This window comes from Mucilaginibacter sp. P2_A4 (assembly GCF_056405015.1).
Genome location: NZ_JBFUCX010000017.1, coordinates 1 through 115,343, shown reverse-complemented (window position 1 = coordinate 115,343; position 115,343 = coordinate 1). Strand labels below are relative to the sequence as shown.

112 protein-coding genes, 1 tRNA gene, 1 other RNA gene and 1 pseudogene (1 of these 115 running past the window's edge) are annotated in these 115,343 nt (G+C 39.7%); 38 read left to right on the top strand and 77 right to left on the bottom strand.

The window, feature by feature from the left end; all coding sequences use genetic code 11:
- The 7 genes from AC1DYB_RS25580 to AC1DYB_RS25550 all read right to left on the bottom strand — a co-directional run.
- Positions 1-815: the 5' portion of a DUF1501 domain-containing protein gene (locus AC1DYB_RS25580; protein ID WP_295711949.1), read on the bottom strand. 643 nt of this gene lie to the left of the window's left edge; 815 of the gene's 1,458 nt are visible here — the first part of the coding sequence; it begins with the start codon at positions 813-815; the stop codon falls past the left edge of the window.
- Between the two features lie 5 nt (positions 816-820).
- Positions 821-3,139 carry a PSD1 and planctomycete cytochrome C domain-containing protein gene (locus AC1DYB_RS25575; RefSeq protein ID WP_477439135.1) on the bottom strand — a complete coding sequence of 773 codons (2,319 nt, stop codon included), beginning with the start codon at positions 3,137-3,139 and terminating at the stop codon, positions 821-823.
- 258 nt (positions 3,140-3,397) lie between these two features.
- Complete coding sequence (locus AC1DYB_RS25570; protein WP_295711945.1) at positions 3,398-4,270, bottom strand: OmpA/MotB family protein; 873 nt, start codon at positions 4,268-4,270, stop codon at positions 3,398-3,400.
- 123 nt (positions 4,271-4,393) lie between these two features.
- Positions 4,394-5,620 (bottom strand): RNA polymerase sigma factor, encoded by a 1,227-nt coding sequence (locus tag AC1DYB_RS25565; RefSeq protein WP_477439133.1) that lies wholly within the window; start codon positions 5,618-5,620, stop codon positions 4,394-4,396.
- Between the two features lie 51 nt (positions 5,621-5,671).
- On the bottom strand, positions 5,672-6,031 hold the full coding sequence (locus AC1DYB_RS25560; protein ID WP_295711942.1) for a YciI family protein: 360 nt from the start codon (positions 6,029-6,031) through the stop codon (positions 5,672-5,674).
- A gap of 203 nt (positions 6,032-6,234) precedes the next feature.
- Positions 6,235-6,570: a DUF6616 family protein gene (locus AC1DYB_RS25555; RefSeq protein WP_477439131.1), complete on the bottom strand. Its 336-nt coding sequence runs from the start codon at positions 6,568-6,570 to the stop codon at positions 6,235-6,237.
- 79 nt (positions 6,571-6,649) lie between these two features.
- Entirely contained in the window at positions 6,650-7,855 is a 1,206-nt protein-coding gene (locus AC1DYB_RS25550; protein ID WP_477439129.1) for a proline dehydrogenase family protein, read from the bottom strand.
- A gap of 58 nt (positions 7,856-7,913) precedes the next feature.
- Here AC1DYB_RS25550 and AC1DYB_RS25545 point away from each other — a divergent pair, with 58 nt between their 5' ends.
- From AC1DYB_RS25545 to AC1DYB_RS25505, 9 genes are all read left to right on the top strand, one after another.
- Entirely contained in the window at positions 7,914-8,120 is a 207-nt protein-coding gene (locus AC1DYB_RS25545) for an RNA-binding S4 domain-containing protein (RefSeq protein ID WP_295711937.1), read from the top strand.
- Positions 8,121-8,123: 3 nt separating this feature from the next.
- Positions 8,124-9,182: a 3-dehydroquinate synthase gene (gene aroB, locus AC1DYB_RS25540; protein WP_477439127.1), complete on the top strand. Its 1,059-nt coding sequence runs from the start codon at positions 8,124-8,126 to the stop codon at positions 9,180-9,182.
- On the top strand, positions 9,183-10,106 hold the full coding sequence (locus tag AC1DYB_RS25535; protein WP_295711933.1) for a sterol desaturase family protein: 924 nt from the start codon (positions 9,183-9,185) through the stop codon (positions 10,104-10,106).
- A 323-nt stretch (positions 10,107-10,429) separates the two neighbouring features.
- Positions 10,430-11,335: a prephenate dehydratase gene (locus AC1DYB_RS25530; RefSeq protein ID WP_295711931.1), complete on the top strand. Its 906-nt coding sequence runs from the start codon at positions 10,430-10,432 to the stop codon at positions 11,333-11,335.
- Positions 11,336-11,436: 101 nt separating this feature from the next.
- Entirely contained in the window at positions 11,437-12,564 is a 1,128-nt protein-coding gene (locus AC1DYB_RS25525; RefSeq protein WP_477395067.1) for a chorismate mutase, read from the top strand.
- Between the two features lie 7 nt (positions 12,565-12,571).
- Positions 12,572-13,882 carry a 3-phosphoshikimate 1-carboxyvinyltransferase gene (gene aroA / locus AC1DYB_RS25520; RefSeq protein WP_477439124.1) on the top strand — a complete coding sequence of 437 codons (1,311 nt, stop codon included), beginning with the start codon at positions 12,572-12,574 and terminating at the stop codon, positions 13,880-13,882.
- Positions 13,883-14,077: 195 nt separating this feature from the next.
- Entirely contained in the window at positions 14,078-15,172 is a 1,095-nt protein-coding gene (aroC, locus tag AC1DYB_RS25515; protein WP_477439122.1) for a chorismate synthase, read from the top strand.
- 90 nt (positions 15,173-15,262) lie between these two features.
- Complete coding sequence (locus AC1DYB_RS25510) at positions 15,263-16,501, top strand: MFS transporter (RefSeq protein ID WP_477439120.1); 1,239 nt, start codon at positions 15,263-15,265, stop codon at positions 16,499-16,501.
- Position 16,502: 1 nt separating this feature from the next.
- Positions 16,503-17,129: an HAD family hydrolase gene (locus tag AC1DYB_RS25505; RefSeq protein WP_477439118.1), complete on the top strand. Its 627-nt coding sequence runs from the start codon at positions 16,503-16,505 to the stop codon at positions 17,127-17,129.
- A 9-nt stretch (positions 17,130-17,138) separates the two neighbouring features.
- Here the strand turns inward: AC1DYB_RS25505 and AC1DYB_RS25500 are convergent, their stop codons facing one another.
- Both AC1DYB_RS25500 and AC1DYB_RS25495 read right to left on the bottom strand, forming a co-directional pair.
- Positions 17,139-17,645: a DinB family protein gene (locus tag AC1DYB_RS25500; RefSeq protein ID WP_477439116.1), complete on the bottom strand. Its 507-nt coding sequence runs from the start codon at positions 17,643-17,645 to the stop codon at positions 17,139-17,141.
- Positions 17,645-18,583, bottom strand: a complete 939-nt coding sequence (locus AC1DYB_RS25495; RefSeq protein ID WP_477439114.1) for a glycosyl hydrolase — start codon at positions 18,581-18,583, stop codon at positions 17,645-17,647. The genes AC1DYB_RS25500 and AC1DYB_RS25495 overlap by 1 nt, the downstream gene beginning before the upstream one ends.
- Positions 18,584-18,889: 306 nt before the next feature.
- Here AC1DYB_RS25495 and AC1DYB_RS25490 point away from each other — a divergent pair, with 306 nt between their 5' ends.
- On the top strand, positions 18,890-20,329 hold the full coding sequence (locus tag AC1DYB_RS25490; protein ID WP_477439112.1) for a L,D-transpeptidase family protein: 1,440 nt from the start codon (positions 18,890-18,892) through the stop codon (positions 20,327-20,329).
- Positions 20,330-20,378: 49 nt separating this feature from the next.
- Here AC1DYB_RS25490 and AC1DYB_RS25485 read toward each other — a convergent pair whose 3' ends face one another.
- The 4 genes from AC1DYB_RS25485 to AC1DYB_RS25470 form a co-directional block, all read right to left on the bottom strand.
- Entirely contained in the window at positions 20,379-21,164 is a 786-nt protein-coding gene (locus AC1DYB_RS25485) for a murein L,D-transpeptidase catalytic domain family protein (protein ID WP_477395051.1), read from the bottom strand.
- 266 nt (positions 21,165-21,430) lie between these two features.
- Positions 21,431-22,063: a hypothetical protein gene (locus AC1DYB_RS25480; RefSeq protein ID WP_477439110.1), complete on the bottom strand. Its 633-nt coding sequence runs from the start codon at positions 22,061-22,063 to the stop codon at positions 21,431-21,433.
- Positions 22,064-22,284: 221 nt separating this feature from the next.
- Complete coding sequence (locus tag AC1DYB_RS25475) at positions 22,285-22,866, bottom strand: nitroreductase family protein (protein ID WP_477439108.1); 582 nt, start codon at positions 22,864-22,866, stop codon at positions 22,285-22,287.
- Positions 22,867-23,023: 157 nt separating this feature from the next.
- Positions 23,024-25,456, bottom strand: a complete 2,433-nt coding sequence (locus AC1DYB_RS25470; protein ID WP_477439106.1) for an alpha-ketoacid dehydrogenase subunit alpha/beta — start codon at positions 25,454-25,456, stop codon at positions 23,024-23,026.
- A 136-nt stretch (positions 25,457-25,592) separates the two neighbouring features.
- On the opposite strand from AC1DYB_RS25470, the gene AC1DYB_RS25465 reads away from it, so the two are divergent.
- The 3 genes from AC1DYB_RS25465 to ssrA all read left to right on the top strand — a co-directional run bounded on the left by AC1DYB_RS25465 (position 25,593) and on the right by ssrA (position 28,302).
- Positions 25,593-25,991 carry a DUF1573 domain-containing protein gene (locus tag AC1DYB_RS25465; RefSeq protein ID WP_295711907.1) on the top strand — a complete coding sequence of 133 codons (399 nt, stop codon included), beginning with the start codon at positions 25,593-25,595 and terminating at the stop codon, positions 25,989-25,991.
- 136 nt (positions 25,992-26,127) lie between these two features.
- Entirely contained in the window at positions 26,128-27,354 is a 1,227-nt protein-coding gene (locus tag AC1DYB_RS25460) for a pyridoxal phosphate-dependent aminotransferase (RefSeq protein ID WP_477439104.1), read from the top strand.
- Between the two features lie 580 nt (positions 27,355-27,934).
- Positions 27,935-28,302: a transfer-messenger RNA gene (ssrA, locus tag AC1DYB_RS25455) on the top strand.
- A gap of 285 nt (positions 28,303-28,587) precedes the next feature.
- Here ssrA and AC1DYB_RS25450 read toward each other — a convergent pair.
- From AC1DYB_RS25450 to AC1DYB_RS25435, 4 genes are all read right to left on the bottom strand, one after another.
- Complete coding sequence (locus AC1DYB_RS25450; protein ID WP_477439102.1) at positions 28,588-28,770, bottom strand: hypothetical protein; 183 nt, start codon at positions 28,768-28,770, stop codon at positions 28,588-28,590.
- Positions 28,771-29,020: 250 nt separating this feature from the next.
- The gene (locus tag AC1DYB_RS25445) at positions 29,021-29,185 is read right to left on the bottom strand and encodes an SEC-C metal-binding domain-containing protein (RefSeq protein WP_477439208.1); all 165 of its coding nucleotides are present in this window, start codon (positions 29,183-29,185) and stop codon (positions 29,021-29,023) included.
- 11 nt (positions 29,186-29,196) lie between these two features.
- Complete coding sequence (locus tag AC1DYB_RS25440; RefSeq protein WP_477439100.1) at positions 29,197-29,691, bottom strand: hypothetical protein; 495 nt, start codon at positions 29,689-29,691, stop codon at positions 29,197-29,199.
- Position 29,692: 1 nt separating this feature from the next.
- Entirely contained in the window at positions 29,693-30,586 is an 894-nt protein-coding gene (locus AC1DYB_RS25435; protein WP_477439098.1) for a hypothetical protein, read from the bottom strand.
- A 111-nt stretch (positions 30,587-30,697) separates the two neighbouring features.
- Here AC1DYB_RS25435 and AC1DYB_RS25430 point away from each other — a divergent pair, with 111 nt between their 5' ends.
- Both AC1DYB_RS25430 and AC1DYB_RS25425 read left to right on the top strand, forming a co-directional pair.
- Positions 30,698-30,934, top strand: a complete 237-nt coding sequence (locus AC1DYB_RS25430) for an alpha/beta hydrolase (protein ID WP_477439206.1) — start codon at positions 30,698-30,700, stop codon at positions 30,932-30,934.
- A 35-nt stretch (positions 30,935-30,969) separates the two neighbouring features.
- Positions 30,970-31,638: a flavodoxin family protein gene (locus AC1DYB_RS25425; protein ID WP_477439096.1), complete on the top strand. Its 669-nt coding sequence runs from the start codon at positions 30,970-30,972 to the stop codon at positions 31,636-31,638.
- A gap of 210 nt (positions 31,639-31,848) precedes the next feature.
- Here AC1DYB_RS25425 and AC1DYB_RS25420 read toward each other — a convergent pair whose 3' ends face one another.
- The 3 genes from AC1DYB_RS25420 to AC1DYB_RS25410 are packed head-to-tail and all read right to left on the bottom strand — an operon-like array spanning position 31,849 to position 34,663.
- The gene (locus tag AC1DYB_RS25420) at positions 31,849-32,406 is read right to left on the bottom strand and encodes a hypothetical protein (RefSeq protein ID WP_477439094.1); all 558 of its coding nucleotides are present in this window, start codon (positions 32,404-32,406) and stop codon (positions 31,849-31,851) included.
- A complete protein-coding gene (locus AC1DYB_RS25415) occupies positions 32,403-32,960 on the bottom strand; it encodes a DUF1543 domain-containing protein (protein WP_477439092.1) in 558 nt (185 codons plus the stop codon). Before AC1DYB_RS25415 ends, AC1DYB_RS25420 begins: the two co-directional genes overlap by 4 nt.
- A complete protein-coding gene (locus tag AC1DYB_RS25410) occupies positions 32,957-34,663 on the bottom strand; it encodes an FAD/NAD(P)-binding protein (protein ID WP_477439090.1) in 1,707 nt (568 codons plus the stop codon). Before AC1DYB_RS25410 ends, AC1DYB_RS25415 begins: the two co-directional genes overlap by 4 nt.
- A 558-nt stretch (positions 34,664-35,221) precedes the next feature.
- Here AC1DYB_RS25410 and AC1DYB_RS25405 point away from each other — a divergent pair.
- From AC1DYB_RS25405 to AC1DYB_RS25390, 4 genes are all read left to right on the top strand, one after another.
- Positions 35,222-35,461: a hypothetical protein gene (locus AC1DYB_RS25405; RefSeq protein ID WP_477439088.1), complete on the top strand. Its 240-nt coding sequence runs from the start codon at positions 35,222-35,224 to the stop codon at positions 35,459-35,461.
- 311 nt (positions 35,462-35,772) lie between these two features.
- Positions 35,773-36,180, top strand: coding sequence for a response regulator (locus AC1DYB_RS25400; RefSeq protein ID WP_477439086.1), 408 nt, complete (start codon positions 35,773-35,775; stop codon positions 36,178-36,180).
- A 14-nt stretch (positions 36,181-36,194) separates the two neighbouring features.
- Entirely contained in the window at positions 36,195-36,560 is a 366-nt protein-coding gene (locus AC1DYB_RS25395) for a response regulator (RefSeq protein ID WP_477439083.1), read from the top strand.
- Positions 36,561-37,146: 586 nt separating this feature from the next.
- Positions 37,147-37,779, top strand: a complete 633-nt coding sequence (locus AC1DYB_RS25390) for a hypothetical protein (RefSeq protein WP_477439081.1) — start codon at positions 37,147-37,149, stop codon at positions 37,777-37,779.
- On the opposite strand, the gene AC1DYB_RS25385 is transcribed toward AC1DYB_RS25390, so the two are convergent.
- Positions 37,780-38,193, bottom strand: a complete 414-nt coding sequence (locus AC1DYB_RS25385) for a hypothetical protein (protein ID WP_477439079.1) — start codon at positions 38,191-38,193, stop codon at positions 37,780-37,782.
- 749 nt (positions 38,194-38,942) lie between these two features.
- On the opposite strand from AC1DYB_RS25385, the gene AC1DYB_RS25380 reads away from it, so the two are divergent.
- Positions 38,943-39,557, top strand: a complete 615-nt coding sequence (locus AC1DYB_RS25380) for a tyrosine-type recombinase/integrase (RefSeq protein ID WP_477439204.1) — start codon at positions 38,943-38,945, stop codon at positions 39,555-39,557.
- Between the two features lie 43 nt (positions 39,558-39,600).
- A complete protein-coding gene (locus AC1DYB_RS25375) occupies positions 39,601-39,786 on the top strand; it encodes a hypothetical protein (RefSeq protein WP_477439077.1) in 186 nt (61 codons plus the stop codon).
- A 968-nt stretch (positions 39,787-40,754) separates the two neighbouring features.
- On the opposite strand, the gene AC1DYB_RS25370 is transcribed toward AC1DYB_RS25375, so the two are convergent.
- On the bottom strand, positions 40,755-40,955 hold the full coding sequence (locus tag AC1DYB_RS25370; RefSeq protein WP_477439075.1) for a hypothetical protein: 201 nt from the start codon (positions 40,953-40,955) through the stop codon (positions 40,755-40,757).
- 116 nt (positions 40,956-41,071) lie between these two features.
- A complete protein-coding gene (locus tag AC1DYB_RS25365) occupies positions 41,072-41,245 on the bottom strand; it encodes a hypothetical protein (RefSeq protein ID WP_477439073.1) in 174 nt (57 codons plus the stop codon).
- A gap of 415 nt (positions 41,246-41,660) precedes the next feature.
- Here AC1DYB_RS25365 and AC1DYB_RS25360 point away from each other — a divergent pair, with 415 nt between their 5' ends.
- Genes AC1DYB_RS25360 through AC1DYB_RS25350 form a run of 3 tightly spaced genes read left to right on the top strand, consistent with a single transcriptional unit; the run spans position 41,661 to position 44,289 of the window.
- Positions 41,661-42,962 carry a hypothetical protein gene (locus tag AC1DYB_RS25360; protein ID WP_477439071.1) on the top strand — a complete coding sequence of 434 codons (1,302 nt, stop codon included), beginning with the start codon at positions 41,661-41,663 and terminating at the stop codon, positions 42,960-42,962.
- A gap of 59 nt (positions 42,963-43,021) precedes the next feature.
- Positions 43,022-43,471, top strand: a complete 450-nt coding sequence (locus AC1DYB_RS25355; protein ID WP_477439069.1) for a class I SAM-dependent methyltransferase — start codon at positions 43,022-43,024, stop codon at positions 43,469-43,471.
- A complete protein-coding gene (locus tag AC1DYB_RS25350; RefSeq protein ID WP_477439067.1) occupies positions 43,468-44,289 on the top strand; it encodes a sensor histidine kinase in 822 nt (273 codons plus the stop codon). Before AC1DYB_RS25355 ends, AC1DYB_RS25350 begins: the two co-directional genes overlap by 4 nt.
- A 751-nt stretch (positions 44,290-45,040) precedes the next feature.
- Here the strand turns inward: AC1DYB_RS25350 and AC1DYB_RS25345 are convergent.
- The 6 genes from AC1DYB_RS25345 to AC1DYB_RS25320 form a co-directional block, all read right to left on the bottom strand.
- Positions 45,041-46,108 carry a DUF932 domain-containing protein gene (locus tag AC1DYB_RS25345; RefSeq protein ID WP_477439065.1) on the bottom strand — a complete coding sequence of 356 codons (1,068 nt, stop codon included), beginning with the start codon at positions 46,106-46,108 and terminating at the stop codon, positions 45,041-45,043.
- The gene (locus AC1DYB_RS25340) at positions 46,065-46,250 is read right to left on the bottom strand and encodes a hypothetical protein (RefSeq protein WP_477439063.1); all 186 of its coding nucleotides are present in this window, start codon (positions 46,248-46,250) and stop codon (positions 46,065-46,067) included. The genes AC1DYB_RS25345 and AC1DYB_RS25340 overlap by 44 nt, the downstream gene beginning before the upstream one ends.
- A gap of 36 nt (positions 46,251-46,286) precedes the next feature.
- Positions 46,287-46,415, bottom strand: a complete 129-nt coding sequence (locus AC1DYB_RS25335) for a hypothetical protein (RefSeq protein ID WP_477439061.1) — start codon at positions 46,413-46,415, stop codon at positions 46,287-46,289.
- Between the two features lie 74 nt (positions 46,416-46,489).
- Positions 46,490-47,137 carry a hypothetical protein gene (locus tag AC1DYB_RS25330; protein ID WP_477439059.1) on the bottom strand — a complete coding sequence of 216 codons (648 nt, stop codon included), beginning with the start codon at positions 47,135-47,137 and terminating at the stop codon, positions 46,490-46,492.
- A 1,476-nt stretch (positions 47,138-48,613) separates the two neighbouring features.
- The gene (locus AC1DYB_RS25325; RefSeq protein ID WP_477439057.1) at positions 48,614-48,865 is read right to left on the bottom strand and encodes a helix-turn-helix domain-containing protein; all 252 of its coding nucleotides are present in this window, start codon (positions 48,863-48,865) and stop codon (positions 48,614-48,616) included.
- A gap of 290 nt (positions 48,866-49,155) precedes the next feature.
- On the bottom strand, positions 49,156-50,331 hold the full coding sequence (locus AC1DYB_RS25320) for a hypothetical protein (RefSeq protein WP_477439055.1): 1,176 nt from the start codon (positions 50,329-50,331) through the stop codon (positions 49,156-49,158).
- A 479-nt stretch (positions 50,332-50,810) separates the two neighbouring features.
- Between AC1DYB_RS25320 and AC1DYB_RS25315 the strand changes: the two genes are divergently transcribed.
- Together AC1DYB_RS25315 and AC1DYB_RS25310 are read left to right on the top strand one after the other, a co-directional pair.
- A complete protein-coding gene (locus AC1DYB_RS25315) occupies positions 50,811-51,686 on the top strand; it encodes a sensor histidine kinase (protein ID WP_477439053.1) in 876 nt (291 codons plus the stop codon).
- On the top strand, positions 51,683-52,420 hold the full coding sequence (locus tag AC1DYB_RS25310) for a LytR/AlgR family response regulator transcription factor (protein WP_477439051.1): 738 nt from the start codon (positions 51,683-51,685) through the stop codon (positions 52,418-52,420). The genes AC1DYB_RS25315 and AC1DYB_RS25310 overlap by 4 nt, the downstream gene beginning before the upstream one ends.
- On the opposite strand, the gene AC1DYB_RS25305 is transcribed toward AC1DYB_RS25310, so the two are convergent.
- Complete coding sequence (locus AC1DYB_RS25305) at positions 52,421-55,468, bottom strand: lantibiotic dehydratase (RefSeq protein ID WP_477439049.1); 3,048 nt, start codon at positions 55,466-55,468, stop codon at positions 52,421-52,423. It abuts the gene before it with no gap.
- Positions 55,469-55,521: 53 nt separating this feature from the next.
- Here AC1DYB_RS25305 and AC1DYB_RS25300 point away from each other — a divergent pair, with 53 nt between their 5' ends.
- Together AC1DYB_RS25300 and AC1DYB_RS25295 are read left to right on the top strand one after the other, a co-directional pair.
- Positions 55,522-55,956, top strand: coding sequence for a MauE/DoxX family redox-associated membrane protein (locus AC1DYB_RS25300; protein ID WP_477439047.1), 435 nt, complete (start codon positions 55,522-55,524; stop codon positions 55,954-55,956).
- Positions 55,957-56,077: 121 nt separating this feature from the next.
- The gene (locus tag AC1DYB_RS25295) at positions 56,078-56,362 is read left to right on the top strand and encodes a DUF6520 family protein (protein ID WP_477439045.1); all 285 of its coding nucleotides are present in this window, start codon (positions 56,078-56,080) and stop codon (positions 56,360-56,362) included.
- A gap of 57 nt (positions 56,363-56,419) precedes the next feature.
- Here AC1DYB_RS25295 and AC1DYB_RS25290 read toward each other — a convergent pair whose 3' ends face one another.
- Both AC1DYB_RS25290 and AC1DYB_RS25285 read right to left on the bottom strand, forming a co-directional pair.
- On the bottom strand, positions 56,420-57,766 hold the full coding sequence (locus AC1DYB_RS25290; protein ID WP_477439043.1) for a RagB/SusD family nutrient uptake outer membrane protein: 1,347 nt from the start codon (positions 57,764-57,766) through the stop codon (positions 56,420-56,422).
- Between the two features lie 25 nt (positions 57,767-57,791).
- Positions 57,792-60,941 carry a SusC/RagA family TonB-linked outer membrane protein gene (locus AC1DYB_RS25285; RefSeq protein WP_477439202.1) on the bottom strand — a complete coding sequence of 1,050 codons (3,150 nt, stop codon included), beginning with the start codon at positions 60,939-60,941 and terminating at the stop codon, positions 57,792-57,794.
- A 5-nt stretch (positions 60,942-60,946) separates the two neighbouring features.
- On the opposite strand from AC1DYB_RS25285, the gene AC1DYB_RS25280 reads away from it, so the two are divergent.
- Positions 60,947-61,018 carry a hypothetical protein gene (locus tag AC1DYB_RS25280; RefSeq protein WP_477439200.1) on the top strand — a complete coding sequence of 24 codons (72 nt, stop codon included), beginning with the start codon at positions 60,947-60,949 and terminating at the stop codon, positions 61,016-61,018.
- A gap of 28 nt (positions 61,019-61,046) precedes the next feature.
- Here AC1DYB_RS25280 and AC1DYB_RS25275 read toward each other — a convergent pair whose 3' ends face one another.
- Together AC1DYB_RS25275 and AC1DYB_RS25270 are read right to left on the bottom strand one after the other, a co-directional pair.
- Entirely contained in the window at positions 61,047-62,033 is a 987-nt protein-coding gene (locus AC1DYB_RS25275; RefSeq protein WP_477439041.1) for a TlpA family protein disulfide reductase, read from the bottom strand.
- A 66-nt stretch (positions 62,034-62,099) separates the two neighbouring features.
- Positions 62,100-62,402: a hypothetical protein gene (locus tag AC1DYB_RS25270; protein WP_477439039.1), complete on the bottom strand. Its 303-nt coding sequence runs from the start codon at positions 62,400-62,402 to the stop codon at positions 62,100-62,102.
- A 665-nt stretch (positions 62,403-63,067) separates the two neighbouring features.
- Between AC1DYB_RS25270 and AC1DYB_RS25265 the strand changes: the two genes are divergently transcribed.
- The 3 genes from AC1DYB_RS25265 to AC1DYB_RS25255 all read left to right on the top strand — a co-directional run bounded on the left by AC1DYB_RS25265 (position 63,068) and on the right by AC1DYB_RS25255 (position 66,161).
- The gene (locus AC1DYB_RS25265) at positions 63,068-63,643 is read left to right on the top strand and encodes a hypothetical protein (RefSeq protein ID WP_477439037.1); all 576 of its coding nucleotides are present in this window, start codon (positions 63,068-63,070) and stop codon (positions 63,641-63,643) included.
- A gap of 866 nt (positions 63,644-64,509) precedes the next feature.
- Complete coding sequence (locus tag AC1DYB_RS25260; protein ID WP_477439035.1) at positions 64,510-65,757, top strand: phage integrase SAM-like domain-containing protein; 1,248 nt, start codon at positions 64,510-64,512, stop codon at positions 65,755-65,757.
- A gap of 125 nt (positions 65,758-65,882) precedes the next feature.
- Complete coding sequence (locus tag AC1DYB_RS25255; protein ID WP_477439033.1) at positions 65,883-66,161, top strand: hypothetical protein; 279 nt, start codon at positions 65,883-65,885, stop codon at positions 66,159-66,161.
- 705 nt (positions 66,162-66,866) lie between these two features.
- Here AC1DYB_RS25255 and AC1DYB_RS25250 read toward each other — a convergent pair.
- From AC1DYB_RS25250 to AC1DYB_RS25195, 12 genes are all read right to left on the bottom strand, one after another.
- Positions 66,867-67,292, bottom strand: coding sequence for an acyl-CoA thioesterase (locus AC1DYB_RS25250; protein ID WP_477439031.1), 426 nt, complete (start codon positions 67,290-67,292; stop codon positions 66,867-66,869).
- Complete coding sequence (locus AC1DYB_RS25245; protein WP_477439029.1) at positions 67,279-73,056, bottom strand: SDR family NAD(P)-dependent oxidoreductase; 5,778 nt, start codon at positions 73,054-73,056, stop codon at positions 67,279-67,281. Before AC1DYB_RS25245 ends, AC1DYB_RS25250 begins: the two co-directional genes overlap by 14 nt.
- A gap of 2 nt (positions 73,057-73,058) precedes the next feature.
- Positions 73,059-74,006, bottom strand: coding sequence for a hypothetical protein (locus tag AC1DYB_RS25240; protein WP_477439027.1), 948 nt, complete (start codon positions 74,004-74,006; stop codon positions 73,059-73,061).
- 46 nt (positions 74,007-74,052) lie between these two features.
- Positions 74,053-74,610, bottom strand: coding sequence for a carboxymuconolactone decarboxylase family protein (locus AC1DYB_RS25235; protein ID WP_477439025.1), 558 nt, complete (start codon positions 74,608-74,610; stop codon positions 74,053-74,055).
- A gap of 51 nt (positions 74,611-74,661) precedes the next feature.
- On the bottom strand, positions 74,662-76,566 hold the full coding sequence (locus AC1DYB_RS25230; protein WP_477439023.1) for an FG-GAP repeat domain-containing protein: 1,905 nt from the start codon (positions 76,564-76,566) through the stop codon (positions 74,662-74,664).
- Positions 76,535-77,521 (bottom strand): DUF1702 family protein, encoded by a 987-nt coding sequence (locus AC1DYB_RS25225; protein ID WP_477439021.1) that lies wholly within the window; start codon positions 77,519-77,521, stop codon positions 76,535-76,537. Before AC1DYB_RS25225 ends, AC1DYB_RS25230 begins: the two co-directional genes overlap by 32 nt.
- A 131-nt stretch (positions 77,522-77,652) precedes the next feature.
- Positions 77,653-77,991 carry a hypothetical protein gene (locus AC1DYB_RS25220; RefSeq protein ID WP_477439019.1) on the bottom strand — a complete coding sequence of 113 codons (339 nt, stop codon included), beginning with the start codon at positions 77,989-77,991 and terminating at the stop codon, positions 77,653-77,655.
- A gap of 14 nt (positions 77,992-78,005) precedes the next feature.
- Positions 78,006-78,392: a VOC family protein gene (locus tag AC1DYB_RS25215; protein WP_477439017.1), complete on the bottom strand. Its 387-nt coding sequence runs from the start codon at positions 78,390-78,392 to the stop codon at positions 78,006-78,008.
- A gap of 23 nt (positions 78,393-78,415) precedes the next feature.
- Positions 78,416-79,270, bottom strand: coding sequence for a hypothetical protein (locus AC1DYB_RS25210; RefSeq protein ID WP_477439015.1), 855 nt, complete (start codon positions 79,268-79,270; stop codon positions 78,416-78,418).
- Between the two features lie 32 nt (positions 79,271-79,302).
- Positions 79,303-80,484 (bottom strand): hypothetical protein, encoded by a 1,182-nt coding sequence (locus AC1DYB_RS25205; protein WP_477439013.1) that lies wholly within the window; start codon positions 80,482-80,484, stop codon positions 79,303-79,305.
- Between the two features lie 57 nt (positions 80,485-80,541).
- Positions 80,542-80,922, bottom strand: a complete 381-nt coding sequence (locus tag AC1DYB_RS25200; protein ID WP_477439011.1) for a hypothetical protein — start codon at positions 80,920-80,922, stop codon at positions 80,542-80,544.
- A 331-nt stretch (positions 80,923-81,253) separates the two neighbouring features.
- On the bottom strand, positions 81,254-82,495 hold the full coding sequence (locus AC1DYB_RS25195) for an ABC1 kinase family protein (protein WP_477439009.1): 1,242 nt from the start codon (positions 82,493-82,495) through the stop codon (positions 81,254-81,256).
- 214 nt (positions 82,496-82,709) lie between these two features.
- On the opposite strand from AC1DYB_RS25195, the gene AC1DYB_RS25190 reads away from it, so the two are divergent.
- On the top strand, positions 82,710-83,495 hold the full coding sequence (locus tag AC1DYB_RS25190) for a response regulator transcription factor (RefSeq protein WP_477439007.1): 786 nt from the start codon (positions 82,710-82,712) through the stop codon (positions 83,493-83,495).
- Positions 83,496-83,526: 31 nt separating this feature from the next.
- Here AC1DYB_RS25190 and AC1DYB_RS25185 read toward each other — a convergent pair whose 3' ends face one another.
- From AC1DYB_RS25185 to AC1DYB_RS25130, 12 genes are all read right to left on the bottom strand, one after another.
- Entirely contained in the window at positions 83,527-84,027 is a 501-nt protein-coding gene (locus AC1DYB_RS25185) for a hypothetical protein (protein ID WP_477439005.1), read from the bottom strand.
- 255 nt (positions 84,028-84,282) lie between these two features.
- The gene (locus tag AC1DYB_RS25180) at positions 84,283-85,443 is read right to left on the bottom strand and encodes a pentapeptide repeat-containing protein (protein WP_477439003.1); all 1,161 of its coding nucleotides are present in this window, start codon (positions 85,441-85,443) and stop codon (positions 84,283-84,285) included.
- Positions 85,444-85,667: 224 nt separating this feature from the next.
- Positions 85,668-87,227: a DUF6119 family protein gene (locus tag AC1DYB_RS25175; RefSeq protein WP_477439001.1), complete on the bottom strand. Its 1,560-nt coding sequence runs from the start codon at positions 87,225-87,227 to the stop codon at positions 85,668-85,670.
- A 110-nt stretch (positions 87,228-87,337) separates the two neighbouring features.
- A complete protein-coding gene (locus tag AC1DYB_RS25170) occupies positions 87,338-87,652 on the bottom strand; it encodes a phage antirepressor KilAC domain-containing protein (protein WP_477438999.1) in 315 nt (104 codons plus the stop codon).
- A gap of 183 nt (positions 87,653-87,835) precedes the next feature.
- On the bottom strand, positions 87,836-89,323 hold the full coding sequence (locus AC1DYB_RS25165; RefSeq protein WP_477438997.1) for a hypothetical protein: 1,488 nt from the start codon (positions 89,321-89,323) through the stop codon (positions 87,836-87,838).
- Positions 89,324-89,943: 620 nt separating this feature from the next.
- A complete protein-coding gene (locus AC1DYB_RS25160) occupies positions 89,944-90,324 on the bottom strand; it encodes a hypothetical protein (protein ID WP_477438995.1) in 381 nt (126 codons plus the stop codon).
- A gap of 11 nt (positions 90,325-90,335) precedes the next feature.
- Positions 90,336-91,307, bottom strand: a complete 972-nt coding sequence (locus tag AC1DYB_RS25155) for a hypothetical protein (protein WP_477438993.1) — start codon at positions 91,305-91,307, stop codon at positions 90,336-90,338.
- Entirely contained in the window at positions 91,307-93,919 is a 2,613-nt protein-coding gene (locus AC1DYB_RS25150) for a hypothetical protein (RefSeq protein WP_477438991.1), read from the bottom strand. The genes AC1DYB_RS25155 and AC1DYB_RS25150 overlap by 1 nt, the downstream gene beginning before the upstream one ends.
- Complete coding sequence (locus AC1DYB_RS25145; protein WP_477438989.1) at positions 93,916-94,842, bottom strand: leucine-rich repeat domain-containing protein; 927 nt, start codon at positions 94,840-94,842, stop codon at positions 93,916-93,918. Before AC1DYB_RS25145 ends, AC1DYB_RS25150 begins: the two co-directional genes overlap by 4 nt.
- Positions 94,843-95,298: 456 nt before the next feature.
- Positions 95,299-95,781, bottom strand: a complete 483-nt coding sequence (locus tag AC1DYB_RS25140) for a hypothetical protein (protein WP_477438987.1) — start codon at positions 95,779-95,781, stop codon at positions 95,299-95,301.
- The gene (locus AC1DYB_RS25135; protein ID WP_477438985.1) at positions 95,771-96,505 is read right to left on the bottom strand and encodes a hypothetical protein; all 735 of its coding nucleotides are present in this window, start codon (positions 96,503-96,505) and stop codon (positions 95,771-95,773) included. Before AC1DYB_RS25135 ends, AC1DYB_RS25140 begins: the two co-directional genes overlap by 11 nt.
- Positions 96,506-96,792: 287 nt before the next feature.
- Entirely contained in the window at positions 96,793-97,050 is a 258-nt protein-coding gene (locus AC1DYB_RS25130; protein ID WP_477438983.1) for a hypothetical protein, read from the bottom strand.
- Between the two features lie 138 nt (positions 97,051-97,188).
- Between AC1DYB_RS25130 and AC1DYB_RS25125 the strand changes: the two genes are divergently transcribed.
- On the top strand, positions 97,189-97,620 hold the full coding sequence (locus AC1DYB_RS25125) for a hypothetical protein (protein ID WP_477438981.1): 432 nt from the start codon (positions 97,189-97,191) through the stop codon (positions 97,618-97,620).
- Between the two features lie 6 nt (positions 97,621-97,626).
- On the top strand, positions 97,627-97,851 hold the full coding sequence (locus AC1DYB_RS25120) for a hypothetical protein (RefSeq protein WP_477438979.1): 225 nt from the start codon (positions 97,627-97,629) through the stop codon (positions 97,849-97,851).
- A gap of 66 nt (positions 97,852-97,917) precedes the next feature.
- Here AC1DYB_RS25120 and AC1DYB_RS25115 read toward each other — a convergent pair.
- From AC1DYB_RS25115 to AC1DYB_RS25095, 5 genes and pseudogenes are all read right to left on the bottom strand, one after another.
- Positions 97,918-98,094, bottom strand: a pseudogene (locus AC1DYB_RS25115) (type II CBASS E2 protein); the annotation flags it as partial.
- A 251-nt stretch (positions 98,095-98,345) separates the two neighbouring features.
- Positions 98,346-98,591 (bottom strand): hypothetical protein, encoded by a 246-nt coding sequence (locus AC1DYB_RS25110; RefSeq protein WP_477438977.1) that lies wholly within the window; start codon positions 98,589-98,591, stop codon positions 98,346-98,348.
- A gap of 194 nt (positions 98,592-98,785) precedes the next feature.
- Entirely contained in the window at positions 98,786-99,892 is a 1,107-nt protein-coding gene (locus AC1DYB_RS25105; protein ID WP_477438975.1) for a DNA cytosine methyltransferase, read from the bottom strand.
- The gene (locus AC1DYB_RS25100) at positions 99,889-102,705 is read right to left on the bottom strand and encodes a BpuSI family type II restriction endonuclease (protein WP_477438973.1); all 2,817 of its coding nucleotides are present in this window, start codon (positions 102,703-102,705) and stop codon (positions 99,889-99,891) included. Before AC1DYB_RS25100 ends, AC1DYB_RS25105 begins: the two co-directional genes overlap by 4 nt.
- Positions 102,705-104,348 carry an Eco57I restriction-modification methylase domain-containing protein gene (locus AC1DYB_RS25095; RefSeq protein ID WP_477438970.1) on the bottom strand — a complete coding sequence of 548 codons (1,644 nt, stop codon included), beginning with the start codon at positions 104,346-104,348 and terminating at the stop codon, positions 102,705-102,707. Before AC1DYB_RS25095 ends, AC1DYB_RS25100 begins: the two co-directional genes overlap by 1 nt.
- Positions 104,349-104,614: 266 nt before the next feature.
- Here AC1DYB_RS25095 and AC1DYB_RS25090 point away from each other — a divergent pair, with 266 nt between their 5' ends.
- Positions 104,615-104,818 carry a hypothetical protein gene (locus AC1DYB_RS25090; protein ID WP_477439198.1) on the top strand — a complete coding sequence of 68 codons (204 nt, stop codon included), beginning with the start codon at positions 104,615-104,617 and terminating at the stop codon, positions 104,816-104,818.
- A gap of 214 nt (positions 104,819-105,032) precedes the next feature.
- Here the strand turns inward: AC1DYB_RS25090 and AC1DYB_RS25085 are convergent, their stop codons facing one another.
- The 7 genes from AC1DYB_RS25085 to AC1DYB_RS25055 form a co-directional block, all read right to left on the bottom strand.
- A complete protein-coding gene (locus AC1DYB_RS25085; RefSeq protein ID WP_477438968.1) occupies positions 105,033-105,254 on the bottom strand; it encodes a helix-turn-helix domain-containing protein in 222 nt (73 codons plus the stop codon).
- Between the two features lie 142 nt (positions 105,255-105,396).
- Positions 105,397-105,483 (bottom strand) — tRNA-Ser (locus AC1DYB_RS25080).
- A gap of 66 nt (positions 105,484-105,549) precedes the next feature.
- Positions 105,550-105,816 carry a hypothetical protein gene (locus AC1DYB_RS25075; protein ID WP_477438966.1) on the bottom strand — a complete coding sequence of 89 codons (267 nt, stop codon included), beginning with the start codon at positions 105,814-105,816 and terminating at the stop codon, positions 105,550-105,552.
- 505 nt (positions 105,817-106,321) lie between these two features.
- Positions 106,322-106,567, bottom strand: coding sequence for a hypothetical protein (locus AC1DYB_RS25070; RefSeq protein ID WP_477438964.1), 246 nt, complete (start codon positions 106,565-106,567; stop codon positions 106,322-106,324).
- Between the two features lie 27 nt (positions 106,568-106,594).
- Positions 106,595-107,374 (bottom strand): DUF3560 domain-containing protein, encoded by a 780-nt coding sequence (locus AC1DYB_RS25065; protein WP_477438962.1) that lies wholly within the window; start codon positions 107,372-107,374, stop codon positions 106,595-106,597.
- A 29-nt stretch (positions 107,375-107,403) separates the two neighbouring features.
- On the bottom strand, positions 107,404-107,886 hold the full coding sequence (locus AC1DYB_RS25060) for a J domain-containing protein (protein ID WP_477438960.1): 483 nt from the start codon (positions 107,884-107,886) through the stop codon (positions 107,404-107,406).
- A 287-nt stretch (positions 107,887-108,173) separates the two neighbouring features.
- On the bottom strand, positions 108,174-108,467 hold the full coding sequence (locus AC1DYB_RS25055) for a hypothetical protein (RefSeq protein WP_477438958.1): 294 nt from the start codon (positions 108,465-108,467) through the stop codon (positions 108,174-108,176).
- A 539-nt stretch (positions 108,468-109,006) separates the two neighbouring features.
- Here AC1DYB_RS25055 and AC1DYB_RS25050 point away from each other — a divergent pair.
- On the top strand, positions 109,007-110,116 hold the full coding sequence (locus tag AC1DYB_RS25050) for a S1/P1 nuclease (protein ID WP_477438956.1): 1,110 nt from the start codon (positions 109,007-109,009) through the stop codon (positions 110,114-110,116).
- A 178-nt stretch (positions 110,117-110,294) separates the two neighbouring features.
- Here AC1DYB_RS25050 and AC1DYB_RS25045 read toward each other — a convergent pair whose 3' ends face one another.
- Positions 110,295-110,426, bottom strand: coding sequence for a hypothetical protein (locus AC1DYB_RS25045; protein WP_477438954.1), 132 nt, complete (start codon positions 110,424-110,426; stop codon positions 110,295-110,297).
- Positions 110,427-110,957: 531 nt separating this feature from the next.
- On the opposite strand from AC1DYB_RS25045, the gene AC1DYB_RS25040 reads away from it, so the two are divergent.
- Positions 110,958-111,401: a hypothetical protein gene (locus AC1DYB_RS25040; RefSeq protein WP_477438952.1), complete on the top strand. Its 444-nt coding sequence runs from the start codon at positions 110,958-110,960 to the stop codon at positions 111,399-111,401.
- Positions 111,402-111,437: 36 nt separating this feature from the next.
- On the opposite strand, the gene AC1DYB_RS25035 is transcribed toward AC1DYB_RS25040, so the two are convergent.
- From AC1DYB_RS25035 to AC1DYB_RS25010, 6 genes are all read right to left on the bottom strand, one after another.
- On the bottom strand, positions 111,438-111,791 hold the full coding sequence (locus tag AC1DYB_RS25035; RefSeq protein ID WP_477438950.1) for a hypothetical protein: 354 nt from the start codon (positions 111,789-111,791) through the stop codon (positions 111,438-111,440).
- Between the two features lie 291 nt (positions 111,792-112,082).
- A complete protein-coding gene (locus tag AC1DYB_RS25030) occupies positions 112,083-112,505 on the bottom strand; it encodes a hypothetical protein (RefSeq protein WP_477438948.1) in 423 nt (140 codons plus the stop codon).
- A 220-nt stretch (positions 112,506-112,725) separates the two neighbouring features.
- Complete coding sequence (locus tag AC1DYB_RS25025) at positions 112,726-113,211, bottom strand: hypothetical protein (protein ID WP_477438946.1); 486 nt, start codon at positions 113,209-113,211, stop codon at positions 112,726-112,728.
- A 46-nt stretch (positions 113,212-113,257) separates the two neighbouring features.
- Positions 113,258-113,812, bottom strand: coding sequence for a hypothetical protein (locus tag AC1DYB_RS25020; RefSeq protein ID WP_477438944.1), 555 nt, complete (start codon positions 113,810-113,812; stop codon positions 113,258-113,260).
- Positions 113,809-114,177: a GIY-YIG nuclease family protein gene (locus AC1DYB_RS25015; RefSeq protein WP_477439196.1), complete on the bottom strand. Its 369-nt coding sequence runs from the start codon at positions 114,175-114,177 to the stop codon at positions 113,809-113,811. Before AC1DYB_RS25015 ends, AC1DYB_RS25020 begins: the two co-directional genes overlap by 4 nt.
- Positions 114,178-114,980: 803 nt before the next feature.
- Positions 114,981-115,343 (bottom strand): phosphatase PAP2 family protein (locus AC1DYB_RS25010; protein WP_477438942.1); only part of this gene is annotated, 363 nt, incomplete at its 5' end.

Sequence of the window (115,343 nt, the reverse complement as noted above, 5' to 3'; positions counted from 1 at the left end):
TCGGGGTCGCCAAATTCTTTATAGCTGATATCATTTAGCGCTGCTAAATTATCGAGCATTTTACGGCGCTCGCGCCGGTCCATCCCATTAGGGTCATTCAAATACAGGATGGGATTTTCACCACTGCTAAATTGTACACCCTGGTGAATAGAATCTAAAAAGCCATTACTCCATAGTTTAGAGTAAACTCCCTGGCCATTGCCTTTACCTTTTGATAGCAGTACAGTAAACGCCGGGAGGTTTTTATTTTCGCTTCCCAGACCATAGCTTACCCATGAACCCATGCTTGGGCGATTGCCCTGCTGCGCCCCGGTTTGAAAAAAAGTAAGCGCCGGATCATGGTTAATAGCATCAGTGTTCATTGACCGGATGATACAGATGTCATCGGCAATTTTACCAATATGCGGAAAGAGGTCACTTACCCACGCCCTTGATTCGCCATATTGTTTAAAGTCATAAAATGATCCTACAAGCGGGAATGAAGCCTGCTTGGCGGTCATCCCGGTGAGGATCTGGTTACCACGCACCGAGGCAGGTAACTCCTGCCCCATCATTTCACGTAATTTGGGCTTGTAATCAAATGACTCTAATTGCGAGGGCGCTCCATCCTGGAACAGGTAAATAACTCTCTTAGCTTTAGGTGCAAAGTTGGGTATACCGGGTATAAACTCAGCCTCACTCTCGCCGCCACTCCCGCTAAAAAGATCAGGAATAAGTAACGATCCCAATGCAATACTGCCAATGCCCAGGCTTAATCTGGAAAGAAACCTGCGCCTGTTTATATTTAGCCTGCTTTCTAAAAAATCTTTTTCCATATCAATCAGGTTTTGGTTATCGCTTCTTCCAGGTTATAAATTGTATCTACTACTTTCATCATCGCCGCCAGCGTTATTTTATTGAGGTTTTCAGGCACAGGATATTCGCCCACGCTTAATAATTTTTTGGCATCATCTGCCTTCATATTTTTTAACTCATCGTTATAATAAGCAATTAATATGGCCAATTCTTTTTCCTGCGGATGACGGCACATAATTAAGCGAAAGGCCTTGATTATTTTATCTTTCGACACGCTGTTATCCTGCAACAATTTGGCAGCCAATACCCGGGCAGATTCCAATACTGTAGGATCGTTAAGCATCACCAATGCTTGTAGCGGTGTGTTTGTACGCAGGCGTTTCACCTCGCATTGGTCGCGGTTACTGGCATCAAATATCCCTAAAGATGCCGGCGGCACGGTTCGTTTTATGAGGGTGTACATGCCACGGCGGTAAAGATTGGAGCCATGAACCTGCTTATAATTAGCCAATATTCCACGGCCTGATGTCGCGTTTTCCCAAAGGCCGGGTGGTTGATAAGGATTTACACTCGGTCCGCCAATGGTACGGTTAAGCAAGCCGCTACTTGCCAGCACCAGGTCGCGGACAAACTCAGCAGGCAGGCGGTTACGCACGCCACGTGATAGCAAAGTATTTTCAGGGTCGGCCTTTAACTTTTCGGGGCCAATCACTGCCGATTGGCGGTAGGTAGCAGACATAACAACCTGTTTTACCAGCCTCTTTATATCCCAGCCATGATCCATAAAATCAACTGAAAGCCAATCAAGCAATTGGGGATGTGATGGCAGATCGCCCTGCATACCAAAATCGCCCGAGCTTTTTACAATGCCTTTGCCGTAAAACTCCTGCCATACCTGGTTTACAAATACCCTTGCAGCAAGTGGGTTGCTTTTATTGAACATCCATTCGGCCAAACCCAGTCTATTTTTTGGATAGTTAGCGGTAAATGGTAATATTGATTTTGGCGTTCCCGGTTCAACCACATCGCCATGCGCATCATAATTACCGCGTTTAAGGATATAAGTTGGCCGCACTTTATCGCTATCCGTCATTACAGATACAATGAGTTTACCAGTATCCTGCTTGTTTATAAACGTAAGTATTTTTTTAACATCTTCATTACTGATCTGCATCATCGGCCGCTTGGCATAAGTTTCCGGACCGCCAACGGTAGATTGAAGGCCTACTTCCTTTACATTATTAAAAAAAGCGAACATTTGATAATACTCCTTCTGCGAAAAGGGATCATATTTATGATCATGGCAATGGGCACATTCCAGCGTAATACCCAGCAAAGCCTTACCAAATGTATTGGTACGATCTGTAACATAGCTTACCCTATATTCCTCATCAATTACGCCGCCTTCTTCGGTAATTTTATGGTTGCGGTTAAAGCCTGTGGCCAGCAACTGTTCTTTGCTTGCATTCGGCAATAAATCACCGGCTAATTGCCAGGTGATAAATTTATCATAGGGCATGTTTTCATTAAAGGCATGTATCACCCAATCCCTCCATGGCCATTGGGTACGATAATTATCATCCTGGTAACCATGAGAATCGGCATAGCGGGCAACATCAAGCCAGTGCAGCGCCATTTTTTCGCCATATTGAGGAGTTGCCATTAGCTGATCAACTACTTTTTGGTAAGCATCAGGGCTTTTATCAGCCAAAAAGCTATCCATCAATTGCAGGCTTGGGGGTAAACCGGTAAGATCAAGCGACACCCGTTTCAAAAGCCGTTCTTTATCAGCTTCGGGATTGGGACTAATACCCTTTTGTTCCAGTTTTTGAAGTACAAAATTATCTATGGCATTTTTAGGCCATGTGCTATTTTTTACCTGTGGGACAGGAGATAAATGTGGCGGAACAAAGGCCCAGTGCTTTTCATATTTAGCGCCTTGTTTTATCCACTTTTCAATCAAATCAACCTCATAAGGTGTTAACTTTTTTAGGTTTGATGATGGCGGCGGCATTTGCTCTGTGGTATCCTTTGTTGAAATACGGCGATAAACTTCAGACAGCATCGGGTCGCCTGGTACCAAAGCGTGAGCTGATGGATTGTCTTTTAATGCTCTATAAGCATTTTCCGGAATATCCAGCCGCAGATCTGCCTCCCGGTGCGTAGCATCAGGACCATGGCATTTATAACATTTATCTGATAGTATGGGCCGGATGTTAAAATTATAACTGATTGTATCAGGTATTTGTTCAGCATCACCCTGGCCAGATGAATTGCAGGCATGAAGCGTGTACAAAACACAAGCGGCTATCACCAGCCACACATAATACAACTTCCGGAACATTGGTTTAAAATTGGTTAATTGATCTTCAGAAATTAAAATTAATAATTTCCAACACAATTTACAACAAGAATTTAAAATATGTACAAACAATTAACACTGCCTCGTTTAGTAAAAACAAATTCAAATGGCGAGTCAAAACCGTATTTTCAAATATGTACAAACAAGTGATCCAGTATTTTGCATATCAAATATAACGCAACAAAAAAGGCCTTAACGAATTAGTTAAGGCCTTTTTATTTAAGAAACGCGTTGAAACTTTTATTGTTTAGGCGGCGTTTTTGTTTCCGGGGCTTTGCCTATCAGGTCCATAAACTGATCCAGTTTTGGAGTTATGATAATTTGCGTACGCCTGTTTTGGCTTTTACCGCCTGGTGTTCCATTATCAGCAATTGGGTTGTATTCTCCCCTGCCACCAGCTGTTAAACGTTTAGGATCAACATTATAAGTATTCTGCAACGCCTGTACTACTGATGATGCTCTTAAAGCACTTAAATCCCAGTTATTCCTGATATTGGCTTGTTTAATAGGCACATTATCAGTGTTACCCTCAATTAATACGTCGTAACTTGAATAATCAGAAATGATCTTGGCTATTTTGCTCAGCGTTGCTCCTGCCTTATCAGATATTTCATAACTACCTGATTTGTAAAGCATATTATCTGATAATGAAATATACACTACGCCTTTAAGTACTTTCACATCCACATCCTGTATTTCTTCCTTGCTTAATGAGCGGGTAAGGTTGTTTGTTAAAACCATGTTAAGCGAGTCGCTTTTGTTTTTGGTTTCAACCAGGTGCTGGATGTACTTATTAGATGCATTAATTTCATCTACCAGTTTGGAGATATTTACATTCCCCTGGTTGTTACCGGCTAAACATTTATTTAGCGCATCCTGCAAAATGGCAGCATTTGATCTTTCGGCAGCTATTTGCTCTTCCAGGCTTTTTACCCTGCCAGTGCTTACGGCAAGCGCCTGCTCACTGGTTTGATATTTTACACTGAGGTCGCGGGTGCTGTTCTGTAATTGGGTGTAGTTACCCTGCAATTCGTTGTATTTTTTGTTGCTAACGCAACCTTGGGTTACTGTTGCTATAATAATTATCAGCAGTAATGAATGGTAAATTTTCATAGTCTGTAATTTGTTTAAAATTGAACGTAATATTACGGACAACTTAGCCGTATCAACAACATACCATTCGAAAAGTTTACATTATTCAATCAAATGAGATTTTATTTTAGATAAAAAAAACGCTCACAGCTCATCCATCTTCTTCTTAATACTTTGCTTATCCCCTTCTGATTTTGCAAGTAAAAGCGCTTTTTCAAAGATACCTTTCGCTTTCAAGTTGTCGAGATCTGTATAAAGTTCCCCAAGCAATGCAAAGTAAAAGTGGTTATCTTTCATTTCCAGCTTTTCGGCCTCAATAATTGCTTCTTCCTTTCCATTCGCTTTTGAAAGTGCATACGTGCGATTTAAAGCCGCTATAGGCGAGTATTCTATCTGCAGCAAAAGATTGTAAAGTTGCAGAACGCTTTCCCATTTTTCTTTTGTATCCGCCTGCCGGGTACTCCAATAGGCAATTTCGGCCTCGATGTGATATTTTGATAATTTATTACCGCTTGCCGCGCAACTTAAAAAATATCCACCTTTGCTAATTAAATCGGTGTTCCATAAGCTGGTATCCTGTTTTTCGTACAAAATATGCTCACCGTTCTTATTGAAACGGGCTTCGAACCTCGAAGCATGAAAACACATGAGCGAAAGCAGCGCGTTTACATCGGGCTTATTGGTATTTTGATTTTCTATAAGCATAGTACATAACCGCATTGCTTCAAGGCAAAGATCTTTCCGCAGTGTTTTATCCTGGCTAACAGAGTAACACCCTTCATTAAAGAGCAAATAAATGGTTGTCAGTACAGGCGCTAAACGCTCATCAATTTCTGATGATCCGGGGAGCTGTATCTTAATCTTTAACGCTCTGAGCTTTTCTTTGGCTCTAAACAATCGCTTATTGATAGTTTCCTTATTAGTCAAAAAGGCATCTGCTATCTCCTGAACCCCGAAACCGCAAAGGATCCGAAGAGATAACCCAACCTGCGCCTCCGTTGAAATTATCGGGTTACAAATAGCAAACATCATTTGTAGCTGACTATCATTTATATTTTCGGGCGACAAGTCAATCTCCGTTTCGTAAAAATCGGGCGTGCTATTTATTATTTCGGGCGAGACCTTGCTTTTAAAAGTGGAACTACGCTGCAAGTAATTTTTAGCCTTGTTTTTGGCAACGTTATAAAGCCAGGCGGGCGGATTTGGCGGGATACCTGTAATTCCCCAGGTTTGCGTAGCCGTAAGAAAAGTTTCGCTGGCTATATCCTCTGCCATTTCTATCTGGTCAAAACCAAAGCGCCTGCAAAGTACAGCTACAATTTTCCTGTATTCTGTTCTGAATAAATGCGGTATGAGTTCTGCAGTATTCATAATAAAAATGCCGCCAAATACTGCATGCAAACAGTTTTTGGCAGCATCATTTTAATTGTTATCCTGATGGCTTCCGGTTATCTGACGTACTTCAATGCTATTACCATCGCCCAACAATATCGGGCAAGTTTTAGCCATGTTTACAGCATCATCCATATCCTTTGCCTTTATGGTTACAAAACCTGCAATCGATTCTTTCACTTCGGCAAAAGGCCCATCGGTTATCACATTATTGGGTTTTATAACTTTGCCCTCCATGGATAAGCCCGTACCACCAACAAATTTATTTTGGGCCGCAATACCACCTACCCAATCGTGATATTGTTTCATGTATCCTTCCATTTGCTCGGGCGATGGCTGGGCCTCCTTAGTGATCAGATCCAGGCGCATTAAAATTAAATACTCGTTCATTTTGAATTGGCTTTAATTGGCTGCCTACTGGCAGACGGGTTAATAAATATATGAATTATACCCCGATAACAAATGAAATGGAAGCTATTGGACAGTTGGCTAAAAATTTTTACATAAAATATTGAAAACGATCAATTCACAAAACTTTAAAACAAAAAAAGCGGCTATTTGAACAGCCGCCTGAAAGAAATATTCTTAATATGTTACAGATTTATAAGATGCCCAATAATTTCATTAGGGCTTGCAGGACTTCCTTTTATATTTATCTGTTCAAAATAGACGTACCATCCGGCAGCTTCAACAAGTTCTTCAAACGTTTTGGCAAGTTCGGCTGTTGGGAATTTCCAAACCGCAAAAAAATCCATATCCATGCGGTTAAAAGTATCGCCATCGTTGCTGCCCCAGGTTATAATTTCTGTACCCTGCTCACTTAACTGTTGTATGGCAGGACCAAGCTGCACCATGTATGCCCCCCTTTGTTCATGGTTCATATCAATCCACGCCTGCTTAGCTTTCCAGGCCTCAATGTAATACTTCATAATTATTTGGTTTTAAGTTGGTTATAACTGAAAACAATAATAGCTATTACAATTGATTAAAAAGGACTTGTTAAAACAATTACTTTGTACTTCTTCTTTTACGCTCTTTTACTATCAGGCTCAACTCGCGGCTCATCTGCCCGGCAATAGCGGTATTTTCCTGCGCCCTGCGAAAAAGGTACGGTAAAACTGCTTTTATAGGCCCATAAGGCACATATTTTGCCACGTTGTATTTTGCATTGGCCAGGTTAAAGCTTAAATTATCGCTCATACCTAATAGCTGCGAAAAATAAACGTGAGGGTGTTTATGATCTATTTGCTTACTATCCAATAGTTCGGCCAGCAAACGGCAGCTTTCTTCATTGTGGGTTCCGGCAATAAAAGCTATCTGATCAATATGACTTGTACAATAATCAAGCGCCGAATCATAATCCAGGTCTGTTGATTTTTTATCAGTTTGAATAGGAGAATTGTAACCCATCTCCAAAGCCCGCTTACGCTCCTTTTCCATGTAGGCGCCACGTACAATTTTGGCTCCCAAAATAAAACCTTCACTCTGGGCTATCTCATGATCGTTTAATATAGAAGCCAACTTATCATGCCTGTACATTTGATAGGTATTATAAACAATAGCTTTTTTTGTATTAAACTGGGTCATCATAGTTAAGGCCAGCAAATCGATGGTTTCTTGTATCCAGCTTTCTTCCGCATCAATCATAACCGGTACATTGCTGGCATAGGCTTTATCACAAATGGCCAATACCCTGCTTTGAACCCTTTGCCATTCTTGCTCTTCTTCAGGCGTAAGCGTTAAGCGCGCATCAAGTTTCTCCAACAAAGCAAAACGGCCAACCCCTGTTATTTTAAATACAGTTAAAGGAACAGCTTTATCTTTAGATGCCCTTACTATGGTCTTGATGATCTCATCACGGGTGCTGTCAAAAACAGCCTCATCATCTTCACCTTCTATAGAGTAATCCAAAATGGTACCTACTCCTCCGCTGTATAGGTTTTTGATCGTGTTATCGCACTCCGCAATGGCTTCGCCACCGCAAAAGTGTTTAAATATGGTGGCCTTAATGATACTTTTAATAGGCAAACCTATTTTTATAGCAAAATTGGTTACGGGCGGACCGATCTTCACTAAAAAGTTAACGTTAATTATCCTGAACAGCCAGTAAGCGCGGCTAAGATCGGTATTGGTTGAATGACGAAAAGCGATTTCTGTATTTTCAAAAGAGAGCTTAGCGTGTTTGGAATTGTTATCGGTTTCGTTAGAAAGCATGTGCAAAATTATAAAATGATAACTCATTATTCCATGAATAGTTTAATTTTGCGTTTCCATGATTGAATTTAAGTTAACAGGCGACTTCATCCCGATGATACAATTACTAAAAGCTGCCCATTTAGTACAAACAGGCGGTGAGGCGCAAATAGTTGTAAGTGAGGGCGAAGTGACTTATAACGGCCAGGTAGATTACCGCAAACGCCTTAAAGTTAAACGAGGCGACCTGGTTGAATTCAGAGGAAATAAAATCGTGGTTATATAAATTATGGACACCATTCAGAGCGACAACTACCCTATTTATTTTAATAATAGTATTGATGAACTGGCTAATTTTGTAAAGCAAGGTCATTATTCAAGGTTTTTTATTTTAACAGACGAAAATACAGCAGAGCATTGCCTGCCGCTTGTGAAAAGTAAAATTGAAGATCAGGACAATTTTGATATCATTGAGATAAATGCCGGTGAAGAAAGCAAGGATATTGATTTCTGCATAGGCGTCTGGAAAATGCTGATCGACTTTGGCGCTGACCGTAAAAGCTTACTCATTAATTTAGGCGGCGGTGTTATTAGCGATCTGGGCGGCTTTGCCGCATCTACCTTTAAAAGAGGGATTGATTTTGTACATGTCCCTACTACCCTGCTATCCCAGGTTGATGCCTCTGTGGGCGGCAAAACGGGTATCGATATTGATAGCATCAAAAACATCATTGGTACCTTTACCCAACCAAAAGCTGTATTTATTGAACTAAGCTTCTTAGAAACCTTACCGCCAAGACAAATACTATCCGGCCTGGCCGAAATGCTGAAACACGGCCTTATCCAGGACTCGGACTACTGGCACCAATTAAAGGCAAGCGACCTTACTAAGCCATCTGCCGAATTGGTTCATCGCTCTGTAGCCATCAAAAATAAAATAACGATTGAGGATCCACATGAAAAAGGAATCCGTAAGGCGTTAAACTTTGGCCATACCATTGGCCATGCTGTTGAAACCTATTCGTTGATCAATGATGAAGATCATTTATCACATGGAGAGGCTATCGCTATTGGAATGGTCTGCGAATCATACCTTGCCCATAAAAAAACAAGTTTACCTGCCGAAGACCTGCAGGAGATAACTGAAACATTGAATACCCTTTATCCGCGCTATACTATTAAAGAATCAACATTTGATGCTTTATTGGAAATCATGAAAAAGGATAAGAAAAACCAAAACGGTAATATAAATTGCACCCTGCTGACCAAGATTGGTCAATGTAATATTGATAATATCTGCACAGAAGCCGAACTTTGTGATAGTTTATTATATTACATAAATTTATAAATGCAGCATTTAGATAAAACGCAATTAAGTGCAATTGTAATACTTTGCCTGCTGGTTGTTTTAACCCTGGTTGAAATGGGTTTGAGCTATTGGGAAGACAGGCACTACTATAAAACACGCGATACACTTACCAATATCTATCTTACCTCGCTTGCCGTTATAACAAACGTGATAGTTAAAGGAAGTACATTTATAATACTGACTTTTACTTATCAATACCGGCTGTTTCAAATACATAATACCTGGCTGTATTGGACTATATTAATTGTGTTACAGGATTTCCTATATTGGGTTTTACATTACATAGGCCATTATTGCCGCTTTTTTTGGGCTATACACGTGACCCACCATTCATCAGAGCAATTCAACTTTACCACTGGATTCAGGTCGACGGTTTTTGAGCCCTTGTACAGAGTATTTTTCTATTTACCACTTGCACTGATGGGTTTTACGGCGTTGGATATTTTATACGCCTATTTGGTTACCCAATTTTACGGCAACCTGGTACATACACAGTATAAAGTACCATTACCCAAATGGTACGGGTGGATATTTGTTACCCCGGCACATCACCGGGTACACCATGCATCAAACATTCCTTATCTGGATAAAAACATGGGCATGGTATTAATTTTATGGGATAGGCTTTTTGGAACATTTCGTGATGAGGATTTACCCGAGCCTGTGAAGTATGGTATTACCAAACAACCCGAAGATATGGGCCCTGTTAATGTAATTTTTCATGAATGGAAAGCCCTGATGCACGATGTTAAACATGCACCTGGTTTTAAAAATAAATTGGGTTATTTATTTAATCCGCCGGGCTGGAGCCACGACGGTAGCACGCAAACTGCTAAGGTGATGCAACGGGAGTATGAAATACAGCACATTACTCATCTTTCTGAACAGAAAAGTTCGGCGTAATGATATAGCGTACCAAATGAAATATTAGAAAATTAACAAAGAATTCATTTTTCAAGAATAAAAGAAGTCAAAACCTGTTTTTGCGAAATTAAATTCTGTTACGCCAATTAATTTCACAAAAAATAAAATTATCTATTGACAAAATCATTTTTTACCGTACATTTACAACATAATAAAAACAAATGAAATTTAACAGTGCATATTTTTATGGTTACTACTTTTACTTTAACAGTAAGAGCCGGGACTAATATGTACTAAACACACATAAAGAATTTAAAAAGTCCCGGCACAAAATGCCGGGACTTTTTGCTTTAACAGGGGTTATGAAAATAGAAAAACCAAGAGTTGCTATACAAGGGATCCGCGCTTCTTTCCACGAAGAGGCAGGGTTAAAATATTTTGGCGAAAACGCCCAGATGATTGAGTGTAACTCTTTTAAACAAACTTTTGAAAGTTTGAAAAAGAGGGAAGCTGATTATGTAGTGATGGCTATTGAAAACAGCATTGCCGGAAGTATCCTGCCAAATTACACCTTACTCCTTGATTATGGCTTCCCGGTAGTTGGCGAAATATACCTCCCCATACAACTGCACTTAATGGCGCTGCCGGGTGTAAAGTTTGAGGATGTAAAGTATGTTACCTCGCACCCCATAGCCTTACGCCAGTGTGTTGATTTTTTTGATGAATACCCACATTTAAAAATTGTGGAAAGCAGCGATACCGCCGCTTGTGCCAAACGTATCAGGGATGAACAGCTGACAGATACAGTGGCTATTGCAAATTCACTTGCTGCAAGTCTTTACGGGCTTGATGTGTTAGAGCGTCGGATTGAATCAAATAAAAGAAACTTTACACGTTTCCTGATACTTACCCATCATGATAATGTAGAAAAGAAAAGTGTTAATAAAGCATCGCTTTGTTTCCAGGTGAGTAATAAAGTTGGTGCATTGGCTAAAGTGCTTAATATTTTTGCCGAAGAAGGGTTAAATATGAGTAAGATTCAATCAATGCCAATTCTGGGTAAACGCAACGAATACAATTTTTATGTAGATGTTGAGTGGGACGAGCAAAAAAACTATGATAACGCGATAAGACAGATTCTGAAATACACACAAAACTTTAATATACTTGGCGAATATGAAAGACACGAAGACGAGCTATCGGTAACCCCTAAACCCCAAAGAACTGAACGGGTACGGAGATATATCAATATCCGGAGGAACATTTAAGATCCTGCAGATCGACAACAATAAACAATAATTAAACAAGCAAAAAATATAATAACAACCCCGACTTATAAAATCAAAAAAGCCGGACAAACAATAAAATGATGAAACTAAATTTAAACATACAGCCGCTTCATACCTGGATTAAAACCGGTAAAGAACCATTGGTAATAGCAGGCCCTTGCAGTGCCGAAACTGAAGATCAGTTAGTTGCCACAGCTCATTTATTAGCCCAAACTGGTAAAGTATCTGCTTTACGTGCAGGCATCTGGAAACCGCGTACCCGTCCGGGAGAGTTTGAAGGTATCGGCAGTATTGGCTTAGAGTGGTTAAAACGCGCTAAAGCAGAAACAGGTTTGCCAACTGCTATTGAAGTAGCAACCGGAAAACATGTTGAAGAGGCTTTAAAAGCAGGTGTTGATATTTTATGGGTTGGTGCCCGTTCAACAGTTAACCCTTTCACCGTACAGGAAATTGCTGATGCTTTACGTGGTGTTGATATTCCGGTGATGGTTAAAAACCCGGTAAACCCTGATCTTTCTTTATGGGTTGGCGCTCTGGAGCGTATTAACAATGCAGGTATTACTAAATTAGCTGCTATTCACCGCGGGTTTTCATCTTATGAAAAATCTGCTTTCCGTAACGAGCCAATGTGGGATATCGCTATCGCTTTAAAAACTTTAGCTCCTGAATTGCCTATCATTAACGATCCAAGCCATATCTCTGGTAACCGCGATCTGATAGGTTACATATCACAAAAAGCTTTGGATCTTGATATGCAAGGTTTAATGATCGAATCGCACATTGACCCAAGCGTAGCCTGGACAGATGCCAAACAACAGGTTACCCCTGCTGCCCTTGCTGATATCATTGATCACTTAGCTTTACGTAAACCAGAGATCCGTAATGCAGAAGTAAACGATAAACTGGCCGAATTACGTAACCAGATTGATAAAATTGACGATTTAGTTATCCAGAAAATTGCTGAGCGAATGCAAATTGCTGACAAGATCGGTCAATACAAAAAAGATAATAACATCACCATTTTACAGGTTGGCCGTTGGGACGAGATTCTTCAAAAACGCACCAACTATGCAAAAGCTTTAAAATTAGGCGACGAGTTTACTGAGAAATTATTGGAGCTTTTACATGCCGAATCTATCAGCAGACAAACAGCTATCATGAACACCAGCGAAGCCGGACAAGCAGCAGAAAAACTAACACACGCATAATTATATAGTGATGCAAAACATCATCCTGAGTAAAAGCAATAAACAAATAAGTGGCACGGTAAATCTTACCGGGTCCAAAAGCGAATGTAACCGGGCACTTGTTATTGAAGCGTTAAGCAACGGTAAGGTACGGGTAGAGAATGTTTCGGATGCGGCAGATGCCGTGTTATTGGCAGGAATTTTAAGGAACAGTCAAGAATCAAAAGCCAGGAATCAAGAGGTTTTGGCAGGCGATGAAGCTAACCCGCATCCCGCAACAGAAACCCCGAACCTGGTTGACATCGGCCCCGCCGGTACAGCTATGCGCTTTTTAACTGCCTATTATGCTATTCAGGATGATGAAGTAATTTTAACCGGCAGTCAAAGGATGAAGGAAAGGCCAATTGGTGTATTGGTTGATGCGTTGCGGGAACTGGGTGCCCATATTGATTATGAAGAAAAAGAGGGCTATCCTCCTATAAAACTAAAAGGCAGTTTCGAGCAGCTCACTAGTAAGATCAGTATTAAAGGTAACATTAGCAGTCAATACATTACGGCCCTGTTACTCATCGCTGCCCGACTGCCTTTTGGTTTGGAACTACATATTGAGGGCGAACTAACTTCGCGCCCATATGTTGAAATGACTTTAGCAATGTTGCAAAGTGCAAATATACAGCACGTTTGGACAGATAACGTCATTGCAATATCAAATCAGGAATTTGCTACAACATCATTATACATTGAACCTGATTGGAGCGCAGCCTCCTATTGGTATGCTATTGCTGCTTTGGCAGATGAAGCCGAACTATTCCTGACCGGCTTAACACCTTACAGCCTGCAGGGCGATAGTGTGATCACCGAGATCATGGCCAACTTTGGCATCACGTCGCAGTTTAAAGATGGCGGTGTGCATTTGTTGAAAGAAGCCAAACCTTTAAGCAGGAAGATCTTTGATATGAAGGAATGCCCTGATCTGGCGCAAACAGTTATTGTTGTATGTGCTGCCTTAGGTCATGAAGCCACATTTACAGGCCTTGAAACTTTAAAGATTAAGGAAACCGATCGTATCCTGGCTCTTCAAACAGAACTGGCAAAAATGGGCGTTAAACTCATCGAAAAAGGCCAGGTTTATAAATTGGACTGCAGCGAAAAGTTCATTCCAGAGCGTATGTTCATCAACACCTACCATGATCACCGTATGGCAATGGCCTTTGCGCCACTTGCTTTGATAATTCCTCAGCTGGAATTTGAGAACGGGCCTGTAGTTGACAAATCATACCCCGCTTTTTGGACTGATCTGGAAAAACAAGGGTTTACGGTGGAAGAAACGCAAGGGTAAAGGGCGAAAAGGTTAAAGGCAAAAGGTTAAAGGCGAAAGGCAAAACCCCAAAAACCCATAAACCCAAGCGTCATTGCGAGGAACGAAGCAATCTCTACACAGACAGGTCGGACTTGTAGAGTACCTCTGTATAGCAAAGAGATTGCTTCGTTCCTCGCAATGACATATTAATTATAACATCTCATATCTAATAAAATGGCAGGTAATTCATTCGGGCAAATATTCAGAATAACCACTTTTGGCGAATCGCATGGCGAAGCTATTGGGGTAATAATTGACGGCTGCCCGGCACAGTTGGTAGTTGATATTGATTATATACAAGGCGAGCTGGATAAACGCAAACCCGGTCAATCAAAAATCACTACGCAACGTAAAGAAAGCGATACGGTAAAAATCTTATCCGGCGTATTTGAGGGCAAAACCACAGGTACCCCTATTGCCATGCTGATCCCGAATGAAGACCAGCGATCAAAGGATTACACCCATAATGTGGATGTTTTCCGCCCATCGCATGCTGATTACACCTATCAAACCAAATATGGTATTCGTGATCACCGCGGCGGAGGTCGTTCCTCAGCACGTGAAACTGCGGCACGGGTTGCTGCCGGTGCATTGGCAAAGCTATTGCTTAAAAGCCAGGGAATAGAGATTGCCGCACACGTAAGCAGCGTAGGTAAGATAAATGCACCTAATGTAGAAATAAACTCCATCCAGGAATTTATTGATGAACGCGAAAAAAACATTGTTCGCTGCGCCGATCCTGCTACTGCCGAAGAAATGATTGAGTTTATTGATAGCGTACGCAAAGATGGTGATACAGTTGGCGGTAAAGTAAGCTGTTACATCAAAAACTGCCCCGTTGGCTTAGGCGACCCTGTATTTGATAAGCTGCATGCCGATTTGGGTAAAGCCATGTTGAGTATTAACGCTGTACACGGTTTTGAATATGGATCGGGCTTTGCCGGCAGCGAAATGCGCGGGTCTGAGCATAATGACATCTTTGTTAAATCGCATTTAGGTACAGTGAGTACCATTACCAATTACTCTGGTGGTATCCAGGGTGGTATCAGCAATGGTATGCCAATAGAGTTTAAAGTTGCCTTTAAACCCGTTGCTACTATTATGAAAAACCAGGCCACTATTGATAGCGAAGGCAATGCCGCCGAAATATCGGGCAAGGGCCGTCATGATCCTTGTGTGGTGCCTCGCGCTGTTCCTATTGTTGAGGCTATGGCAGCTTTGGTGTTAGCCGATCATTGGCTAAGAAATAGAAACTCGATTTTAGGCTAAAAATCCTGAATCTAAATTTATTACAAGCCCGAAGCAAAAAAGCTTTGGGCTTTTTGCTTTTGGTTTAAGCTTATATTTATCTTTGATTAAATGCTTACCCTTCTCATCCAATCATACAAACAAGCCTATAGCGGACTCTCTAAAAACAGCTGGTACCTTAGCCTGGTGATGTTTATTAACCGGAGCGGAACAATGGTTGTGCCCTTTATGAGCATTTACACCATTCAGCAACTACATTTCACCATTGTACAATCGGGATGGATCATGGCTATTTTCGGTGTCGGCGCTATATCGGGGGCATTTATAGGTGGTCGGCTATCAGATAAAATTGGTTTTTATGATATCCAGGTTGGCGCTTTGCTGCTCGGCGGTGTCATGTTTATTATTTTAGGTTTTCAGCATACATTTATAAGTGTTGGTATAGGCACTTTTATATTGAGCATTTGTAATGAATCCTTTAGGCCGGCAAACTCCGCGGCAATAGCGCATTATAGCAGCGAACAAAATACAACCCGCTCCTATTCTTTAAACCGCTTGGCGGCCAACCTTGGCTGGGCATTTGGCGGTGGCCTGGGCGGCTTATTAGCTTCATACAGCTATCATTCACTTTTTTGGGTTGATGGCTGTACCAATATTTTTGCAGGATTATTATTATTAACGTTAATGCCCCGTTCAAAGATCAGGAAATCGGTAGAAGCCATTAAAGAAGTCATTGTAGCAAAATCTGCTTACTCTGATCATATTTACCTGGTATTCATCGCCCTGGGAACATTATTCTCCATCTGTTTCTTCCAGTTTTTTATAATGCAGCCTGTATTTTATAAAATTCAATGGCATTTTAGCGTCAGGTTTATAGGTTTTTTGCTTGCGTTAAACGGGATAATCATTGTACTTATTGAGATGATACTGGTGCATAAATTAGATGGCAAAAGAGACCCGCTCACCTACATCATGATTGGTGTTTTGGTTTCGGGGTTAAGCTTTGTGTTATTAAATTTACTACCTCATACGGCTTTTGTGGCTATATTCATTGTATCGCTGATGACCCTTGGCGAAATTATCAGCATGCCTTTTATGAACACGTTTTGGCTTAGCCGCACCACCAACAGTAATCGTGGCGAGTATGCGGCGCTCTACAGCATGTCATGGTCTGCAGCGCAAATCATTGCGCCGGCAGCAGGTAGCCAGATCATCGCTTATGGTGGTTTTGACACCTTGTGGTGGATATTGGGAGCCGTGTGTCTGTTTGTATCCACCGGATATTATTTTTTGAAAAAATTCAATATAAAAAACAAAGCAGCGGCCATCATCGCTGATCAATCTATTTAACATGAAAAAAGCTATCATATTAGACCTCGATAATACCATATACCCGGTGAGTTCAATTGCCGATAACCTATTTAACAAAGTTTTTGGATTTGTGGATAGCCTTGCCGAAGAAATAGGTTTGGAAGAGGTAGAAAAAGTAAAGGAAGAAATGAAAAGAAGGCCTTATCACCAGGTTGCCGAAAAATTCAATTTTAGCGACGCGGCAAAGAACAAGGGTCTTGAAATGCTTAAAAATCTTGAATACTCCCTGCCTATGCAGCCCTATGATGAGTATAAATATATCAGTGAAATTAAAATAGATAAGTTTTTAGTAACTACAGGCTTTACCAAATTGCAATGGAGCAAAATAAAACAATTAGGTATTGAGGAAGATTTTAAAGCAATTTATATTGTTGATCCCGAAGTATCCGCCACCACTAAAAAGGATATTTTCACCATGATAATGAATGTCAACAATTACCTGCCCGAAGAATTGTTGATTATCGGCGATGATCCTGAATCAGAAATAAAAGCGGCAATTTCTTTAGGCATTGATACCTTTTTATTCGATCCCGAAAGCAGGCATCAAAATGCGCCGGCAACGCACTCGTCAAAAAACCTGAAAGATGCTGTAGTAATATTCTCCTGATTGAATGAATTACCCCGTAAGCACTTTAACGGTAACCAATAGCTGCCCCAGGTGCCGCATTGTATGCTCTGCAGCATGCGTATAAAGGCCGATAACGGTTGACGGAATTTGCGAGCGACCTACTCCCCTCACCTCTTTTAATACAGACTCGTCTGTTTCATACAATTGCCTTAACGCTTTATCAACCTGCAAGTTAAATTGTTCAACAAGCAGGTTTACGCTTATATTATCGGCAGGTTTTCCTTCAGCCGATAAGTACTCCAGCTGCTTTTCGGTAAGTCCTTCCCCTTTTGCGTATGTAAAAAGCCGGTCTAATACCCCAGATAAATGTTGCAAATGAAATCCCGGCGACGCCATACCTGCAACTTTATCCCACAACAAAGCTTCGGGGAATTTATTCATCAATTCATTAAGCTCCTCCCTTGCCTGCAATAGTGCTTGCGCTACTGGTTGCACCAGCGAGGGCATATTGCTTAAAGGGCCACGGAGCCAAACTTCTGGTAATTTATCTGCCATTATTTTTTGAGGAGCATTGTTTTAACTTCATCATGATTTAGGGTTTGTGGTAGTCCATAAATCTCTTTTACCCTATCATGCGTATTATCTGTCCATAACCAACTTGTCCACACCATAAACCAGGCCCACTCGGGTTGCGCCGCAAGAATTTCCGGTTTAGGTAATTCACCTGTTTCGCCAAGTACTATTAATTTGCCATTAGCAAGCTTAAGCAATTCATTGTAATCTTTCTGCTCATAATCAAAATGGTACACATCTGATCCTAAAATATCTACGTAGTTGGCGCCAGGATAATACAACTTATAATCATTGGCTTCATCTTTAGGAATATCACGTAAGCCATTTGCCCCCCAAACCCATACCAGGTTGTTTAAATGATGATAATTGGTATACCGGTCATACATCATTTTCCAAAGCTTTATGATGCCATTCTCGCCTTTTTTATCGCCCCACCAAAACCAAACTCCATTCATTTCATGATATGGGCGCCATAAAACAGGCACATGTGCATCCCGCAATTGTTTAAGATAGCCTGCTTCCTTATCAATATCTGCAAGCCATTTTTTATTTAAAGGTGTATTTGGTGTAGTTAATTCCGTCCATTGAGCATCTGTTAGTTTCCCCTGAATACTTTGCTTCCAATCATAAGGAGGATTGTCTATTGGCCGCCCCTCATGCCACATAATGGTAACAAGGTAACCATCGGCCCATTTCTTTATAGCCTCATCAACCAGTTTCTGGCCAAGGTCTTTATCTCCCCATAACATGAAATCAGATCCCCACAAAGCCGGGTATTGTCCGGAAATTGCCTTTGCACTGTCCGAAAATATATTCAGATCACTATTGTAGTTCTGCTGGCCCGATAGGATGTGCTTTCCTTTGATATCATATAGAAAAGATAATAACTTAACTGCCTCAGGGGATGCATTCTTATTCACTGGTTTAAAGCTTTGAGAAAAAGCGCAAACTGGCAGCAAACAGATTAAAGTGAACAATAAACAATTTTTCATTTTGTAGTGACTGGGTGTGATTGATTCAATATTGCTGATAATTTGTCTGATTTCAAATTTAATTAAAAACTTACACGCTTTGTGGTACGGCTATTGCTATTGATGACACGTATTTAACTGAATTACATTTTTATGCCTTCTGTCACGACAAATAAAGCCCCATTCTCCCTAATATTACTTTCCTTATTTGTGTTAGCGCTTACTTTTCAAAGCTGTAAAAAAAAGCACTCTGAAATGGCCGACGAGCTTTTCAAAATAACGAAAAACAAAGTTTTTAAAGATGTTGACCCCGAAGCTTATGCCGAAGTATTTAAAAAGGAATTGGCTGCCGAAAAATCAAACTTGGTTAATGAACCAGTTATAGAAGCATATTATAAGGCTAATGATTATCAACCTACGTTTGTATTAAACCATTTAAGCAATGGCGATCTGGATGCGATACCCCAGTATTATAATAAAGCTAACCAACACGGATTAGATTCAAGCTTATTTAGCCCTAATGAACTTAAAGCTTTGATAGCTAAATTTCATGATGATAAGAAGATAAAAACAATTGATGAAGCATATCATGACCTTGCAAAGCTGGAATTACTTACCGCAAGCACACTAACCAAATACGCCAACGCAATTCAGTTTGGGGTAATCAATCCTAAAAAAATATATTCAAGATACTTTGTGGCAACCAAACGGCCTGATAGTACATCCACGAAGGCAGTGTTTACAGCTAACAGCATCCAAGCCTATCTTGACAGTATCCAGCCTAAAAACCCACAATATATTGCCTTACAGAAAGTATTTGTTAGTGGCGAGGCATTACCCGGGCTATCAAAAGAAGAAACACAACGTTATTTAATGGTTAACCTGGAACGTTTACGCTGGAGGAATAAACCTTATGAACCTAAATATGTATATGTTAACATACCCGACTATCGCCTTGATGTATTTGAAGATGGTAAATCGGTATTAAACATGAAAGTTTGTGTTGGCCAGGGACGTAACATGAACAAGGAAGAATCACTGATCCGGTTTGGAGATACAGCCAAAATTGACAAACCTTTTCCGCGCGAAACGCCGCAACTTAATAGTTTGATACATAGTGTTGATGTAAACCCTGTTTGGAATATACCGCAAAGCATAGCCACCAAAGAGATCATTGTTGAAGCAGCAAAGGACAGGTATTACTTATCAAACAAAAATATTGATGTATATAAAGACGGAAATTTAGTTGAAGATCCGGAAGATATTGACTGGTCGACCATAACAAAAGATAACCTGGAATATGATTTTAAACAACGCCCGGGTGATGATAATTCATTGGGTAAAATCAAATTCCTGTTCAAGAATAAGAGCAGTGTATACCTTCATGATACACCTGCGAAAGCTGCCTTCAGGCAAAGTATGCGTGCCGTGAGCCATGGTTGTGTGCGATTGGGAGATCCGCAGGCATTGGCTAAAAATCTTTTTGGAGAGGGCGAAGACCTGGATACCATAATAAAGGATATGAGCGAGGATAACCCCGAACCTACAAGTATCTCTCTGCCCAAAAAGACGCCTATTTATATAACTTACGTTACTTGCTGGGCAGATGAAAATGGCACTTTGCAATATCGCCCGGATGTATATGGATTGGATATTGTACTTTACGCTCATCTTCAAAAAATCATGGGCAAATAAAAATGCCCGGCTGATTAAAGCCAGGCATTAAATTTAAAAGGATAAGTATTTAAAGTTTCGTTATATCAAATGATGTTGTATCGGCCGCAACCTGGTTTAAGGGAGCGGTTTCATCAAGGTATTTTGAGGTATATGTATTATCGTTACCATTGATAAAAAACACCGATTTACCCTGGATTGTATTGATCACAAAATCAGCAACCTCAGGAGATACGGCCGGGCAACCAAAACTACGACCTAAACGTCCCATTTGGTTAATTGCGTCCTGCCCAACATAATCTGCAGCATGAACAACAATACCACGTTGACGGGCGCTAATGTTAAACCCTGTATCCATTCCATCCAAACGTAATGAACGACCGTGTTTCCCCATATAAATATCATCGGCCAGATAAAATCCCAGGCTGCTTTGATGCGAATCGTTACGATCAGAAAACTGATTTGCCATTTCCATTCCGCTTCCCTGGCCGTGAGCAACCCAGGTATTAAGAAGCAATTGTTTGCTAAATAGATTAATGATCCACATGCGCTTTTCGCGGCTCGATTTGGTAAAATCAACAACCGTAAGCACTGCATTATTTTGCGAGAGTTTATGGGCAAGTTTTAAGTTAGTGTAACCTGTAACCGCTTTTTCAAACACATCAAACGTTAATCCCGATTCCTGTAAGTTAGCTGCAATATATAGGCTATTAACGTACTGGTTAAATAATTCTTTTGCAGAAAGGCTTGAATTTATCCCTCCTTTTATTTTGGTCGAAGCCGGAGATCTCCAACCAATAATGGTTGCTGAGAAAAATAAGACCGCTAACGTTATACACCAAAAATACTTCCTCATACTTGTTTTTGAGTTTAATTTTAATCAAATAGTAAAATCAGTAACAGGCTTAGAATTTAGGAATTGAACAGCATTAGGAACCGAACAATTACAAATGTATAATTTTCTATTTAAAAAAAAGTCATTTTAATATTCTTTTTTACTAAAATGAAATTTAATTATTAATGAAGAAATTACAAATTGCTTATACGGGACGAAAAAGTAAAAGGTTTCCTCTAAAAATATCGATCATTCACCTAACAATGTTGTTTAAGTAGCATCGGATGTTACTTAAATGAATTAACGAAGGGTGCAAATTCCTTGGAAGTAGCTATCCTTTTTGATATCTCGAATATGTCGCCAATCTTCGTGTTCTTTAATTGGCCGCTGTCCCTTTTATACAGCAAGACATTTCCCGTTACTGAAGGATATTCACTATTAGAAACTAAGAGGCTTAGAGTATTTATTGCTTTTGACGAATTGATTTTTAAATCGTAGTCGCCCTTGTAATTTCCAGAAAGATTTAGGCCCGCTTTGGCAATCATTTTTTCAAACGATAATTCACCCATTCCAATAAACATTCTGTTGCCATTTGGGAAACGAATAAAGACAGAATCTTTACCGTAGTTGTTTTTTACTGCTACGGCATCATCTGTTTGTTTCATTTTTGCTTTAACGGAATCCAATAATTGTTTAACGGTCCAATTTTTTGTATAATTATTTTGTGATATGGATACGATATATGTTCCGATGATGGGAGCATCAGTATTGCGTATGTACCCCCCTTTAATCAATGTATTTATATCCGTGATATTCAAACTATCCACTTTCTTTGATAAAATAGTGTCCGTTTTTGATTGTGATCGACAGCTTGAAAATGTAGCTAACGTACATAATAGCAGAAAAAAAGAAAACTTCATCAGGTTCATTTAATATTTATTTTATGCTAAATATATTGAAATCAACCAATACTTTTTCATCAATGCTTCAGCCCATACTACAATCTAAATAATAAATTCCGTATGCGTTCTCATGGACCAAGCCTGGGTGCTATCTACAGATTTACCAGCTTAGATTTCAGACTCTTTATTCTATTACCTTTTCCGTTCTTTTAGTGTTATCAATCGGTAATCGATTTACCCTATTTTACCCATTTTATTTTGCTTTCGAGGGGAATGTTTCTTTTTCCTTCGGGATGATGATCTGCATAACCAAGGTATAGTACACCAATTACCTGATCCTCATCCCGTAATTGTAAGAAACGCTTCATGGCAGGTTTTAGTATTAAGCCTCCCGTACTCCAGAATGAAGCCATACTCAATGCCGTAGCGCCGAGTAGTATGTTTTGAACAGCGCTGGAAACCGCTGCGACCTCCTCAAATGGGGGAATTTTTGGCAAATCGCCACGCTGCATAATGGCAATAATAGCATGCGAAACTTTATCCCCCTGGTGCAACATATTATTAAAAACAGTTTCGTTAAAATCTTCCGGGCTTACACTTTGTTTGTATAGTTCGGCATGTTGATGGCAAAACTCTGCTGGGTTTTCATATACAACAAAGCGCCAGGGTTCGGTAAAGCCATGAGTTGGCGCCCAATCTGCAAGCTCAAGCAAGGCTGCAATATGACCATTAGGCGCTTTATGCCCATTCATCATGTTGGGCTTAACGCTGCGGCGGGTTTGTATAATATTAGATATTGTTGCGAAATCTGTAGAATGCATGGTAAATGAGAATCAAGAATTAAGAGTCAAGAATTAAGACTAAAAAAAGGATTGTTTGTTGAAGTAATTTGGAAATAAGTAAAAATATAAGAGTCAAAAACCTATAAATCGTTGGCGTGCTTCTCTTGATTCCTGACTCTTAATTCTTGATTCTTCTTTAAAATATCGGTGGAAATTTAGCTGGATTTGCCTCGCTCATAATGGCATAAACCGCTTCAACAATATCATCAAACGATGGTTTGCTAAAGTAATCACCATCAGAGCCATACGGTGGGCGGTGTTCTTTAGCGGTTAACGTGCGTGGTTGCGAATCCAATGAATAATATCCTTTTTGACCTTCCACTATTTGCTGTATGATATAGGCAGAGGCAGCTCCGGGTACATCTTCATCAACCACAAGCAGCTTGTTGGTTTTCTTTAATGAGGTTCCGCAAACAAATCCTTTATCAAAAGGATACAGTGTTTGAGGATCAATAACTTCGATGTGAATACCCATTTTCTCCAACTCTTCGGCAGCCTCTAATACGATGCGTAAGGTTGAACCGTATGATACAACAGTAACATCGGTACCTTCCTTCATTACTTCGGCCACACCTAAAGGCACGGTAAACTCACCAACATTGGCAGGTAACTTTTCTTTTAACCTGTAACCATTAAGGCTTTCGATAACCAACGCAGGCTCGTCGCCACGAAGCAGGGTATTGTACATGCCGGCTGCCTGGGTCATGTTACGCGGTACACAAATATGAAAACCACGCATCGAACTTAATATCATACCCAATGGCGATCCGGAATGCCAGATCCCTTCCAGCCTGTGTCCGCGTGTACGGATAATGAGCGGCGCTTTTTGCCCACCGAAAGTACGGTAGCTTAAACTACCAATATCATCACAGATAACTGTTATGGCGTAAATAAGATAATCAAGGTATTGTATTTCGGCAATTGGCCTTAAGCCGCGCATAGCCAGGCCCATTCCCTGCCCTATGATTGTAGTTTCCCTGATACCGGTATCGGTAATACGCAGATCGCCGTATTTACTTTGTAATCCCGAGAATCCCTGGTTAACATCACCAATGGCTCCCACATCTTCGCCAAAGGCAACAATAGTTTTATCGCGCTCAAAGTTGGCATCAAAACAGGCATTTAACACCTCTCTCCCATCTATCAATTTTGCATCCTCGCTATAAGTAACAGGCACTACCGGAACATATAGGGGTGATTGTGGGGTATCAGAAAATAACCTGGTGTTGTAGCGGGTAATATTTTTGGCATTCTCGGCATTTAACCAGTCAACCAATATTTGCCGCTCTGCAGAATTTTCATGTACGGTAGCTCTTAGTGCTTTACGTATAGCTGATACTATATCTTTACGCCCGGCATCATAGCATTTGCGTAATGTATCTACAATTTCGTCAATTGTATTTTTAACTGAAACGCTTTCGGCAAACTGTTCTAAAAGGTTCGCGGCTTCTTCCAGTTCAGTACTAATTATAACGTTCAGTTCACTTGCCACTTCCCGCTGGCAATCACGCACATATTTCTTTGCTTCGGCTTCCAGTTCATCCAATTCCTGCGGCGTCGAAATAGCCGATGTTATCATCCATTGACGCATTTTTAGCAGGCAATCGTTCTCATCTTCCCAATTTAAACGATCTTTAGTTTTGTACCTTTCATGCGAACCGGAACTGGAGTGGCCCTGCGGCTGCGTCATTTCGATAACGTGTATCAAAACCGGCACGTGCTCTTCCCGGCATAATTTTATTGCCCGTGCATATGTTTCGCAAAGGGCGATGTAATCCCAGCCTTTTACTTTAAATATTTCAAAACCATTTGAGCCATTTTCTCTTTGAAACCCTTTTAATATTTCTGAAATATCTTCTTTAGTGGTTTGTAGCTTGGCCGGAACAGAAATGGCATAAGCATCATCCCAAATAGAAATAGCCATGGGTACCTGCAATACACCGGCTGCATTAAAAGCTTCAAAAAAAACGCCTTCGGATGTTGCACCATTACCTATGGTGCCAAAAGCAACCTCATTACCATCAACAGAAAATTGTTTAAGGTATTCCAGTTCTTTATTCTGTCGATATAATTTTGAAGCATAGGCTAAACCCAGCAAACGTGGCATATGGCCGCCTGTTGTTGATATATCCGATGAGCAATTCATGGTTTCGGCTTGGTTTATCCAGCTACCATCTGCATTCACAAAACGGGTTGCGTAATGGCAGTTCATTTGCCTTCCGGCAGATGAAGGATCCTTCTCCACATCGGGATGAGCATAAAGCTGAGCAAAAAACTCTTTCAGGTTGCTCATACCTGTAGCAAACATAAACGTTTGATCACGATAATATCCTGCACGCCAATCGCCGGCACGAAATGCTTTGGCCATAGCCAATTGAGCAACTTCCTTACCATCACCAAAAATACCAAACTTAGCCTTACCCGTTAAAACCTCTTTCCTACCTATTAAACTGGCTTGCCTGCTTTGGTAGCCAATACGGTAATCATCAATCACAATTTGTTTAAAATCATCAAAACTGAGCTCAGCTGAATCAAATTTACTGGTTGCACGTATTACAGTTTCGGGCATATAAAATTTTGTTTAGACGGTAAAATTATAAAATTCTATTCTGTAATTGGTATAGTAACAATTAAAACATGAAGTAATGCTAATAGTTTTGTTATTACATTAAACCTTTTATATTTGTGATAATCAAATATAGCATATGAAAAAGATATTAATGATTTGCGCAGTGGTATTAGGTTTTGCCTTTACCGCATCGGCACAAGATAACCAAAAGGCCGAGTTTAAATTTAACGAGGAAAAACACGACTTTGGTAAAATACCACAAGGCACCCCCGTTACCACTGTTTTTGAATTTACCAATATTGGTAAAGAGCCACTTATACTTACCGAAGTAAGGCCAACCTGTGGTTGTACCATTGCCGATTATACCAAAACTCCTGTAAAAAGTGGTGATAAAGGCACCATAAAAATTACATACAATGCTGCTGTTGCCGCGCCATTTAACAAAACAATAGTAGTTAAATCAAACGCTGTTACGCCCGAGAAATATTTAAATATAATTGGCGAAGTTGTTGCTAAACCAGCATCAAGCAAGTAATTACTACTGCAATTAAGCTCAAATATCACTGATAAATACGGAGTGATTAAAATATTAAGGAAGACCCAATTTGGGTCTTTTTTTGTTTATGGGTGGTAATAAATTGAGCTGTCCTATCTTTTTACTAATTTTGCACATGCCAAAAATATCTCAAAAAGGGCAACGCATGCCCGCATCCCCTATACGTAAATTAACACCTTATGCCGATAAGGCTAAGCTGGACGGCAAAAAAGTGTACCATTTAAACATTGGCCAGCCTGATATTGAAACGCCCGAAGGCATGCTGAATGCCATTAAAAATATTGATTTTAAGGTTTGGGCCTACACTCCGTCTGAGGGTACCTTAAGCTACAGAAAAAAGCTTACAGAATACTATAACAAACTGGGCTATAACATTACGCCAGATAATATTATTGTTACCACTGGCGGATCTGAAGCTATTACCATTGCGATGATGGCTTGTTTGGATTCTGGTGATGAAATGATCATTCCTGAGCCTTTTTATGCCAATTACAACGGCTTTGCCAGCCAAAGCGACATTGTGGTAAAACCCATCCTATCATACATTGATAACGGATTTGCCCTGCCTCCCATCAGCGAGTTTGAAAAACTGATCACCAATAAAACCAAGGCGATCATTATTTGCAACCCCAATAACCCAACGGGTTATCTTTATTCGCAGGAAGAGCTGGATGCCTTAAAGGTACTGGCTTTAAAGTATGACTTATATCTCTTCTCTGATGAAGCTTACCGCGAATTTTGCTATGATGGCCGTACATTTATTTCGCCAATGCACCTGGACGGACTGGAGGAGAACGTGGTGGTAATGGATACTGTAAGTAAACGGTACAGTGCCTGTGGCGCCCGCTTGGGTTGCCTGATTACCAAAAATAAAGAACTGCACAGCGCAGCATTAAAATTTGCGCAGGCAAGGCTAAGCGCCGGCATGGTTGAACAAATTGCCGGCGAAGCTGCAGTTGATACTCCTGATGAATATTTTGAAACCGTAAATAAAGAATATACCAGCAGGCGGGATACTTTGGTTACAGCATTAAATAAAATAGACGGCGTTTTTTGCCCTAACCCCGGAGGCGCATTTTACGTGGTGGCCCAGTTACCTATTGACAATGCCGATAAGTTTTGCCAATGGATGTTGGAAACCTTTAGCTATAACAATCAAACCGTGATGATGGCGCCCGCAACCGGCTTTTACAGCACACCCGGTGCAGGCATTAACGAGGTACGCATGGCTTATGTAATTAATAATGATGATCTTAAAAGCGCCATGATTTGTTTGGAAGAAGCGCTAAAAGTGTATCCAGGCCGCACAGTTGGCAGCGAACACCTGTTGGCTGGCAAATAGTTTTTTAGCTCGCCTTCATCCATTACCCCAACCAAATCCAGCTTTTAGCTCGGTTTAGTTGGGGTTTATTATTCCCTTTACTTTCTGTTTGTGCCTTGTTAAAGTGGTAATCATGTTCAAAAAACACTCCGCACATCATTGTCTATTATTAGTGCTTTTTTGATCAATTCAGTTAATTTTACACCTCGCGATTGCCCCTATCTGGACATAATTAGGCGAATATTTACAAATTCTGATGGGCTTAATCCTCCGCCCTGCCTCATCAATCTTTTGGCTTTTAATTAAACACAAGTGTTCGGTTTTTTAAAAGCAGATGTTCGGGGTGTGTTCGGACCTAATTCTTTAAAACCACAACACATTAATTATCAATAAATTACTAATTTGTCCTTTTTATTTAAGAACACTTAATTTACTGACTATCAATTATTTGATTTTTATTAAATTTTACATTGTGTGTATTCCTTCAAAAAACCGAACACCTTTGATTATTGCAAATAGTAAACTAACAAAGCCAACTTTTTACTTATATTTGTACCCTTAACTGCAAACTGCCCACCGGCAAATGCGAACTCAAAAAAATGGGGTCGACCGGAATTGACAGGATGGAGATAAGTAGGTAAGCATGCAGCGCGTTGGGTGAATTAGCGCTTAAATCTGAACGCTCAAACTTACAAATGGCGAAAATAACTACGCCTTAGCTGCTTAATTTAGAATTAAATAGCTTTTGTCCCGCCGGTTCTGCGTTTCATTGGATCGGCAACCGGGGCATCGAAAAATGAAACTGGCCTGCTTAAGGTGTGCATAGCGGGCGAGATAAAGCACCTAAGGAAAACGGTACAGGTACGCGACTGACCTTCCATTTCCCTACAATTAAACAGAAGCTAAGCATGTAGAAAGCTTACCTTATACCATGTTTGGACGAGGGTTCGAATCCCTCCGGCTCCACTCAGAACGCCTTAATTTATTGATATTCAATACTTTACATCAATGAATTAAGGCGTTCTGTTTTTGTTTCTAAATTATTCAAATATTTGATAATCAATTAATTACGTATTCGAATCCCTCCGGGTTTATAGCTATAATTGCAAATTATTAATTATCAACAACTTACAAAGTTTACATTTTTTAATTACCTGAAAACAAGTTAGTTATATTTAATGTTTTTTTGCGTGTTCGACAAGCTAAAATCCATTACCATCAATACAATAATCTCATTATTAATAACTTAACCAATTATCCGGGCAATTTTTCATCACCATACAGGTCTCTTAAAGTAGCTTCAACAATAATTTCAGCAATTAAATTCAGAAATTCCAATTTTCTAATTCTTTCTTGTTCAGTCATCGCTTTATTGATTTTAAAATCAATATCGATATCTTCTACACATTTGATTCTTTTAGCTTTTCTATTTTTCATAACTTATTTTTTTAAAAGTTATGGAAAAAATACTACCTCACATTAATTGACAAACAGAGAAAACGTGTTTTATCTGAAGTAATCATACTTTGGTTAGCTACCATAGTGATAATGCAACTGCTATCTACAAAGCCTCCGAAAAACGTAGCTGGTGCAGATAAACGTGATGTTTGGAGGTGCATAGAAACAAGTAGAATTAAATTAAGAAGATTCAAAGAAACTTTATATCCGTCATACTAATCAACATCATCTACAGCCGAATGGTGTCCTTTTCTGCTTTCAGGTATTCTTTTATATTTTCAAGGTCGGTACTAATCTTTTTGGAGCCCCAAAATTTGAGTGCTTCAATCGTATTTAAATGGCATTTTTTGATCTTCTTTCCACTCCCACAGGGGCATTGAATGTTCCTGCCGATGCCGCTTTTATTTAAGATGCGCGTGATAACGTCACCATAATATCCAGGCTCGTAAGGTCTAGCTCTTCTTTGTAATACTGCATCACACCTTGCAAATGATGACCGTATTCAGCACCTGCATAACATTGCTTTTCTAGCTTATATAATTGATTGGCTAAGAAGCTATATACCTTTTCGGTAATGAAACTGGTTAAATTAATACCCTTTTTGGAAAGAATGATAAGGTTGTGTTCAATATCCATACAGCAAATATCTTCGGGTGACACATGCCAATCAATCTCACGGGGTATGATCTTGTTTTTTTCAATTAACACAGGTATGCAATACGGATAACTTTCAGGTACAAGCAAAACAATACCGAAAGTATTCCAATAAACACCTTCGGTATCACAAATATCCAATTCCCCGACTACACGCCATGTTTTATACTCGGCGTTCCATTTATAGGTAAGATTAGGAAAATGATCCCTTACCTGTATAAAATCGTGTTCGAAAAGGCTTTTCACCTTATTTGAAATTATAATAAGGCTTACTTACCGCCGCGATCGGTGCTAGGTTTGCCGGGTTCCAGTTTGCCATGGCCACCTGCTTTGTTTTCAGTTGCAGGTTACCCATAAGGTCGGTTGCAATAAAACTCTGCCGTTTTAGAAATTTCAGCCACGCGAAATCATACTGGGTATAGTTAAAACGCCCTTCTGGTATCTGGAAGATATACCGGTCGCGCTCATCTTCGGTACGCTGGCAAACAGGGCTATAGAATTCAGCCAGAAATGGGCTTTCATTTTTCACATGATCCCCCGCAACAATACCATTACTAACTGCACTGCCTTGCATCTTACTGGCCAGGCTAATATGTAAGCTGCAGGTAGTAATCTCACTAATTTCACCGATCCCTGCCATTCCCCAAACCACATCGCGGTCATATCCTAGATCAAGACCAATCCGGGTATAAATATCTTCGATACCCTGCTCATTAAAAAGGTTTTTGAGATCGGTTTTGACAAAATATGTAAACACGCTAGAAAACTGCAATGCCCGTTCTACAGCCGTAGCAGGAGTCATATGCTTACCACCAAAATAAACAAACAGCCCGTCACTTTGAAGGCGGTGTACATACCCACCGAATATCAAGCAGGTGTGAATCGCGGCGCGCTGTATGGTATTAGTAATCACCCATACCGTTTGCGGCACATAGCGCTTAAACAGGTTAGTGGAGCCCTTAATACCCACAAACATGGATACGATGTAATTATTCTCAAGCGTTTCTGAATGCTTCAGGTGAACATGGTCTGGATGCGCACCGAGTTGCTGGTCAAAATTAGGCACCAAGCCCAATTCATTAGCAAAATCTGCCAAGCTGGGCATTAATTTTCTCTCCGGGATTGCTTGGTTCAGCGCCATTTTACTTTGCTGTCTGCACCAGGGTTGTGGCTTACTTTCGAAGTGGGGTTTTGGGATAAGCTATAATTTACCTATTCCTATAAGCTATGTGGCATGTAGTTTGTTTGCTGGATATCAGCTAATTTAAAATGGCTTGCGCCGACAGTTCAGATCACTGATGAGATCGATCCGCTGCGAAGTGAAGGGATAACTTTGGTACAAAAATCAAATACTGCCGGTGTTACAATAGATACTAAAAACTATGATGGCGTTACACACGGATTTTTTGGTATGGGAACAATTATTTCTGAAGCGAAGGATGCAGCAATGTACGCGATAGGTCATTTGAAAAAAGCATTTGGAATGTAAATGAATTAACAGCCTGTTAACTGAACAACACCTATATGAAAGCATTAATCATCAATTGTACGCTTAAACGTAGCCCTGGATTTTCCAATACGGGAGCAATGGCCGAAAAGGCTGCAGGACAACTAAAAGAACATGGGTTTGAAACAGAGATCATCCGTCTCAATGACTATCACGTGTTAACCGGTAATTCTTCAGATGAAGGGGATGGCGACGAGTGGCCGTTTATACTGGAAAAGATCAAATCTTGCCAGATATTTATAATAGCAACCCCCATATGGATGGGMAACCTRGCTTCTACTTCTCAAAAAGTAATTGAGCGATTGGACGCTATTTTCCGTGACGAAGARTTAAGCAGCGAGGAAAACGGGCAGTACATGCCTTATAACAAAGTTGGGGGCTGCCTGATTACCGGCAACGAAGATGGCGCGCATAGTTGTGCCGCGCAAGTRCTTTGGGCTTTGCAAGAAGTGGGCTTTACCATCCCGCCAAATGTAAATGCTTACTGGGTAGGCATGGCCGGCGGYGAGCAGGATTATGCAGAAGCGGGTGGTGAACGCTATTTGTACACCAATAAAACGCTTCGTTATATGACCGCCAACCTTTCATGGTTTGCCARGCTGCTGGCAGCGAATCCAATCGGCACCAATTTACTGGAGGAAGATAAAAAAGCGGAAGCAGAAAGCGATAAAGAAGAAAACAACTAATCTTCACTGGACCGTATATGCTATAAACACATTTTTTGCTGGCAAAATCGGCCAAAGGTTACATTCCTGAAGCATTCTTTATCCTATCTTTTTCATCAGAAAGCTGCCTTTTTGGGGTCTCTTTTTATGAGTATTATATATTAAATAAAAATAAAAATGGCAAACTCGCAGTGATATGCGGCTCATCAAGCAAAAGCTGCCCGGCTAAATCTACCCGGATGAATTAGTCGATATCATCAATCCCTCGTTAATATCTGTTAAGACTTTTTCATATATTCTTTTATCACCATCGGTCATAGCAGACAGTAACAATTGCTTTTTCAAAAGGTATTCCAATGCATGTTTTTTATCATACTGCAATACCCAGCTTATGTTATCGATTATGTCACAATATTTAACTGTTTGGGCACCAGGACTGATACAGATTAGACGCTCTGCTTCCTTTGCTTTACGTTCCGTTTTACTCAGATTCGGATAGGCGTTTGAGGTAAATACATCTGTCAGCTCCACTACGCAGGTTGTAATATATCCCGCTTCTGAATTGGTATAACCGACCCTGGTCAAAGCTTCCAATAATTCATTTTCGGTAGTTGGTGTATCTTCCAAAAGATCGTGACAGAGACCGATCTCATAACCCATGTTGGTTGCCGACCGGGCCATTTTTGCTACAGCAGCCAGGTGATTAAAATAAGGCTGACCGCTTCGTTTAATCAAATGGCCTTTGTATTTTAATTTAACCCAGCGTATTAATAATTCAGCAGGTGTCATTTGAGCTTATCCAGTTTAAAATAACCCAGGTGAATTTCATCCTCCCGTAATTCTGCCCCCTCGCTGATTGCAAGCCGGTATTTTTCTTTAAATGCAGGTAAGAGCAATTCTTCGATCTGGTAGATGTTGTCGACATCAACCCCATATTTTTCATCAATATGAGCTGYAGCGACGCCTTTTAAGGAATTAGTTTTAAAAAAGACGCTTTTCCTGGCGGCTTGAAYAGCCAATATACGACTTTCCTGCACAGTCAATACGGTGTAATGCTGTTCTTCCAGTATGCCGGAGGTATAACCTCCAAGATTTAAAAAGAACAGTTTTTTCAATGAAACGGGYACTTCGTCATTTTKCAATACCACCCGGATAGMGCAATTATCCACTTTGGTCACTTCCCGCCAGCCGTCGATGTGCAAACTGTTCCCGGCATCAGGCCAGAAGGATTTAACTTCAGTCACCAGATCCTTCAGRCTATCGGCRATGCCAAAGAAAAAATCATGTTGTTCTATATTCCTTCCCGGGGTTTCTGCCCCGAGTAATAATAAATATAATTTCATTTAAATAGTCTTTTGAGAATGGTAGCGGAGGCTTCTTCACTAAAATCCAAACCGGAATAATCCGGGTTGTAGCCGCCGATATAAGGCACTGCCATAATGTAAATCCGGTCATTAAAGGCGCCGTAAGCATCAACCACCTGGAAATGGTCATTAATGGTAATGCCCGGAACTTTTAAATAATAGTCCCCGTTTTGATCCTGCGATACCGCTCTCCCCTCTTCCATCGCTTTACGTCCTTCCTGCGTCGAACTGAATTTAACGCGGGCCGGGCAAACCGTTTTTTGGCTAAGCAAGCTTTTAAACGGAAGATCTTCAAATGCTAGGTGCGGCTGACCGATGCAATCAATGTAAGTTTTAAAATACACAGCCTTGCTCTGACCAGATTCATCAGTATAGTGGTAGGTTGCACCACCTTCGGTCATTGCTTCCACTTTACTATCGTCTCCTACCGGAATAAGGCTTAAAACACCGGCCTGATGTAAGGCGAGCAATTCTTCACTGGAGCTTTGGGGAATATAGGCGATCACGATAGAGATTAACGGTGTGAGKGACTCTTGTAATCTTTGCATATCTTCTGCCGACAAGTGTTTGGCAGGATAATTCAAAGCAAAACTCAATACGCCCAGCATTTCTTTCCAGTACACCGATTCCTTGCGTTTGATCGAYTTTTCKGCTTCGTCATACTCTGCCTTGAGTAATTGGAATGGATCGAGGCGTTCACGAAGTTCCATCATCTTAGCCACGAATGCTTCCATGTTCATATTCTTGATCTGCTCGTAAAAAGCAGGGTCACTGGTTTGTATGGGTGCTTTGAAATCTTTTTCAAAAACATAATCGAGCGACAGGAAACCATTGTTACCTTTGATATGCGCGGCGATCTCTTCCTGGCTGAGCAGGGAATCGTTGGAAAGGTGAGAATCCTCCAGGTGAAACCGTACCGCAGGTAACATCCCGTTTCGGGTATGCAGGATCAATTTAAAGTTTGAGCTCTCGCCTAGGGTTTGATAGTATAGCTGCCCCTTTTTATCTTTTTCAAACGTTCCGTTATGCCGTGCCAGCGTCCTGATTGCATCAACCGCGGTCAGCGATGACCCCTTAATGGCCACAGGGTGGTCCAATTTCAAGGCCAATTTGATTGGCGGRTACGGTGAATCAAAATAATTAGGCACTATACCTTCATGTTTTTGCGGCCAGTGATGGCCGGTACAAATAATTACCTGRTCAAACTCAAGTTCCGTTTCGCCATCAATTTCTACCAAAATTRTTTCCCGTTCAGGCTGATCAATGATATCCGTAACCTTACTGTTATAATGCACCTCAAAATCAATACCCGTTTCTTTRGCCTGTTTTTGCAGCAGGTCAAATTGCTCAGTCAGGTACTGACCGAACAGTAAACGTGGCAATACTTTATATTCGTTGAATCGCTTCGGGTCAATATGAAATTTGTCAAGGGTGTCTTTCGGTACGTTTTTGATCCAATCAGCCAGAAGTGTTACCAAAAMGGGAATTTCGTTACCAGATACATTGGTAATATGCTCATCATTGGCACCTTCGGCACTATAAGGCATTCCAGCACCCAATCGCTTTTTCTGCTCAAAGATGGTTATCTCTATGTCCGTTCTCTTAGCGTCCACCAGTCTTTTAAACATGAACAGGCCGCTTGGACCTCCGCCAACAATGGCTATGCGCTTCTTATCTTCCACTAGTTCAGTTTTAACATTAACAAGCAATCTTCTGTATAATTTGTTTGCGTACTATAAACTACCTTTTTGATTTTGGGCACTAAAGTCATTTGTAGCGATTATGATAACTAACAAACCATTTTTGGACGCTTCTTTCATGCCATCGGTGGGAACGAACAAAATATTTGCCTGCACAGGGTCGCTGCAATAAGCAAATAGTGACTGAATAAGTTTCGAAGGGCGCCTAAACCGAGAAATGAGACTGGTTTATTATGCGGTAATCTTTTAGGAAGTTTGCCAAACTTCTCAAGTCTCCAGTAGCATATGTATGCCGAATAAGCGCCTGCCGGAAATCCGGATGAGCAGAAAAGCGATCACAAACATCACCGCACTCAGGCTGCTCATCTGGAGCGTGTAGTGCTCCCAGGATAATTCCGTTACGTAAGTTTTTTTTAGATCTAAAGTTCCTGATTAACAAGAGCGCGCGACAATGACATTAACTCATACCTAAACAATTGTCTTTTTAAATAAATCAACAACTAAAAGGGTTGCCGCTTGTTGACCTTTAAAATATCGCCTATGAAAAATCCTTTTAACAAAAAAGACAACACAATGCTTTACATCGCGGCTGCCATCACTGGGGCATTGGCTGCAGGGGCCGGAATTTGGTTTTATTTACGCGGAAAACGTGCCGCAGAGGCTGAAGCTTACAGGCTAGGCCATGCCCAGGACTACTTAAGGGCTAAAAACAAGATAATGAAGAAACACAGAACTGATATAAGTAAACTGGCCGATATTGTACACCACCCGCAGGCATAATTCATCAATCAATTTGTAATTTACAAAACGTCATTAATAAAAGTCCCGACAGTGAGTGCTCGGGACTTTCGTTTATAATGTGATTTAATAAACACTTGGGTCGATAAATGATTCATTTGACTTTGTAATGCCATATAAAATTCTGCTAGTCCTTAGATGACTTATTCACATACTAATCTTAAGAATAGAGATTTATTAACTTATCGACAAACAATGCGGGAATATTAACCACAACAGAAAACCTGAACGCTACATCCATATCTATTGTATGATTTATTAAACATTCAAGTGATTTAACTGTTCAAAGATTGATGAATTTAAACGAAACACATTCGTCGATCATGCTTATCGATGATGAAGAGCTTGATAATTTGATCTTCAAAATGGTGCTTAGACGCTTGCTTCCAAATCCCACAATTGACACTTGTTGTAATGGACAAAAGGCGATTGAAAAACTAAGAATACTTAATTATGATTCTACCTCGTTGATGCCCGATTTCATTTTTCTTGACTTAAGGATGCCGGTCATGGACGGCTGGCAATTCCTAAAGGAATTTGCGGAGTTAGCGACCCTCGCTGAAAAAAGAAGTAAGCTGTTTGTATTATCTTCCACAATTGACAAACAAGATATCCGGGAGTCAATTGACAACCCCCTTGTTTCTGATTTTCTGTCCAAACCAATCAGCTTAGACAAGCTCAAATCTATTTTTACTGCTTAAAATTTCCGATATCTATGCCAAGTCATATTCTAATTATTGAAGACGATACTGATATTTTAAATGTACTGGAACTTGCATTACGTTTCAGTAATTTTACGGTAAGTGGAGTTTCAGAAACACAAGATATTTTTGAAACCGTTTACAAGCATAAGCCTGACTTAGTGATAACCGATTATATGATGCCCGGACTAAATGGGGGGCAAATTTGCAATCTCCTCAAAAGCCAGGAATCAACCCGCCAATTGCCGATAATATTGATTTCAGCTTATCATAAAATGGCGATATCATTAGGAAATTTCAATTATGATGCTTATATTCCAAAACCGTTCGATGTTGACAAGTTGATTTCTGTTATCAATAGCCTACTGGCAAAACAATGATCAAAGCGAAATAAAATACATTAGATAACGAATAGTGTGAACCCAGGAAAATCGCATGTACAGACAAAATACATCATTTAAAAATATTTATTGCATCAGTCGATGTTCGCGTGGTCTCGACACGTAAATTTGATGAATCAGCTGATGGGACATTCAATATTGACATTCCTGGTTTAGCGGCAACATTAGAATAGTATTTCAGCGGCAGTTAGATATAAAACGAAAGTTCGAAGTTTTCAACACGCTTCCTTCAGGAATGGAGCTAAATCAATATCCACAACATCATTTTCGTTCGGATACAGAATTCAAAAAAAACATTATATAACTTACGATGAGCAATCGCCAATATTAACTTATTGAAATCAGCTGAATTATTAAGTAACCGATTTAACAAATAAAAAAACTAAAACGCTTGTTCCTGAGGGAGGGGCATTGGTAATCATTATTGAAGAGTTTTAGCTTTTATTTTTTACGATTCTAATTTTGCACCAAGTTTCTATAGCATTTAATTTCGATTTTCAGATAAATTATTAACTTATATGAAGTTCGGTATGCTTTTTGAGAAAATATTTTAATAATTAAAAACATGCCCTTGTATTGTAATAATAGGCACCTCAACCCAAAGAAAATCGCATTTTTTATCGCATGGATTTGTTTTTTGCCATTATCGGGATTTTCCCAGGCAGAACTGCAAGGCTCGTTAAATATTACAATAAATAGCTTTAACGGAATTAATTTAGGTTCGGACATCAGTTCTATACCACATGATGAACTTTCCTATTTAGACAACAATAACAAGTTTGACGCTGACAGTTGCCTTATCTATGCATTGAGCACCTCTGACTCTACAAAATATCAAGCTGACCTAAATTTAGAACTCATCGCGCTACGTACATACAAAAACAAGATTGTAAACATTTATTTATTTTTTAAAAGGTCAATAGGTTATAATATTTTGAGAAATTTCCTTGCGAATTATGGTGTTTTTACGAATAAGCCAAATGATTACGTAGATATTTACGACTGGAAATCAATTTTAGCCAGCGTATCATTGCGCTATGAGCTAAAAACTGATCTTGGTGTTGCAATATTTGAAAGTAACACTCTAAAAAATCAGATTTTGGCAGATAAAATTAAGCGGAAAGGGAATGAGTCAAATCAAGCGAATACTAATACACTAAACAGCAGTTTAATTAAGATTAATGAGGCAATGCAATAATTAATCAGCCGAATTATTTCTTGGTGAAGCTATTAGATAATGAGGAACAGATGTTTGAGACAATGCAAGCCATTTGCGGTTTATATCAGGAGAAAAGAAAAAAATGTTTTCCTTTTTTGATACTACCAAATAAGGCTGATTAGCAACTAAGACTATGTTTCCAGTTACTTCCAACACTGTCATTTTAAAATCATCCAATGCTCGCTTTTCGAATTTAACTCCTGATTTCATGTGTACTACCACGACAAGGGCAGCCTTTCCTCCGTTTCTGCCTAAATCAAGATAAACTGTAGAATCTCCATTAATTTTTATATTATAAATACTATCTACAATAACGCGATTCTCGCCTACATGGGCAATTGCACGCGACGCACGAATGGCATGCTGGGCGGATACTTGACTACTAAAAAGCAAACTAACTAAAAGGATGAAAAAGACATCCTTCCTGTTAGCGAGAATTTTAAAATAAGCCGTTTTAATGATATATCATTTTATGTTATCGTTTTATACGGCAAGTTAGTTAAATATGTTTCTATAAAATTGATACCTCCCAATCCAGGTAATTGAAACCAAGCATTGCTTCTGCTGCTCAGCATTTTTATAATTAGAAGTGTTATTATAAAAATCAGAAAAATTATTGCAAAAGATAAAAATTTTATGGGGGAATTTTATCAGCAAATACAAAAACAATGCTGCAATTATTAAAGAGTACGTAAATCACCTTTTTTAATTAATAGATAGTTGTGTAAACATAAAAACGTATTGATCTGCGGCAATAAAATTCATACGTTCGTAAAAATCGAACACTGGTAAAAACCTGTTGGTCATTAAACCGAGCAATTCAATCTTATTTTCAACCAAAATAGGGTCTTTTTCATATCGTTAAGGCACTTTTTAAGGTTGTAGGGAACGAAACAGGGAACGAAATTTTATTAATTATCATAGCTTTACGAAAAATGAAAGAGAAAAAAGGCCAGACTATATTAGTCTCAACGTGGAATGAAATTGAGTTCAATTTAATCCCAACACCTTCACATATCTGGACATTGAAAACTTTTTACAAACTACTGCAAAAGATAGGAATTGGGGTAAAGTATCATACAATTGTTACCGTGGAGATTTAAGCCTATTTTTTAAGTTGTTGGTCACACAAAAAATAATACCTGATAATCCGGTTACACTATCCGAAAAGAAAACCACTAAAAAATGATTCTTCCAGATTTGTAATTTTTGAAGAAGATGAACTAAAAAATGTTGTTGACTTATTAGCGAATGATGAAGCGTTCAGAGAATTATACATTGCTGCAAAGCTTTTATTTTTTCTCAATGTTAGGCCAATTGAAATAACCCGGATACAGGCTTACAACTTAGATTTTGAAAAAAGAATATTATGGTTGGAGGCGGAAAAAACTAAAAATGGCAATGAGGCAAAATGGGAATTAACTGATGAATTATTTAACTTGTTCGATAATTATGTTGGGAATACACCCAAAGAATATTTTGTGTTTGCAAATCGTAATACCCCCAAAGCGATACGAGCACATAAGGATTTTTTAGGGCAACGTTGGAGAGCATTTAGGGAAAAATATGATATATCGTCACACCTTAAATTTTATGCCCTTAAACATAGTGCTGACTGGTACGACCTTGAATCAGGGGTTGGTATACAAACAATAAGTCAACGTAATATACACGCCAACCCAAATGTAATTGTAGCCTACGTTAAGGAACGATTAAATAAAAAGATAATCAAACCATCACAAAGCAAAATGTTTTAAAGTAAAGAGGGGTTATTAACCCCTCTTACTTCATAATTAATCAATGGAAAAAGAACTTCAAAAAATTCAGAATGAGTTATCATCCCTCAAATCTGATGTTGCTGAAATTAAAAATCTGATTAGAGAAATTCATACTATTTTTCTACCACCATTAAAGGTTAAAAAAACATTAACCCGGAAGCAAAAAAAGGAATGTAAGAAGCAGAATTTCAAGAAGAAAGAAGATTAATTCATTTGGGTTGGATAGCTAAATACGAAAGAAATAACAAAACACCCGGAAAATAATTAAATCCTCACATAAAATTTACTCATACAGTTGTAGCACTTATATCTATGCATTGGTAACCAGAAGAATAATAATTTAAATAAGCTACCTCTTGAAACTCTATGATATGATACGGTAGAACATTTGGGACAATGAATATTTTTCTGAGTGGGATTATTTATATCTGTCATTACAAGAACGTTTAGGGGTAAGTATCTAAGGTAATTATTAATTACTGTTAACCCTATCTTATCATCAGCCTTAGATTAAAATGCTTTTCAGATGTTAAACTATTCAATCTGTAATAATAAAAAAGACTTACGTCCGTTTAGAACGCAAGCCTTTGCATTTTTAGTTATAAACAACCCTATTGAAGATAACTAATGAATAAACTGAGAAACAAATATATTGTTTGCAAGTATTTATTTCTTTTTAAAGCCCCTAAAAAGGGCTTTTTAATTTAAAATTCTTTTTTGGTTTTATTCAATAATTGAATTTACCCAGGAGTTAAAAAAAGTCAAATGTTTCTAATTTCCCAATCAAAAAAACTAAAACCGATGTTTCCAATATCGTTTCAATAAATTTAAATATTTAACTATTAATTACATTGGCATAATATTTGCCATCATTTATGTGCCTTTATGAGAATAGTGGCATTTAATCAATAGTTAGAAGGGGTAAACAGCGAGTGTGAACCCCTTTTCTTTTTATCCAGATTTACGAAACAAACCTGTTGCAATTGCCGTACAAAAGCAACTATTGATTAAATGCGTATTTCCGACAGGTTGGTTTACTTCAAGCCAATCTGTTTTTAAAAGTAAGGGGTAGAATAATCGTAAAATCTTAACGTTTAAGTTATATCAAGAGTACCATAAAATAATAATGTGAGAGTTATGTATTTTAAGTAAGCCCCAAAAAAGGGCTTTTTTTATTTAAACTTCTTTTTTGCTTTCGTTCAATAATTGAATTTGTTCAGGAGTTAAATAGTGTTCAATATTTCTTATGTCTCCATCAATGATGAATAACCATTCCGAATTTAAAGAAGAATCTAACGGAATAAATTGGAGGCGTTTTCCTTTTAAAAGTTTATTTTCATGAAGTTGTTTTTGTAATAATCTTATTTTCAGGCTCATATTCAGGTGAGTTATGTACCAAAAACAAGCCCTATGTTTAATTGTTATTAATTTACGGTTAAATTTATATTACTTATAAATCACAAAATCGTTTAACTGATAGGTAGTTATCCTTTTTATTTTTCATCAATCCGTTCACCAAGGGCTTGAACACCATCAACAGTTAGTTCGTGCTTATTCACGTGCAATCGTATCCATTGGTTATTGGTTTTAACTAATGAACCGTAGCAATAAATATTGACGAATACCATAAAATACTCATTATCCATCCCTACCGGGGCGACGAACAAACATTTATCCGCTCATCACCTATTACTGCTTCAAATTTTAGATTAAACATCGCCACAAAACTATGCTAAAAAATTTAGTCATTTTGCCAATGGCGGGCTATTGCTGAAAGGATTTGCAATTGCTTATGCTCTGGCATCATAGCCAAATCATCAGCCAATTCTTCAACCTTATTAGCCAAAACCAACTGTATTTTTTGTCTGATTTCCTTCGTGGTTTTATTCTTAACTCCCGGTACACGTCCCCCGGTTTTCGCTCTCCCCTTTCAAATGGCATATTCTTTTCTATTTCTATTATTGAGTAGGTAATAAGATATATGTGCGAGAAAAAAGAGGGAGGTTGATTAGTTTGAAGAAATTTTAACTGAGTACCTTTCAAATAAAACAGTTAGATTTACTGTACCTGAACTTCCTCGTTATGAAAACCTTAAATATCATCCTAATATTACTTTTCGGGTTCCATTTCATAGGATTTGGACAAGATACTATCATTCGAAAAGACATCGGCCCTAAAGCTATTGCATTTGGAAAACTAACAGGCATTCATTATAATGCTGCAATAATCTACATTGCTAATCGACACTTTACACAAACATTAAACTTCACAGCCGAAGAGTTTAAAATATTAGATACCTTAATATTACGAGATACATCTACGTATAAAATCAATGACACTGATATCAATTTAAAGGTTTACAACAGCATAAATCTGAATGTTACCGGACAATCAATTAAATATTTAACAATGAATTTATTGAACTGTAAAAGCATAAATATTCAAGATGTGTCTATCGATAAGTTTTTTGTTTACAACAGGTATAACGACCCCAAATTTCCGGAAGACACAATTATACCGAATTTCAAAATCCAAAATGGAACTTTTGAACACTTCAGCTTAATGAAATCTGCCAACAATTTTACAATTGATAGCTCTAAAATACACAATATGTTAGTAACCTACTCTAACTTAAAAAATACATTCATACTTAAAAATTCTAAAATCGACACCATTGAATTTTTATCATCAACCTTACCAGATACTTCAATTTTCAAAAACCTCGATTTAACTAATATGACGGGGTTCATTGATTTAACCAAATTAGTAATTCCTGAAAACTCTGATAAATTATTAATTTTAGGAAATATAGACTTTTCAAAATTCAAAATACCTTTCACAAAATGTACAATAGTTATAGATGCAGAAAGTGATTATGAAGACCAAATAACCCTATACCAAACTGTAATTAATAAACTTAAAGTACTTGGTTTAAACAAAAAGGCTGAAGTTTTAGATAAAAAATATCAAGAGATTCAATATTTACAAAAGGGTAAATATGTTATAAACATTGTATCTAAATACTGGTGGGACTACGGCTATAATAAGGGATTAATATTTACCAACTCCTGCGTATTGTTTTTTATCTTTTTTATCATTAACCTATCATTGTTTGATAAGTTGATAGAAGTTTACATACCCGATAACATAAAGATATACTACAATAATCTAAATAGAAATTCGCATAATACAAACACGTTAAAAACCACGATTGTTAAAACTCCAATCGTCTTATTGTATACTGCTTTTATATTTTGGGGATTTAAATTAGATTTAAAAGAGATTAAAATAAAAAACTGGTTTTCCATATCGCTAATCATTTTAGAATATACTATAGGCATTATTTGTTTAGCTTATTTGGCTAACTATATAATTTCTAAATAATTTATTTTCTTTTTTAGGGCATTCTGTAAAAGAGCAGACTATTTATCTGAAAGAGATAAATGGCAAAGCTTACAAAACAAGAAATTAAAGCGCATAATATAGCTGTAGAACTATTAAAGAAAGAAGTATTAACCTACGAAGAAAAGATAACAGTCTTTGAAAAATTTAACGAATCCGCTACATCCGTAAATTCAGAAACCGGGGCATTTTTTACACCCCACGACTTAGCCAACGACTTTAGCCTTAACATTTACAGCGAGGCTAAAACCATAGATTTATGTGCAGGAATAGGGATGTTAGCTTTTGCAGCGTACCACTATCGGGACTGTACTGATATTGCCTGTGTAGAATTGAATCCTATATATTATGAAATAGGCAAAAAGCTGTTACCAGAAGCTAAATGGATAAATGATTCAATGTTTAACTACAAAGAATTTGGGCATTTCGACCAAGCTATATCAAACCCACCATTCGGCAAAATCAAAACAGGATTGGATGCAGAAGCATGAAATATACTGCGCCAAAACATCAGCTGATCCTCACGAGCAATCCGGATATCACTTATAACGGCGACCGGAACCGGCTCGAACAAGTATTGAATAACTTTCTTTCAAACGCAATTAAATATTCGCCGGAGGCCACGCAGGTGATCATTGGCAGCTATGTAGATCATGACAATATTATTGTCTCTGTGCAGGATTTCGGGATTGGAATAGTCAAAGAGAATCTCGATAAATTGTTCGACCGATATTACCGGGTCGATAACACGGCCATTCGTTTTGAAGGTTTAGGCCTCGGGCTATTTATTTCTGCTGAAATTTTACGGCGCCACGGAGGAAGTTTCTGGATCGAAAGCGAGCCCGGCGCAGGTTCAACATTTTATTTCCGGCTGCCCCTTGGCGGGCCTGAAAAGCAGGAAGTAACCAGGACAGCCACTTATTACCGCGACCGGCACATTTCCATCAACTTTAACTCGAGACATAACCGGTTGGATGTAGATTGGACTGGTTTTCACGATCTGGAATCTGTTAAACAGGGTTGTATGATCATGTGGGAAATGCTGGAGAAAAACAAATGTGACCGGGTCGTCAATGATAATACGCATGTGCTGGGCAACTGGTCTGAAGCAGCGGAATGGGTAGGTAACGTTTGGTTTCCAATGATGGAAAAAGCAGGGCTGAAATATTTTGCCCATGTTTTTTCATCCAGCACTTTTAGCCAGCTGTCAGCACGGAAAAGCATCGATATCATGGCCGGAATTATCACAACGCAGTATTTTACGGATGTTGAATCGGCCAAAGAGTGGGTGAACAGGCAGGATACATAAGCAAGCCTTCTAAACAACTCGTGTTTTAAGGCTCGAATTACTGAGATTGAAAAATTTCAGCGAAATTTCATTTTCAGATCCATTATGAGGTATTCAGTTCTTATTAACTAACCAAATCCGTTCAAACATCCTAATATGCTGATAATGACAGCGCCTCCTTTCATTCTATGGTCTCCGGTTGTCAGGAACATGAACTGGTGGTTAACGTAACATTCATGAAAATGTGTTGGTCTATAGAAAATTACGTCGCAAACGCCCGAAGAATTATACCTGGAAAAAGTTGACATTGATTGAAAACATATTTAAGCGTCAAATAAAAACAACAAGAAATTATGAAGTAAATAGCGAAAACATTTGCCCTTACAAGGGATAACTTGATAGTAAATTAAATAGTCGAGATATATCTCTCCTTTCCGGCTAGCAATGCTGCGCTTAAAATCAGGTCGCTGTTAGTACATAATTTCACTATGTTGTTAGCAACATCTGCAATGGATCGTGCTTGTACTCAGCTTCCAGCTGGATATAAATAATGCATACCGATTGATCCGGAGAACTTTTAACCCTATCACCGGTGGGGTAAAGCCGCAGATATCTTAACGGCATAAACTACACTATTCAAGTAATTGACACGCCCCCTGTTATCACGAAAGATCACCAAAGATAAGATAACAGGGGGCGTTCCCCGGGCGGGCGATAGCCCGCCGCCGGGCATTTTTGACCATAAGGGGGATTGCCCCCCCTTAACAGTATATTAGTTATAAATCAAGGCTTCGCTACCCCGCACCGCAAAATCACAGCAAAGATTAAAAGCGGTTTGCGCCCTTTGCCTGGCTGTCCCGTCCATGATAGATTTAAACTTGGCTTCATCATTTTTGAAACTGCGTATGTTTTGAAAATACCCTGTTACGCTATTATAAGCACCGAACACCGTTCCGGCTGTGGTTTCCATCTGCTGGGTCTGGCTACCTAATGCGTACTCATACACGTTATCTACCATATTAATATATTGGGTAGAGAGCAAATCTAATTTGCCCTCAGCTAAATTCCCTAAAACCTCTTTGTTAAGTGCCATTGCAATCTGTATCAGTTTTTTAACCTGTGCGTCAGTAATGCGCACTTTTGCCCACTGGTTAAATAAGCCTTCAAATTCACCTGCTAAAGATTTACTGATACCCATTAAGGTATGCGCCTGTTTAAGCCTTTCGGTAGCGGAGGCGGTATGGCGTATTTTAATCGCCCCTGAATGGTTATTCATAGCTGCGTTAAGTGTGTTGTTACAAACTATCCTAATCGGCGTAAAAGCTGCTGTTATACTCCCTAAACCGTCATGCGTAGTAGTTAAAAACAAATATTGTTCTATCCAATCTTTAGTACCCACCCTTATATAATCGGGTAATTTGGCGGTAATAAAAACCCGTTCACCGTTGCCCAGTGCCCCCGCCGTTTCGTATAAAATACCATCGCCACCGCCTACGATTTCATCAAAGAATGAAAACGCATCACGATTTTGTACTACTTCGTAATCGTTGCCAACTACGCCTAAAACCTGTTCGGTATCTGCCCGAACGGTTGCAAAAAAATTAGGTACTTCAATTTCAGGAATTATTACATCGTAGCTGCTCTCACCTAAATGGTTAGCGGTATCATAAGTAAACAAAGGCCGTTTTTCTACTATGTAATCTAAACCCGCGTGCTGTATCGCTTCGCTGCTTGTTGGGTAGCGGTCTATAATCTGCCCCAAGCCGTGCCAGGCTTTTTCTTTTACGCTCATAAAGCTATTTTTGCCTGTTTTCTGATTGAAATTTATTTGATGTGCCATGATGTTTATTTTTTAGTTTTAAATCCATTATTTCGGTTTCGATAACCTGTATATTTTCGGTGCTGCCTATGCTGTAATCTGCTTTGGATTGCAATTCGGAAATAGCATCGTGTACGCTTTGGTAACTGGTTTTAATTTTCACACTTTGACCAGTAAAAAAATTGTGTCCTCCATTGCTTTAAAATTCGTAGGTATTCATAAAATCGCTTAATTCTATTTGAAACCTTGCCGGGTTTTCTCTTGCCAGTGTTTCGGCGTAGCCCTCCCAAAATATTTGGTTGGTCAGTTCTATAAATTGCTCGTACATAGAAATGCTGTTTTTTGTAAAACCATAAAAAATGCTCACCATCCCGTTACTTTCGGGATGGGAGCACAATTTGTTTAAGCATTGGGAAAAATGATATTCGATTCGATCTCGGCCAGTTTTTCGTGGCAAGCGTCGAAAATGAATTGTGAAACCATCCGGATAAGGTTTGGCGTGTTGGTGACAAACTCCCGGCCTTTATCATCTTTAATAATCAGCTTGCAGCCCTGATAAGGGTTATATTCCAGTTCGTCATTTTCCTCAATCAATTTCACCTCAAAATCTTCCAGTAACTTGATGCGGGATAAGAGGGTAATACGCTGAATGCTTAAGCGGTGCAGGCTCTCCACCGATTTCAAAGTTTGCTCTAAGTTCAAAGCGAATTTTTTAGGCTCGGCGTTTACTTCGTCCGTTTTAACCGCTTCCGCTTTCACTTCGCCGACTTTGTCAGGTTCGGCTTTCGGTTCGCCTATCCCTTGTCCTGCGGTAAAGGGCGCAACGTTAGCGGGTTGGTTATCCACTGTAGTGGAGCTACCGGTCTTAATCTCGGCAGGATTGGCTTTGCCGGTTTGCGAAGTTTGAACAGGTGTTTGATCTTTAGCGATTTCATCTTGTTTAGCTTCCTTTCCTGTCAGGCTTGGGCGGTTTTCAATACGGTTAACTGTTTGGTTGTTTTTTGCTGCTGCACCTTGTACACCGTTTGCATTTTTTTCTGCTGTTTTCATTTTTTAAATGATTTAAAAGGGTTAAAAATTTGTTTTTCGTTTCCCTCTTTCCCGAAGAATTCCCTGAAAAGCTATTTTTCAAAAGAAAAAACGGTAAAAAAGAAAGTCAAAAAGACGGTCGAAAAGCCCGGGCGGGAGAACTATAAGTCCCGGAGGGTGGCCGCAGCGCAGCGAAGGACATTATGCGTTCGTACGACCGGGCTGACCGATCTTGACGCCGCTTTTGTCCGTTTTCTTTGGAAAATAGCATCTTAGAAGCATCTGCAATTTTAGCAGGAAATTAAGTGCAGAAAGAAGGCGAGCGCAGCTTTTCCCGGCGTAATTAAATGAAGCGGGTAAACAAGTGAAGTCCTGAAAGATGCGCTTAATTGGGATTGGAGGCAGTTTGAAGGAAAAGCGGTTGCTTTTGCAGTGCAGCGAAAATGCAGCAGCGAAGCTGTTGATATCGAATAGAATCAGTCACCTGGCAGGGATCGAAGCGACATCCTTTTCATGGAAAAGATACAGCAAAAAGCCCGTCCGGAGGGGCAGCTGATGCAATTCGATAAAATATTAATACTAGCCAGTCTATGTTAATAAGCAGATATTTTTTGCTTTGATATATTATCCCTTTGAACAACTTCTTAAACCAATAATAGGATTTAGCCGGATTAGAAAAAAATATTTGAAAGTGTTAAAACAATTTTCGAAAATTGTCATTAAATTGTTTCGAAAGAAGAAATAACCAGTTTCATTAGACTATTAATCAACATGTTCCTAATTTTTTTAAAGAAAATCAACGAAAATGTCAAGAGCAAAACAACTCAATTTTGCTGTAAGGTATTTAACAGCGATTGAAAAAAAACACTCAGATTATTTCACCCAAAATAATCTAAAAATTATGGACTGTATAACAATTTCTGAGAGTCCAATATGTAGCGTTCACATCAAGAACGAAGCTTTACCTTTTGAAATTAAGGATGACATAGAATCAATGTTCTGGTGTTATTAAACTAAAATCATTAATTATCCGTTAAATTGGCTGATTTTAGCCGATACGACCGGTTTAAGAAAATAAAAAGCCCTGAATTATCGGGGCTTTTATTATTCAATCCGGAAATCACGCTATTTTGTTTACCGAACCAACCTTTCATTTTTTTAGATTACCATTCTTAGCGAATTATAGACTTTTAAGATCCTTTCTTATTCGGCTTTTCAGCGCTGATATTTTCGTCATCACGATATCGAGGTACTTGAAACCTCTATCAAGAAATAAAGATGATTTACCATTTTTATGCAATTGTCGGTTAAAGCATTTGAATAAGAAATTTGCAACATTCTAAGCTGTCTTAAAGTGTGGTTTAGCTTATAAGAGGAAGTCAATTTTTCAACGTCAATTAATTATGTTTTAAATCAAAAACTTGTATTTTGGAGGAATATAGAATTCTTCGCCGGAATAAAGGCACGTGGATATTTGATAATTTAAGACAAATGATACTAAGCCGTCTCTGCAGACTTCAAATAGGAATCCGGCGGGATCAGTGCATCAACAGACACATTTAAAGCTTTTGCTAATTCCAGCACAGTACTTATGGTTGGATTTGCAACACCTCTTTCAATTTTCCCGATCTGAGAAGTATTGATTCCGGAAAGAACCCATAATTCGTGTTGTGACAATAGTTGAGAAGTACGTATATCTCTCAATCTATCACCAAGCACTTTATTAAATTCTTCATTTCGGTTGATCATCCCAACCCCGAAATTGAAATATAAAAACGTGATTTATCCGCTCATATATGATCGATTTTCTTTATTTTAGCTGAAGTAAACATAGTCGAATCAACCAACAATGTACGATTCTTTTAAAACAGCTTTAATAGCCCGGCAACTTGGCGAACTTGAACTCAGCGATGAGTTTAAAACGCGGGCATTCGAGATGGGTTTTAATACATTGGGGGATATCGTGCAGATAGCGCCGGATGCCCTTCTGAGTAAGAAAGAATTTAATTATAACTGGTTGGGGGAACTGATCACTTTTCTCAGTGATAAAAAATTATTACACTTACTGCAGCCACTACCGGGAAGTAATCCCTCCTGATCCGTTCAGTCATTTTTTGAAGCAGTTCCAGCACTCCAGCCGCAGTCTTTTGGCTGATGCTGTAATATTCCTTACTTAAACTTCCCTGGGAAATCGTCAGCTGGCGTTTGGTCGAAAAGTGTACAGTACAAAATTTAAAAACCGCTTTTAAGGTATCGGAGGCAGCAACACCGCCGTCAAACAATGCCTTGATTAGGCAGGCCAGTTGCGCCACCGAAAGATCAAGCCCGATCTTATCCAGGATACCCGCGCTTAAGTTTAACGCTCTTTCCTCGATAAGCTGTTTTTCAAGGCGCTCAACCTCCTCCATCAGCCAGCCTTTGAGCATGATCCCGATACAGGGCCAGTTGGGATCATAAGCAGGGATTTGTTCGGTGATCCTGGGCTGTAACCGCGCTGACTGCAGCCGCAATTCCACTATCTGTGCGGAGAGCGGCAGGACAGTTACCGATGATCCTATCTTATCCCGGAGGTATTTAAAAAAACCGAGGTGATTAAAATTCAAAGCGATCAGCTTATTGGTTAACATTTCGTTGATTCCCCTACTTCCCTGACCATCAAATAAAACCGGCAGCTCTTTTAAAAAAGATGCTATATAAGACAGAAAACCAAAAGGAATGCAATTTAAAGGTTCTCCTTCGAACAGGTAGGAGAAGGTGGATATCAACAATTCCTGAAGCTCTGGATCAATCTTCTCATCCGCCCAACGATCCGACAACAACTCGAAAATCGGTTTTAACTGTGCCAGCTTAAAATCCTGGTAAGCCGCGGGCATTAACATTCGCTGGTCAATATACCGGCCAAAATAGGTATACAAGTGATCCGCCAGGGCTACCAGTTGCTGGACAGTGTCCTTAATATCCAGGGTCGAACCATCAATTTGCTCCAGCAGGTAGCCGATTTCACGCATATGAAACGTAAAATAACGCTCCAGCGTTTCATCTCCGGCATCTGAAAAAACAGCAAAAGCCCAGGCATCCCGGGCTTTGCTGCAAAATTCTTCATACCTGTCCATAAAAGGTCTTACACCAGGTTCCGTTACAATAATTTCCGGATAGCCAGCTTTATGAAGCTGACCAACAAGTTCCATTACCGTTGTTAATTCGTTCCTGAGCAAAACTTTTTTATTTAGATCAGTTGAAATTCAAGTTAATTTTTATTGAAATGGGTAGTCGTTATGACCGTAGTACAGGTCGTTGTTGTATCTCCGGCTGTGGAGGTTTCAGGACTTCTGGCCTCAGTTTTACTGTAATTGTACAATGACTGAATTTCTCTTTTGGGTAAATTTCTTTTTGTCGTTTTCATATTATTATTTTTTACTATATTACTATATTAAATAATCACCTAAAATTATGTTACATAAATGACAGCATTGTCTATGTGAAATTTAAACTCTTCTATATGACTGATAAAATTGCGCTTATAAGTAGCCGAAAAGTCGCCGGGCATACCATTTTCTGGGTCTTATTTATCATCTATGAACAGTCAACTGTCTATTATATAAACAGAAATCTTGGCTCTGTCGCCAATTTTTGTTATTATTATTTGGTTAACATCGGTGTATTTTATTGTCATGTCATATTGCTAAATGAGACCATGGGAAAGGACAAGCCAAAATATTTCCTTTGCTTGCTCTTAACCCTGGTGGAAATGTTGGTTTTTATGCTCATTAAGGGAGCAGGAGAATATTGGCTGGACAAAGGACACTATAACTTTACTCATAATTTTCCCTTATATAAAAAATTCGTAGTTATTGATTCCCTGAGAAATATCTATTATGCAGGTATGGCTACCATATACTGGACCATCAGCCACATGGCTGAATTTCGCAAAAAAACAGCTGAAGCGGAGATCAGTCAGCTCGGCCTGGCCCGGGACAACGCACAGCTGGAGACAAATCTGGCCAATACACGCAATGCCTATTTACAACACCAGCTCAATCCGCATCTGCTTTTTAATACCCTAAACTTTATCTACAACTCCGTTTATAAACTGTCGGAGGATGGAGGGAAAGCAGTCTTGTTATTGGCAGAGATCATGAGGTTCACGCTAAAAAAGACTGACCATGAAGGTAAAGTAGCCTTATCAGACGAGATCGAACAGCTGGAAAACCTGATCACTATTAACCGTTACCGGTATCATTATCCGCTCGAAATTGATTTAGTGCTCCAGGGCGACCTCGGCCCTTTTCATATCATCCCGCTGATCCTACTTACGCTGGCAGAAAACCTGTTCAAGCATGGAGATATGAATAGCCATAAGGCCATTGTCCGACTGAGTGTCACTGAAAGCGGTCTCCTCCGGTTTTCCACTGCCAATACCAAAAAAAACCGTGCGCCAGGCGTTTCAGAAAAAGGGATCGGGATAGAGAATACCCGGCTACGGCTTGAACATACCTACAAAAACCATTATAACCTGGATACGAGAGAAACCGACAGTACCTTTCAATTGGACCTGACCATACAATTATGACGATCACCACTTACATTATCGATGATGAATATCATGCCGTAGAGGTGTTAACCGATTATATCGGCAAGACACCCGGTCTGACACTTACCGGATCCTCCACAGATCCGCTACAGGCATTGGAAGCAATTACAACAATGCAAGCCCCCTGGCTCACTTTCCTTGACGTGGATATGCCCGGCCTTTCCGGCATAGAACTGGGAAAACTCATCAGCGGAAGTACTAAAGTTATCTTTACCACCTCCTACCGGGAGTTCGGTCCAGAAGCATTTGAATTGGGTGCAGCTGACTACCTGCTCAAACCTATTTCTTATGAGCGTTTCCTGAAGTGTGTTCAAAAGATCCGAACCGAACTTTCATCAAAAGACGATCAACATGTCAAAGAACCTTTTTCATTTTTTGTAAAAACGGATATCAAGGGCAAGCTTGTCCGGATCATGGCTAATGACATTATCTATATTTCCAGCGACCAGAATTACCTTCATATACACCTTTCCCATGAAAAGATCAAAGCCTACCTGACCATGAGTGAACTCCTGGAGCAACTGCCGGCTGCCCAGTTCTGCAGGACCCACCGGTCCTATATCGTCAACCTGAATTGTGTTAAGGGAGTCGAACCGGGGCAAATCCGGTTATCTAATCAGGTGGTAATCGATCTCGGGCGGACTTACAGAGATGAACTGATGCAGCGGTTAAATTCCACGCTGATCATCAGTCACCGGGACCGCAATGCCTGATTAATTTCTACGAGAACGCGCAGCCAGCGAAACCGCGTACTTATGCAGGTGATGATAAATCATTCCCTCGTGTTCCCGCTGCCGGGAAGCAAAAAGCCTGTTCAGCTGCATATGAACAAGGTCGGCCAGCAGGTTTTCCCGCTGCGGAACCGGCCAGTGCGTGGTTGCTGTTGCCAAGCCGGACAGCTTATCCATCATCAGCTCCCAATACGCTGACCCGCTGCCCGGATCTCTTTTCTCCTCCAGCGCGGTCCGCAGGGATCCCGAATAACGGCGGTACCGCTGATCCAGGTCTGACAGGAGCTGGTCATCCGCCTTAAACTCGTTTAAAAACCGGCTGCCGGACCGGTCCAGGAAAAGGGCCAGTACCGCCAGGTCTGCGATAAATAACCGGCACATCTCCCAGACCATGCTAAAAGGATCCATCTCCCCTACCCCGGCTTCCTGATTTATTTCCGCTGACTTCAGGGCCAGGATATATTCACTGCCCGCGCAGAAAAAATCTTCCACGCTTTCGATCAATTCGGGGGAATACCGCTCCAGCTCCCGGCTGTAGGTATCCTGCCGGTATTCCCGCACCAGCTCCCGGTGTGAACCACCTGCCAGCTTTTTACCTAAGGCTTCCAGCAGGAATCCGGAGCCTGCCCCGTCGGTCCGGAAGCGGATGCGGAGATGGGTTTCGGGGTCCTGGTAACGGATAAAGAACCATCCCCTGATCCTGGTTCTGTAACGTTCCAACACCGGAAGCACCACTTCCAGCAGGATCCGGTCCGCGCTCCCCGGCGTACAATAAATTTTAACATACAGCCATTCCCCGCCGGGCAGGAAAGTCCTTTCCGGCAGCGGGCTGACCGGCGTAGCCGCAGGCGAAATTCCCCGGTAAACTGCTGTGTTCCGTTTCAGTAAGGCCATGCCCTGGCCGGCCAGCCGTTTTCTCTCCGAGGTCACCCCATCACCGGGAAAAAGATACTCGCGGAGCACCGCGGTTTTCGCTTCCTTCAGACAGGCTAAAAAGAACAAAGCTTCCCCGTCATCGCCCAGGTCAAAGACCAGTTGCTGATCGCTCAGCCCCAGGGACACATGCCGGGGAATCCCGCGCTCCTGCCGAAAGATATGGAGCCTACCCAGTGAACTGGGCTTTGCGGTCAGCCCCTCCAGTTCCGCGGTCCTCAGGTGCCAGCGGGCCAGGCTGATGATGCAATCGCGGTAAACTATCCGCGGGTAATATTCCATCCCGGGGAATAATCTTTCCGGGTTAAAGGAAAGGTCTGCCCGCAGCCCCTCGAACTGCAGGTCACACAACAGGCGAAACAGGGAAAGCTCATTATGATGATAATTATAAGCAGTAGGCAAACGGGGTACTACCCGTTTGCCCAGGCCCAGGGATTCCAGCACCAGGGTGTCGCCCCGTACGGAGAGCAGCAGGTCTTCCGGCGGGATCTGGAGGCTTCCAGCAGCCCCGGGAAATACATTAAGCGGGATGACATGTCCGTAAACCGGTCGCCGCCGGTTGATATTGTCCACATGCCGGTGGGAACGCTGGTGGATCTCGGCAAAGACTACCTCCGGGTTGGCAGCGGATTCTGCTTCCGCCAGCTCCCGGCAAAGGGCCTCTACCGCCGGGCTGAACACGGAAAAACGCCCGGTCAGGGCGGTGGCAGAAGCCCCGCCGATACTTTCCAGCACCAGCTTTCCGCCGGCCTGGCTGTACAGGACGGCCAGGCTCGGCGGGAGCTGCAGGGCCGGATCCGTCGGTTGCAGGTCCAGCAGGTCTTCATCCGCAATCATCACGGGATCAAAAGTATGACGCTGACCGTTTCCCAGCCAGATGCGCAGGAACAGCCGGTGAACCGCGCTCCATTCCAGTTCACTCCTGCCCTCCCCTTTTACCGGGAACCTAAGGCCTTCCAACATGCTCTGCCCGCCGGATTCCCGGTGCAGCTGACCATAACTGATGCCGGCATCAGGATCCAGCGCTTTTAACAGCGGGACCCGCTGCGACTCAAATTTGGCTTTAAAGGCCTGCTTAAACTCCTGCAAAACCCGGTTCGGGTATTGCGGAACGATTTTTTGCAGCATCGCAATCACGGCTTGCAGCTGTTCCTGTACCTGCCGGTTCATGCCCCCTTTCAACCAGGGCCGTTCCAGCGCGGCATAAAACAAGGGTGCCGAACCGGCTGCGGCTACCCCGGGCTCCGCCATGCGCCGCCTTTCCGCCAGTTGAAACAGCCGCCCGCTTTCCGATAAGCGGAGGGATAATGGCCCCCGCCATTCCCAGGGGCTGACCAGGTCACCGGCGGCACCACAGCCTTTTTCTTCGATCAGGCCCGGGGTATGCGGGGTAAATAAGACTTCCTCCTGTACCAGGAAAGCGACATAATCCGCGGCTTCAGCCGGAGAACAATCGGAGCGGTTCAGCAAACCCTCGATCAATACCGCGCTGCTCACGGGCTCTTTGCGGGTTTTGTGGACCAGGTAATTGTTTAATTTTTCTGCGGCAAGGCCCTGGAGCGAAAAGACCAGCCTTCCTGAAGCTTCCGCCACGGACCGGGTATAGCGCCAGGCATCCCCCAGCCGGTAAAGCGTCGGGTTGGCGCTTAACAGCAAATCCATATCATCTGCTTGGGTCGGGGCCTCCGGTCCTGCCTTCCACTCCATGGCGGGCAGCAAATGCAAAATCGAGTTCGCCCCGGCATCCAGCCGGACCTGGCCTTCGGCAGACCAGCCGGTCAGGCTGAAAGCGGCAAAAGCTCCGAACGGTGTCGGCCGGAAAGACATCCGGTTATAATATTTATACAGCGTCAGCTTTTCCTTTTCCTGCAACGCCCCAAAGTCAAAATCCTTCTTCTCCAACACCCTGTAAAATACCGGGCTGGCCAGCCAGAGGGCATTACGAAAATCTTCCCTAACGAGCACTTCCGGCATTTTCGCCAGTGCATAATCTTCAAAACTATAAAAAGGTGTTCTCAAAAACACCTGATCTAAAAAATCATATCGCTCATTATCAACCATATCAATGCAAATCAAAGGGTATACTACCCATTTCATACTGTTTTACCATTTCTCCCCCACCTTACTTTGTCCTAACCAAAACAAACGCCATGAGATCTTTCATCAAATCCGCCGTCCCGTTCCTGCTCATCATCCTATTTACTTATGCCGCTGCCAGCAAGCTCATAGATGTTGACCGTTTTCGCAGCCAGCTTTACCTGCAGCCATTTGCTCATGGACTAGCCGATGTGCTGCTTTACATACTCCCGGCAGGAGAACTTACGCTGGCCGGGCTGCTCTGCTTTAACCGAACCCGCTTCATTGGCCTCTTACTGTCTACCTTACTCATGGCAGCGTTTACCGCTTACATATCTTTGATTCTACTACACTTTTGGGGCAAAGTCCCCTGCTCCTGTGGCGGAATTCTCGAAAATATGTCATGGCCTGTACACCTGGCTTTTAACTGGGCTTTTCTTTTAGCGGGTATTACGGCCATTGCCTTGCAACTTGCAGACAATAAACGCAAACATTACGAATTGACCTGACCACGTTTTCCATAACGATCCAACGGGGGAAAGCTGAAAACCCGCAGAAAAGAGTAGGCATTTTTTTATTCATTATTTAAGTTTTTCGTTTGCTTTTTAGTAAAAATAGCATCCCGGTACCATGAAAAATTCAAAAGCAGCCATCGTAGCCCTCGCCTTCGTTTTAGGCATCGGCGGCGCGTTCAGCACTCATGCGGCTAAAGCCAGTAACAAACCAACCGCCGTTTGGTGGAAGTTCAACGGCACCCAGGCGCAGATCGGCGACCCTAGCCAGTACGCCTTCAGCTCCCTGGAACCCACCTGTTCCACAGGATCTAACCGCTGCGCGGTTCAGGCCAACCGCAGCACCGCCAATCCTGCCCAGCCGGACCTGTCTACTATTACGCATGAAGACTTGAAACCCTGATCCTCGCTGATGTTGAATGTGGCTTCGAAAAGGCCGGCACCCGCCGGCCTTTTCCTGTTAGTTTTGTGCCATGCCGGTATCATTAATTACCTGTTGCGGTATCGGCCATACATACCGCGCGTCACCCGGCGGCAACTCATATAATTGACCGTTTACCATTTTCTTTAATGTCGTGGCCAAAGCCGGCTCCCTGTTTAATCTTCGCAGGTCCGTCCAGCGCAATCCCCGAAATAACAACTCCCGCCTCCTTTCCAGTAAGATCCAGGATAAAACCGTAGCCTGATTCGCGCCAGCCAGCGGCTGGTATACCGCGCTCGCATACCTGTTCTTCCTTAATCCGTTCAAGTCGGTCAAGGCGGCGGTTAAATTGCCTCCCCGTACTTCCGACTCCGCCCGCACCAGGTACATCTCGTCGCTGGCCGGCCCGTTAAACAGGATCACCGTCCCATCATAGCTGCCGTTGAAAGTAAACCAGCTGGTGCCCGGCTGTGGTTTAAAGAATACTGTCTTGCGCAGGTCACCTCCCTCGTATAAGGCATACAGATTGCTGTCCACCATCAGTTTAGGTGGCAAAAGCATCGCTGTCGGGAAACTGGTCGTATGAAACAAAACCTCGTCGTTAAAACGGGCGAAAGGGGCGCCCGACCCGGCATTGACTTTGTTATAGTCGATCAGTGTTCCGGTCAGCCGCAGGCTCGAATCGGCGTAAAAGCCAGCCTTTTCATACACGCCCATAGACAAATAGGTACGCGCCAGCATGGCATAGGCCGCCGCCCGGCATGGACGGGTTTTCACAACAGCCACTACCGGCAGCAAAGGCACTGCCGCAGACAGGTCGGCGATCATCCGCGCATAAGTCTGTGCCACGCTAGAACGGACAGATTTCACATTCAGGTCCGAACTCTCCCGCAGCACCAGCCCCGCATCGGTCGCCGCCGTCGCCGGGTCATAAGCCTTACAAAACTCCTGGGCCAGCTGGTAAAAAGCAAATCCCCTTAAAAAAGATGCCTGCCCCCTGATATTATTCCAGTCTCCGGGAGATTGACCATTTTTGGCTGCGCCTTCCAATACCACGTTGGCATAATATATTACACTGTAAGGCAGCGACCAATCATTCCTGTCCAGGTCGTTGAACACATTACGATCCCAGACATAGGCGTTACGCTCTGTGACTTTCGCGGCCAGCCAGGTATCCGTTGTCACAAAACCCTCATCGCCGCCCGCGATACCCGCATAGGGCCATACCTGCGAAATTTTTGACGTATTATCCATCAGCGCCTGGAAATCAGCCGCCGATGCCGGCACCTCCAGCGAGGAGGAAGGTTTCACATCCAGCTGTTTCCTACAGGAGACTATTACCGTTAAAAACAGCATAGCTCCGATATATATGTTTATCTTTTTCATCTGTATCTTTATTATCATCATGCTGTTAAAAATTCCCGCTAATGCCTATGGCTACCGTGTGTGGCGGCCGCACCGATGACGGGTAATCCGGATCAAGCGAGATCCTGGTCGCTTTCCAGATCAACCCCAGGTTGGTAGCGTAGAGGTATACTTGTACATGCTTCAGCGGAAGTCCATGCCAGTGTTGCCGGTCGGCATCATAGCTTAGCCGCATATCCTGTAACCGGATATGGCCCCCTTTTTCCACGTTGGCCGCCGATTGCTGATAAAACTGGTCGCGCTGGCTGTCTGCCGGGTAAACCAGCGAGGGTACGCTGGTCCGCTTTTCGTCACCGGGCGCCTGCCAGCGCCGCGCGTAGTCGCCCGTCGAAGTGTCCCAGCTGTTCAGCAGGGCGCTATAATTGATCGCTGGCCTGATAAAATAATACCCGAGTTTATAAGAGATATTAACAGACAAGGAAACACCCTGGTAGCTTACCGTATTCCTCAGGTAGCCGTACGTCACCGGCACCGCCGGCCCGCTGTATTGCAGGTCGCCCACTTTAGTACCGCTTAGTATTGCAGAATAGTCCGAACTTATCTGCCCGTTGACATATCCCCGTGGATTACCATTCGCCGGATCCAGTCCCGCCCATTTGTAAGTCAGGATCGCGTACAGCGGCTTTCCCACGATGGGCGCGACCGAATAGGCATTGGCTACATAGGCTGATGCATGATCACTGTACTGGTAATACTGGGTCACGGTATTTTGCGCATAGTTCAACAGCAGATCTGTCTGCCATTTAAAAGCGCCACGCAGGTTATTGCTGTGAAGGTTCAGCTCCAGGCCGTGACCTTTCATCGAGGCCACGTTCCCCTTGTACTGGAACAGGTTAGTCGCGGGGTTCAGCACACCAGTTGTCTGGTCCAGCGGCTGGTAGCCTACCAGGTCATGACTCTTTTTGCGATAATATTCTACAGAACCTGATAAAATGCTATTCTTTGAACCAAAATCAAGTCCCAGGTTTACAACACCAGTCTTCTCCCAGCCCAGGTCCGGGTTTGGCGGATTGAACAAGTCTGCATAGGTCTGCCTGCCCAGCGGGCTTTGTCCAACGTAGCGGATAGTGGCCTGGGCCGCAAGCGAATTGTCTACGTTGCCGCTGTAACCATAGCTTGCCCGTAACTTGAGATAGGGCAGCCAGGATAATTTATAAAACGCCTCGTTGCTCAGTGTCCAGCCGGCACCGACGGAATATAACGGAACTCCTTTCTGGTTGGCGTTCACACCGAACAGGTTCGACTCATCTTTGCGTGCACTGGCCGAGATGTTGTAGCGGCGGTCATAGGCATAAGCCGCATTGGCAAAATAGCTCATGTTGTTGTTTTGTAAAGTGCTGTACTGGTTCGGGTAAGGAATTGTATAATCAATATAATAGGAATAATTGGACAGCAGGAAGCTGGTCACGTAATCTACCGGCAAAGCCGTTTCCGTATCCGCGTTATAGCCGTAGTCCCGCGAATTACGGTCACGCGCATTATTACTCCGGTATTCGTAGCCTGCCAGCGCGGTCAGCGCACTTTTCCCCTGTTCCAGGCTGTAGTTCAGCTGTCCCCGGAAACTGTGGGCGAGCAGGCGGTTGTCCGAACTGTCAAAGATCCCACCCACCGGTATGGGCAGCGTGAGTGTACCATCCGGGTTTTGCTGCGTATACTGGTTCACCAGGTTACGGGCATAATAGCTGTCTTTGCGATACAGCAGGTCACCTTGCGTCTGCGCATGCTCCAGTTGATACCGTAACTCGGCGTTCAGTCCTTTCCCTATCTTATATTTCAACGCCGTATTCAGCAGGATATCCAGCTGGTCCGAGCGGTTACTCACCTGCTTGTAGTCTTCCAGCGGCACGTAATCCCAGTTCTGAAATCCCAGCTCTTCTGATGCCGTCACGAACGACCTCCGGTAATCCTTCAATACAGGCAGCGGGTTGCCCTGCGCGTCTGCCAATGCTTCATAAGGCAATAACCCTTTGGCATCGCTGGTCCGCAAAGCCGTATAATCATCCCGGCCAGCTACCGTCCTGCTGCTGGTCAGGTAAGCGCCCACATCCAGCTGCAGCCGCTCCGTTAAATAAAAACTATTGTCGGAGCGCAGGTTCAGCCTGCGGTACGTACCGCTCAACGCGCTCAGGTTATGGTCGTAACCCGCCGAGAACAGGTAGGCCGCCTTATCCGAGCCGCCACTCAAGCTCAGCGCGTATTGCTGGTTCACTGCCTGGCGATACCAGTATTTTTGCAGGTCACTGCGGACATCGTGACCAGCGATAGCCGCCACCTGCGCATCCGCCTGCGCAGCACTGATCTTGCCATCCCGCTGCGCGATTAGTGTTTCCACCACAGGAGAGACAGGCAGGTAATTGTAAGCATTCTCATCATCGGCATAAAACCCTTTTGCGAACAGCAGCCTCTCCAGGCCCGAAAAATTTGCAGAGGTCATCCGGGGCAGGTAAAACAAGTCCGGCTTTGCCGCCGCCGTTACACTCGCGTTGAAGCTGACAGTCATCGGTTTGTTCCTCGCCCCTTTTTTTGTTGTTACCACGATTACCCCATTACTTGCCCGTACGCCCCAGATCGCTGCCGCCGAAGCATCCTTCAGGATCGTGATGCTCTCTACATCATTAGGGTTTATATTATTGATGTTCCCCTCATATGGGAAATTATCCAACACGACGAGCGGCGCGGAGTTGGCGAAGAGCGTACTCCTGCCCCGGATTACCAGCGTGTTGGATTGCCCGATCCGCTTGTCAAACAAAATACTGCTCACCCCTTCCAGCCGCCCCAGTATGTCCGTACCCACGGACCGGTTCAGTAAATCTTTGCCGATCTGCTCATAGGAGCCGGTAGCCTTTTCCAGGGGAAGCGACTGGTACCCGTTAGATACCACTTTTACTTCTTCCATTTGCTGCACCACCAGGCGCAGCGTAATCTTAAAGCTGCGTTCGTCATGAACAACTACTGCTTTGGGCAGGTAACCCGTCTTTTCAAAATTGAGGGTGTCACGGCGTGCTGCGCTCGTTATAAAACGGCCATCGGTCCCGGTAAATACCGTTAAAGACCGCCCCCCAGACACCCGGACCTTAACGCCAGCAAGCGGCACCGCGCCCGGGTCCTGTACCAGTCCAGTTATGGCCTGGGCCATGGCCGCTGCCGGTAAAAAAAAGCACAGCATCACTCCGTAAAATATCCTGTAAAAAATGCTCATGTAATTATCGTTAAATCGTAAAAAAATAAACTGTGGGTTCCGCTACAAGGTGAGCGGGCCGTCACCCGCTGCTTCAGCTTCCCCAATGGGGACCAGCTTAAAGGCAGAACCTGTAAATACCGACCGTACGCCGAAAAAACGGTCAAGGTCTTCTTTGATGCTTTGCCGCACGAGGCCGGGTGATGCCGAAGGCAGGTCCAGCTCATAACAAAATGAACCGCTTACATTCCCCATATCTACCTGCGCCTCGGGCAGGTTTCGCAATCCTTTATAGGCCAGCATGTACAGCTGTTTTGCGTGTACGTTCGTGGCCCGTACAATGGTCATCTTCCGGGCGGTATCATAACTGAAGCCCATATTGGAAGGAAGGCCGTTCAGCCTGCCGGTGATCACCGAGCGGTATTGGTAGATGCTGTCACTACCGCCGTTTCCTGCCACCAGTAATGGTTTATGGCGGTCATAATCCAAAACGTCCTCCTTCATACCCAGCTGTAAACCTTTTCCGGCCAGGGCCCGGCTTACTGCAGGACCGGTTACTTCCCAAGCTTCTGTAAAGCCCAATACTTTGCCGGCAGCATCAATCCAAACTTCATGCGGCAGCAGCCGATGCGGGAACAAAAAACCCAACACCGTATCCTGCACCACCGTCCTAAACCGCTTTCCCTTCAGAAAACCATTCAACCGCTGAAAAGACACGATTTTTTCGGCTTTCTCCGCGGTAACGGGCAGCACAACCAGCCTCCCGCCAAATGCATCTACCAAAGAATCCAGCCTGGGCATGGCCTGGATACAGGCTCCGCAGGAGGTTGCCCAGAAATCGATCACGAGCAGCTTTCCTTTAAAATCAGCCAGGCGCAAAGCCCTTCCTCCGTTATTCAACACTTTTTCCATGGTGACATCCGGCACCTCGTCACCTACACGTAAAGCCCGTAAATCAGTCTTCACCAAGGAACCTTTTCTTATATTTTCCTGTGCGCCTGCTCCTAAAAAAAGGCATAGCATGGCCAGGAAGCTTAAAATACGCTTCATAAATAATTCAATTAAACCGTTAAAAAATCAGAACTAACACTAGCAAGACGCCCAAACCGGCACATATCACGGATCACCCCTACCGCAGACTACGCAACGTCGCTTCGATTTCACCACCCTGAGCACCTCCACTGCATGCACCAGATCGATCAGATGGTCAAACAAATCTGCTACCTGCCGTTCATCTACCGTTAAAGCCAACAGGCCCTTTTCGTCATTAACCGCGTAGCCCCGGAATGCTTCCCATAGTTGTTCTTTGACCAGCCCATGATCATACCGGTTATAAAATACCCTGATCACCTGCTCGGGCGTACGAACACCAAAATCCTTCAGTTCAATAACAATAGCAGCCATAGAATAAAAAGTCAATTCACTCCTACTCCACCTTAAACAAGGCAGAAAAACCAAACAGCGATAAACAAAAAACAAGGGAAACAAACGGCGACCGAAAGCTTAACTATTAACTGAATGGCCGCCGTTCGCGTGCGAATCATTCTGGAGACTTGATGATGTTTTTAATGGGATTTTGCAGAGGATAAGAATTATATGCATCTAGAATAGAAACACACCAAGAACTACCGCATGCAAAAAGCAGGCTATCATTATCTTTTAAATTGTTCCAGTGATATCTCATTTCATTTTGCTGAACAATGAGTCTCTTGGAATAAAATAGGCAGGGCCTAAACTATAACCATTGCACCTGATTGACAGCCAAGACAATAGCACAGTAAGGCCCATAACCTATCTTCAAGCGCAAATTAATACACTTAAAGGGGATATGAGCATTTATTCTTACTGCCTCGCGTCTTGGCTGTCAAACTTTGGTGCGACGAGACTCTTAATTAATGCCGCTTCTTATATGAAGCACTAAATTTCTTACGCTTTTTTCTACACAAATACTTATTCCTAAATTTTGTAAATGCGTTCTCTATTAACTAATAAAGAAATATTACAAAGGTAAATTTATATAATATTATTAATAAAACAAATATTTTGAATAATTTTTAGCGCAAAATCTTTATTCCCTTTATGGGATGAGTACTAGCGAAGAGTTTGACTATAAAAAATCAGTCAGAAATAGATTAAAAGATATTATGATTATGATCGGGTTAGAAATACCTGGTTTCGCGCTATTAATAAATAAATCAGAAAGCCATATCTATGCCATTTTAAATGGTACACGAGAGTTAACTATGGACTTGGCAAAGGAAATCGGGGCCGTCCTCGAATTTAACGGTGAAAACATTTTCAAGTTAACTTATCTAATCCCAGAAAGAATAAGAAAATCAAAAGAATTGAATAATTTCAGGATTAAATATAAAGATAATCCTGAATATTTTTCGAGTACAATTCACAGTCGAAAAAAATCCAAATATATTGAACAGCAAATTTATAACGAGTCTATATTGGCCCAACCTGCTTACTTGAATGAGATTCGAAAAAAGGTAAATGGCTTAAATCCGTCTAATCAATTTACTAGTGATGAACTTTCAAAAATTTTGAATTATTTAGTAAAAAAAGGAAAGCTCTCAAAGTCGCGTGAGCTGATTAAACTTAAGGACAAGCAGGTTGGTAAAAGAGAAGTTGATGTATTCTTCAAGTTCAAGTAATACCCAAGAGTTTTTAATTATTTTCATAAATGTATTAAGACCTCTTCTCTTTAATTATAACTAAAGCGAAATCATCGATGAAATTCCAGCACTCAAATCTTTGTCCTAACTGTGAAATCTGGACCAACCGCTTACTGTACAGGCATCGCCCATACAGGCAAACATGACCACGTCGATGCCTATCATCGGATCAATAAAAGCCCCCTGAAAAACCGCTTATATCTCTAATGCCTATAATCTCTAAATATGGCTTATGTATCTACATACCTGAAAGGCCTTATTTTTGTTATTTCATTCAGCGTATTAGGATAATAAACCTCTACATAAAAATCTCCCACCGCGTATAATAGCATGTAACAAAGCTCAAAACGAGTTTCAAGAAAAATCCTTATGCAGCCTTTAAATAAAAAATATTGAATAAAACTAAAATTTAGTATTTAGTTATTCAATTCCTTGCGTCCGGGCCCAAAAGCTAAGGTCATGCAGTAGTGAAAAATCGCTCACGCAGCTTGTCTATTCAATAGGTTGTAACTTATTGTGTCAACCGTGCGGTCATCTGTTGTCATATTTTCACTATTCGGCCATGAATATTAACGCTAGTGACGCCATTTACCAATTGTAAGCTTATACGAACAAAGGACTGAAAATCCTTGTGTCGCTGGTTCGATCCCAGCTGATACCACACTTTCAAAAGCCTGTTTTCTTACGAAAATGGGCTTTTTTGTGCTTTTAGGTGTATTTTAGCGGTATCTCTTCTATATGCTCAATCGAGTGATTAGCGATTTAACAAGTTTTTTTTGTTGAACTGACCGAAAATTATTGTGAAATAATTGTGGAAAAATTCGGTCGCTAAATTGTTAAAAAAAATGGCTACTGTCAGAGAGGTAATTCTACCATTAGAAAAGAAAAAGGATGAAACATGGAATGTAAAAATTAGGATAAATCATAAAGGCAAAAACTTTTATATTAAAACCCAACACTTTATCGGATCAAAACAGATACGAAAAGATCATTCAATTAAAGATCCCATCATCTTAAAATTAATCAATCCAGTTCTTGATGATTATAGAGAGAAGATTAGTGAATTGGACTCCAAGCTGGAATTATACAATGTACGCGAATTAGCAGATTTCCTTATTGCACGCGAACCGATAACCGCAGATGAAATTAATATTATTTCTTTCGGAATGAGCCGAATTAAGGAATTAAGAACTGCAAATAGGGACGCCAGTGCCTCCAATATGCAAACAGTAGTCAATAGCTTAATTGATTACTTTAAATCCAATACAGTGCCTATTACCGCTATCAGGGCCAAATTCTTACTTGCTTATGAAAAATATCTGCGGTCTGAAAGAGAAATTACACGATTGGATCAATTTAAGGAGCCCTATAAAAGAACGGTACTGGGATTAAGCGATACCGGGTTACATAATCCTATGCGTGATCTGAGGATACTCTTTAATAATGCCGTTGATTTTTATAATGATGAGGATTTAGAAAATATTGTTATCAAACACTACCCTTTTAAGAAATACAAACTGGTACAGGTTACGGAGAAAATCAAGAAAAAACTAACTGTAGTCCAGGTTAGAAAAATCAGAGATTGTGTAGTACAGCCTGGAGGTAGAATGGAACTCGCGAGGGACCTTTTTATGCTGAGCTTTTATTTGTGCGGCATGAATGCTGTAGACTTATATAAACTGAAAGCGGTTGATATTGAATTAGATCGTGTTGATTATAACAGGTCAAAAACACAGTCAAGAAGAAAGGATAAGGCCTTTATTAGTATTAACATTCCTGAAATCGCGTTGCCCTTGTACACCAAATTTGCGGGAACATTACAGCTTCGGTATGCTTCCCATAAAACGCTTGACCGTGCGCTAAGTATAGGTATACGGGCAATGGGGAAACTATTAAATATTCCTGAATTGGAATTTTACGATGCAAGACATGCATTTGGTGATTGGGCAAGGAATATTTGTCGTTTTAGTAAAGACGATGTTGGTTTGGCATTAAATCATAAAGATCAGAGCAATTCGATAACGGACTTCTATGTTTCAAAAAGTTGGGCGATAATAGATGAGGTTCAAAAAAAAGTAATTAAACTTTTATAGAGCTTCAGTTATTAGAGTTCGATTCCCCTACGGGCTCAATTGAACTTGTAATTTGTTCCCTTATATATTAGTTTTGAAATAAAGATTGATCGATGCAAAAACATATTCTTACAGAATTAAGATAATTGAGGTCTGCGCTTTCAAAAATAGTCGGCACTTCTGATCTTCCGGCTGATAAACAGTTCTCAATTGCTTCTCTCGATAAAGCTGCAAGCGAGTTCAAAAAAATGCAGATAAGTCGTGGAGAATGGGCCCCAGAAATTGAGATATACAAATATGTCAAAAATGCGGGTTGGGCTGCTGGCAACTTTATTCGAACTGAATTTCGGTTTTCTAATTATTTTAAACAGGAAGAACTTATTATTACAATAAAAGCGACCTCGTTTTTTTATCAAAAGAACTAAAGGACAGAAATGTTACCTTGAGCAGGTATATTGAATTTAAGAGAAGCGAAACTGATTTTACGAAAAAGCTCGTAGAGGCGGCTACAAATAAAAAATCATCCAAGAAACGACTGCCGTACCAACTTCCCGACGACCTGCGCGATATCACGGCTAGTGAACCACCTTTACCATCAGTGGAATTAGTTAGGGAGGATATTAAGCAGTTAGAGGTCGAATTTATCGCAACGGAACTATTTAAATATATAGACATTTATCACGACAGCTACGCAATGATGAAAAACGACTACACTTTCTTAAAATATAGGAACAAAGAGTTGGGTTCAAAATGTAGAAAGTGGTGCGATAACTTCAATTACGCAAATACCGCTCTTAACCTTGTTTTCTTTCGCAATAGGTTGAATTACTTCACTTGATATTCCGCTCAAAATTTCAGAGCCTATGTTTTGTTCATTTTTGGTAAGGTAATAGGAGTACGTTCCTCCATCCTGTTTGATACGTTTTACCCTTGAATCACCATTCCTTATAAAATCCCCGAGAGCAGCGGAAATTGTTGAACCAGGTGTTTTACCGGCACCAAAATCATAATATTTTTTATCTAGTATATGATTGTAAACCCCACTATGCCTGGTAATTCTTCGTTTAATAGTTTAATATGTGCCATGTTTCGTTTTTTAATGGTTTGTAATCATAAATCGGTTGAATTAATTAATCATTTTGATATTCGACGATTGCACTTTGAAAGGTTGAGGGAATAGGAATTGGCGCCAAGCCTCCATCTGTTCTTTTAAAAAAACCAATTTCGTGAGTTCCTGTTGCAACTAATTTTAAATTTGAGCCCTTTTTAAAATATTGAAATAGCATCAAAATTCGATTATTGATTATTTTATCTAATTCAAGGCTAATAATAATTTCATCAAAAGCCCTTAGTTCGGCCAAATAATTGCAGGAACAGTTTAAAGTGATGATTGAAATATCATTTTTTTCCATTAATTCCAATATATCCGGTACTTTCTCTTTAATGAAAAACTCTCTGCATTTACCTTGCCAGCTAATAAATTTGGCAAAATATACATTGCCGACCAGGTTAGTATCTTCAAAGCTCACCACATATTGATATTCATATTTTTTCATAGTCGCGTTCTATTAAAATAGCAAAAATTGTTTCCTTACCTGTATTTGTCCAAATGCATAAATAAGTGAGAATTATATAATTATCAATTTTAAAATAGATGGTGCCATCGTTATCTGAGTGGGTAACTAACAATGGCGATAATAGTTGCAAGCCGGCTTTACGTATACATTCAATTGCACACCATATCCTGGTTGCAGAAATGGAGATATCCTCTTTGATAAATTCCTGTATTTCTTTTATTAATTGAAATCTATTATCACCTAGCAAAATTCCCCAGTCATTCTCGTGCTTATATATAATTGCTTCAACGTCGCAGGCAATATTTACGTCGGCTTCAAGTTCAATAGTTTGGTTTAAAGAATGTGACCGTGTTTGATAATTAGCCGTTAAACTTATCGGTTTGCCATCTGACCGTTTATGAAATTGAACATCTCCGTCTGATTTTTTTTTGTTAGAAGTAATTTTGTAATTACTTCGCAATCCAATTATTAAATCTAATTTCCTTCTTAAAACATTTTCTAAAAGTTCATTAGTGAGTTTTCTTTTTTTCTTTTGATGAAGAACCTGAAACTTTACACCAATCCATTGAGCAACAAGTATGTTATTTTCGGTTAAAACTTCAATATCATAATAATACTCATCGACAATCTGTTTAATTTCCTTAGCAATTATTATAACAGCATTTACGTCACCATCAAATGGGTAAAAGAGAATCTTCTCTATCCTTTTGGGTAATAACGTTTGGTGAGGAACACATACCTGGATGGCATGTAAAACAGCATCGTTTAAAGAAGGGTCTGATAAAACTAAATTTTCTGAAAGAAAATCGGAGAAATATTTTTGATCCTGAACGAGAGATGCTTTAGCTATACAATTATAAGCACCTATATATTCAAACGAATAAATTCGCTTGAATATACCTTTATGAAATAGCAAAGAGTTATAATAGTCGTTTTCTGTATCAAGCTTTGTTTTTTCATTTCCCCCCATTAAAATGCCAGTGGTTTTATTTTCTACAGAATTATCTCCAATAATAATGTTGGCAGAAAAATGATCGATTTTAAATGATGTTTCTTCATCCCTGATCACAGCGGCAAATGTGTTATAATTTCGTCTCTGAATGACAACTCTTAGTTTTTTGCTTTGATTTTTTCTTAAAATTATAGGCCTTGAAAAGTTGACATTTGAAAATTGTATTTGTCCCGAAAAATTAGTCGCTAGCATTTTTAAAGCCTGCGCTATTGCTTCTAATCCAAATACTGCCGGAAAAACAATTTGGCCATCAATAACATGGTCGCTCAAATACAAATCAGTATTTTCGGATAAAGTGTACTGGGTAATAATTTCAACATCCTTATAGTAAATTAATATTTCTTCAATAAACCTATACGATTGAGTTATTGCTGCCTCCTGCTTATACAGCGTTTTTACCGCTCCATGCCTCCCACTGATAACAAGGTTGTGTTTTTTTATTGGCCGTTTCAACAGATTCAGAAAAAAGTTTATTCCCTCATCCAACGTTATCGGATTTACCCCTTTTCTTTTTAAAGTATCCAAAACACCGAGATCATGTCCCATGCCTGTTCCTCCCCAAACTGACCATTCAAGATTTAAAAAGTAAATGTTCGGATATTGAGTTGCTAAAAAACTCACTTCATTTTTAAGCCATTGATTAGATAGAGAGTAATCTGCGTTGCCATTCATTCCAGACTCTGCGATGATTGAGCCAAAAGTGATGAAAAATTTGAGTGGGGTTGTATTAATACAACTTATTAGATTTCGTAGTCCGTAAAATTTGGGTTTCAGATTATTCTCAAAATCATTTATTGTCAGATCATATACCTTTTGGGGGCGATTAATACCTGCCGCATGAATAACCCCTGTAATCATTTCATTATTAAGTAATTGTGAAAATAACGAAGAGCATTCATCAAAATCACCAATATCTGATTGATAGTATTTAAATCTTATTCCTGCTTCTTTTAATTGATACAGATTCCTGCTCAATAACGCATCTTTTTGGGGATCACTTCTTCCGATTAATATAAAACTGCATTTACTTTCAGCACCAAGGCTTCTTACACATTCAAATGTAATGCCTTTGGCCCCTCCAGTTACTAAAATAACATCATCAAATGATGGTATTATTGGCACTTCAAAACCAGAGTCGATGATCGGTTTGAGGTATGGAACATATCGTTTTTTATCTATATAAACAATCTCAGCAAATCCATGAAGATCTGTTATCTCATTATTTAATAATGACTCTGATAACCATTCTGAATTTATAGTAATTACCTTAACATTTAAATTGGGGTGCTCTAAAAATAAGCTCTTTGCAAATCCGTTAACAACTTCATCAGATTGAATGAAAACTATGTTTTGAATTTTGAAATTTTCTTTAATGAATTCTAAGCAATTAACTAACGCTTTAATAATTTCTTCCGGATCATAGTTAAGCAAGAAAATTATTAAGCCGTCATTGGTTTGCGGATTGCATGATTTTACAAATGGTAATAGAGATAAGGGAAGATCGCCCAAAAGAAAAAAATTGCTGCAAGCCGTTTGTTCTTCGGATTTACCAACTAATAGCCCAACCTCTTTCACCGAAACTTCGAATGGATATAGCCAAGTAGAAATACCCTCAAAATCGAGAGATTTATTTTTCGGGGTACTTGATCCATCTAATATTTCTTCATTCAAAACCACAAACATTTCGATAATTTCTTTTACACTGGCGTTTGAATATTCGGTAGGGATATCGGTTAGGTTTAAATTATGTTGATTGGCAATATCAGAAATCAGCTGGCCAACGTACAATGAGTTTAAATGAAAATCGTCTAACATCCGACTTTCATCTGTAATATCTTCAATAGGTAGTTTAAGCCTATCTGAAAGTATCGATTTGATTACAATTTCAATATTGAGTCCAGATTCCCTTTTAGCTACAGCTGTACGTTTATTGTTTAAATCAACCTCCGTTCCCTCTAACAGATTTTGCTTTTTAGATAAATTATTTTGCATTGCTTCACTGTTAAAAAAAGCTTCGCACGGGTTAGAAATAAATTTTATTTCTTCATTAAAATGCAGTTTTCTATAAAATCTATTATTAAATAAAATCTCAAAGTTAAAATCCTCTCCGTTAACAAACATTAGCCCAGCTAATTTCAATATTCCTACAACTGTGTTTCCGGATAATTCTAAAGGCAAAACTGGTATTTCACTAAAACTTCCAACTAATTTTTGAAGCGTGGGTTGGCATCCGGTGTCAATCCAAACATCTATATCTTTTGAAGCAGCCTGAAATGCTTTATAAAATAATACAGGTTGGGTTAGTTGTGATTTCAGATTTGAAAGAACCTCTTCCTTACCAGTAACAAGGCTACCTGTAACCGTAGAATAAACATTGCCGAAAGGTGCCAAAAAATCAAAGCTTTTAATTTCTTCGACAAACTTGTCTTCCAGTCCTTTCATTAAATTTGAATGAAAGGCATTTTGGACCTTCAAAAGCGACGAAGGCATTTTATTTTCTTTGCAATATCGTTGTAAACTATTTATAGAAGATTCAGTACCTGAAAAAACAACTTGATTTGTAGAATTAATACAAGCAAGGGAAACATCAAATTTTTCTAAAATATTTTCGACTATTTCGCCGGAATCTGTAAAACTTAAAGCTAACATCTTTCCTTTTACACCAGTACTATTATGCATCAGCAGGCCCCTGGCTTTCACTAAAGCTATCGTATCCTTTTCGCTTAATATCCCAGACCAATAAAGTGAAGAGAATTCGCCTAAGCTATGTCCAATGGTAGCACAAATTGTAAGGCCAAATTTCCGCAACATTTTGATTGCCGTAATTGAACTGCTAACTATAGCAGGTTGTGAAATGTGTGGTTGAGTTAAATCATTTTCATTTAAAATATTTGATTTAAGAATGTCCGGAATTAAATCAGTTATAAAAGGAAATCTATTTACCAATAATCCATTAGCTTTCATGACTTCGTTTCCTTGGCCCGCAAATAACAAACCAATCCTTAGTCGTTTTTTTTTGTCCGAAAAATAAATACCTTCATTGTTATCTACGAGGGGAATATATTTTAATTTCAGAACGGCAATTATCTTTTTTAACTTAAGAAAAAGATTTTCGGGTGAGTCTGCAACAATTGCTACCCTAATATCGCCCTCATCAATTTTCTCATACATTGAGCAACTTAAGTCAGATAATTCGGCGATTGATAATATTTTTACTTTGTTGAATAAGGCATTTAGTTTTTTTATAAGGGCATCCTTACTCTGGGCAGCAATTAAAAATAATTCAGAATCTTGATATGAGGATTTTAATATCTGCTCATTTATGCTGTAAGCTTCTTTTTTTAAATGTTTATCTTCTTCGATAGTTACATGAACATTTATTCCCCCAAATCCCATGGAGCTTACTCCGATTCTAAGCGGTTCAGCTTTATTAAAGATAATTGGTTCCTGATTGAGTTTTAATTTAATGCTTGTATTTAAAATTGGATGAGGACTGCTGTTTCCAGATATTGGTGGAATCACTCTTTTGTTGATAACCAATAAACCTTTAATAATGCCGGCAATGCCAGCCGCCGCTTTGGTATGACCAATATTTGCTTTTACCGAACTTATATAAGCCTGACTATGTTTTCCGTTTTTATTTAATATATTTATAATTGCTTTTAATTCCACCTCATCGCCTACTTTGGTACCAGTGCCATGTCCTTCGATATAGGATACTGTTTCTAATCCGTATCCGGCCCTTTCATATGCTCTTTCAATTGCCAACATTTGTCCTTCAACGCTTGGCCGCGTTAAACCTCCTTTTCCATCAGATGATATTCCCCATCCTTTTATAACCCCAAGTATATTAAGATCATTTTGTTGGGCATATTCGTAGTTAGTTAAAACTATAAAGCCACAACCTTCACCAGGAAAAAAGCCATTAGAATTTTCATCATATACCAGCATTTCTTTTGTGGCCAATGCACCAGCACGTGAAAATCCTACAAGCTCAAATGGATCTAAACTTAGATCTACTCCGCCGACTATAGCAATTGATAAATTTTCATTTGCTATTGAATCACAGGCTTTAGACAACGCCAATAGTGATGAACTACATGCACCATCAATGGTGAATCCTCCGCCTTTAAAATCAAAATAATTACAAATCCTTCCAGCAATTGTATTTGATAATCCTCCCGCTAAAGAATCTTCTTCCATAGCTGGAAATGATCTTTTGTAATTTTTTTCAAAAAGGCCTAACAATTTATCAATCTCCCGATTCCCCCACGACTCTTGTTTTAACGTATCTAAAAGGGTTTCGCAAACATATGGCCATCTTAAACGCAATAAGTTTGCCCTTGAGAACTCTCCTGTTAAAGTGTTGCCAATAATTACACCAGTCTTTTCTCGATCTTTTTTTGACAATTCATGTAGTTTTGAGTTTTTTAATACCTCATCTACAACCTCTAAGGCAATCCAGTGTGTAAGATCAGCGGACAGGTAATTGCTATTGGCAATTTTAAATTTAGATCGTTCAAATTGATAGTTTTTTAAAACTGCAACTTTATTACTGTATATATAATCGGTTGCCGTTTTATCGGGATTAAAATAACTGGCGTTTAATCTTTCAGACGGCATTATTCTAAAAGCACGGCGCCTGGAAAGTATATTTTCCCATAATTGCTCAGGAGTGTTTGCGTCAGGATACCTGCACGCAAAGCCAACTATTGCAATTTGATTATTCATAATTATGCCTCTTGCTTAAGTAGAAGTAATTTTTCTATCTGACCATTCGATGTCAGTAAATTTGGATCTTTTTTTTCTGGCCGAACTTTTTTTACGATCCGATAGATTTCAAAATAAAGCCCTCGGGAACAGCAAACTATAAACAACGAGAAAAACAGGCCAAATACAATTTGAAAATATACTAAAAGACCATATACAAAAGACAAACATAGTCCAAACAAAATTTGATTACTTAATTTACCGGGGGTAGTGGCGGGATCTGAAACCATATAAAAACTAAATAACAGGAAAGAAACACCAGTCATTGGATTTAGTGCGGCTAAAACCGGGGTCTGCAAAATGAAGCATCTTAAAATTGCCTGTATGGTAAATCCACCAAACCACGCAATAATTAAAGGTATCCGTTTGGTTAGTTTGGTATTAAGAAGGCTGCCAACACTTATAAATAAACAAGGTAGTACCCAGTCCCATAAACCTGAAATATTTTCAGTGAATTGATACGGAGGTGCAATACCTACCCACGGAAATAAAATAAGTATAAATACAATTCCCGTGTTCGATGGATTTAAAAAGTGCTGTTTTTTATTACCTATTTGAACCCTGAATAAAACTTTAGAGAGGATAGCAATAGCAGTACCTAATATGATAGGAAATAACTTTACATTGGCAAACAAGAGCATAGATACCGCAAGAGCGCTTATGTGGGCTGGTAATAGAAAAAAAACGAGTTTTTTAAACCCACCCAAATATCTCGGTTTGTACCCATTAATTTTACAATTAAGCCACTCGAATAATAGCTCCAAACAATAAGCAGTTATAAGAGCCGTAATAGGCTGTGCCCAGGATTGTTCAAATCCTAAAAATAAATGACCCGCGATATTTAGGATTGTAATTGCTATACCAAATCTCTTTAAGGCCTCTAATCGCAAATCCACTTTTTCTATACTCATAAACAACTTAGTAATTATATATAGTTAAATTGATTAATATTTTAGCTCATTTTATCAAAAATGGCTTTGTAAGATATCCTTCGGCGGCACGTTGTTTACCAATTAAATCATAAATTGCTTCGTCATCTGTAGCCCATGCTGCGAGGCCGTCCACATAACGATTAAACATGCAAAATGCAGCCGTAATCAAAACTGTATCATGAATTTCCTTTTCAGTAGCGCCGTTTTCTTTAGCAAATTCGATATCTTCTATGGTTACCTTTCTGGCGTCTTGTTGAACAATAAAAGCAATTCCTAATAGTGCGCGCAGTTTTGAACTTATTTCGACCAACGCCACATTTTCAATAACATCCTTAACTAATTTATCATTACCATTAAGTTGATACTTTGCTATTGCCCCATGAGTGGCAGTACAATATTTACATTTACTTAAGCTTGATGTATATGTTGCTATTAATTCCCGCTCGCTAGGTGTTAAAGTGGAACTATCCTTATCATGCAATAATCTCTGCACTAATAAATTCAGGGGTTGAGCGGTTAATGGGCTGTACATAAATAAACTACGTATCCCAGGGTAACCATCAGGTAATGAAATATAGGGCATGCTTTTATTAATTAAATTTAAAAAATATATAAATACCAATATTCTAATAACTTATGTTGCAAGGGTAATTGTGTGCCACCCCGGAATTAACTGTAATGTTTCTGTTTTTACAATACCTTTCAAATCACGATACTGTATTTCAACCTTTATTTTTTGGTTGGGTGGAATGTTACCTAGTCCGAAAAAAACTTCATTGCTGTTTTTTCCTGAATGTCCATTTCCTCCATCTACATAACCCGGAATCACTTTATTTCCCGGTAGATAAACTTTTACAGATGCCCCTATTGCAAACCTCAAATGTTCATCATCATCAATTTCACTTCCTGGTTTGATTAATTCTTCCTCCTTAGTCGGTAGCATAATGCGTAGACCAAGAAATGAGTTATGCCCTTTATAATTATTCTCGTATTCATAAGATGGCTCCCATTGGTTGGCTGTTATTAAATCAAGATCCCCATCATGGTCAACATCGCTTATTGCCAACCCTCTTGTTATGTGTGACATATTTACTCCTAATTTTAACGCAACATCAAAATATCGTCCGTTATTATCTTTCACGAAAAAATAATCATGATCATGACCGGAGAGGTCACTTCCTAATGTTAAACGTGGCCATATTTTTGTTCTCGCAAGCAATTCATCGTTACCGATTGCTAATTCTTGTAACTCTGGCCATTTGTTTCTTGTTCCTTTTACAAATCCTGTTGCTTGTACGGCTTCTAAAATCCCGTCATTATTAAAGTCGGCCAATTTGCAATCCCAACTCCATGAACTTCGCGAAAGACCTAATTTTTCGCTTTCATTTACAAAAGGAGCGATTCCCTGATTCATTTTTTCAAATTCGCCAGTATTTAAAAAAACAAGGTGGCTCTCTTCTAAAGCATATTTAGCTGCTATATTACTTACATATATATCCAATAAACCATCCCCATTAATGTCAGCGAAGCAAACCCCCATTCCCTTGAACGAGTCCTTTCCTAATACCCCCGACCGTATATCCGTAAATCTGCGTTTTCCAAAAAGTTGTTTGAAATGAAGATGTCCTGGCGTTGAAAGATTATATAATAATTTATCAGGTCCAAAATCGTTGGCAAAATATATTTCAGGAAGCTGATCATTATTTATGTCTGCAGCACCAACAGCGAGTGTCCACGCCTGTGATTGATCAACATCTTTTCTCCACTCTGTGTGTTCAGTAAACTTTATTTCATTCTTAACATGTCCGGAAAAAAGAAAGAAATGATCGTCACCACCATTATATGCCCGCGACATTGAATGTTGCATTGTTTGGTTCCACACTTTATCATTTACGTCCAAAACCTTGGCTCCATCAGGAAAGTAATTGCAAATTAAAATATCTATATTTCCATCTCCGTCAAAATCGGCAAGTGTTGCCGCATTTGTAAACCATCTTTCAGATTTTTTACATAATTCCTTGTCTATAAAACAATTTGTTGTCTGATAAAATATGATAGGTGTTCTGCCCCAGTAATAAACGAGAATATCCATTAAGCCATCACCGTTAAAATCATATGCAAGAGTCCCCATGGGAGCCATAGTTAATGAATCATAAGTCAACTGATGCGGGCTTAGAATAAAGGACTTATATAACGCTTTTGTGCCGGGTGCAGGTGAAATAAAAACTGTGTTATACCTTGGATCTACATGTACGATGTCATTACATAATCCATTTCCGTCTATATCGGTTAAAGTGATAGCTGCACCAACTGACGATATCCATGTAGAAATGTTTTTATATTGAGGATTAACCCCACGGATATATTTAGCCTTTAAATTTGTAGGCTCAGGCAAAGGTTTTTCGATAAATCTAAAGTTTTTAACTAATTCATTTTCCTCGTCCTTACTAAAGGAAGGCAGCCTCGTTAATGAATACAAAACGAGTATAATTCCAAAAGCTAATATTTTAATTAGATACTTCTTTATAAATCTTTTCATTATCAAATTTTTTAAAGATATCTAACCTTATTGCGGAGCGCCAACTTTCATATTTTTCTTCTGATGAAACATTTTCGGGGATCTCTGTTAAATTGTTATCACAGATTACCGAAGCTTCGTGCACCGTCATACCGCATATTATTTTACATGCCATTTCAACATGAGGGACTATTGTTTCCGCACGCTCACGAGCTTTAGCTGCAAATGCTGCCCCCTGCATTAAATAAGGTAAAAAATCACCAGACAATGATTTAATTTGAATTATATCGTTATCACTTACCCCTCCCGCATAAGTACATGCCAAGCCTACTCCTGACCATAAATCAGGTTGATAATTTGAATGAAATGATTTAATTCTATCAGCAATCCTTAATGCATCAGTGCCTTCTATAAACCATAAACATCTTCCTACACCCTGATAAAAAACATGTTTTGAGAAATCTTTTTTTAATTCTTTGGGTTCAATTAAATTGAAAACATATTTTTTTGTTTTAAAATATGCCTGATGAAACCCATAACCATCCATTATAAGCCATCTTAAAACAGGATCATATTTTTCGATCTTCTTTTCAATAGTTACTGGAAGCCTTGCATATGCCCAGCCTACTCCAACATGAATCATATAAGCGTGCTTTTGCCCTTCATTAGATATTAGAAAATCTGAAGTTCTATTTTTTTTGAACAGGCTCACTCCGTCTAAAATAGCAGTAGCCATTGCGGCGCCCTCGTAACAAAAGCCTTGATATAAATCGGCTTCGGCACTCAATTTCTCATTCAAAAGATTCAAATTAAAAATTTGCAATCCCAAATGGTAGCCGTAAAGGAATTTAGCACCAATCGTTTCGAGCAATTGATTGATCGACTGATTTGAGTAATGAAAACCTCGAAATCGTGTTTGAGTGTGTCTCAAACTAACTCCAAATATTGATTTTTGAATTCCTTCAAGTAATTTCATCTATTTATAAAAGTTAACAAATTCAATTAGCTCAACCTAAAACTATAAACATAATTCCGGACCGATTTTCAATGTACATATCTCCGAACAACAGAGATTTAATGATGTAAACAATAAAAAACAAGAACGGCTTATAAATCAGCGGCTTCTATAAAAGCCAATTTAGATAGCGTTGCCCATTGGTCTGCATATTCAAAAGGGATTTGAACCCATTGTTTCATTGGCCTATTATTTCCTGAAGGATCCCATAAACATATTCCTTCCTTGGAAAGAAGTTCGTTAATTTTAAAATTGTTGTTTAATTTGACAACTAAATTAGACTTGAAAAAAGCAACAAAAGCTTTACCCTGTTCATTCTTCAAACACTCCTTGCCAAATAATTTGCTCAATGTGACCAAATCGTTCAACATCAGTTCATCAGCAATCTGTAAAAACATTTGTTTTTCAATTGATATTGGTTCTTCATCCATTTTTGTCAAATATTCTATTTCATTGAGTGTAAGCCAATCGTGTTACCGTCGGGATCAGAAAATAAAGCATAAAATCCAATTTCAGGACTAATTAAAGTCTTAGAAACTATAATTTGACCACCGTTTACTTTAACTCTATTTAAGACATTTATTAGGTCCGTTCCTCCATTTAAATAAACAATGGCCCCATATTTTGAGTTACAGTACATTTCCTTATTAGTTATTTGTACAAGAGCACCATTAACTTCTTTTGTCGGGGAACTAAAAAAGGCAACGTCCAAGCCTTTAATAGTGCCCTTAAATAGCCGCCGTTCAAATATTTTACCATAATAGTCCATTGAGTTCTCAAGGTCTTTTACTGGTATTTCGAACCAATCGATTATCTTTCCATCTATTTCCATTTGATTCCGGGAATTATAGTTATTTATTTTTTTGAATGGATAGAAATCATATTCTCAATCATCGAATGGGCTTCGGAACCGGAAATTTGCATTGAAGTATCAATTGGGTGTGCCAATGCTATAATTCGAGCAATGGGTTTAATGCTTGGTTCAACCGCTCTGAATGCCATTGTTGTTCGAACGTCCTCTACTGCCTCTAATGGGATCAATTCACAAATACTAATAGGAGTGCCAATAGGTGGAAAGTCTACAGTTCGTCCGTAAGATAAATTCCCATGAATTGCACGCATGTTTCCTAACATAGTTTCTATTACTGCGTAGGGATTAAAAAAAAGCTTTGCGGGGAAACCACCATTTTTACTTAGGGCTTGGGCAACACCCAATGATGGTTGAAAGATGTCAGGATATTCCCTTTTTACAGTTTCACCTAATATAATTCTTATCGGGCCGATTGGGGTATCTTCCATCCTGGCATCCAAATTTAATATTTGCATCCAGACTGTTTCCTTACCTTCTTCAAAAAATCCGTTCGGTTTATTTAAAAAATCACTTTCAACAATTGTATTTGGCAACTTGCTACCGTCTGGCAAAGTCAACTCAGCTTTGTGATTAAAAGCACTGCCTTTATATATAAAAGGTTCTGAGCGGGCAACCGTTTGCATCGCCGAAGGCATATTTAATGTAAATACTTTACCTGCCATCTCGCCTTGCAGCATTTCTACGGTAATAATGAAATGGCTCAAAAATCCGTCTGTTCCTTTCTTAGGAAATGGTTTTATATCTTGGCCATGTATATTGATCAAATCCTGAACCTGTTCCTTCAGTTTGGTTATCTCTGATTTCAATTGAGCTGAATCATTTTTGTTTTTATCTGCCATGATCAAAAGTTTAAATTGTTAAAATTTATAATCTACTTACCAAAAAATTCTTTGTCCTTTGTTGATGGCTTAGCCCCGTACATTTTTTCGAATGTCAATTCCCAATTTGTGCCATAATTATATATTCCTGGTATTGCATCATTTTTTATATATTTAAGAGACTTAACATATTTAATGATTGAATAGGCATCCTTATCGTTCATAAATCGATAAAATTGCCACATCATTACATGTCCCATTAGTTCAGGCCTCCCAAAGTTATCTTTCCCTAATTTTACACCAGATCGAATGGCATTTACTAATTGTTTTTCGGACACACTGGACAAATCACCTCCTTTTCCAAAGCGAGTAAGATTGCCACTATACAATAATGAATATCCAGGATATGGGAAAGCGGAGAATCCTTTTTCTGTTTGACGTATCGGGATATCCGGACCAAGTTTAAAAACCCCCAAAACAGGATCTCCTGGTCTTCCACCGGAAAATGCTTGAAAAACTCCCTTTTCATCTGTATGAGAATGACATTCTTTACATCCAACCAATGCAGATGTAAGGTATTCCCCTCTTTTTATAGACGTTTCTGAAGGTGCATTTTTAACGACTATCAAGGAATCTGAGCTAACAGGGAACGGCAAACTCCTCGGTAGTATCTTATTCTTAATAGGTTTTAGTTGTTTCAAGTAAAAAATCAATGCGTTTACATCATTTTCAGCTAGATTCTTGAAAAAGGAATGCGGTGGAAACAAGAACAAAGACGTGCCATCTCTTCTTTTTCCGGTTTTCAATACAGTATATATTTCTTTAGTCGACCACTTACCAATTCCGGTTTCGACGTCTGGTGTGATGTTTTTTGAATAAACAATACCATGAGTATTGGAATCTATTCGTATATAGAAAGGAACTCCCCCAGCCATGAAATGGCTGTTGTCTAACCCAGAATACCAGTCCTCATCAGTTCTTGCCTTTAGATCCGCCAGTGCGGAATCTGCTTTAGTGCTTCCAAGCAAGGCATCTCCTGTTTTAGGACGAGTATGACACGCATTGCAGACACCAATATTCGCAAGATATTGCCCTCTTCTAAAAAGAGCCTTATCTTTTGACGACATTTTAATCTGTGAAATGGATGTTTCTTCTGTATGAGAGTTAAAACTAAAGGCTATTAATCCCCCCAGTAAACACAAAATAATAAAAATACATTTAATATAATTTTTCAAATTAATTTTCGATTACGATCGTTATTTAACTATCATTTTTAAAACCAAAGTTTTTTTTCAATAATTTATTTCTTTCGCCACTTGAGCTAAGCGAGTAAATCCTTCTGTATAATTCAAAACCGCTCCTAATGGCCCCGTGTACGTAATCTTACTCTTTATTACACCTTCCAAAGCACTAAAATCACCTGAAATAAATTCAAGCCAAGATCTAATAGTTGCGCTAAATACAAGAGGCTGATTATCTAAATCTTTCAATATAGTTGCGCAACCATCATTGTCCCAGTTGATCGAAACACATGGAACAACCAAATCCTCAACGATAAATGAAGCCGAATTAAAACCAGCAAGTTGCGATTTCATTTCGTAAATATTCCAAGCATCAATAACTTTAGCCCACCATTTTTGGCTAAAAAATTCGCCGTTTTCAAAATCGCTCATTATTTCTCACAGCAAATTTTTATGACCATTTAGGAGATTTTTAATTATTTAACTATTTCTTTTGAAATTATTAAGGGTTTTATAATTAAAAGTACAGAGAGGTTTAACCGATATCAATAGCCATTTATAGTCATTTAATTTGAAAAGTATTTTCTCAAAGTAAGACTATCTCTGATTCTCAAGACTCAATAACTTGACAATCTAGTGAAGATATATTTTACTGGATTTTCAATAGAAATATTTGCCTGCTATTATTATTATCGTAAAACGCTTATCTCATTGAATTCCAAATGGAAATTATATTCCAATCGGGATGTGATTTTGTAAACAATTACTTGATTAAGAATTCTAAGAAATTGGTTTTGGTAAAAATATACCTCGCCGCTTCCTCTTTAAAATCTATTTTAGGGTATAATTTTTTTAGTTCAGATTCAAAAAAAACTATAGCTAAAATATTATTAATAAATGATGTCGTGCCTTTTAATTTGCACCTCCATTCAAGACTAATCAAACTTTTTGTAAATGATAATATACTAAACTGTTCAACATTCATTCTGGAATACTCAGATATGAAAGCATTGACTTCGCTATTTAATTTCTCTCTATTGAAATTCTTCGATTTTTTTAATGCAGTTTTATCAATAATTTCAGCACATTTCAAGCCATTATTAATCGACATATAATAAAAAAATGAAATGAAATTATTAAGAGCTTCGCCTTGCATCACGCTAGTAATACCAAAATCAATTAAAATAAGCGAACCGTCATCTGTTATGAAGAAATTCCCGGGATGCAAATCACAATGTGTAAAACCATCTAAAAACATCATTTGATAAAGCATCTGTAAAGCCCTTTTAGCAACATCATTTCGTTTAACTTCAGGCCAATCGCTATAATTATTTGCATGTGGAAGATCAATATATTCCAGCACGATAAATTCTTTAAAAATTATTTCCTTTATCAAATACGGGATTTTTATTTGGGGATTTGATGAAAAATTTTGGCGAAATTGCAATAAATTATTCGCTTCAATTCTTAAGTCCAATTGCTTTCTAATTATTAGGTCTAACTCATATATTAATTCAGTTGTTGGAAGACGATTGATGAAAGGAAGGATTTTAGCAACTTTCATCACGGCTTTTAATAGATACAAATCTGTCTCGACAAAACGCGTCACTTTGGGTTTTAATACTTTAATGACAGCTACGGTCCCATCTACAAGCTTAACTTTATGAACTTGGGCAATGCTACCGGTAGAAAGTGGAGTAAAATCAATTTCCAATATTTTATTCCTCCAATTAGGAAACGAATTATTTAAAACTGATTCAATATCTTTAAAAGGAATTGATTTTACATTTTTTAAAAGTGGCTGTAATATTTCCGCTATTTCAAACGAAATAATATCTGGCCTTACTGAAAGCAATTGACCAACTTTTATGTAAACTCCATCAAGTCTTTCCAATCTCTTCCAAAAGTGAGTACCAAATTTATTGGGGGAAATAATTCCTATTTTAAAAAGAAAAAACTCAAACGTAAGAAACAAAAGTTGTAAAAGGATATGAAGAAAACGCATGGATTTACTCTATTAAAATATTAAAAAATAAAATTAGCTTGATGTGAAGATATGATAAATGGACTATTCTTTGATAATCAGCTGAGGTGTTTCCCGTTCATCTAATAACCTATTGATCTTATCGTATTATATTCCCATAAATAATATTTAACTCATTAACTAAAATTGTTATTTGTGCGTATATTTAGCATAAACCTTTCACTGTTATTTCAATATGAAATTACCACAATTGACCTATCGTGATTTTTTAGAAAAAGCAAAAATTTACGATGATTGTTCGTTGCCCAATTCAATTGATGTTCTTCAGTGTTTTTTCCCTTCTTCCCTATATCTGACTTTCCGACCGTCGGCGATCTATATAATTGATTATGTCAACTTTAAATACTTACATGTTGATTCTGAATTAAATATACTATCTGGGTATCCGGCCTCCCTTTTATTAGAAGCTGGACCGGATTTTTTCATAAGCAGAATTCACCCAAATGATTTTGAAATCATCAATAAACATGCTTTTCCAATTGGTATCGATTATATTTTTAATCATAATACATCGCCATTATCTAATATTTCATTTACGATTACCTATCGCTTAAAAAACAACCTCGGGAATTATCTACAGGTTAGTCAACGGTCTAGTTTTATATGTTCAAGTTACGATAATATACCCTTAGCCGCAATCGGTTCCATCACTGATATTACTCCATTCAAAACGGATCTCCGGGTTCTACACATAATTGAGGATTTGAATGTGTTAGTTCCTAAAGACCAAAGGGATTTTATTATCACCTATTATCCCACAGATAAAAAGGCTGAATTAAGTAAAAGGGAGATTGATATATTGAAATGGGTTTGTGATGGATGTAGTAGCAAATTGATAGCGGATAAATTAAATTTGAGTATTCACACAGTAAATAACCATCGAAAAAATATGTTACAAAAAACTAACAGTAAAAATATATCTGAATTACTTAATCATTCACTCAAAAATGGAATCCTTTGAAAATTCTGAATATTTAGAAACTGTTTGAATTTCATTGAGAACTTTTACATACCAACCATGTTACAAAAGATGGCTTTTCCCCTTTTTTTATGCCAGATAAATTACTGTTTATCAACAAGATAAGTGCAATGGCATGATTTAAATAAGGGGTTCGATGTTCAGTTCCGTCATAACACAAATTTTGGGGGTACATCGAACCGATTAGCTTCCATTTATCAGATATTGTAGCTGTTTTATAGTGCTGATGTATATTTGAATACTTGTCTATTATAATGTCCAGCAAGCCTTCCACGGATTTTGAGCTATCAATCTTATTTGGCATATCAGTAAGCTTTGCCTCTAATACTCTTAATACCTCATTGCACCCCAGCTTGACCGCTTTGAAGTCCTCGGCATCGATTTCATCAGTCATAAATCGCTTCCTGGCGTTTGATAATACTCTTTCCTGTTCTTCTATCTTATCTATCTTTTCAAAAAAAGACGCCACGAATGTCGCTTTATTAAAAAATGATTTTCTATTTGCCAATGACATTATAAAAATGAAAGCCTTTTTTATCAAGCTATAAACAACTGTTTCGGCTACATTTCTTAATTCAAATATAAGTATTTGCCAAGAAATTTAAACTTTGTCGCATATCGTAACTTGCTCTTCAATATGGGGTTGAGCATCTTTAGCATCAATACTCTATTGCGCGGAAGCGGTATAAGCTGACGTGAATAGTAACAGGGTGAAGGCTGGGTATTTCATAGCTGATTAATTGTTAAAGTATTAGTTCTTTCCGGACAATTAAGTCTTCTGCAAAACAAAGTTTGCCATGTAGGCAATGCAAAGCACACCGATTGTATAAACCACTACTATATAAAACGTGCCGCGCCGCTCCTTAAACTCTAGATTTTTAATATCTATGCTAAACTTAAAGAACACACTTGATGTATACATCAAGGACGACCAAAAACGAGGGACAAAATTTTTGAACGATATTTTCGTCGCCCATAACTCGTTAACAGGGATTTTCTCAATCTTAAAAATTTTGGTGTTGAGGCTATGTATGAAGAAATAGGAAAAACACGTCAAAAGCACTAAAAACATCAACGTCCATACAAAAATATATTCTTTGTCGTACCCAAAATTCCACCAATATTTCGGAATCCATGTTAAAAAGCTCGCCCACGAATGATTCCATTTGAACTCTTGGTATTCGATGTCTAATAATTGATAACTTTCGGTTTGTCCGTTGCTTTTGAAATTATTAAGTAAAGCCTCGTAAACGGAAGCTTTTTCATCTTGGCTTAAAAGCCTCCTATTATTAGGATCATTTATAGTGGAATCTGGTAGCAATAATTTGAAATGTAAATAATCCAGATGGAGTTTAGCAACATTTGACCCAATCAAGTAAATCCAAATTGGTCTAATTGATTTACTTTTATAGTTGTACCGTGATGAATCCGTGAAGTTTCCGTTTAGCAAATTAATTTCATTTTTAATATTGTCATTATTTGCAAATAAAATTGTATCAGGGAATGAAGTTCCGTTAAAATCAAATCTGGTGCTGTCTGTCAATGACAAGAATGATAGATGTAACGTTACTCGCGCTTTGAAATAAGCACAAAAAAAACTAACGTCTTTTGAAAATGCGGCGTAGTTAAAATTAAAGCTGCCCCAAAAATCTGCCTTTAAGAAATTGGCTTCTTGTAAAAATCGCGCGTACGAAAAATCTGCCTCTTTCGAAAAATCTGCAAAATCAAACCTTGCTTCATTTGAAAAAGTTGCCTCATAGAAATCAGCTCCTTGCAAGAATTGCGCTCCCTGAAAATGGGCGTCATTTGCTAATTTTTTGTGGAAGAAATTTACCTTCTTATTATAAGTCATTCCCTTAAATCGAATCCCGGGCAAAACCCGATTAACATTCAAGACCATTAAAGCCATTAAAAATAAAAACTTTTTCATTGATAAAGCAAATTGATAGGTATCTATAAAAGTACAGGAAAAGGTTTGAAATTAGCAACCTTGATTAACCACTGCCCCGGAAAAATCTTCATTTTAATTGAGTGTCGGAATTTTTGACCATTGGCTAAATAGGTCAGTTGAATAAAGCATTTGCCTTGTTTGTCAGCGAAGGGAAACGGGATTGAGGCCGGAATTAAGCTTAAAATCTATTTAAAAAAGAAGGCCTAAACATATTCCACCCATTCCAGCCGGAATTTGTAACCCATCTCCGTTACTTTCCGGTAAGTATCGTATAAAACGATCTTAGAGAAAAAAGGCAGGTTAAAGGCCGGGCCCTTTCTTAAGATTTTAAATACGATAGTTGTTCTGTCGGGGTTGATCGAAGCCAAGGGAAACAGGCGCTTGATAGCGGCGTCGCGGATCTTATTTCTAAAATCGCCCCTGAAACTTTTGTCAGTTAAAAGCAACCGGCCGGAAACGGTTCCTTGGTTAAAAAGGTGGCTGAGCTTTGCTGAGCTTGCGCCGTCTTTCACGTGGATGATTTCGGTTTGGTCGTTTACGACGTCGGCGAATTCGATGGCATTAGCCGTGCCGCGCTGGTTGTGGAGCCTGCGGTCAAAAAGCTCGCTGCCGGCTGGCAACGGTTGCGCCAGGTAATCGGTCTCATTTTTCTCGATTGTTTGTTCACCTGACACAAATTCGACTGGGTTGGCCAGCAAACCCGTAAAAAAACGGGTAACGGTATCATAGTAGTCGTCATTTAGTTTGAACCAGGTCCCGCTGGTCAAAATATAGGTTATGCCCTGGTGGCTGGCTTCTGTTGTCAGGCACCTTACCAATGGGAAGATTTTGAAAATTTTACCATGGCCGTCGTGGAGGTTGATCTGGATAGCGTCGATATTAGCTAATGTCAGGTGCCCTGAGGCCTGGCATTCCGCTACAAAGTCGTTGATGTCGACCCAGTCAAATTCGACGTCGGAGCCTATACCGCCGAAGGTAATATGGTCGCTGTTTTCGATTTCCACGATACCCGGAAATGATAAAACAAATTCAGGGCCCGAATTACCGGCGATCAGCCCCTCTAAATTATCCTTAACCATTTGGTCGAGCGCGGCAATTATGGCGGGATCCTTGACCGGCGAGATAAAATCGATCCATTCAAAATTAGCCTGGTAGGTGGTCAACCCGTATTGCCCTAGGATTTCGCTGCTTTTTCTGGTAATGGAGGACCCGGTCATATCTACATTCAGGGTAAGCGTCCCTCCCCCTGTCAGACTTTTGGCAAAGGATTGATTGACAGCTTTACCTGAAACCTGGCTGACCAGGTCTTGGAGGATATCTACCTCGAACTCACCGATGCCGGCCTGGGTCGCCACCTGGATCCGTTTGTTTTTTGCCTTTTGGCTGATGGTGTGGGAGTCAAGGCTTTTGATGCCGTTTGGACTGATGGAGTTGAGCACGACCTTAATCCCGAAATCCCATTCGGTAAACCCGTCATTTACGCTCAGGAAACCATAGCCAAAAATATAAACAAGGTACCGTTTCCCGTTTGGAATAAATAATACGGCGGCAGCGCCCTGGTTAACAAGCCCGGGCAAGGTCACTCCGGCACCTGTTTCGATGAAGCCTTTCCATACGGGTTCGCTTTCATAAGCCTGGCCATAATACAGCTCAGATCCGGCGATACCGCCCCAATCCGTTACAGGGCCCTCCAGGTTATGCCCGCGTTTTAATAATTCTGTTATCGTACGGTTTGATTTGCCAAGTTTTACGGATAGTTTCATGGTTTAAGGTTTGTAGGCATACAAAAGTAAAGTTATGCCTTTTTTTACACTTATTGATTGCTAAAAGGTGTACCGGCAGGGCCGCAACACGGCCCTGCCCCACCTGCCTGTTAATTGACGCCGTGACTGGCAATATGCTTCTCAATTAACCGGATCCCTTTACCGGAAATCAGCGTTACCATGGAGCGGAAAAGGAATTGGCCCTGCCTTCCGCGAATGTCCTTTTCAACGATTTTGAAAAGGCCCTCGTCGATAAAAACCTGGTAAGGCTCATTGTCGTCCATCAGAAAGCCGTGGGCCCTTAAGTACCTGAACAATTTGGTCCTGCCCATATCTGCATTGATTAATTTTGCTGCCTGCTTCATGTCATACCATTGCTCACGCGATGGCAGCAGGTAGGTTAAATTTACGTTTGTTTGTTTCATTTTTGCAAACCACCTTGTTAGTAGCGGTATGCCAGGATATACAAGGGCTGTGCCTGCGCGCTGGCGGCAGAATAGCTGATAGGCTGTTTGTAAGCTGTTAAGTGTTTGTGTAGAGTCGAAGCGCAAAATTAAAAACAGCTTACCTTTATTCGATAAGCTGCCAGGTAAACTGAAGCTGTGCTGTCAGGCCATCATGGCTTTTATGATGGCGTCGATTTGTGTTTTCATATAGGTCTTGGGCTTTTTTGCACTTAGGAGGCTTTGCTTGCTTTGTTTGAAGTTATCAAGCGTTTTTCCATCCGGGTCCCTGAAAATAAAGGTCAGCTTACGGAACATTTCAGGGTCGTCAAACCCTACATCGATCAGCCCGTTTTCAGACAGGGATTTGAACAGGTAGAGAAGCGTTACTTTATTGACATGCAAATTATTGGTTGACCTGTCAATCCAGCGAATATTAATATTTTCAGGAAGACCGCCGACAAAGGCTTTGTGGAAGTTTTCTAATGAAATATTTTCAATAAACACGCCATTGAGTTTGGTATGAAGGATCATCGAGTTTTTAGCTGGCTCATTTTTTATCCACCGGAATACGCCGGGATGAGCAGCAGCGGGCAGGGAAAGCTGCCTGGGTTCTGCTAACTGCTTATTTTCAGGTATTTCCAGTAAGCCCTTTGCTGTTTTGCCAGGTTTTGAGCAAAAAGCAGGATACTTTTCATAAAGGTACCGGATAAATGCATCTATGGGTTTTGGCATTGCTTCATACCGTTTTACCTGTTCACCTTTTTCAATGGTTGCTTTCAGGTAGAATAATTTTGATAACCAAAATGTAAAGGCGAGCTTGATCTGTTTTTTTGATTTGCCCTGGCTGATAACTGTTTCCATTAAATCCCGGGTTTTATAGAACTCTTTGTAAAGCCGGTTTAATAAAAAATCCTGGAAACGGTAGGTTGTGGTCTCCCATTCGCCTGTTTCTGGGTCTTGCTGTTCATTGGTCTTAGTTTCTGTCTTTTCATCATAGCTTGCATAACCGTAATCATGTTCGTCCTGGGATGGCTTGAAATAATTGCGTAAAGCATCTAAACCGTTTTTGAAAACCACATACTCAAACCACGCCAGGGGGTTTTCCAATGAAGACTGATTGGGATCGGCGAGCATATGCCCCGGAAGGTTGAATTCTTCCTGTTTGGTGATCTCCAGGTTATGTTTGAGTTCGGCAAGGTAGCGTTGCAACTTGGTTATATAATGGCGTGTCTTTACCAGGTAGCCCTGTACATCCCCCTGGTTAAAAGTTACGGCTTTGAGGTTTTTCAGCGTGGTTAAATTCGTATACTTAAAATTCAGGTGGAGAATGCCTTCGGCACTGACAACGATAAGGTCGTTTAAAGCTGCAGCTTCGATGATATGCTGGCTAAGGAAGTTGAGTTTTTCAATTTTAAGATATTTATCCGAGATCGCACCCTCTAGTTCGGTGACTAATTCGACATAGCGGCTCTTTAGCGCGCTTTCGTATTGCTCCGGGTCGGTATAAAAGTTAAATTTAAGTTCACCGGTCAACTTACCTTTTGCCCCACTGTCCACTTGTTGATAAGTAACAGCAGCGAATTCTGTGATTTCAGCAAATTCTCTAAATTCCTGGATTAGTCTTGGCGTTTGTTCGTAGTAATGAGGCATATATTTGTTATATCTTAAAAATATTCTCCGTGGCGGCACCTCATTGCGAGTTCTTTAGCCTCCAAGACCTGTATGGCATCAAGAACCGCATACGTTCCAAGATTTTGCAGCAATGTCCCCATATTCTTCGTGGAGCGTGTTCTTCAGGAAATGGTCGATAACATTGTATTTCATCACCGTATCCAAGGTTATTATTAATCTGTAGCATTTGCTCCCTAACCCCATAGCTTCACAAAATATTCTGTACAATCTCGTTCGCTTCTTCAAGCCAGAACAGGCGTGAGCCCGTACACTAGAAGGTGCGTGCGAAAATACGATAGATTTGGCTGAAAGCAACTCGTCCGTTTTTCAACTGGGCAAGCTACTGCCGTTCGTTTATAATAGAGGTGTATATGCCTGCTACAAATATACGAAGCTTGACCTGCTACCGTGGTTATACATTTTAGATTTGGTTTAGTTTATAATTCAGCTGGAGTTCCCTTACTTGACGCAAAGCGCTATTATCGACCAATATTAAATACCATTTTTCTTAAGTCTTCAAAACCTCATCTTAAAACTCAAAAAAGCCTTCAAACTGCAAAGCTTGTTCCGCGCACGTAATTTCGGTACACTTTTGAGAGCTACTTTGGATTAGTGAACAAACCTAGTAGTATACTTTCTATAAACAAGGCTTCCGTTTCATCAGTTGTCTTCAAAATGCGAAATTCGAGTTTGCGCCAGTTATTAAAAACGTATTCCCGTTTACGTAAATTTTTCCGTCTGCCGGTTCCGAACGGAGCCGGAGTCAGCGAGCGCATCCTGCGTGAAAGCAGCTTACCCGTGCCGGCAATTATATGCTCATGCGTGGTTGAGACCCTGATATGATAGACACCCGGATAATTGTGCCCGGTAAACCATCTGCCGCGCGAAATACATGGTTCAGGAAATGGCTGCCAATGGCTCCAGTTCAAACTATCTGTCTGGTTCAGAAAGGGTTGCAGTAAGTCAGCTATGTTATTCATTTCTGCTAAATTTATTCAGGTTCAACTTCCAGTCTGGCAGAAGTGACAGGGATTATCAGCAGCTTTTTGCCGGTGTCCGAGCGCCAGCAATTATTTCCCCGGTCAAGAACGCAAATATGTAAAGCGGACCGCCTGGCATCCAGCGCATGATCAAGAATACAAACCCTGAAATTACTGTGTTGCCCTGAATGATTGTATTCATTTGGCGTGAGCTCCACATTTTTTAAAGCCAACGAAGTACCTTTCACTTCAAGCCGGAAGGATACTGTTCCCAAGGACGCCTCCATATCCCAGCCCATATTTTCTTTATGAACATAGCTTACCTTAAACCCAAGTTTAGTAAAATGAAGGTCTGTCGCCGACATAGCCGCCATTTCTATCGCCTTCCTTTTTTCTATATCTTTGATCCAGCCGCTTTTATTTCCTTTTTTTTTTGGTGTGCCATAATCAGAAGGGTTTTTCCGGAAAATCCTAAATTTCCTGAGGTAGCTTTTCTTCCCGCCGTAGTTCATCACATGCCAGGCGTTAGTCTGGCCGGGACCGTCCGCTGGGGTAGCAAAAACACGCTGAGGCAGCGGTAGTAAATGCGCATCAGCTGCCCTGGTTGTACAGGTGTACCAGGGATGGGTTGCACGACCTGCGTTTGCCAGATGCTGCGTTTGTCTGTAGAGCCGCGCATGCTGATACCAGCCCACCACGTATTGTCCGCCGGTAACCGGGTTTTTAGAGAAAAATACAACAGTCACATCATCAATAAAATTGTCCGGATCGCCTGCACCCAAACGGGTGATGTTTAAATTACGGTCATTCTGCATACGGGCATAGCCATACATTTGTCCGCGCACTGGTTTAAAGTTTAATACTTCGCCCCCGTCATCATTATCTGCAACATACCAGCCTGCGCCGACAGGATGGTCCTGTGCCGTTACGCCACGGTAACTGATCATCCAGGCAGTCCTCAGAAATATAATCTTTTCCGCCATTATTCGAGTATTTTAATATGTTTAGGGCGGGTGGCAATATATCTTTTGGCCATTTGTGTAAATTCCGCATCCATATCTTTAAAGGAGAGATAAAGTGTGTCCATAGGTCGCGTCAGCGCCATCAGTATCCAGGTTCCCGCGAACATCGTCCGCCGCTGTTCATTAGTAATGTGCAGGCTTTGAATGCCCTTTGCTTTTTCTTCATTAAGCAGAAATTTTTCAGCCAGCGGATCGGAGAATTTCTGATCAAAAAAATTGTCAATATTAAAACAGGCTACGCACCAGGCTTCCAGGCCACGGCAGCTTTCATAAAATAATAACCGGCACTCATTGGGAGATGGAACAGGCAACCTGTTTTTCTCTTCAGTAGAGCCATCCCAGAACATCAATTCCGTACCCAGTATGTTTTTGTATTCCCATTCCTTTTTTCTGACTGCAAGCAGGTCATCAATATTATCAAATTCATTGATCGTACCCTCCATCCGCCTTTCAGCATCATGTTCGTCCTGCCCTGTCCGGTCGATCCTGGAATCCGCGTCGATCAGGATCATCAGACTTTCGTAATTCGTACAGCCATGCAAAGTTCCTTTTCTGACCAGCGCGCTGAATTCTGCGGGAAGGTCTTCCTCTTTTCCGCTGCCCCTGAAATCAAAAATGAGTTCCCCGACGTCTTCCGAATTAAGCGGTGTAAGCCCAAGGGACAGGCCGCACTGTTCTGCGATATAGTTACAAAACTCCAGCAACGTTTTCTTGATGCGGTAAGAGCGGTTGGAATTTTTATAGATCACCATATCAAAGGCAATCTGGTCACTCTCCGGCGTGTCTTTTGCGGATTGTGATAACATCTCTTCTGATCCAAATAATGACTGCACAGACGGATCTGTCAGCGTTGACTCTTTCGATTTAATTACCTTGTTAACAGGCCTTACCAGCAGTCTTTTATTCTTAAACACTCCCCAATTACAAAGTTCCGCATGCCGGATCAGTTGCTCACGTCCGCCGTTGGCGACAACCACATTTCTATAGCCAAACATACTGAACAATATCTCTCTTTCTGACGTATGACAATCCTGCCCTTCATCTATATACACTGTCCGGCTCATCCTTACGCCGCCTACCTTTCGTTTGAGTGTGGAGAGAAATTCTTTCTCAACCATTACAGGCTGCTGGTTTTCGTCCAGTTCACGGTGCCTGTCCTGGAGATTAAGTTCATTCATCAGCAGGTCAAATTTGTCCTGGATATCAAATTTGCTGTAATAATCAGCCGGGAAGTTAATTGCCATCAATGTGTTTTTCAGCACTTCATAATAATCGCGCAGAAACATGTCATCGATAGCAATTTTTTCCAGCAGCCTTGTTTTATAATCAACAAAATCAATTGCCGCCTGCCGGAGATCCTTTGTTAGGTAATTTTTCTTTCTGGAAATATGGTTGACAATATCTATCCCAACCTGTTTTTCAGCCGTTTCGAGTTGCCTGTCATTTTGAATATGTTCCTTTAAAGCCAGCAAAGAAGCATAATCGAATACCGTTATGCTGTTTTTAACGATATTTTCTTTTATGAAGCTATATAGCAAACGGGTGCGAGTTTTAACCGTTTTTGTTAGTTTGAGAATACGGTCGGCAGACATGACATGCAGCACACCGAGTCTTTTTGACAAGCCGTAAAAAAACTTGTGCAGGGTAGTGACGGAATGCTGGCCTCTTTTGCTGTCCTGTTGCCGGAGACCGGAGTTCAGTTGCGATACTACCGTTCTGGCAATATCGTAAACAAGCAGTTTATTATACGTAAGATAAAGTGTATTTAAGCCGTTTTCAATGTTATGAATCATCAGCAACAGCAATTCGCTTGTCTTACCGGTACCGGCTTTACCTTCTATGCTGATCAGAAAATTATTGACATCTTCAAATACCGGTCTTTCTTCCATCAGCCCTTTCGTGATCCGGTCTATTTTTTTGCGTGTCAGATAACCGGTTACACTATCTTTTCCGGCCTGTTCGACCAGGTTTTGGATTTGCGCGTCCAGCACCAGGTATATTTCAGGACTACTCCATTTTTTGTAAGAAGAAAGAATACGGTGGCTGCATTTTTTGATATAGTTGAGCAGCGCATCAAAGCCGAGAACAAGGCCGATCATTAAATTATCGGCGTATCCCGTAAATAATTGATTTTTGACATAAATCAGCGGATGAATATATAATTCATTGCGCGGAAGATGCAGTTTATGAGCAAGGTAGTCTGTCAAACCAAATTTTAAGCCGTTTACATCATTGACAAAATCAAGTGCCTCCCCGTCAGCGGTCAGTCCTTCCTCATCAATTGCCAGTTGAGCATTTTCATAGCCGGTGACTATTTTGACAGGTATAATCAGGTTGTTCAGGTATACTGTTTTGTCTCCTTTCTGCATCAGGAAATAATTACCGCGGATATCGGGAATCACAATGATGATCAACAGATCGATGAAGCTCTCTGCGGATACCACCGCCGGAAACTGATTAAGTATATAAACAGATGCATCCGGACACCGGAGTTTTTCCTTCACAGATTTTTCAAATTCCGGATAATTGATAGCCGGGTGCTGTCCGTTAAAAGAGATAACGGTCTTGCTCATCCCTCATCGCCGGTAAAATTATACTCCCACTCGCTGCAGCATATCCTGAGAATTTGTGTTTTGCTGTTCAGGTAGTCAAAAATCACTTCGTAGTTCTGGCCTTCTATTTCTATTATCAGACGGTAATTGTAGACGTTACCTAAACCAAGCTGACCCGCTATCTGCGTATTTAAACCGTCCTCAATCATTTCGAAAATACGATCCCGCTCATCGGCTTCTGCAGCCGCATAGTCATCATCGTCAATTTGAAACATTTCGTCATCGAAATCATAGCCTTCCGGATAGAAATTCTGTTGGTTCTGTTTTGCCGCAGCTTCCAAAGCCTCCCGCATCCCGTTTACCTCGCAACCGGGATTGCGGGCCGCGAAATCATCAATTTCACGCTGAGGTAAATGATCACCCCATATATTGATACCTTTCAAATTCTGTTTGCCGGATAATGGCTGTAAGGAACTGACTGCGGATTCAATGGCATTGACTGAACGGAGTTTTACAAGTCCGGCCAGCGGAGAAATATCGGTAACAGCAGCCCTGTTGAAACTCAGATTTTCAAGGTTAGCTAAAAACCGGACCGGTGAGAGATCGGTTATATTCGTACCGTGAAAACTTAGATACCGGAGATGAATGCAATCCTTTACAGGATCAAGCGATTGAACATCTGATACATGGCCCTGAATAGTAAGGCTTTCAAGATTACTGAGCATCCGCAGGGGCGCGAGCGTTTTCAATTCGAACATTTCGACGTCGTCAGGATCTCCGTGATCCCCGGGAACATCCATAAAAATAGTTTTCAGCGACAGTATTTCGTAGAGTTGTAGCTCATCAGGATCGCTGTAATCTGCGTCGATGGCGTGCAGCAACAGCTTTTGCCATTCCCGGTCCAGGGTCGCCCACCACGACCTGAGGTGTACTATGGTTGCCAATATGATCAGGTTAAAGATTTAGTTTCCTAATATAAGATTTTGTTTTCATTTTTCAATTCCCCGCCAGCTCCACCCTCACCCCATTATACTTCTCCCGCAACGGCTCCTTATCCGCCACCACCTTCGTACCCGTTGCACGCGCGTATAACTGGATATTCCGGGAGGCTTGACCAAGCTGTTCCGTGCGCCTTGGAGCACCGAGTTGTGTAAGCAATTAAGAAAATCGCAATTAATAATCAATAAATTAATATGGTCAAATGTTACGGAATTAACTGTTTGCTATTCCGGAACGAGGTGGTCTATGCCTACGGAATGTCCACATGAGTCCGGCCGCAAAACCATTCTGCGTTATTGGTATCAGGCCATAACGGATAAACACCCCAATGATCAAAGTGGTCGGCCCAAAAGTAAGTTTATCCAGATTTAGGTAATTTTGAAATTTGTGTGGACAAGGCATCAGTTTATTTTCTTAAAAAATTCATACTCACTCTTAATATAATAAGATTTATTGCCTTTGTCTTTGCACTCTTCGGTCCATAAGGTTTTCATAGTCTTACTTTTGCTATAAATATCATGTATTCCGGCATGCCTGCTATGCCAGATCGTTTCGTTTAACCTGTCTTGTGCATACCAAAAATATTCTTCAGAGCAAATATTGAAGAATTGCATAATTACACTGTGATACAGGCGATGCTCATCTATTTCCAGATCGAAGTCGGTGTCAGGGAACTTTTGAATGATCGCTTCCAGTTCGTCTTTTATGTCGTCGTATCTTTTATTGAATTCTGTAAAAAGCTCCTTGAGCATTTTGACATGATCCAGTACCTTGGTATGCTCTGAATACTTTTCGGATAACATAAATATCCAAAATGCCGCTCCTAATGTAGACAGGTCACTAATGACACTGGTTATGAGTCCTGCAGTGATTTCAACTGGCATTTAACTTCTCCTTTATTTTTTTAAAATCGAACTCAGCATCACGAACCAACCTGCCGTTTGGACGACAATTTAATTCGTCACAAAAAATCTCTATTACGCGGATACCATGCAACGGAAGTATGGTCAATCTGCGCTGGTCGTACATTTTTCGTTGTTTGCCGCGATGGACGCCGCTTACCGTTATTTTTTCCGGCTTATCGAAATGTTGAACCGGTCTGTAATGTTGCCTTTCTTTGTATTCAATGACCCGGTTAAGATCCGGATAATAAACATCTACCGGTAACTTTGAGCAAATACCCCTAGCATTCGGATCGCCAATAAGGAATGTGAATCGATACTGGCGCTGACCAGCTGTGCCTAATACTTCATCACAAAGATCAATAACATAGTGTTCATCGCTGCCTTTCCGCGTTTGTTTACGCGTAGCGGTTTCGTCTGATTGTAATGGAATTTCCTGTACAGTCAGATCAGCCGATCTTTGAAAAAACCAATGGATGTTTACCATCTTTCTGTCTGCATAAACAAAGGGGATTTGCCCCAGCGCTTTCTTATTATTCAAATCACGGAGTAGTTTACGAATGGGCAGACCCTTCTTTTCATCTTTGAGAAATATTCCGGCTTTTATAAATTCGGGCATCAGGTCTTTAACAGCCACAAGATTAATGCTACTATTCGTCCTGAAATAAGCTTTCAACACCTTGTTTATCCGTGCAACTTTGTCCATATGTTACATCACCCCCATTACATATTGAGAAAATATTATCATTGCGGGTCGAAATATATTTTTTTAATAAGGCGTAATATATACAAAACAATTTATCCAACAGGGTTTCAGCGTACTTATCAACACCTGTTATTCCGTCGTCGCGGCGCATTTTTGTTTAGTACCATCAGGTAACGATTTTGCCTTTTACCTCAGCATTAACTCAACTTATATATTTGCCCATGAAGGTTCACTTATTAATATTCCCTTGGCAGTCCAGCTCTTTAACAGTCGGCTCGCAAAACCAATCAGGATATCAGCGGAATAGCTTGTTCGCTATCAGGGTCGGTCATTTGACGGACAGCTGCTAAATGATTGATTTCCGAAAAGTTCGGCCGGTAGCAGAACACGCCGGTTCGTTCCCCGCTGCGCAGCCCCCTGATGAAAAGGTAGATCACTCCGCCGAAGTGTTGCTCATAATCAAATCCGTTTAGCCGCACCTCCAGGTACTTTTTCAGCGCCAGCGCATAGATCATATACTGCAGGTGATAATTATGCTCAGTCATGGCTTCCTGCAGGGCCTCTCCAATATAATTATCCAGGTGATCACCCAGAAAGTTAGACTTCTAGTCCAGGATATAATACTTCCCGTTACTTTCAAAGAACAAGCCTATTTTGCCATTCATCATGCCTGAGTATTCCCGTTGTCCCGCTACGAGGATAATCAAACGGCCAATAGTCCACGCCTAGCTATTCTTAATGCCCGGGTAGGTGATTATGTGCGCACTATTAACCTGGTGCTTTTGAACAATTATGCCACAGGATTAAAGATCACCCCGTCTGTGCCCTCACTGAAACCTGATCCAACCGCTGAAATGACCTTTACGGTAAACCTTAACGGGAAAGGCGCTGTATCGCCAGGACAACAAGTCACCCTCACCGTTCGCGACGCCGGAGATATCGACCGCGGTTCGTACCGCATCAAAAAAAATGTCAGTGATAGCTCGGGCAACTGCTCTTTCACTTATAATATTATGCCCAATACTGCTTACCGCGGAAAATTAACGGTCAGGGCACAGGCTACGGCCAATAATCAATCGCTGACAGACACAATTACCATTTACATTATTAAATAAATCATTATGAACCATTTAAACATTGACGACGAAAAACTTCATGGATTATTGGGAGAGTTTAAACAGCTGATCAAAGAAAAAGGGCTCGCTGATCGTATAGCGATTGACGAAGTACATTTTCGCAGTGCGCTATCCGAAAATTGCAGGCAGGTTCCTGTGTGCAGACAGGTCACCGACCCTTTGACCAACCGCACCCACCCCATTTGCAATATGGAAACGGTCTGCGATTAATAATCTAAAAAAACTCTTCTAGTTTTTGGATTACATTAATTAGTTGGGTCCATATTTATAAATGAGTTATAAAATATTATCAGATAGACCAACGTCATGAGAAGCTGCCGGACTTTCCCATTTATCTGTCAGCAAAAAAAGTTCATAATTCATGATCCAGTCGAATACCCAGGGAATAGTAAAAAATGCAACGGAAGTTTGATCTTTCCATTTCATATCCCCGGGATAAAAAAGGCACAGTGCGCCATTCCTGTAACATGGATATCAGTTTGGGGAGCGTACAATTCGTTTGAAAGGTAAACCTGAGGTGCTGATCCGCGGCGGTATTCAATCCTGACTGCATAGGACTTGCAGTTCTCCGGCTTAAAATACCCCCGGACAATGAGTGCGTCCAGTACGATACGGTATTGCAGAAAAGAAAAAATGGTCTCTATCTGTTTTTGTTGCCGGTTAGCGTGGTGAAACGAGTATTTTTTATCCCGGCCAAAAAAGGGTTAAAAATGATTTGCCACCATAAAACTTTTGCGGCTGTACCATCGTAGCAGCAGATCCGGCAGCGATGGTACGGTTGATGTTACACCGGTTTTACCCGAAACCAGCGCAGCCAGTTGTTTTTTCTTCCTGCTGACGATCAGTTCGTTTTTTAAAATCTCAGTACGCTCGGTTGTCTCGCCGTCAAACATTTCCTTATGATCCTTACCAAACCCTGAAATCATTTTCAGCCGGAAGGATTCATTCATTTCAATTTGCTGCTTCAGCAAATTTTGTATCTCCGCCGGACTTTCAAACCCTTCGGTGTAATCCGAGCCGCCCCGGAACCAGTTTTCAAATCTTTACGCAGCCGGCCGGAGTAAACTGCCTATGTGGAAAGTTTTTTAGGGGCGCTGCGCAAGATGGACACCCCATTTTTATTGTTAACTTATAAACGATTTAATTAGATATTTTTCCATAAATGGAAATAATTCTTCAAATGATTAGCCCAAGCATTTGATAACAACGGAGGAACTGCATTGCCGATTTGTAGGTAATAATTCCGTTTAGTAGCTGATAAGATAGAAAATGTGTCTGGAAAAGACTGGATACGTAAAGCTTCTCTTAGTGAGATTAATCTTGAATATTTATAATGAATGTTACATCCTACATTTAATCTATTGAAGTGAGTATTCAAAGTATAAGCAGGCATGCTTTCGCTTAGACGGCCATACGTAGTTGTACGCCCACCTGTGCGCTTAAAATTCATTATTCTACCAGTTGCAGCATGGTCAGGAACATTTAAATAATTACCACCTGGAGGAATATAGCTAATTAATTCAGAGTCCTTAGCGCTTTCATAAGGCGTAATATGTAAATCTACATATTCACCTTGTCCATTGCGCATTAGCTTTTGATAGTCGTTATCAAAATTTGAGCCATATTTGACTCTACCAAAGGCATCGGTTTCAGGGAGATCTGAAAGAGCATTATGAGCAGTAACCCAAGGTTTTAATGCTTTATCATTTAATGAATGCGTCGCAGCTGGTAAACTTATGATTTTAGAATCTTTATTTCCAACAATAAATACTCGCTGTCTTCTTTGAGGAACACCATAATCCGCAGCATTCAGCTTATAGACCCCAGTGGAATATCCGATTTCATTAAATGCTTTGATTAAGTTATCTAAAACTTTTGTGCCATCTGGATTTTTAGCAGATAAAATCCCAGCCACATTTTCCATTAAAAATATTTGAGGTTTAACATGTTTCAAAACCTCCAGATAAGACCAAACAAGGTTGGATCTTGCATCATTTGGATCGCGTTTACCTACTAAGGAAAATGACTGACAAGGGGGGCCGCCAATCAATAAATCAGCTTGTGGAATTGTGTCAATTTTTAAAGTCGTAATGTCGCCGTATACTATATGATCTCCTATATTTTTTTTGTACGTTTCGCAGGCGTCTTTTAAAAAATCATTTGCCCAAATTATATCATAACCGGATTGTAAAAATCCCAAATCCATTCCGCCACAGCCAGAAAATAAACTGACTACTTTTACCTTATTCATATTCTCCTGTCTTCAACCAAATCAGCCAAAAATAATTCAAAATAATTTACCATATCAATAACTGAATTAAACCCAAGTGTGTTTTTCGAGTAAACAATGCCGCCAATTGCGATATCCAATTGCCTTCTTGGTGTATTTAGCCCTTCATCACCACTAAATTCCACATTGGCGATATTCAATTGATCCAATTCGTTATTGACCTTCAAAATCTCTTTTAAACTTATGCTCTCTAAATCGATGATTTTAAATCGTTTGATCTGAAACCCTTCTAATTTCCTTAACCCCTCTTGATTATTAGCATTTAGTTCAAATTGAATTTGGCCAAATGCAGATAATAAAAATGCAGCCACAAATTTATATTGCGATTCCTCATTTTTATTCTTGTCATAATTCTTTAACCCATTGCAATAGAAAAAGTTAGTCGATAGCGTAAGGTCATGTTTGTGTGGGTTATAATATACAACATGTTTTGTCCGATCCGCTCTTGGTATAAGTATCTTAGGAACAAATGTATTGTTATATGCATTATTAATTACTTGCTTCCATTTTTTTAAACCAAATTCTGCAATACAATTGTTGTAAAATTGATTTAATGCAATATCAGCCAGTTGAGAAGTTGTAAGGGCATTCCCAGACAATTTATCTGGTTTGGATGGAAAATGAAAAGCGCTATCCAATCTTAGATCACCAATGGAAAGCTCATAACTACGCCTTGTAAAATTATTTTGAACACCTAAGCCAATTCTACTGGTAAGAGCAGTAGGAATAAATATTTTCGTTCTTTGAATACCATTAGAAATTTGTCCTGGCGATGGTTTAATACCTAGTCCAAAATATTGGTTTGTTACTGGATCAAAAGATGGATAGATAATAGTGGATAAACCACTTGATTCAGATCCCCCCCTAGAAACATTGTCAAAGTGATGTTCAATATTTTTCAAGAAGTCCAAACCTAAAAAGTCATCGTATTTCTGGTCTTGAAGATATTGTTTCCAATTATCTGATGGGTGTAAAATGTTCCTTGGTATAACCTTAAGTTTATATGAAGCCGTATTAGTTGATTTATTACTTCGAAGGATTGTTTTTACGGAATCAGGGTTTAATAAAACACTTTCATCCGATATTCTTAAGAACGAAACACCATTTGTGTTGCTGCCGTTTTTTAAAACTACAATTACAGTCGAAACGACAAACTCCTGAAAATACTTCCTTGGATACGAAATTATCGCCTCGACTTTATCTGTAATAAACTCTTTTAAATATTCACCATCCTCATTGTTCAAAAATTTTGTCATTAGAATAATGCCAGCTTTCCCGTCTATTTTCAAATAGTGCCACAAGTAATTAACAAAGTAAAAATATAAATTGGGTTGTTTGGCTTTTGTTACAAATTCTGTAACGCCAGTGTTGATAATAGCAGATATCATTTGACCCTTATTAGCCTTAGATGGTGCATCGGGATTATCATTTCTAACAAATGGAGGATTCATTAACACTACGTCAAATTGATTTGGCTTTTGTATATTGAAAATATCGCCAATCAAAACATTAGCAACTGTAGTATTATCTATCTGCGTTAAATTCTTTGATAAAAGTCGAAAAGCTGATAATTGGGATAAAAATGGGTCAATTTCTATACCATAAACCTGGGTAAGTAGTTGGTTGTGTGTTTTAGGAACCTGTGTGCTTTGAGATATGAAATTTAACTGGTCATATGCAGCGTCTAACAATGCGCCATCCCCACTCCCTGGATCTAATACTGTTGACGATGCGGTTTCAACACATAGGGCTGCTAAGAGGCTTGATAACTCTGAATCCGACATTACCTTTCCCTTTTTGTGCAATTCATCCTTATCGTAAATCTTTGATGTCAGTAGATTAAAAACGTAGGACGGCGAAGAATTATCCGCGACAGCATCTCTGCTGTACTGGCTAAAACAATGTATCAGGTCTCTAAAATGTTGTAAGTAATTAGCTGAAAAATTTTCAGGAAAAATACGCAGCGCCTGATTGGGATGATTAATAAAAATTTGTTTAAAGTCTAGCTGAATTATCCTATCGTAATTATTCGCTAAGCTATTTTTAAATTGACGCAATGTCGCAGTGGCTGGGGGATAATTTTTAAAATGGGCTGCATTCCCATTGCCTGTTTGATGATAGTAATCCTTCAAATAAGAGTAGGCCAATAATCTAAATAATTCGTATAGCGTTAGTTCTTTTGAAATGGCCTCAGAATAGGTAAGTTGGCTTTTTAGCGCCAAGTAATTACTATGAAAGTTCTCGATTATATGAGCCCAATTGTTTTCCCAATTTGGAGCTATCCTATTAAAAATCTCCGGCAACATATTTACAAATGACATTTGCAAACCAGCTAATGCGGCAGTAGCGTCGTGATTAATAGGATTAAACTTGGAATGTTGCCTAGGATTCCCTTTCAGTTGACAGGTTGCTAAGGGGCCGTTCCTATCTGCTAATAAAACGAGGCGTTCTATGTTTGTTATGCAAAAATATTTGTGATATCCAAGCGCCCAATGCACACCAAAATCTGTAACATATGCTCTGGTTTGATTTTGATATCGCTGCGAGTCAACATCCCTTTCACTTCTTTTTACCTCACAAATGAGCACGTATGTTCGGGACGCTTTTAAACGAACGGCAAAATCGGGTATAATAGTACTATTGGGAATTGACGGATGATGAACTACCTCGGCAATGGGATCATAACCACAAATAGACAATGCATTTTTCAAGGCATTTTCCACGTGAGGATGAAAATCTGCTACTTCATCTGAGTTATACCAAATTTGCGGCATCAATTAAAATATTTTTGCAACTCTGAATTAAGTTCTGCAATTGTTAAATTATTATTGAGGGCCAAATTATAATCTTTAATTATGACTTCATCGATTTTGTTGATTATCGACTTCTTTTGTTCGTCATACCGCTTGGTCTGCTTCATTTCGTATCCCAATTTCTCGAGTTTTGTCACCGTTGCTGCCGACAAGTAATCAATGTTTAAAATTGGAATCTCTTTAAACTCAAACAACTGCACCTTTCTTAAACCATTGCCTTGATTTCTTGAGTGTTCTAAAATGGCCAATCGTGTAAAACTTGAATTCAGAATAGCTAGGTGAACGAGGGGCTTTTTTTTAATGTCTAAAACATAAAAATTATCGGATGCTATTAGTTTATTTTCGTTATAAATAAAATCAATATTGCTTCTGAGGTAGTAATTAAAGATGAAGTTCCCAGTTTTTTTTAGCTTGATCTTAAACCATGTATCGCCTTTATTAATTTTATGCTTGACCGCTTTATATTTTTCACCTGCGGATAAAATGGCATCATGGACTGTTTGTAAGTAAGCTTTTGTATCTGGTGAGATGTCCTCATTCAAATAAAGCAAATGCGCTGTTCCGGATTCGATATTAAAATTTTCAATTTTAGAAATATCTTTAATAATAGGTAGAGATTCATTAAATCTTTTAATATTATGGAGGAAATAACCGTTTGCAATTGACGACGTTCCCCGTTGTATCCCTTGAGTTGAAAGGTCTTTTAGCTTTACGAATATTTTATCGCTAAAATTTAAATTATTTGATACATTGAAATTATATGTGCTCAAAATATCTCTATCAATCACTCTACTGACGTTTAATTTATTTAAATCGTTAAATTGAACATCATTGACCGAGTTAAACGAATGATAAATAGTGCTTTGGGAATTTAGACTTTGTTTGTTTTGCTTTTTAAAACGGACTACTGTAGCGCCAATTTCTGCGTTTACAAATGCGTTTTTTTTGAAATGGTATATGCTTTCTAAATGCCCTAAATCATTAAAAATAGACTTGAGCCATTTGCCAAATGAGCTATATAACCAACTATCATAAATGACGGCTACCATTGTTCCATTTTCTTTAAGGTGGAGTATTCCTTTTACCAGAAAGTAAACATATAGATTTGACTGTGATGGAATTTCAGACGATAATTCATCGGCGATCATCTTCTGAGCAAGCCATTTTGAATTATTTAACCCCGTTAATAACTCCTGCCTGATATATGGTGGGTTTTGTATAACATAGTCAAATTTGTTATATATAGGATACTTTAGAAAATTACCTTTAATTAGGCATCTGTTCCTCTTGTTGTAAAACTGTTCGATATCCTCTGTTAATAAATCTGTGTCAATTTCTAAGCCAGTAAAATTCAAACTTTGATGATTCTTTGAAAATAGAGAAAAATAAGTATTAGGCCCGATACATGGGTCTAAAACCGTTTCTTCAGAATCTATAGGGATTTCTAAAAGGGAGATCATGAACTTTGCAAGAGGGGCAGATGTAAAAATCTGGCCTAAGTTCTTAGTGTTAAAATTTTGAGAAATTTTGTCAATTTCACGAGTTTGTCTCGAAGAGATGGACAATTCTCCATCTGTTTCTTCAATAAATTGATCAATTAACATTTCTAAAACTTTGTCTTTATAATAAACGTTACTAAATCCATCTACCTAACTGAAAAATATCATTTTTGATTTATGTAAGAAAGATAATAAAATACAAATAGAATAGCTAATTATAATTTTATCAACCTAAAGTCAATGTAAAAGTAACTAATTTTTTTAGTATTCATTAAGGATGACACGAATCTAAAGCTCCTTGTAGTATAAGACATTGATTGACAACTATCATTTTTTTAATAAAAACCGGCTTAGCTTTGACATTTGATATAATGAATAAATCGTTTGGCGGCAAAAGCGTGAGGGAAATAATGCAATTAATAAAAGGTAACGACACGAAACCTGAACTTATTGTTAGAAAATATTTATTCAGGTTAGTTATTCATTATAGGCTGCACAATAAAAAATTACCTGGAAGTCCTGATATCGTATTAAAAAAATTTAGAACAGTGATATTTGTGAATGGCTGTTTTTAGCATGGGCATCAGAATTGTTATAAACCTCCCAAAAAAAACAGTGAGTTTTGGAGTAATAAAATCCAGCGAAATTTAACTAAGGATAGTAGAAACTATACTTTATTAAAAGATCTCGGGTGGACCGTGATAGTAGTGTGGGAATGCGAGTTAAAAAAGAGTGTGATCGATACTTTGATTACTCAATTAACTGAAAAAATCGGTATACCAAGATAGGTCAAATGTCATCACCAACATTATCTTCTACTGGAGCCATTTTATGATTAAAAATCTTAAGAACTTGGTTTACCTTATCAACCCTAACCGTGGCTTTGCCATGTTCAATTTCCTTTATGAGCCGCAGGCTAACCCCTGCTTTCTCAGCTAATTCTAATTGCGTCAAGTTAATACTTTTTCTATTATACTTAACAAATATCGATAATGTCAATATTTTCTTCATATATGAGAAAGACTGTAGATATTTTTCAAACACCATTTAAGGCATTTCTATGAATAGATTATGACAGACAGGTGGGTATGTATGGTTTTATGTGATTAGTTTTCAAATTAAAAAAAAATTTAATTTTCGAAGGGCTTTTACGCGGAGGGTTAGGGATTCAAACCCCAGGAACCTTTCACAGTTCACCAGTTTTCAAGACTGCCGCAATCGACCGCTCTGCCAACTCTCCGGGGTAAAAGTACAAATCTCAACTGAATTTAAATAAAATAATCTTTTAAGGGTATTTTATCAATACCTATGCTTGATCTGATATTAAATTAGACTTTAAAAGCCTGTTTTCCTCAACCTGTCGAAAAAATATCTCTAATGCCTCTTCCTTCGAAACTTTATTTCCAAATTCTTTTAATGATTGTTCATCATCATACACACCATTCGGATCGTTCCACATTAACCATTCTATAATATCTTCTCGACTTAAAAAGGTCGAAAGCAAAAGAAGTTCTTCCTTTGAAATTTCAATTACCGTAAGATAAGGATATCCATTTTTCTTCCAAAAACCCATAAAAAATATAATGATATTCAAATTTACAAATAACAAAATTAAAATCTGAAGTAATGATATTACTTCTTTATCAAAGTTTATTCCAAAATTTAATTATATATGGTATTTACGTTACTTATCAATTGGTATAAAATAGTTTTAAACTATCTATAGTTTAAAGAAAGCCATGTTCTGGTATGACCAAAACTGCTTGTCGAAACAATATTTCACTTCGTTTTATAATATTCCCTTAAATCAAGCCTTCCCCCAATCTAATTCCCAATTGAACAACCAAGGTAGGAACAGGCAAACTTCTATAATTATTGCATTTAAAGTTGAAAAACGTTTAACACCTAATCTAATTACTCATATTCCGATACCTCTCACTAATGTCTTAAAATTTTATGGGGAAAGCCTTTAAATTGTAAAGGCATACCTTCCCCATAATTCCGACAAAATTTATCCTATTGACCGATTCTACTGCTCTGACTTCCTATAATTGTCCTTTAAATAAGTTATCCAATTATCATTCGCTAAAAAGACTGGGTAAGCCTTTAAACTTAACACGAACTAATTTAGTTCCCTTCCCTTTTTTGTAACTGGCGGAAAATCCATTGTTTTCGATGATCCCCCGCAGGATGTTTTCCGCCTCCCTCGCTTTTGCGGCATCTTCTGCACTCATAAATAACAGGTTGGTATTTTCGAAAAAACGTAAGGTATTGGCTAAAACTTTTAAACCTTTTTTCTCGGTATCATTAGCTAAAATACTCATGGCATTAAATTTTTATAGGTAAATATTTTATTTGGTTATGTTTTGGATGATCTGTTTGGCGGCATAAAGTGCATAATCACTGATATGCCTTTGCCATGCCCCTTCTGATGGTGCCCACCGGAAACCATAACCTTTTAATTGTTTTCTGATTTTTTCCTCCGGTTTATCTTCGAAAATAATTTGAAGGCGATTCGCTTCGGTGTTTTCGTAAATGCGAACACCGTTAATTACATTATCAAAAGCTCGTTTGGATATTTGCATGCCCAGTTCCTCAATACGTTTTTCCGTAGCCCGTATCGTTGCATTATTGTTAGTGAGCTTGAATGAGGGAAACCCGGTACGCTTGAACCGATCAGGTATAGATAATTCCGCCCAAAGCTGCTCTGTAGCAAAAGGCAAAGCTAAAAACCCGGTTTTGTCCTGCTTTTTGATGCACTTATTACCCGCTTTCATAAACTCCTGTAGTTCCTGCAATGCCTTTAATTTTGATTTTAGTTTTTGCAGGGCTTCGGGATCATCTGAAAATATGGCCGTATTATAGGCGATGGCCTCCGCCTTGTCTTCGTAATATTCGGCCTTGTTCGATTTTTCATAGGCTTTGCCAAAAATGTTATGGATCTTGTTCCTGTAATTCCGATCCCTTTTTTCTGAATGATGCCCAACTAAAATGGGTTGCCCCATGGGAATCATCCCAGCCATGTCCTGCGCTGTTTTGTACAATTGGTTTGATTCCGCTTCATTCTTTGCAGCCCTGTTAAGGGCTGTTTCAATACGTTTTGCTTTTCTTTCGTTAAAATCATTTTTCATAATAATTGCGCGGTTCGCGCCCCCCGCTATTAGTTTTTGATATAGTTCTTTTGTGGTTTATCGTCGTTAATAATCTCGCTGCCGTACTTGCTGCGGATCTCACTAAGGGTCTTCTTACCACCCTTGCCAACTTTAAATTGTTCGCTGCGGAAATACCAGGCTACTTTTTTAGAGGCGTAGAAAAAACCGGCGTCTTTTAACTGCACCTTTGCAGGGTAGGTTTCACCGGTTACCCAGATCCAGAAACCAACCAGTTCAATCACAACACCATCAATGTGGATGATCTTTTCGAGTGCTTCTCTGTAGGCCTCCGATGACAGGATCTGACTTTCCGTTTCTTCTTCAGACAGGTTTTCCCCCTTGATCGCTTTGGCACTGGCAAAAGCGTATTCCTTGTTAATCTCCTGCATGGTTTCAGTATCGCCTCCTAAATCCGGGTGGTGTTCCTTAGCCAGTTGTTTGTAGGTCTTTTTGACCTCATCGAGTGTTTTACATTCATTAAACCATTTCATAATTCTGCTTTTTTAAATCTCTTTTTAAGCCATTTCGGCAAAAGCCTCATTTGGCCTTTGATAGAGGCAGAATATTTGCGCGTGGGGCGGGCGAACAAGGCTGACGTGAAAAAATACTACCCGAAGCGTAGCGAGGGTAGAGATTTTTTTTAGCGGCATCTGCATGGTCTTGAGAGCCGGGGAGGTATAAATTTGCCTCAAGCAAAGGTCAAATGAATCAGCCATCAAACACAAAATGCCATTGGGAAGCATTTTAAAGACATTCCGAAAAACAATAAAATGGAGGTTTAATAATGGAACTGCACCCCGGTTTTGGTACCGGGCGCAGCACCCGAAGGGCCTGGCTCCATTTTTAAACCGGTGTTGACCGTCATAAAATGAAGGAGAAAAGCAAATCCCTTACGGCCGGATGAGCGGGCGGAATATGCCAGGTTAAGCGTAGCGTACGATCTTATTCGGGTGAAGCGTGGGGACATACGGCAATCAGGTTTTTGCAGTGCAGCCGAAAAATTGGGTGAAGCGTGAAGCCGGGGCGAAAACAATGAATCTGATTTTCCGGCATGGTGGTTCAATAAGGTCATATAACCAATCCCCCGTTAGGGATTACAGGGTAAATTCTTTGTAAAAGATTGGACAGGAAAGCCCGGCCAAAAGGCAACGGCATAAAAAATAAAGAAAAAGAAAACTATTAACAATTATTTATGACACCTCATATAAGGAGTAATTTAAACTGCCCTTATATGTTCATTTACAGCATAAATCAAACGAATTAAACCCACCCGACGGAACGGATACTACTGGACAAATATTGAAGAAAGGTAGTACCAGGATCAAGATCTTACGAATGTCCCGGGGAAATTGGAATTATGAAAAATCCACTTTTAAAAACAACATCGACAGGATGTCGCACCGTCCCTCTGTGAACCTGGAGAAATCATTAATTTTGTCAGCCTGCTTAAAATCATCCAAGCGATCGATATACCCATAAGCGAAGTTTTTAGCGAAGGGATCGATTAGATTTCAAAGCAACTTTCAAAATATTCAGATTGATTTACAGGCTTTTTAAAATTACTATTTAAATTAGCATTGAACAGCGGAACACCTTTTGTATGTTTACCTCATGAGAAAATACGTTCTACCTGTATCCCTGATTACTTTAGTTATCGGCCTCGCCTCCTGGGGAGCTAAAGGCCACCGGGCGGTTGCCACTATTGCGGAAAAGCATTTAACTACTAACACCGCCAACGTTGTAAAAGCCTATTTAAAAGGAATAACCATAGAAAATGTAAGCACCTGGGCAGATGAGAACCGGGATGCAAAAACGGCACCGTGGCATTACCTGAACCTTCCATTAGGCTTGAACCACGAACAGTTTGTCGACGTGGTAAGCAAGCAGGGCAATGATAATGTTTACTCGGCCATATTGAAAGTTGAGGCTGTACTTAAAGATAAAACTTCAACACTTCCTCAAAAGAATGAAGCACTGAAATACCTTATTCATCTGGTAGGTGACGCACACCAACCGATGCACGTTAGCCGTAAAGAAGATAAAGGCGGCAATACTATTCAACTTCAATTTGATGGCAAGGGAACCAATTTACATGCCTTATGGGATAGCCGATTGATTGATCATGAGGGTTTAGGAGAGGCTGACATTGTTAAACAGTACGATTGGGCCAATGATGCGCAAATTAAGAAATGGCAAGAAGATAGTCCTATGGAATGGCTTTGGGAAAGTTACCAGATTAGCACTGAACTTTATGCAGATGTTAAACCGGGTCAATCCATTGACGAGGAATATTATAAGAAGTACATCAAAACAATTCACTTGCGAATTGATCAGGCAGGGATTCGTTTAGCCGGTGAGTTAAACAAGATATTTAGTGATGCAGTTGCGCCTAAAATAGATGTGCCTGCAATGCTCGCGAACAAAGTGACTAAGGACATCGTATCTGTAACACCTCTCAAGAATATTGGTAATGCAGTGGGTAAAGTTGTTAGTACCACAGGTAAAGTATACAATGTAAAAGATATTGGTAGTATGGTGTTGGTTAACTTGGGTGCTGCCTATCCGAATCAATTGCTAACTGTAGTATTAAAAGGTGACGCTAAACAGTTGGCTTCCCAAATGGAAAGTAAAACTGTAACGGTTCAAGGCACCGTAATTAATTATAAAGGCAAACCTGAGATTGTAGTTAGTGATACAAGTAAAATTTCAATAAACAAGTAGTCTTTAGCACTCACCAAGCTGATTTAAGCTGGTGAGTGCGTATTCTGTAAGGTAATCATTAAGGCCAGTAATAGTAAGAAATATGTAGATGTCCAGCACTTTAACTTATTCCAATAGCAACCAAAACCGCTACAATAAGCCCATCTGACATATTCAATTTATTAGCTCTACTATTTTCTCAACGCACGCCAACAGGAACAAAGGTATAAGGAGTGTTATACATGGAAATGGCTATTTCGTTAGGTTTCTTATCAACGAGGTAAAAGTAATAGGTGCGATTCTGAAAATGTGCTTCAAGTCTATTGTCCATGTCGCAGAAGTAAAAACGAAAATGATAAATCAGCGAAGTTGTTCAAGCGAATTATGATAATGTAAATGCAGAATGCCAAGCTGGTTAAGCCTGGCGTTTGTTGTATATTTGATCATGACCCTTTACCAATTCAGAGCATTAGACATAAATGAACAGGCCAGTGCTGTTTGGGGCGGTACGTTTCTCGATAGCAGGGTTGAAGCTATTTATGATGTTCACCTTTATAATGTTGGTGACTTCTATGTCGAAGTGTACTATTCCAATAAGCTAAATGAGATAGTTAAAATACGACCATTCAGATATACTTCACTTATTCAACCTTATTTAGATAGGATAAATATAAACCAGCTTCATAAGTAAATACATCCCTTAGACCAAATAAAGCCTCAACTCAAGTCAGGCAACTAACCTCTCACGTATGCTAATCAGCAGCTAAATTTTAATTTGCTCGACTTTTGGCGATGGAGTGTATCTGATATTCTAAGCAATGCTACCAGAGGCCGTCTCGAGGAATTTCTTGTTGCCACAGCTGTGAACATTGATATTAAAGAAGTGCGTGAAGAATGGGGAGCCTACGATCTTATAACACCTGATGGTATTAAACTTGAAATAAAGTCAGCAGCTTACCTTCATTCCTGGGATCAGAAGATTTTATCTAAGATATCGTTTAGCACTAAGTTAGCGAGAAGTTGGGATTGGGAAATAGACAAACGATCTTCCATCGCAAAACGCCACGCCGATGTATATATATTTTGTTTATTGAAGCATGAGGATAAGCTAACTGTTAATCCCTTAGATTTAGATCACTGGGAATTTTATGTATTGTCTACTATTGAGTTAAACGCTTATGAACGCAGTCAACATTCAATTACTCTTAATTCCATTAGGAAATTGACTAACGTGACCTGTTACCCAGAACTTAATAATGAGATCAAAATGAAATATGATTCAATTAGGCTAAATAGCAAACGTTAAAGAGAGACAAAGCGTTATCTCCTTTAAACCTGCGTTCTATCGTTTTGCATCCGTTTCCATTTTGTCTAATTTGCGTTCAGCATCCTTCATGCCTTTAAGTAATTCTACAATAGTGATCAAATTATGTCTGTATTGGTTGACTTTCCTATCCAGGAAACGCCACGCTACAACATACTTTCTGTACCTTTCTTCAGTCTTCACAAATGCTAAGACCGCTATACAACATGCTGATATTACACCCGATGATGGCTTGTGGTAGCCCGCTGAGATTGCAGAAGCTAAAACGCCACCAACTCCTACTATGTAGTACCCGAAAATGAAAAAGTTAAAGGCATAGAACCAATTTTTTAGTCTACGTTGAACTTTTTTTGGAATAGCTTGCTCATTCATAACGTAAGTGTTTAATTACTAGACAAATACAAACTGCTTGTCTTTTAAAACAAACACCCTTGCACGCCATTGATAGGTTGCGAATCACGTGCTGGTTCGAATGGTTTATCAAACTTAGGTTTGACTTCAGTACCTTTTGAATCATGCAGCCAAATGCGGCTTTGACACGGGTCTGTAAACTCAATGTAGTAAGGAAAGTGATAACCATTAACCAAAGTAGTACTAAGCTTATAGCCAGTGTAAAAGTCATTGCTGAGTGAGTTCATATAAGCTAGTTCACCTTGTAATGTATTAGGCTTTTATAATCTCAATTTTATAGCTCTCAGCTACACATTCAAAGCATTTATCTTTAAAGAAAAGTAAGTAATGGTTTAGTATTTCTTTATTCTTCAATTCAGTCAAAAAGGTGGGATTTTCGGGAAAATCAGTCTCCCAGACAGTATCATGAAGTTGATAGAAGTTTCCCCACGGAAGCTGGTCATGGTTATAGCGATGCTGGCCAAACATTAAATATCCTTCATCATTTGTTCCTTCGAAATCATATTTATAACAATTGAGAAACGTAATCCGGCCCTTGTCTTCCATTTCTAATTCTGGATGATAATGGCAATTTGCCCAGAAAACGATTTCAACGTTGTTATCAATAACTGATAGCTCCGGTTCGGGAGCCCCACCATCGGCAATGTAGTTTACACCTAATACTGAATATTTCATAAGCAAGATTTAAAGAATGGCCTAATTTATATCTAAACGATAGCAAACAATATCAGATTCCCAAGATTAATTTTAGTAGCCAATGATGGTTTAAGTCAAACCGCTGAACAGATACAGTAAGGCTAGGTGGAGATTGAGTAATTGTGGAGGCTCCCTATAGGGAAACCCAATTACGAAATACTACCTTGAAACGAAGTTGAACTATGTGCTAATGGCTCAGCTATATTTGTGGGAAGAATTCCGTACCAAAAGAAACTCCTCCCCGAGCATCCAAATCAAGCCTTTGAGCACCTAAAAGGATTGGAGGTTGCCTTACATATTGCTTAAAGCCAACTGCCTTGAAGGTCATCTCTCCGTTAATCATCACAATATCCCATTCATATTCGAATTCTTTACCGATGTATTCTGCATTTTTAGGTCTTTGGGGATTTGCCTTCTCAATATAGTCTATGATCGGTTGTTTATCCTCTAATTCGAATTCTATGTTATAAACGTTTTCAAATATCACCGTACAGGGAGCAATCCAGAACTTATAATATCTACTTCCCTTTTTAGGTTGCACCCATTCAAAGAGATAATCGATATCCAGTAACAACTCATAGTTATCGTTAAAAGAAAACGAATGTATATGACAGTCATGCCAACTCATTTGGTCAAATTCGGCTTCCGTAAATATATTTTTCTCGAGTTGGAAAACTGCTCCCATGTGCTTTACCTGTTTGTTCTTAAGGTTCGGAAATGATTGTATCTTCTTAGTAGGATTCAAGAAACTCGTCTATAACATCTTCGCTATCCATGTTTTGTATAGCATTGGCTAACTTTATCTGACCTTTACTTAATGCAATAGCGGATAAAGCGGACGACGCCAAATCTAAGTTCCAAGGTTGATTGATTGCGAGCAAAGCCAGTTCCCCCAAGTTGGTTATAGCTTCATTGAACGCAGGATATAAAGTTTTTGGCAATGGCGGGTTATCTTTATGGCGCTGTATCTCAATAACAGAAACAAGCCCTAATACATTATAATCTACGTATTGCTTCTCATAGGCTATTCGAACTAAGTGAGGAACTGCATAATAAGAAGCAAGACCAACATCGCCCTGATGGTGCAACTCGTCCCATAGTTCCTTGTAAATAATTTTTATTTCCTCTGCACCATTTGCTAATTCAAGGCGCTTCAATGCCATAGAAGCATTGTATTCGGTACCTTTATAGCCGCCTTCGAGGGCTTCCCATTTAGGATCGCCAAGATCTAAGGTTGGTTCATTTATTGGTTTCTTAGGGAAGAAATCCCCTAATTTGATTGTCATACGTTAATTGTTTCGTCTAATATATGTAATCCAGTGAAGTTTGCTTGTTCTAGTTGAAGAATGCTTTGCATTATAGAAAGAGTTTCGCGATACTCCTTCGCTTCGGCCAGTAGCGTAAATTCTATCGCGGCATCGGCATGTTCTTTAACATACGCAGCTATTTCATCCAATGAAACCTTAAAAAACTCTTTTCTTCGGTTTACAATATTTATTCTACGACTGTTAAAGTGCTTATGAAGGTCGTTTTCTAACTGTGGGGCGTTTTCAGAAAATATCACAGCATGTACATCATACTTAAATGGAACCGCGGCATCACTAAGTTCTCTAACTCTATCTAATGGCTCTAATCGCCTGGTCATGCCAATTTTGTAAACACCTCCCCAAATGAGCCAATGTTTGAGATTATGTATATGTGGCCAACCTTTGTTTGTTGAGCCATCGATAATGCTCGTTCCTTCCGCACTTCTGCTTCTTTTAGTTTAATTTCCAGTTCAATAACTTTAAGACTTTCGACTTCATCCTTAACAACAGCATATGATCCCTGCGCCTCAACAAGAATATAAAACTCAGTGCATGTGAATTATTATTGTGATTAGGTAGTAGATTAAGATTATTGTTTAAATAGAGAATAGCCATTTAAGATGGTTGTAGCAAAGGACTGAAAATACTTGTGTCGCTGGTTCGATCCCGGCTGATACCACCAGAGAAGAGCATAAACTCATATCAAATCCATGTAAATCAACCATTTACATGGATTTTTCGGTTGACCTCAAACGCAATACTACCCAAAACAACGTAGTATTTCTGATACCTATTCTGTAACCTGTTTTTGATCTTTAGCTTTGAGGCATTAAAAGTAGTTTAATTATCTGAACTGCAATCAATTAAGCCAAATAGAAACAGCATAAAACCTGGGTAATTTTGCTCCATTTTTATACCTTAAATCCGCAAGGTAGTGTGTGAGTTCCTTAATAAAAAAGCAACTGAAGTAAATCAATTAACCAATCCCTTCATTGACATTATTATGCATATTAACATCACTCTTTTAGCCCATATTTAACAACTTTTAATTGCCCTACTCAGATTTACCTGGACACCGACGACCACAGCTAAAGGATAGTTGAGTAAGGCATTACAAAGTATGCCTCACTCATTTAGCCAATTTTATTTATTTCTTAAACTTCAGCTTGTTATTAATATTCTGTCCAATTATCTCCCCTTCTTTCACACCTCTTTCGCAAGAAATACGGTAATGGATACCTGCATATATCCTGGCAGCACTGATTTCTTGCGCTAAAGCATCAAAAGAATCATATGGTCGTGGGGCCATACCCAAGTAATCGTAAGAGTGATCGGTAAAATGATAATTTTTCCCAAACAAGTCTGTAAGTATCGCTGAAAAAACCCCCGCAATGGCACAATGACCAGAAGTGAATTCAGGGAAGTTTGGTGTGGGAAACAACGAATTCCATGTAGAATGGCCCAACACGTCTCTTATATAGGTTATTGGACGTTCCCGGTTATATTGATA

Bases quoted from the DNA above. Each gene is read 5' to 3' on its own strand.
- AC1DYB_RS25550 (WP_477439129.1), bottom strand. From the start codon at position 7,855: ATGCTTTCTAACGAAACCGATAACAATTCCAAACACGCTAAGCTCTCT.
- AC1DYB_RS25130 (WP_477438983.1), bottom strand. From the start codon at position 97,050: ATGACTGAGCATAATTATCACCTGCAGTATATGATCTATGCGCTGGCG.
- AC1DYB_RS25500 (WP_477439116.1), bottom strand. From the start codon at position 17,645: ATGGCAGATAAATTACCAGAAGTTTGGCTCCGTGGCCCTTTAAGCAAT.
- AC1DYB_RS25575 (WP_477439135.1), bottom strand. From the start codon at position 3,139: ATGTTCCGGAAGTTGTATTATGTGTGGCTGGTGATAGCCGCTTGTGTT.
- AC1DYB_RS25475 (WP_477439108.1), bottom strand. From the start codon at position 22,866: ATGCATTCTACAGATTTCGCAACAATATCTAATATTATACAAACCCGC.
- AC1DYB_RS25215 (WP_477439017.1), bottom strand. From the start codon at position 78,392: ATGGAAATAGATGGAAAGATAATCGATTGGTTCGAAATACCAGTAAAA.
- AC1DYB_RS25565 (WP_477439133.1), bottom strand. From the start codon at position 5,620: ATGAATACTGCAGAACTCATACCGCATTTATTCAGAACAGAATACAGG.
- AC1DYB_RS25200 (WP_477439011.1), bottom strand. From the start codon at position 80,922: ATGAGCGATTTTGAAAACGGCGAATTTTTTAGCCAAAAATGGTGGGCT.
- AC1DYB_RS25545 (WP_295711937.1), top strand. From the start codon at position 7,914: ATGATTGAATTTAAGTTAACAGGCGACTTCATCCCGATGATACAATTA.
- AC1DYB_RS25180 (WP_477439003.1), bottom strand. From the start codon at position 85,443: ATGAAAAAGTTTTTATTTTTAATGGCTTTAATGGTCTTGAATGTTAAT.
- AC1DYB_RS25045 (WP_477438954.1), bottom strand. From the start codon at position 110,426: ATGGACAATAGACTTGAAGCACATTTTCAGAATCGCACCTATTACTTT.
- AC1DYB_RS25105 (WP_477438975.1), bottom strand. From the start codon at position 99,892: ATGAATAAGGTAAAAGTAGTCAGTTTATTTTCTGGCTGTGGCGGAATG.
- AC1DYB_RS25335 (WP_477439061.1), bottom strand. From the start codon at position 46,415: ATGTACGAGCAATTTATAGAACTGACCAACCAAATATTTTGGGAGGGC.
- AC1DYB_RS25120 (WP_477438979.1), top strand. From the start codon at position 97,627: ATGAACCATTTAAACATTGACGACGAAAAACTTCATGGATTATTGGGA.
- AC1DYB_RS25225 (WP_477439021.1), bottom strand. From the start codon at position 77,521: ATGAAATTACTTGAAGGAATTCAAAAATCAATATTTGGAGTTAGTTTG.
- AC1DYB_RS25315 (WP_477439053.1), top strand. From the start codon at position 50,811: ATGGGAAAGGACAAGCCAAAATATTTCCTTTGCTTGCTCTTAACCCTG.
- AC1DYB_RS25160 (WP_477438995.1), bottom strand. From the start codon at position 90,324: ATGAATAACATAGCTGACTTACTGCAACCCTTTCTGAACCAGACAGAT.
- AC1DYB_RS25355 (WP_477439069.1), top strand. From the start codon at position 43,022: ATGGCAAAGCTTACAAAACAAGAAATTAAAGCGCATAATATAGCTGTA.
- AC1DYB_RS25100 (WP_477438973.1), bottom strand. From the start codon at position 102,705: ATGCCGCAAATTTGGTATAACTCAGATGAAGTAGCAGATTTTCATCCT.
- AC1DYB_RS25190 (WP_477439007.1), top strand. From the start codon at position 82,710: ATGAAATTACCACAATTGACCTATCGTGATTTTTTAGAAAAAGCAAAA.
- AC1DYB_RS25470 (WP_477439106.1), bottom strand. From the start codon at position 25,456: ATGCCCGAAACTGTAATACGTGCAACCAGTAAATTTGATTCAGCTGAG.
- AC1DYB_RS25260 (WP_477439035.1), top strand. From the start codon at position 64,510: ATGGCTACTGTCAGAGAGGTAATTCTACCATTAGAAAAGAAAAAGGAT.
- AC1DYB_RS25330 (WP_477439059.1), bottom strand. From the start codon at position 47,137: ATGAAAACAGCAGAAAAAAATGCAAACGGTGTACAAGGTGCAGCAGCA.
- AC1DYB_RS25350 (WP_477439067.1), top strand. From the start codon at position 43,468: ATGAAATATACTGCGCCAAAACATCAGCTGATCCTCACGAGCAATCCG.
- AC1DYB_RS25570 (WP_295711945.1), bottom strand. From the start codon at position 4,270: ATGAAAATTTACCATTCATTACTGCTGATAATTATTATAGCAACAGTA.
- AC1DYB_RS25295 (WP_477439045.1), top strand. From the start codon at position 56,078: ATGAAAAATTCAAAAGCAGCCATCGTAGCCCTCGCCTTCGTTTTAGGC.
- AC1DYB_RS25030 (WP_477438948.1), bottom strand. From the start codon at position 112,505: ATGAAATATTCAGTATTAGGTGTAAACTACATTGCCGATGGTGGGGCT.
- AC1DYB_RS25245 (WP_477439029.1), bottom strand. From the start codon at position 73,056: ATGAATAATCAAATTGCAATAGTTGGCTTTGCGTGCAGGTATCCTGAC.
- AC1DYB_RS25220 (WP_477439019.1), bottom strand. From the start codon at position 77,991: ATGGATGAAGAACCAATATCAATTGAAAAACAAATGTTTTTACAGATT.
- AC1DYB_RS25110 (WP_477438977.1), bottom strand. From the start codon at position 98,591: ATGAATGAATCCTTCCGGCTGAAAATGATTTCAGGGTTTGGTAAGGAT.
- AC1DYB_RS25240 (WP_477439027.1), bottom strand. From the start codon at position 74,006: ATGAGTATAGAAAAAGTGGATTTGCGATTAGAGGCCTTAAAGAGATTT.
- AC1DYB_RS25450 (WP_477439102.1), bottom strand. From the start codon at position 28,770: ATGAAAAATAGAAAAGCTAAAAGAATCAAATGTGTAGAAGATATCGAT.
- AC1DYB_RS25390 (WP_477439081.1), top strand. From the start codon at position 37,147: ATGCCCTTGTATTGTAATAATAGGCACCTCAACCCAAAGAAAATCGCA.
- AC1DYB_RS25555 (WP_477439131.1), bottom strand. From the start codon at position 6,570: ATGAAGTATTACATTGAGGCCTGGAAAGCTAAGCAGGCGTGGATTGAT.
- AC1DYB_RS25195 (WP_477439009.1), bottom strand. From the start codon at position 82,495: ATGCGTTTTCTTCATATCCTTTTACAACTTTTGTTTCTTACGTTTGAG.
- AC1DYB_RS25360 (WP_477439071.1), top strand. From the start codon at position 41,661: ATGAAAACCTTAAATATCATCCTAATATTACTTTTCGGGTTCCATTTC.
- aroC (WP_477439122.1), top strand. From the start codon at position 14,078: ATGGCAGGTAATTCATTCGGGCAAATATTCAGAATAACCACTTTTGGC.
- AC1DYB_RS25290 (WP_477439043.1), bottom strand. From the start codon at position 57,766: ATGAAAAAGATAAACATATATATCGGAGCTATGCTGTTTTTAACGGTA.
- AC1DYB_RS25525 (WP_477395067.1), top strand. From the start codon at position 11,437: ATGAAACTAAATTTAAACATACAGCCGCTTCATACCTGGATTAAAACC.
- AC1DYB_RS25405 (WP_477439088.1), top strand. From the start codon at position 35,222: ATGAAAAATCCTTTTAACAAAAAAGACAACACAATGCTTTACATCGCG.
- AC1DYB_RS25395 (WP_477439083.1), top strand. From the start codon at position 36,195: ATGCCAAGTCATATTCTAATTATTGAAGACGATACTGATATTTTAAAT.
- AC1DYB_RS25230 (WP_477439023.1), bottom strand. From the start codon at position 76,566: ATGAAAAGATTTATAAAGAAGTATCTAATTAAAATATTAGCTTTTGGA.
- AC1DYB_RS25175 (WP_477439001.1), bottom strand. From the start codon at position 87,227: ATGAAACTATCCGTAAAACTTGGCAAATCAAACCGTACGATAACAGAA.
- AC1DYB_RS25070 (WP_477438964.1), bottom strand. From the start codon at position 106,567: ATGAGTATTTTAGCTAATGATACCGAGAAAAAAGGTTTAAAAGTTTTA.
- AC1DYB_RS25460 (WP_477439104.1), top strand. From the start codon at position 26,128: ATGCCAAAAATATCTCAAAAAGGGCAACGCATGCCCGCATCCCCTATA.
- AC1DYB_RS25035 (WP_477438950.1), bottom strand. From the start codon at position 111,791: ATGAATGAGCAAGCTATTCCAAAAAAAGTTCAACGTAGACTAAAAAAT.
- AC1DYB_RS25485 (WP_477395051.1), bottom strand. From the start codon at position 21,164: ATGAGGAAGTATTTTTGGTGTATAACGTTAGCGGTCTTATTTTTCTCA.
- AC1DYB_RS25060 (WP_477438960.1), bottom strand. From the start codon at position 107,886: ATGAAATGGTTTAATGAATGTAAAACACTCGATGAGGTCAAAAAGACC.
- AC1DYB_RS25140 (WP_477438987.1), bottom strand. From the start codon at position 95,781: ATGCCAGTTGAAATCACTGCAGGACTCATAACCAGTGTCATTAGTGAC.
- AC1DYB_RS25325 (WP_477439057.1), bottom strand. From the start codon at position 48,865: ATGATCAACCGAAATGAAGAATTTAATAAAGTGCTTGGTGATAGATTG.
- AC1DYB_RS25250 (WP_477439031.1), bottom strand. From the start codon at position 67,292: ATGAAAAAATATGAATATCAATATGTGGTGAGCTTTGAAGATACTAAC.
- AC1DYB_RS25050 (WP_477438956.1), top strand. From the start codon at position 109,007: ATGAGAAAATACGTTCTACCTGTATCCCTGATTACTTTAGTTATCGGC.
- AC1DYB_RS25300 (WP_477439047.1), top strand. From the start codon at position 55,522: ATGAGATCTTTCATCAAATCCGCCGTCCCGTTCCTGCTCATCATCCTA.
- AC1DYB_RS25420 (WP_477439094.1), bottom strand. From the start codon at position 32,406: ATGACACCTGCTGAATTATTAATACGCTGGGTTAAATTAAAATACAAA.
- AC1DYB_RS25095 (WP_477438970.1), bottom strand. From the start codon at position 104,348: ATGTTAATTGATCAATTTATTGAAGAAACAGATGGAGAATTGTCCATC.
- AC1DYB_RS25375 (WP_477439077.1), top strand. From the start codon at position 39,601: ATGGAAAAAGAACTTCAAAAAATTCAGAATGAGTTATCATCCCTCAAA.
- AC1DYB_RS25285 (WP_477439202.1), bottom strand. From the start codon at position 60,941: ATGGCCCAGGCCATAACTGGACTGGTACAGGACCCGGGCGCGGTGCCG.
- AC1DYB_RS25065 (WP_477438962.1), bottom strand. From the start codon at position 107,374: ATGAAAAATGATTTTAACGAAAGAAAAGCAAAACGTATTGAAACAGCC.
- AC1DYB_RS25085 (WP_477438968.1), bottom strand. From the start codon at position 105,254: ATGAAGAAAATATTGACATTATCGATATTTGTTAAGTATAATAGAAAA.
- AC1DYB_RS25135 (WP_477438985.1), bottom strand. From the start codon at position 96,505: ATGGACAAAGTTGCACGGATAAACAAGGTGTTGAAAGCTTATTTCAGG.
- AC1DYB_RS25165 (WP_477438997.1), bottom strand. From the start codon at position 89,323: ATGCCTCATTACTACGAACAAACGCCAAGACTAATCCAGGAATTTAGA.
- AC1DYB_RS25435 (WP_477439098.1), bottom strand. From the start codon at position 30,586: ATGGCGCTGAACCAAGCAATCCCGGAGAGAAAATTAATGCCCAGCTTG.
- AC1DYB_RS25310 (WP_477439051.1), top strand. From the start codon at position 51,683: ATGACGATCACCACTTACATTATCGATGATGAATATCATGCCGTAGAG.
- AC1DYB_RS25075 (WP_477438966.1), bottom strand. From the start codon at position 105,816: ATGGGTTTTTGGAAGAAAAATGGATATCCTTATCTTACGGTAATTGAA.
- AC1DYB_RS25465 (WP_295711907.1), top strand. From the start codon at position 25,593: ATGAAAAAGATATTAATGATTTGCGCAGTGGTATTAGGTTTTGCCTTT.
- aroB (WP_477439127.1), top strand. From the start codon at position 8,124: ATGGACACCATTCAGAGCGACAACTACCCTATTTATTTTAATAATAGT.
- AC1DYB_RS25235 (WP_477439025.1), bottom strand. From the start codon at position 74,610: ATGCCCTATATTTCATTACCTGATGGTTACCCTGGGATACGTAGTTTA.
- AC1DYB_RS25530 (WP_295711931.1), top strand. From the start codon at position 10,430: ATGAAAATAGAAAAACCAAGAGTTGCTATACAAGGGATCCGCGCTTCT.
- AC1DYB_RS25305 (WP_477439049.1), bottom strand. From the start codon at position 55,468: ATGAAATGGGTAGTATACCCTTTGATTTGCATTGATATGGTTGATAAT.
- AC1DYB_RS25535 (WP_295711933.1), top strand. From the start codon at position 9,183: ATGCAGCATTTAGATAAAACGCAATTAAGTGCAATTGTAATACTTTGC.
- AC1DYB_RS25560 (WP_295711942.1), bottom strand. From the start codon at position 6,031: ATGAACGAGTATTTAATTTTAATGCGCCTGGATCTGATCACTAAGGAG.
- AC1DYB_RS25400 (WP_477439086.1), top strand. From the start codon at position 35,773: ATGAATTTAAACGAAACACATTCGTCGATCATGCTTATCGATGATGAA.
- AC1DYB_RS25020 (WP_477438944.1), bottom strand. From the start codon at position 113,812: ATGACAATCAAATTAGGGGATTTCTTCCCTAAGAAACCAATAAATGAA.
- AC1DYB_RS25090 (WP_477439198.1), top strand. From the start codon at position 104,615: ATGAATAAATCGTTTGGCGGCAAAAGCGTGAGGGAAATAATGCAATTA.
- AC1DYB_RS25370 (WP_477439075.1), bottom strand. From the start codon at position 40,955: ATGAGCCTGAAAATAAGATTATTACAAAAACAACTTCATGAAAATAAA.
- AC1DYB_RS25505 (WP_477439118.1), top strand. From the start codon at position 16,503: ATGAAAAAAGCTATCATATTAGACCTCGATAATACCATATACCCGGTG.
- AC1DYB_RS25210 (WP_477439015.1), bottom strand. From the start codon at position 79,270: ATGGCAGATAAAAACAAAAATGATTCAGCTCAATTGAAATCAGAGATA.
- AC1DYB_RS25265 (WP_477439037.1), top strand. From the start codon at position 63,068: ATGAGTACTAGCGAAGAGTTTGACTATAAAAAATCAGTCAGAAATAGA.
- AC1DYB_RS25345 (WP_477439065.1), bottom strand. From the start codon at position 46,108: ATGGCACATCAAATAAATTTCAATCAGAAAACAGGCAAAAATAGCTTT.
- AC1DYB_RS25055 (WP_477438958.1), bottom strand. From the start codon at position 108,467: ATGACCTTATTGAACCACCATGCCGGAAAATCAGATTCATTGTTTTCG.
- AC1DYB_RS25480 (WP_477439110.1), bottom strand. From the start codon at position 22,063: ATGAAGTTTTCTTTTTTTCTGCTATTATGTACGTTAGCTACATTTTCA.
- AC1DYB_RS25185 (WP_477439005.1), bottom strand. From the start codon at position 84,027: ATGTCATTGGCAAATAGAAAATCATTTTTTAATAAAGCGACATTCGTG.
- AC1DYB_RS25150 (WP_477438991.1), bottom strand. From the start codon at position 93,919: ATGAGCAAGACCGTTATCTCTTTTAACGGACAGCACCCGGCTATCAAT.
- AC1DYB_RS25170 (WP_477438999.1), bottom strand. From the start codon at position 87,652: ATGAAACAAACAAACGTAAATTTAACCTACCTGCTGCCATCGCGTGAG.
- AC1DYB_RS25155 (WP_477438993.1), bottom strand. From the start codon at position 91,307: ATGGCGGAAAAGATTATATTTCTGAGGACTGCCTGGATGATCAGTTAC.
- AC1DYB_RS25025 (WP_477438946.1), bottom strand. From the start codon at position 113,211: ATGGGAGCAGTTTTCCAACTCGAGAAAAATATATTTACGGAAGCCGAA.
- AC1DYB_RS25490 (WP_477439112.1), top strand. From the start codon at position 18,890: ATGGCCGACGAGCTTTTCAAAATAACGAAAAACAAAGTTTTTAAAGAT.
- AC1DYB_RS25275 (WP_477439041.1), bottom strand. From the start codon at position 62,033: ATGAAGCGTATTTTAAGCTTCCTGGCCATGCTATGCCTTTTTTTAGGA.
- AC1DYB_RS25510 (WP_477439120.1), top strand. From the start codon at position 15,263: ATGCTTACCCTTCTCATCCAATCATACAAACAAGCCTATAGCGGACTC.